Source organism: Serratia sp. ME47, from assembly GCF_903970925.1.
In the GTDB taxonomy this organism is placed as follows: domain Bacteria; phylum Pseudomonadota; class Gammaproteobacteria; order Enterobacterales; family Enterobacteriaceae; genus Serratia; species Serratia ureilytica.
This window is the reverse complement of record NZ_CAJCKE010000010.1, coordinates 1-113,191: the sequence shown is the minus strand read 5'-3', so window position 1 is coordinate 113,191 and position 113,191 is coordinate 1. Positions and strand designations below refer to the sequence as shown.

The window sequence follows — 113,191 nt, the reverse complement described above, 5'->3', positions numbered from 1 at the left end:
GCCGGAAAGACTGCCCCCCAATTCGCCCACCAACGTTTCATATCCCATCGGCATTTTCATAATATCGTCGTGAATATTGCAATGCTTGGCGCATTCAACGATAAATTCCGTATCGGGATGAGCATCAAAACTGCATATGTTCTCGGCAATTGAACCGGCAAGCAGTTTATCTTCTTGCAATACACATGCGATGCACTCCCGATAATTATTAATGCCGATATCATGAATGTTAATGCCGTTGATAAACAAGCGCCCTTCCGTCGGTTCCAACAGCCCGCACATCAGCTTCATCAACGTGGTTTTGCCAACGCCTGAAGGCCCGACGATCGCCACGCTTTCTCCCGCCGCGATCTGCAGGCTGAGCCCGGGGATCACTGGGCGCGAAAGGCTGTCATATTGATAAAGCAGATCGCGCACTTCAAAAGTCACCGCCTCGTTGGGATTGCATATCTTGCGATAGGGCTTTTCTTCCTCTGTCGTAGAAAGCACGATGTCCGCCAGCCTTTCATTATGCAAATTCAGCATTCGCAGCCGAATGACCATATCGATAAGATTTGACGCGCGATCGGAGAATTGCCCCCGATAGGCATTAAAGGCGACAAACATGCCTAATGTCATTTGACTGTCGATCACTAAAGACGCGCCCAACCACAAGATAACGATTTGATCGCAGGCCGCAAGAAACGCATTCACGCCGCCAAAGAACATATCGAGCTTCGTTACCCGAATATTGGCGTTTGCCGTATCGATATTTAAATTTAACCAGAACTGCGAACGCGTTCCCGCCAACCCCAACGACTTCAGCGTCGCGATGCTGTACAGCGTCTCCATAAAATGTGAGCTGGCTTTCGCCGACTTCACCAATTGCTCCTCGGACGCTTGCCGATAATAGCGATAGGTCGAAAGGCGCAGCAGAACATATAAGACCGTAAAGCCGGAGGCTACCCACACCAGCCAGCCGCCGTACATGAACATCATGATAAATACGCCGACCGACATGATGCCATCAATGATGCTGGAAACGATACTGGTGGTAAACGTGGTGCGAATGGCGTCCAACGAGCCAAAGCGCGATTGAATATCACCCAGCTTGCGCTTTTCAAAATAGGCAAGCGGGAGCTTCATCAGATGATCAAACAGCCCTGATTTCCACTGTATATCGATCAGCGCGCCCATCACGATGGAGATCCACGAGCGAAACATCGAAACGCAGGTGCGGAACAAGATAAAAAACAGTAAACCGACGCAAATAATGACCAATAAATTATGGTCGCCGGCCTGGATGACGTGGTCCATCACCAACTGAGTCCCGACGGGCATCAGCAGGTTGACGGCCTCAATGACCAGCGACAGCGCGAAAATTTTTACCAGCGCGCTTTTAAGACCGGTGACATTGCTGAGCAGTTTTCTAAAGTGCAGGCGATTTTTCTGCACCACAGGCGTGAATTCACTGCTTGGCCATACCTCTAAAGCGATTCCGGTAAAATGAAGGGAAAACTCCTGCAGGCCGATAACCCGGCGGCCAAATGCCGGATCGTGCAGGGTTATCCGTCCACCGCGAATGTTGACCAGGACCACAAAGTGATTCATATCCCAGTGCAATATGCAGGGCCTTTTCACCTGGTGAATCTCATCCAGGCTCAAGGATAGAGCCCGCGTTTTCAAATTGAGATTCTCGGCGATCGCGATCAGCGAGCTCAGGGTGGCGCCGCGGGCCGAGATATCAAACTTCTGGCGCATCGACAGCATATCGATGTGCATGCCGTAATAGCCGCACACCATCGCTAAACTGGCCAGCCCGCATTCGGCGGCCTCCGTTTGCAAGACCTGCGGCACTTTTCTTCTGAGCGACAGGTTCAGCTTGCCAACGATATTCTCATAAACTTTATTCACGAAGTGGCCCCGACACACTGTTTTTCATGTCATAAAATGGCGCGAACATCCATTGGTAGATAGGTCTTTTTTCCAGGAAAAGCGTGGCTTGCGCCTTCATGCCGCTTGAAAGGTTCAGCTTCTTTCCCTGATAGCCAAACTGCGTGTTATCGATAGCCACCAGCACTTTGTAGTACGACTCAACCAGTTCAGCCGATTGTCGAGTTGGCGAACTGCTGTAAGTGGACATTTCCTGAATTGATGCGGGAACATAAGCGATGCTTTCGATCACGCCGGGAAACTGACCAAATTTTTCATACGGGAAGGCGTCATAGCGAACGTTGATGTGATCGCCTCGGCTCACGTAAGGCACGCTGCTGTTGGGCAACCATAAAACCAAATAATAGATGGCATGATTACTGGGGATTAATTGCGCCAGGCTGTCTCCCGTATTGACCATTTGCCCAGGCGTCACGCTGAGCGATTCAACGCGCCCGTCCGCCGGCGCATTGACAATCAACGAGCCGCTGGCGTCCGCTTCGGCCAGCTGCCGCAGGAGATCATTGCGCTGAAATTGATATTGTGATATTTGATTATCGAAATCGGACGCTCTTGTCGCGAGATCGCTATTCAGGTTAGTTATCTGCAAAGACTCTTGAATGCTTTGGTTATAGAGACTGTGGAACGTACTCTGCTGCTGATAGTAGAGGTAAACCTGGTTATTCAGCTGATCCCGATTAATGAGCCCCTTACTGCGATACTCATCGTAATTTTTCATGGTTTCGCGCATGAAGTTAACGCCGTTGCGTGAATTCTCGACCATCTGTTTGGACTGGCTGTGCGCCAGTTTATATTGGTCAATCTGCGCTTGCAGATTGACCAGGGTCGTTTTCTTGTTCGCCTCCAATTTGGCGATGATGCTATCGACCTGCGCCAGTTGATTTTCTATCGCCTGCCGCGTGCTTGCGCTGACGGTGCCGGAATCCGTCACCCTGCTGACGTCTATCTGATAAAGATGCTGCCCTTTTTTTACCTGATCGCCCACATTGACAAAGCGTTGTGCAATGAATCCCTGCTGAGTAGCAAATATGTTGACCGACCTTGGCAGCGTCGTGACCTCTCCGCCCACGCTGATACGCCGGGTATAACCGCCATAGGTCACGAAAATGATCAGCACAGAAACGAATGAAAGTGAAATGCCCGCGATGACCCAGGCCGGCAACCCTGCAATTAACAATGCTTTTCCTGCCCATTTAGAACGACTGTGCGATAAGGCCTCTTCCCTAAACAAATCCTGACCTCTCCATATATAGCGACACCGTTCATTTTTATCTTATCCATGGCCCAATACGGCGCTTATTTAGATTTAGTCTTTGTTGGCAAAATCCACAAGTAATAATAATCTTAAAAAATCACAAAACTGCTGAAACGTCACAAAAAGTGCGACCCTAATATTAGCGACGGCGTTATGAGTTGCATATTTCAACGCCGACCTCTTTAATCTAAGCGTATTCTCATCAAGCCGTCATTCACAAAGGCTGCGAGAATTAAGCAGCGAAACGCTTTACGTTTCGTTCCTGAGGCATAGGGATAAAGTTGAAAGGATTTACTATGAAAGAGCTAAATACTGCAGAGATCGAAATCGTTTCTGGTGCGGGGATTATTTCCGATACGGCAAGCTTTGTATCAGGATTTGCCGGCGATGTTATCATTGATACCGTAAAATTGGCCAATGATGCGCTTAATACCCGATTGATCTCTTCCGTAGGCCAAGGGTTCAACGCGATCGGTTTTGGCTTGGGCGCCGTTCATAATGTCGCGGACTCGCTTGGCTATGCAGCATTTAAAAGCGTTGCAGCCGTAGGCTCCCTGCTGGGCGGGGATGCAAGCCGTATCGAATATCATTACGAGAAAGAATGGGGTGCTTGAAAACAAGCGGCTCCCTCTGAAAGGTTAATGATGCTAACCACCTGCCCAATCAGGTGGTTATTTCAATTACGCACTCACTAACTCTTCTGTTTGAAAACCGCTTTGGTCAATGGAGAGGAGAACACGTTGTGCGGATCGTACTTATTCAGCACGTTGCAGGCATGATTCCAACTGTCATTGTTCCCTGCCCCGGCATTAAAGCTGCGCGGAATGTTTTCTTCGAGTACGGTTTTATCCTGCCACGCTGCCTGTGACGTATAACCCCAGCCTTTACTCCACTCTACGCGAACCGTCGCATAGTCGCCCGCATAGTGGCTAAAAATCCATTTTTCCATTTCACTGTAGAATTTATTGGCATCAGGCGTATCGGGCATGGTCAGAATATCCAACCAGATCGCGACATCCCATTCCGGATGGGATTCAACGGGGCGAATAGCCGAAAGATCGGGAGCAATGGCATTGGCCACCGCGCTCTCTTTTGCACTGTCCAATCCGGTGACGCGAATTTCAATCGGGCCATTCATCGGAAATGAATTCTTGCGCTGGTAATCGGCCACCATTTCTTCATATTTTTTCGTGAAATCGTGCAATACGTTTTGAATATTGCTCCGCTTCGTGATTATCGCGTAACCATTGGCCGTCACGCGCAGCGTTGTCGGCTTCACATACAACAGCAGATCCTTGCTCCACCCCCACAGATCCGCCGACACGGTGGCCCCTAAACCAATGCTGACCAACTCCATCTGCGCCTTGCCGAGTGTCGGGGTCAGCTCCGGGTGGCCATTATTGATTTTTTTAATGATATCGGAAATTTTAACCGGCAAATTATCCGAGAACGGATAGTTAAATGGACCATTAACCGGTTTTGACACTTTTGGGAAGCTGTCTTCTTGCTTCCACACTTTCAGCCATGGTTTTTCCGTGAACGGGAACCAAATGACTTCAACGCGCCCGCACAGATCCAAGAAATGGCTGAAGGTATTTTTTGTCGTGCTTGCAGTGGAAAAAAGATCCGCCGCGGTGACATTAACATAACTTTGACAGCGTAAACGCCGGTTGCGCGGCACCTGCAGCGTCACTTCGCTGATAAAAGCCCGGCCGACATGCACCAGGAATGCCGAGCTCTCCGCATTATCACGCGTAAACTCCTTTAATTCATACTTCGACCGCGCCTGATCCCAGACGACAGCTTTTAGCGACACCACGCTATTGCTCACGGAACCAAAGCTGGCAAACTCAGCCAGAGGCTCATCTTTTGCCGGGATGCAGGTTCCATGGCCGCCGATGGCGAGCACGCCGCCCAGGGTCAGATCGCCAGGCGCCGGCGTCGCGTAAAAGCCGAGTTTCTTTTTTTCTAATTCAGTGAGCAAAGCCTGCATTGTCACCCCCGTTTGCGCGGTGACGTATCCATGCTCTCCCACTTTATTGATTGAGATGTTTTTGAATTTCCTGGTGAGGTCGATCAGCACGACATTGCTGTTATCCTCCCCGTTTGCAATAACGAGCGGGGACCAGTTGTGCTTGATGCCAACCGGACGCACGCAATATTTATTCTCATGCGCCCAGTTAATTACGGCCAAGAGCTCATCCGTATTTTGTGGATAGCAGGTCAGAATATGATTGCCGGAGATTTCTTTTGACCAATTAACAAAATTGACATACTCATAGCCCACAGGGAACGTGTTCAAACTAGAACTAGTCATAACTGACTTCCTTTTAAAATTAAAATAGATAGAGATAAAAACGGCAACAGCCCGAGCGCTAATTGATCACCCTGATAAGCACCTCCTTTTCCTTGGGATAATCCCTCTGTTTTACTGCCCGAATAGCGTCAAGACTTGCCAATATAAATCAACACTTTGACGTTAATTTCCGCGTATTGAAAATTCTTTTCTTTATGCAACTCAATTAAAAAGCCGTTTCTTATTCGCACGCCAAGCAAAGGAAGATAGGCGTCATAGATGCTGTCAAAAAAAACCAGGTATTCGTTCAACCTGCCGTTAAACTCGAACAACAAATACTGCCCTCTTATCAACGTCAGATTGCGTGTCTCGTAGTACCCTTTGCTGAGCGTTACTTCCCAACCGGATGAGGCCAACTTTACCGTGCGCATTGACGTATCGGTATTTTTCCCTGTGCGGCTGCCGTATTTCTGTCGTTCCTCTCCTCCAGAGCTGGAAGCATTCATCGAATGATAGAGAAAAAACTTATATCCCTTAAGCAGGTATATGTTCTTGGGCATTTCGATAAAATGATATGCTGACGGATTTTGTATTAAAAATGGAGGGAGATGTTTGGAAAAGTCCCATTCCTGGCTCGTTCTAAAGTCCTTTGGGCTTTCACCGAAAAAGCGTTGAAAGGCGCGGCTAAAAGCCTGCTGGGAGCTAAAGCCGATAGCAGTAGCCACTTCCAATACTTTTAAATCAGACTGTTTGAGCATGACGGCAGACTTGCTCAGACGCCTATTTCTGATATACGTCGCTATTTTCATTCCCGTATAACGCTGAAACATTCTTTGCAAGTGCCATTTCGAATAACCAGACAAATCCGATAACTTTTCTATCGAGAGATCATGCTGTATATTCATCTCGATCAAATTAACTAGCTCGACCACAATACTATGCTGGTAACTCATAATGACATCCATGCCCTAACAAAACCCACCCTCAGACAACCTGCTCATTGGGCTTTTATCCATTAAAATGAAAAACAAAGCGCTGCCGCAATCATGCAATTAGGATTAGAATGTGAAAAACGATGAACCTTTTATAATTGATTGACAGAGAGATACTTCTTTTTGGGTAGACATCCTCCTTGTGACGTTATTGGTATAATTCTTATAAAGCTTTTCCCTGGTGAAGGCTTTTCCTGTCTCTTTCATCTTGACCAATATCCATCCTGACGTTGTGCAACTAAGCAGTCAAAAGAAAGCATATCCTGGCATCCGTTGATAAATCGTTTGCCTCCCTCTCGGCGGTGCATTTTAATACCCTTACATTTAGAGTAGCCTATGTAGATAGCTTAGAAAATATCAAATGCCAGATAATTACATAGTTCGCACTTTATGTTACGACAATAATTAAAAGATAAGAAAAATCATATAATTAGAATTTCAATTCCAAGCAATGAATGCCGATAAAACGTAGGTCTCGTCCTTGAGAAGGGTTATTAAAAACAATGAAACCGCTGATTTCCCCAATAAAAACAGAAAGAAAGATTTATAAAATAAGAAATAGACTAATTCATCGCATCCTTCTGATATATTTATTCGTCAGACCAAGTCTTTCAGAAAAATCCCATAAAATGGCGCACGGAGTCCTTTAATTTTCGCAGAGGATTAATTAGCTACGCCATCGCCCGATGCCGATGAGTCGACGCGCCTCAATACGGCAATTCATTTTAATGCCGCGGCCCGGCGGATACGGTGAATAAAGCCCCGTTATCCGACGACATCATCGCACCGGCGAAGTGCGCGTGGTTGCAGAATACCGTTCTGCGGATAGGCGCAAAGCCGAGATGGAAAACGCCGCGCCTCAGAAAATGAGCCGTAAGCAAAGCGCAGGCGGCTCCGTGCGGGCTGTCCTCTCCATTCGCGCCTCTCTCAACCCAGCCCTCTTGCGGATCGGAGGCCGTCTACGGCACAGGGCGCCAAACATCAGGCATAAAAAAACCCGCCGTTAAGCGGGTTTGGTTCTCATGTGCGGTTCACTGACGCCAGCCTACGCCGGACGCGGGATTACTCCCACTCGATCGTCGCCGGCGGCTTGCCGCTGATGTCGTACACCACGCGGGAGATGCCGTCCACTTCGTTGATGATGCGGTTGGACACGCGGCCGAGGAAGTCATACGGCAGATGCGCCCAGTGCGCGGTCATGAAGTCGATGGTTTCCACCGCACGCAGGGAGACCACCCAGTCGTATTTGCGGCCGTCGCCCATCACGCCGACCGAGCGCACCGGCAGGAACACGGTGAACGCCTGGCTGACTTTGTTGTACAGATCGGCTTTGTGCAGCTCTTCGATGAAGATGGCGTCGGCGCGGCGCAGCAGATCGCAGAACTCTTTCTTCACTTCGCCCAGCACGCGCACGCCCAGACCCGGGCCCGGGAACGGGTGACGGTACAGCATGTCGTACGGCAGGCCCAGTTCCAGGCCAATTTTGCGCACTTCGTCTTTGAACAGCTCTTTCAGCGGCTCGACCAGGCCCAGCTTCATCTCTTTCGGCAGGCCGCCCACGTTGTGGTGCGACTTGATCACGTGCGCTTTGCCGGTGGCGGAAGCGGCGGATTCAATTACGTCCGGATAGATGGTGCCCTGCGCCAGCCATTTCACCTGCTCTTGCTTGCAGGCTTCTTCGTCGAACACTTCAACGAACACGCGGCCGATGATTTTACGCTTGGCTTCCGGCTCGTCGACGCCCGCCAGCGCGGTCAGGAAGCGGTTTTCCGCCTCGACGTGCACGATGTTCAGGCCGAAGTGGTCGCCGAACATTTCCATCACCTGCTTGGCTTCGTTCAGGCGCAGCAGGCCGTTGTCGACGAACACGCAGGTCAGACGCTTGCCGATGGCGCGGTGCAGCAGCATCGCGGTCACGGAGGAGTCAACGCCGCCGGACAGGCCGAGGATCACGTGGTCCTCACCCACCTGCTCGCGGATGCGCTCAACCGCATCTTCGATGATGGTCGCCGGCGTCCACAGGGCCTCACACTGGCAGATGTCCAGTACGAAGCGCTCCAGCATGCGCTGGCCCTGACGGGTGTGGGTCACTTCCGGGTGGAACTGCACGCCGTAGAAGCGTTTTTCTTCGTTGGCCATAATGGCGAACGGGCAGGTATCGGTGCTGGCGACGGTCACGAAGTCGGACGGGATCGCGGTCACTTTGTCGCCGTGGCTCATCCACACGTCCAGCAGCGGTTTGCCGGCCGGGCTGATGGCGTCTTCGATGTCGCGCAGCAGCGCGCTCTCGTTGACGATTTCCACCTGCGCGTAGCCGAACTCGCGTTCGTTGGAGCCCTGCACATGGCCACCCAGCTGCATCGCCATGGTCTGCATGCCATAGCACACGCCCAGCACCGGCACGCCGGCGTTGAACACGTAGTCAGGGGCGCGCGGGCTACCGGCTTCGGTGGTGCTTTCCGGGCCGCCGGACAGGATGATGCCGCTTGGGTTGAATTCGCGGATCTGCTCTTCGCTAACGTCCCAGGCCCACAGTTCGCAGTAAACGCCGATTTCGCGCACGCGGCGGGCGACCAGTTGGGTGTATTGCGAACCGAAGTCCAGTATGAGGATGCGATGCTTATGGATATTTTGTGTCATGTGAGGCGAATTCCAGCAACAAGAGAAAAAGAGCGAAAATGTATGTTTTCGGGATGGGGCTTAGCGCCCCAACCCGGCCTCTCACTCAGGAGAGGTTAAGGCATCAGCCCATGCGGTAGTTCGGCGACTCTTTGGTGATGGTCACGTCGTGCACGTGGCTTTCCTGAATGCCGGCGCCGCTGATGCGCACGAACTCCGCCTTGGTGCGCAGATCGTCGATGGTGGCGCAGCCGGTCAGGCCCATGCAGGAGCGCAGGCCGCCCATCTGCTGGTGCACGATGGCTTTCAGCATGCCTTTATAGGCCACGCGGCCTTCGATACCTTCCGGCACCAGTTTGTCGGCGGCGTTATCGGTCTGGAAGTAACGGTCGGAAGAGCCTTTGGACATCGCGCCCAGCGAGCCCATGCCGCGGTAAGATTTGAACGAGCGACCCTGATACAGCTCGATTTCGCCCGGAGATTCTTCGGTGCCCGCCAGCATGGAGCCGACCATCACGCAAGAGGCGCCCGCGGCGATCGCTTTGGCGATATCGCCGGAGAAGCGGATGCCGCCGTCGGCGATAACCGGAATACCGGTGCCTTCCAGCGCTTCCACCGCGTCGGCGATGGCGGTGATCTGCGGCACGCCTACGCCGGTCACGATGCGGGTGGTACAGATGGAGCCAGGGCCGATACCCACTTTCACCGCGCTCACGCCGGCTTCAGCCAGCGCTTTGGCGCCCGCCGCGGTCGCGACGTTGCCGCCGACGATCTGCAGATCCGGGTATTTGGCGCGGGTTTCGCGGATACGCTGCAACACGCCTTCGGAGTGGCCGTGCGAGGAGTCGATCAGCAGGACGTCAACGCCTGCCGCCACCAGCGCATCAACGCGCTCTTCGTTGCCGGCGCCGGCGCCGACCGCCGCGCCCACGCGCAGACGGCCGTGCTCGTCTTTACAGGCGTTCGGTTTACGTTCCGCTTTCTGGAAGTCTTTAACGGTGATCATGCCCAGCAGGTGGAAGCTGTCGTCCACCACCAGCGCTTTTTCTACGCGCTTTTCGTGCATCTTCTGCAGCACCACGTCGCGCGCTTCACCTTCTTTCACGGTGACCAGGCGATCTTTCGGCGTCATCACCGCAGTCACCGGCTGAGTCAGATCGGTCACGAAGCGCACGTCGCGGCCGGTAATGATGCCGACCAGCTCGTTGTCTTCGGTGACGACCGGATAACCGGCGAAGCCGTTGCGCGCGGTCAGCTCTTTCACTTCCTGCAGCGTGGTGGCCGGGGTAACGGTCTGCGGGTCGGTGACTACGCCGCTTTCATGTTTTTTCACGCGGCTGACTTCTTCAGCCTGGCGCTCAATGGACATGTTTTTGTGGATGAAGCCCAGGCCGCCTTCCTGCGCCAGCGCGATGGCCAGGCCGGATTCGGTAACGGTATCCATGGCTGCGGACAGCATAGGGATGTTCAGGCGGATGGTTTTGGTCAGTTGAGTGCCGAGCTCTGCGGTGTTAGGCAGAACCGTGGAGTGGGCTGGAACCAGGAGGACGTCGTCAAACGTCAGAGCTTCTTTAGCGATACGTAGCATGGGCAATATCTCACCAGGGTGGGCTGTGAAAAAGATAAAATATTGCCGCGGCATTATACAGAGCGGAATCGGTTGCCTCCAGCACTTTCTTACAAAAAGTCTTGATTACCTTTTTCAGCCATGTAGTATCGACCAATTAAGTGATTGTTTTGAAATTTGATCTGGGTCACATGTCGCTACCTGTTTCGCCTTCCATTTTTACCGTAAGCCGCCTGAATCAGACGGTTCGCCAACTGCTGGAAATGGAAATGGGGCAGATTTGGCTCTCCGCCGAGATCTCCAACCTCTCCCAGCCCGCCTCCGGCCACTGGTATTTCACCCTGAAAGACGACCGCGCCCAGGTGCGCTGCGCGATGTTCCGCAACAGCAATCGCCGCGTCACCTTCCGGCCGCAAAACGGCCAGCAGGTCCTGGTGCGCGCCAGCATCACGCTGTATGAACCGCGCGGCGACTACCAGCTGATCGCCGAGAGCATGCAGCCCGCCGGCGACGGCCTGCTGCAGCAACAGTTCGAGCAGTTAAAACATCGCCTGAGCGCCGAAGGGCTGTTCGATCAGCAGTTCAAGCAGCCGCTGCCCGCACCGGCCAAACGCGTCGGGGTGATCACCTCCGCCAGCGGCGCGGCGCTGCACGATATCCTGCAGGTATTGCAGCGGCGCGATCCGTCGCTGCCGATCGTCATCTACCCCACCTCGGTGCAGGGCGCGGAAGCGCCGATGCAGATCGTGCGCGCCATTGAGACCGCCAACCGCCGCGATGAATGCGACGTGCTGATCGTCGGCCGCGGCGGCGGTTCGCTGGAGGATCTGTGGAGCTTCAACGACGAACGCGTGGCGCGAGCGATCTTCGCCAGCCGCATTCCGATCGTCAGCGCCGTCGGCCATGAAACCGACGTCACCATCGCCGACTTCGTCGCCGACCTGCGCGCGCCGACCCCTTCCGCCGCCGCCGAACTGGTGAGCCGCAATCAGCTCGAGCTGTTGCGCCAGCTGCAGTCGCAGCAGCAGCGGCTGGAGATGGCGATGGATTACTACCTGGCGCAGCGTCAGCAGCAGTTCACCCGCATTCATCACCGTTTACAGCAGCAGCATCCGCATCTGCGCCTGGCGCGCCAGCAGACGCTGCTGTTCAAGCTGCAGCGCCGAATGGAAGACGGTATGCAGCAGCAGCTGCGCCTGGCCACCCGCCGCAGCGAACGCATCCAGCAGCGGCTGGCGCAGGTGCAGCCGCAGGGCCGCATTCACCGCTACCAACAGCGCGTGCAGCAGCAGGAATACCGTCTGCAGCAGGCGATGGAGCGCCAGCTCAACGCCTACCGCCAGCGTTTCGGCGTGGCGTGCAGCCAGCTGGAGACCGTCAGCCCGCTGGCGACGCTGGCGCGCGGCTACAGCGTGACGCAAACTCCGCGCGGCGAGCTGCTGAAAACCACCAAGCAGGCGCAGGTCGGCGAACTGCTGAAAACCCGCCTGCAGGATGGCTGGGTGGAAAGCGAGGTGAAAACCATCACCGTCGCCAAAAAGCCGCGCAAGACGCGCGCGGCCGAGTAAGCCCTACTCCAGCGTAAAACGCTCGCCGGGTTCACCGTTCACCCACAGCGCGCGCGTTTCGCCTTCCGGCAGGCTGAGCATCAGCGTGCGCCAGGCCGGGCGGAAATGCCCTTCCGTCGTGATATCCACCATGATGCGCTGATGGTCGCAGCGCATTTCCCAGCGCAGCCACAGCGCATCGCCCTGCCGCCAGCCGTCGCTTTCGCCGTCGTCCTCAAACAGCAGCCCGCCGCTCGCCCCGCCGCCCTTGAGCGGAAACAGGCGCAGCTCGCGCCGATCGTCGGCGGCCACGTCCACATGCGCCAACCGCTGCGACAGCGGCAGCGCCGCCCCGGCGCGCACCAGCAGCGGCAGACGCTCCAACGGCGCCGCCAGCGTCACCGTCTGGCCGCCGCCGAACCACTGGCCGCTGTAGAAGCAGTACCAGCCTTCGCCGTTATCCGGCAGATACACCGAACGGCGACGTTGCCCCGGCTCCACCACGCTGGCCACCAGCAGATCGCGGCCAATCAGAAAATCGTCGTTTTCGCCAAAGGTGCGCGCATCCTGTTCGTGATCGAGAAAAGTCGGGCGCAGCATCGGCTCGTCGTCGGCGCAGGCCTGCCACAGCAGCGTGTAGAAATACGGCAGCAGCCGGTAACGCAGGTTGATCGCCTCGCGCACCGCCGGGGTGGCGGCCGGGTACATCCAGGGTTCGTTGACCGTGGCGTCGTCATTCCAGGAGTGGATGGTGAAACGCGGGTGCATCACGCCGTTTTGTACCCAGCGCACCAGCAGCTCCGCGTCCGGTTTGTCACCGGAGAAGCCACCGACGTCGTGGCCGAGGTTATACAACCCGGACAGGCTCATGCCCAACCCCATGCGAATGTTGTAGCGCAGCGTCTGCCAGCTGGTGCGATTATCGCCGCTCCAGGTCTGCACGTAGCGCTGCATGCCGGCGCAGCCGGAGCGCGAGATCAGGTACGGCCGCCGCTGCGGCGCAAAGCGCAACTGGGCCTCCATCGAGGCGCGCATCATCAGCAGCGGCATCACCGGGCGGAGATGTTTGATGGCGATCGGCCGTCCAAAGCCGTGGCAGCGCGCTTCGCCGTCCCACACTTCGTACTCGTTGTTGTCGTTCCAGGTCGAATCGATGCCCATCTCCAGCAGCTGCTGTGTGACGCCCTGCTGCCACCAACGCACCGTCGCCGGATTGGTGAAGTCGAGGTGCGATCCTTCGTCGTCCCAGAAGCTGGAGCGTTCCGGCGCGTCGCTTTGCGAATCGCGGATAAACAGCCCCTGCGCCGCCACCTCTTGATACTGCGGATGATCCTGCAGCAGGCACGGCTTGATGTTGGCCGCCAGCTTGAGGCCGGCGTCGTGAAACGCCTGGCTGAGCAGCCTGGGCTGCGGCACCTTGTCATAGTTCCAGTTAAACACGTAGCGTTTGTTGTTGATCGAGGTGTAGCCCGACGACAGCTGGAAAGAGTCGCAAGGGATGGCATGTTGACGGCACAGCGCAATGAACTGTTGCAGCTGCTGCTGGGCGTCCGGCGCGTCGGTGTAGTGCATGGTCGAACCGCTGTAGCCCAGGCTCCACTTCGGCCCGAAGTGGGTGCGGCCGGTCAGGCGCACGAACGCCTTGGTGACATCCAAAACCTTCGGCCCGAGGAACAGGTAGTAATCCAGATCGCCCGCTTCGGCCTGATAGCGGCGGTAGGCCGTATGGTAGTTGTCGATCTCGTTGCCCAGATCCAGCCAGCAGCTGCTCAGGTTGTCGTAGAACAGGCCGAAGCTCGCCTCCGGCCCGCGGGTGATGGTAAACGGAATGTGCTTGTACAGCGGATCGGTGCTGGCGGCGTTGTAGCCCATCGCGTCCAGGTTGCGCATCTCGAAGCGGCGGCCGGTGCGTTCCAGCTCGCCGGCCTTCTCCCCCAGGCCGTAATAGCGCTCATCGGCGAAACGCCGCTGGTAATGCGCCACGCCGTCGCCGTGCGCGTTGAGCAGGTAGGCGCTGGTCGGCCGATCCGCCGCCAGCGGCCGCCACTCGCCGTCGGCATTGCAATACTCCCACGCCAGCCACAGCGGCTGATGCACCGTCACGCGCAGCAGCGGCGTGCTGACCACCAGCCGATCGCCCTCCCGGCGCAGCTGATAGCCCGGCAGGCTGAAACCGGCGACGCTGAGCCGATCGCGCCCCTCCCAGGGCACATCCTCCTGCGGCGCAATGCTCCAGGTGCGATCCAGCGCCAGCTCGCCCTCACGTTTGATCAACACGCGGAACAGACCGTCTTCCAGCACGTACAGGCAGAAACGGTGGCGTTCATCGACCAGCAACTCGACGTGGTCGGCATGCTGCGCCGCCAGCGTCCAATTTTTCAACGTTTTCATACATATTCCACTTAGCTGTGTGAAGGGGTTTTCTTACCGCCGCGCTCGGCGATCAGGGCGATCAGGAACAGGGCGCCGATCAAATCGAAGAAGCCCATCGCGATAAACAGCGGGTTGAAACCGAGGGTGTCGGATACCGCGCCGATCAGGAGCGTGAACAGGAAGCTGGCGATCCAGGCGCTGGAGCCGCGCATGCCGTTGACCGTCGCCATTTGGTTCTTATCGAACGATTCCACCACCAGGGCGCTGAGCATGCAGGAGATCACCTGATGGCCGAACCCGCCGATCGAGATCAGCGCGATCGCCACATAGGGATCTTGGGTGATCGCCACGAACGCCAGCGACACCATCAGGAAAGCGCCGGTCACCGAGCTGGCGACCACCGAGTTGACGCGGCTGCAGCCGAACCATTTGCGGTATAGCGTGGTGAGATAGCCGCTGGCGACGCTGCCGATATCCGCCGCCAGGAACGGCAGCCAGGCGAACATCGCGATCTGCTTCAGATCCATGCCGCGTTCGGTGGCCAGGTACAGCGGCACCCAGAAACTGAAGACCGCCCAGGCCGGCTCGGCGAGAAAGGCCGGGATGGCGATGCCATAGAATTTCTTGTTCTTGCACAGGCTGACCAGTGAAGTGAAGAACGGCAGCTTCGGCAGCACCGGCTCGTTGTCTTCACGGATCAGATCCAGCTCTTGTTGGCTGAGGTTCGGGTGCTGCTGGGGCGAGTGGTAGAACAGCCACCACAGCACTACCCAGATCAGCGCCAGCCCGCCGGAGAACAGGAACGCGCCCTGCCAGCCGAAGGAGACGTGGGCGATGACGATGATCGGCGGCGCCAGCATGGCGCCGATGGAGAAACCGACGCCCGCCCAGCCGGCGGCGATCGGACGCTCCTTCTTCGGGAACCAGTCGGAGATCGCCTTGGCGTTGGCCGGGGTGGCCGCCGCCTCCGCGCCGCCCATGAAGAAGCGCAAAATGGCCAGTTGCAACCAGCTGCCGGCGCCGGCGTGCAGCATGCACACCACCGCCCAAATGCCCGCGCAGATCAGAAAGCCCATCTTCAGGCCGATGACGTCGATCAGCCAGCCGCAGATCGGCTGAAATACCGTATAGGCCAACTGGAACGACGCCACCACCCAGGCATATTGCTCGGTGCTCATGTTCAGGCTGGTTTTCAGTTCCGGCGCCAGAATGCCCAGCGAGTTGCGGGTAATGTAGTTGACCGTGACGCCCAACAAGAACAGCGCCAGCATCCACCAGCGTAGCGATTTGAACTTGCGCCGGCCGCTCTGCGCGACCGTCTGATTGATCTCCACACTCATCGGTTCTCTCCCCGCGGCCGCCCGTGACAGCGACGCGCGCATTGGTAGGGTACGTTGCGCTATCAAAAGGGGACGGTGAACACAGGCCAATGCCCGCATAACAGGCTGGCAGTCCATCACAACCCCATGATTTATTTTTTGTTTTCTTCTTTGCACACCGTTAAAATTGGACTGACAAGTCGCTAAAATTGGTGTACCAATGCAGACTACTCAGCGATCACGCACAGCGAAACGGAGTTTTTTGCAAAGATTTTCACAGGCGGGTGAAAAAATAGTCATAATGGCCGCAGGATCCAGTCAAAGTGCTGAAAAGCTGCAGTGAAAATATTCTCATGGACGAATTTGAAGGAGATCACAAAATGAACGGAAAGCTGAAAATCCAGGAGATCGCCCGCCAAACCGGGCTGTCGATCAGCACCGTTTCCCGCGTGCTGGCGGGCAAGGCCAACACCAGCGCCGAAGCGCGCCGCAAGGTGCTGGAATGCGCGCAGCAAAACGGCATTCTACAGGGCATTTCCAGCGGCCGACTGATGTTGAACAATGTGATGGTGTTCGCGCCGCAGCGCGCGTTCGACGTGCGCACCGATATCTTCTACTACAAGGTCATTCAGGGCATCGCCGCCGCACTGATGCAGCACGAGGTGCGCATCCGTTACTGCGGCCTGGAAGAGCAGCACAGCGACGGCGCGCTGTTTCTGGAAAAAATGAGCGATCCGCACACCGAAGCGGCGCTGATCATCGGCATCGACGACGAACACATCCATACCCTGGCGGCCGATCTGCCCAAGCCCTGCGTGCTGATCAACTGCACCGATCGGCAGATGCGGCTGGACAGCGTCTCGCCGGATCATCAGCTGATCGGCGACTATTCCGCCAGCTATCTGTTCCAGCAGGGACACAGCCATATCCTCAACCTGCAGTGTCTGCGCCGCCACACCATGGAGCTGCGGCTGGCGGGCATCCGGCAGGCCTACGCGCGGCATCATCTGCCGTTCGACGACGGCCGCCATCTGGTGACCACTTCCGGCTTCGGCAGCGAAGAGGCCGAACAGGCGCTGAGCACCTACCTGAACCGCGCCCCGCTGCCGACGGCGATCCTGGCCGGCGGCGACTACATGGCGGTCGGGGCGGTCAAGGCGCTCAACAAGCTGGGGCTGAGCGTACCGGGCGACGTATCGGTGATGAGCACCGATGGCTTCAACCTGGCGGAAATACACGACGTGCCGCTGACCTCGGTACAGGTGCCGCGTGATGAGCTGGGCTACGAGGCGATCCAGCTGCTGCAGCGGCGCATGCTGCGCGCCGACGCGCCGCCGTGCAACCTGCTGCTGCATGGCCGGTTGGCGGTACGCGCCTCGGTGCGGCGCATCAGTCACCACAAGACCACCCCGGCGGTGAGCACGCATAACCACAGGCTTTATGACGAGTAGACTACACTTAGGCTCAGTGCATTCATTCGATGAGGTAAATTTTTTGCCTAAGGAGAGCCACTATGCCAGCCCAGCGCATGCGTTCCGTTATTCCTCCCTACATGCTGCGCCGCATTATTGAACACGGTAACGCCCCGCAGCGCGACTGCGCGCTGCACACCCTGAACCACGTGCAAAGCCTGCTCGGCAACAAGCCGCTGCGTTCACCGACCGAGAAAAACGCCCGAGCCGGCGAAGCGCTCCGCGATATCTACGACGCCCAGAACGGCACCCAACTGCCCGGCAAACAGGTGCGCAAGGAGGGCCAGCCCAGCAACCACGACGTGGCGGTGGACGAGGCCTACGACTATCTCGGCGTCACCTACGATTTCTTCTGGCAGGCCTACCGGCGCAATTCGCTGGATAATAAAGGGCTGCCGCTGGTCGGCAGCGTGCACTACGGCAAGGAGTACCAGAACGCTTTCTGGAACGGCCAGCAGATGGTGTTCGGCGACGGCGACGGCGAGATCTTCAACCGTTTCACCATCGCCATCGACGTGGTCGGCCACGAGCTGGCGCACGGCGTGACCGAGAGCGAAGCCGGGCTGATCTACTACCAGCAGTCCGGCGCGCTCAACGAATCGCTGTCTGACGTGTTCGGTTCGTTGGTCAAACAATTCCACCTGCAGCAAACCGCCGATAAAGCAGACTGGCTGATCGGCGCCGGGCTGCTCGCCAAGGGCATCAAAGGCAAAGGGCTGCGCTCGATGTCAGCGCCCGGCACCGCCTACGACGACCCGCTGCTGGGCAAAGACCCGCAGCCCGCCAGCATGAAGGATTACATCCAGACCAAGGAAGACAACGGCGGCGTGCACCTCAACTCCGGCATTCCCAACCGCGCGTTCTACCTGGCGGCAACCGCGCTGGGCGGCTTCGCCTGGGAAAAAGCCGGCTACGTCTGGTATGACACAGTGTGCGACAAAGCGCTGCCGCAAAACGCCGACTTCGCCACCTTCGCCCGCGCCACGGTGAAACACGCGCAGGCGCGTTTCGATCAAAGCGTGGCGGACAAGGTGCAGCAGGCCTGGCATCAGGTGGGGGTGGAGTAATGAAACCGCTGCCGACGCTCAATCAGGATACAGTCATTGAGCTGGCGCGCGAGGGAGGCTTCGCCTACATTCCCAAACTGGCGGGCCAGCGCCGCATTGCGCTGGCCGATATCACGCCGGAGCAACGGCAGCGCCTGAATCAGTTGCTGAATCAGACGCTGCCGTACGCCCAGGAAGAGGGCCAACCCAACTCCCCCGGCTGCGGCGACCAGCGCTACTACCGCGTACAGATCAACTACACCAGCCCCACCCTGAGCACCGAGATCGTGCTGTTAATCCCGGAAAGCAGCGCGCCGCAGGCGCTGGTGGATCTGTGGAAAACCGGTCAGGTGGATGAGTGAGGGCTTACAGCGGCTGATAGCTGAAATTCACCCGTTTTTTGGAGATCAGCCCGTGCCCGTTCTGGCACAGGTAATCCACCGCCCCGCAGGCCTTCAACTCTTGCAGCGGCTGCCCGCACTCCGGGCAGCTCGCCAGCTGCCGATAATCGCGCTGACAGGCGGCACAATGGTAGTGACCCGCTACCCAATTCATGGTCTGACGACAGTGCGGACAATGCGCATCCATAACGGCTCCCAGGTTAAATCGCGCCCCATGAGCGCAAGAAATAGATCCCCAACGCGGTGGTGAAGAACGACCCGACGGTGGTGATAGCGATAATGTTGGCCGCCAGCGTGGCGTTGCCGCCCATGGCGCGCGTCATCACATAGCTGCCCGAAGCGGTCGGCGTGGCGGAAAACAGGAAGATAATGCCCAGCGCCGCCCCCTGAAACCCGCATAGCCAGCCGGCCAGCGTCATCAGGAACGGCACCAGAAACAGCTTGGCCGCCGACGACAGCGCCGCCACGTTGGACGAGCGGAACATGGCGCGGAAATCCAGGCTGGCGCCGGTGCACAGCAGCGCCAACGGCAGCGACAGCGCGGAGATATAGCTGCCGGTCTGGCGGATCACGGTCGGGATGCCCAGCCCGGTTTGCGCATACAGCAGCCCGCACACCAGGCCGATGATCAGCGGATTGGTGACAATGCTGCGCAGCAGCGACAGGTGGCTGATTTTCTTGCCCTGCCCACCCTGCAGGCTGCGCGTGAGGGTGATGACCGACAGTATGTTGAACAGGATCACGGTCACGGTCAGGTACAGCGAGGCGAGCGCAATGCCTTCGCTGCCGTAGGCGGTCATGGCGTAGGCCAGACCGACGATGGCGGTGTTGGCGCGAAACCCGCCCTGCACGAATACCCCGCGCTCACGCGGTTCTTTCACCACCCACCTGGCCGCCAGCTCCAGCAGCAGGAAGGTCGCCAGCGTGCCGACCGCGCCGAACAGCACCAGCGGCAGATTGCCGAGCAGCTGCGGATGGTTGGTGGCGATGCTGAAAAACAGCAGGCACGGCAGCGCCAGATTGAACACCAGGCGGGTCGCGCCGTCGACGAAGCGGTCATCCATCAGGCGCCAATGGCGTAACAGGATCCCCAGCAGCATCATCAACAGATTCGGCACGGTGACGTCGAACGCAAAACTCCAGGTTTCCCAGGACATGGTGTTCCTTCAGACAGGCGAGGTAATCTTCAGATAATAAAACGATTTCGGGCCAATAAAAAAGGGGCGCGGCATCACTGCCGCGCCCCTCATGAGCGATTACTTGCTCTTTTTCAGGTGGCTCATCAGGCGTTTGCGCTTACGCATCTGGGTCGGCGTCAGCAGGTTGCGTTTGCCGGCGAACGGGTTGTCGCCCTCTTTGAACTGGATGCGGATCGGCGTCCCCATCACGTTCAGCGAGCGACGGAAGTAGTTCATCAGGTAGCGCTTGTACGAATCGGCCAGATCGCTGACCTGGTTGCCGTGGATCACCACGATCGGCGGGTTGTAACCGCCGGCGTGGGCGTACTTCAGCTTCACGCGGCGGCCGCGCACCAACGGCGGCTGGTGATCGTCAACCGCCATCTGCATGATTTTGGTCAGCATCGAGGTGTTTACGCGACGGGTTGCGCACTCGTAGGCTTCCTGTACCGATTCGAACAGGTTGCCGACGCCGCTGCCGTGCAGGGCGGAAATAAAGTGCACACGCGCGAAGTCGACGAAGCCCAGACGCAGATCGAGCATCTCTTTCACGTGCTCGCGATCTTCTTCGCTCATGCCGTCCCACTTGTTGACCGCAATCACCAGTGAGCGCCCACTATTGAGGATAAAGCCGAGCAGCGAGAGGTCCTGATCGGAGATGCCTTCACGCGCGTCAATCACCAGCAGCACCACGTTGGCGTCTTCAATCGCCTGCAGGGTCTTGATCACCGAGAATTTCTCGACGGTTTCGGTCACCTTGCCGCGTTTGCGCACCCCGGCGGTGTCGATCAGCACGTATTCGCGTTCGTCGCGCACCATCGGAATGTAGATGCTGTCGCGGGTGGTGCCCGGCATGTCATACACCACCACGCGCTCCTCGCCGAGGATACGGTTAGTGAGCGTAGACTTACCGACGTTCGGGCGGCCGACGATCGCCAGTTTGATCGGCAGATCCTGCGGATTGAACGCTTCTTCCGGCTCTTCGTCTTCTTCGCCTTCCAGCGTTTCGCCGTTTTGCTCGGCCCAGTAAGCGGCGTTGGCCTCTTCCTCGGTCAGCTCGACGTCTTCCGGTTTTTCCGGCACGAACGGCACCAGCACGTGTTCAATCAGCTGGGTCACGCCGCGGCCGTGAGAAGCGGCGATAGCGAACACTTCACCCAGACCGAGCGAGTAGAAATCGGCGGTGGCGGTGTCCGGATCCAGACCGTCGGTCTTGTTGGCCACCAGGAAGGTCGCCTTCTGGCGGCTGCGCAGGTGCTGGGCGATGCCCTGATCCGCCGGCATCAGGCCGGCGCGGGCGTCGACCATGAACAGCACGATGTCCGCTTCTTCGATCGCCAGCAGCGACTGACCGGCCATGCGCGTTTCGACGCCGTCTTCGGTGCCGTCGATGCCGCCGGTATCGACGATGATAAATTCATTGCCTTCGATTTCAGCACGACCATACTTGCGGTCACGCGTCAGCCCCGGGAAATCCGCCACCAGCGCATCGCGCGTATGGGTTAAACGGTTGAACAAGGTGGATTTACCCACATTCGGGCGCCCGACCAGCGCGACGACAGGTATCATTGTTGAAGCCTCATTACTTAATAATCAATGCGTTACTGCACTGTGGATAGACACCGTCGGTGCAGCTTATAAAATACGAAACGGCCCCTGAACATTCAGGAGCCGTTTTCCCCTTCATCTTTCGCGCCACAGCGGCGTTGTCTGCGCACCTTCGCCTCGGTCACTTAGCTCACTAAGCTCCCGAGGACTCATGCGCTTGCCGCCTGGCTGCAACCCGAAATCATTCGGGTGCAAGAAGGGTTACGACGAGCGGCGTTAGCGGGTGAAAGCGTAAACTTTCCCGCCGCGAGCCTGGATGACCAGCTTGTCGCCGGCCACCATCGGCGCAGACAGGAAGCCGGAGCTGTCCACTTCCTGCTGGGCGACAAAACGGCCATCGGTGGTGTTGACCCAGTGCAGATAGCCTTCGGCGTCACCGGTCACCAGATAACCATTATACATCACCGGCGGCGTCAGGTTGCGGTGCAGCAGATCGCTTTGCGTCCACACGGTCACGCCGCCTTCGGTGCTGAGCGCCACCACGCGATCGTTCTGGTCGATCAGGTAGATGCGGCCCGCGTCGACGATGAAATCATTCACCGAACCCAGCTCGCGTTTCCAGATGATCTGACCGGAACGCAGATCCAGCGCCGTCAGGTTGCCGTTGTAACCCAGCGCGTAGACCACGCCGTCAACGATCACCGGCGTGGTGTCCACGTCGTTCAGGCGATCGATTTCGGTCGCGCCGCTCGGCTGAGAAATGCGCTGTTGCCAGATCAGTTGGCCCTGCTGCATCAGCACGGCGCTGACGCGGCCGTTGTCACCGCCGACGATGGCGGCGCCAAAGGCGACGGCCGGCGCGGATTCACCGCGCAGCGACAGCGAAGGCATGTCCAGGTTAACCGTCCACTTCACCGCGCCGTCGGCTTCGTTCAGCGCCTGCAGCATGCCGTTGGAGGTATGCACCAACACCATGCCGTCGCTGACAACCGGACGGGAGATCGCTTCGCCGGCCACTTTGGTCTGCCAGGCGATGGCGCCGTCGGCGGTGTTCAATGCGTAAACCACCGCTTTTTCGCTGCCGACGTAAACCTTGTCGCCCGCAACCGTCAGGCCGCCCGACAGCAGCGCAGACAGGTTGCTGGAGAAGAAGCCGGTCTTCTCGGAAAGATTGACCTTCCATTTCTCGTTGCCGCTGTCGGCATCCATCGCTTTCACGATGCCGAAGCGATCGGCGGCGTAAATGGTGCTGTCCTGATAGGCCGGGCGCAGGTGGGAGTAATACTCACCGATACCGTCGCCCACCGAGGTGCTCCACGCCTTGTTCGGCGTAAACTGATTTTCAACTTTCGGCAACGGCGACATGGTAACCACGTCTTCTTCGCTGTTAAACAGCGAGCAACCACTCAGCAAGGCAGCGGAAACCAGTCCGACCAAGAGTGTTTTACGCAATTGCATGGGAATTCCCCTTAGCTGGACAAGTTATTCAATTTCATGCGCAGCAGAACCTGCAGCGCTTGAGAAGCGTTGGACTCAATGCCTTTGCTGTAAGCTTCGCGCGCGCCCTTGGCGTCGCCCTTCGCCAGCAGCACATCGCCGCGCACATCCTGCATCATCGCCGCCCAGCCTTCGCCTTTCACGCCATCCAGCGTTTTCAGCGCTTCATCCAGCTTTTTCTCCTGCAGCTGGACGCGCGCCAGACGCAGGTCGATCATCGCCAACAGGTTGTCGTCTTTGGTCTGGCCCTGCGCCAGCGCCAATTGTTGTTCCGCCTTGGCGAAATCATTCTGTTCGACAAAGTGCTTGGCCAACTGCAGCGCGGCCAGTACGCCGTAGCTGTTGCCGTTGGCCTGGACAAATTTCTCTGCGGCAGCCACGTCATCCGGCTTGCCGGCCGCCAGACGATCGCTGGCTTCCTGATAGGATTGCGATGCCGCCATCATGTTGGAGTTTTCATGGCTCTGCCAGTAACGCCAGCCAACCAGGGCACCAATTCCGAGCACCACGCCCACCGCCAGCGCTTTGCCGTTCTCGGCAAAGAACCGACGCAGTGCGTCGACTTGTTCGTTTTCAGTGGTATAGACTTCCACGGTGTCCTTCTCCTTAACCTAACATCAAAGCCAGACGCGCAGCGACTTCGCTTTGCGCCAGCGTTTCTTGTTCACCACTGCGCAGGTCTTTCACCACCACCTGCTGCGCCGCCACTTCGCTCTCGCCCAGGATCAGCGCGATGCGCGCGCCCCATTTGTCCGCACGGGTGATCTGCTTCTTGAAGTTGCCGCCGCCGTAATTGGTCATCAGCTTCAGCTGCGGCGCCGCGTCGCGCACCTGTTCAGCCAGCTGCATCGCCGCGCTCTGGGTGCCCGCGCCGGAAGAGATGACGTACACGTCGATAGCCGACGGCGCCTTGAATTCCGGGTTGACCGCCTGCACCAGCAGCACCAGACGCTCCAGGCCCATGGCGAAACCGACCGCCGGGGTGGCGCGGCCGCCCAACTGCTCGACCAGACCGTCGTAACGGCCGCCCGCGCAGACGGTGCCCTGCGCGCCCAAGCTGGTGGTCACCCACTCAAACACGGTGCGGTTGTAGTAATCCAGACCGCGCACCAGGCGCTCGTTAACGGTATATGGGATACCTGCCTGCGCCAAAAGTTCACACAGACCGGCGAAGTGAGCACGGGATTCTTCATCCAGGTACTCGGACAGGCGCGGCGCGTCGTTCAGCAGCGCCTGCACCTCAGGATTCTTGGAGTCCAGCACGCGCAGCGGGTTGCTGTACATGCGGCGTTTGCAGTCTTCGTCCAACACCTCGACGTGCTGCTCCAGGAACGCCACCAGCGCATCGCGGTAGTTGGCGCGCGCCTCCAGCGAACCGATGGAGTTCAGCTCCAGCTTGACGTGCTCGGCGATGCCCAGCGCTTTCCACCAGCGGGCGGTCAGCAGGATCAGCTCGGCGTCGATATCCGGGCCTTGCAGGCCGAACACTTCCGCGCCCAGCTGATGGAACTGGCGATAGCGGCCCTTTTGCGGGCGCTCGTAGCGGAACATCGGGCCGATGTACCACAGACGCTGTTCCTGATTGTACAGCAGACCATGTTCGATGCCGGCGCGCACGCAGCCGGCCGTCCCTTCCGGACGCAGCGTCAGGCTTTCGCCGTTGCGGTCTTCGAAGGTATACATCTCTTTTTCCACGACGTCGGTCACTTCGCCGATCGCGCGTTTGAATAACGGGGTCTGCTCTACAATCGGCAACCGGATTTCGCTGTAACCGTAGCCGCCCAGCACCTGCTTGAGGGTGCCTTCAATACGCTGCCATAATGCCGTTTCTTCCGGCAGGTAGTCGTTCATGCCGCGGATGGCTTGAATGTTCTTTGCCACGTGAGTTCTCTGTCCGTTGTCTGTAAAAATGAACCTGATTATAGGGACTTTGCCGCCCGGTATTCAACGCGGATGCGGTTTTCCGCCCTTCAGGTGCATAAACAAGCGGGCCAACAGGCCCGCCGTGTAGCGATAACGCTTATTTTTCCAGCAGATTGACCGTGATACGGTTGCTTTCGTCCATCATCGCGGCCTTGGCGCGAATCTTCGCTTCCAGCTGGTCGATCATCTGTTCGTTGTCGAAACGCTCTTTCTGGCGCACGCCGTCTTCGTAGAAGCCGCTCTTCTTGTGGCCGCCGGTCACACCCATGGTGGACACCAGCGCTTCGCCCGGGCCGTTCACCACGCAACCGATGATCGAGACGTCCATCGGCGTGATGATGTCTTCCAGGCGCTGCTCCAGCGCGTTCACCGTGCCGATCACGTCGAACTCCTGACGCGAACAGGTCGGGCAGGCGATGAAGTTGATGCCGCGCGCGCGGATGCGCAGCGACTTCAGAATGTCGAAACCGACCTTCACCTCTTCGACCGGATCCGCCGCCAGCGAGATGCGCAGGGTATCGCCGATGCCTTCAGACAGCAGCATGCCCAGGCCGATGGCCGATTTGACCGACCCGCTGCGCGCGCCGCCGGCTTCGGTGATGCCCAGATGCAGCGGCTGATCGATGCGCGACGCCAGCAGACGGTAGGATTGCACCGCCAGGAACACGTCCGACGCCTTGACGCTGACCTTGAACTGGTCGAAGTTGAGGCGATCGAGGATATCCACGTGGCGCATGGCGGATTCCAGCAGCGCTTCCGGCGTAGGTTCGCCGTACTTTTCCTGCAGATCTTTCTCCAGCGAACCGCCGTTGACGCCGATGCGAATCGGGATGTTCTTGTCGCGGGCGCAGTCCACCACCGAGCGAATGCGCGATTCGTTGCCGATGTTGCCCGGGTTGATGCGCAGGCAGTCCACGCCGTATTCGGCAACCTGCAGCGCGATGCGATAATCGAAGTGGATATCGGCGACCAGCGGCACGTTGACCTGCTGCTTGATCAGCTTGAACGCCTCGGCGGCGTCCATGGTAGGAACCGAAACGCGGACGATGTCGACGCCCACGCGCTCCAGCGCTTTAATCTGATTAACCGTTGCTTCAACATCGGTGGTACGGGTGTTGGTCATCGACTGCACGGCAATCGGCGCGCCATCACCAATAGGCACCTTGCCGACGTAAATGCGTGTAGATTTTCGACGGTTGATGGGCGCTTGGTTATGCATTACTTACTCTCCATTGCTGCTCTGACATCACGACCGGGGCCGCGCGATTACTGCGCGGCGACGGTCAGGCGAGCAACACGGTTTGACTTAACGAACCGGCTCAAATCAACCGGTTTACCCTGATACTGGATCTGTACTGCCGCCGGCGCGCCGATGGTCAGTTTGTACGGCGCAGTGCCGGTCAGGTTCAGCTTGCCGCCCTGCTTCTGGGTGCCGCTGAACAGCGTTTTACCGCTCGCGTCGGTCACCTGCAGCCAGCAGTCGGCGGAGAAATCCATCACCAGCGCGTTCGGATCGGCCGCCGGCGCAGCCACGCCCGCATCGGCGGTCGGCAGCGGCGATTGCGCCGCCGGCGCGGTTTCCGGCAGGGTGGTCTGGCTTGGCGACACCACGGCAGGCTGTTGCTGAGCCGCGCCCGGCGTCTGGGCGGTCGCCGCCGGCGCCTGAGCCACTGCGCCGGTATCGGCCGGCGCGGCGCTGTTGTCGGTCAACGGCACGTTGGTGCCGGCGTCGGCGTTGCCGTCCGTCAGCGGCACGGACTGCCCTTCGTTATTCTGTGAAAGCTGCGCGGAGGATTGATCGGCCATGGTGGCGATCTCTTCCTGCTGCGCCTTGTGGTTTTGCCACCACCAGGCGCCGGTCAGGCCAATCACCACGAACACGATAAGCCAGGTGAAGCTCATCAGCCAGCCGTCGCGTTTCTTGCGGCGCTTGCCCAGCGAGAAACTTTGCATCGGCGCCACTTTCGCCATCTTCAACGGTGCCTGCTTGGCCAGCATCGGCAGCAGTTCGTCTTCCGGCAAATGCACCAGCTTGGCGTAGGAACGGATGTAGCCGCGCACGAAGGTGGACGCGAGGTCAGCGGACACGCTGTCTTCCTCGATATCGCGCACGGTGGACATTTTGAGACACAGGCGTTCTGCAACGGCCTGTTGGCTCAGCCCGAGTTGCTCACGGGCCTGACGCAGGCGCTGGCCCGTCGTCATGGATACGGTTTTATCTTGGGAGGCTTCAGTATTCATTAGCTAAGAACTGCTGGTACTGTTTGGATTGTGGAAAACTTCGCGCTAACTGCTTGCCATAGCGTTGAACGCTATCCTGACGGCCGGCTAACGCGGCGAAACGAATCTGTAACCATAAGCTGCTGGCGCTAGCCGGCAGAACATGCTGATAAACATCCAATAAAAGTTGCGACTGGGCGCGCTTCCCTTCTCCAAATTGCTTTTCGGCCTCCGCCAACAGCGGAGCGCCTTTGTCCGGATCGACTTTCAGCGCGCGGCTCAACAGCGTGCGCGCTTCATCGTTTTGTCCGGCCTTGAGAAAACAGTAACCTGCGTTTTCCAGGCTGTCGGCGACCTGACCATAATCGGGCGCCAGCGCCGCAGCGCTAAACTGCTGTTGCGCCGGTACATACTGCCCTAAACTGCAAAGAAACGCACCGTAATTATTCAGTACGGTGCCATTGCCCGGCGCAAGTTTGAGCGCTTGCCGATAACGCTGTTCGGCCGCGGCGTTTTCACCGATCCGCTGCGCGTAGAGCGCCATGCCCAACTGCGTGCGGTAATCCTGCGGGGCCGCGTCCAGCGCCTTTTCGAGGTTCTGGCGCGCGGCGTCCATGTCACCTTGCTGCAGGTACTCCAGCCCCAGCTGCAACCGCGTCTGGCCCGCCTCAGCGACCTGTGCTTCCTTTTCCGGCGATGAGCCGGAACACCCGGCCAACAACCCGACCGCCAGCCACACACCCCACAGTTTCAGCTTCATGCCCGCATTCATTTCCTTATCGGCCGTCAGCTAACGCCCATTAGCGTCAACATCTCGCATAACAGGCTGTTAGATAACAAAAAAGGTGCTATAGGATTCAGACCGCCCGTACGTTGATAGGTTCCCCGGCCATTTTCTTTTTCAGGGTACGCTTGGTACGGTCGATCACTTCACCCGCCAGTTGCCCGCAGGCGGCATCGATATCGTCACCACGGGTTTTACGAACAATAGTCGTAAAGCCGTATTCCATCAACACCTTGGAGAAACGATCCACCCGGCTGTTGGAGCTGCGGCCGTAAGGGGCGCCCGGGAACGGGTTCCATGGGATCAGGTTGATCTTGCACGGCGTGTCTTTCAGCACTTCCGCCAGCTGATGCGCATCGTCGGTGCTGTCGTTGATATGATCCAGCATCACGTACTCGACGGTGACGCGCCCCTGGTTGGCGTTGGATTTCTCCAGGTAGCGACGCACCGCGGACAGGAAGGTCTCGATGTTGTACTTGCGGTTGATCGGCACGATCTCATCGCGGATGGTGTCGTTAGGCGCGTGCAGCGAAATGGCCAGCGCCACGTCGATCATATCGCCCAGCTTGTCCAGCGCCGGCACCACGCCGGAGGTAGACAGGGTCACGCGGCGTTTGGACAGGCCAAAGCCGAAGTCGTCCAGCATGATTTCCATCGCCGGCACCACGTTGTTCAGGTTGAGCAGTGGTTCGCCCATGCCCATCATCACCACGTTGGTGATCGGGCGTTGGCCGGTCACCTTCAGCGCGCCGATGATTTTCGCCGCGCGCCACACCTGGCCGATGATTTCCGACACGCGCAGGTTGCGGTTGAAGCCCTGCTGCGCCGTCGAACAGAATTTGCACTCCAGCGCGCAACCCACCTGCGAGGAGACGCACAGCGTCGCGCGGTCGGCTTCCGGGATGTACACGGTTTCGACCTGCTGATCGCCCACCTTGATCGCCCACTTGATGGTGCCGTCGGCCGAGCGCTGTTCTTCCGCCACTTCCGGCGCGCGGATTTCCGCCACGCGCTGCAGTTTGCCGCGCAGGACTTTGTTGATGTCGGTCATCTGCTCGAAATCGTCGCAGCAGTAGTGATAAATCCACTTCATCACCTGATCGGCGCGGAACGGTTTCTCGCCCATTTCGGCGAAGAACTCGCGCATTTGCTGGCGGTTCAGATCCAGCAGGTTGATTTTGGCCGCAGCCGGTTGCTCCACGTTAACGGAGGGGGTAGTCAGCGAATTATTTTCAGACACGGTGTGCTCGGACGTGATGGGTTCTAACATAATGATCTCTGGCCTCGTTATTACACGTTATGGCGCTAAAGAATGGAAAGTAAGTTGTGCATTTCAGCCCGCGAGATTCGGGTGGCGGCACTAAAAACACGCCCCTGACAAGTCGTCTTATCAGGGGCGCGGCATTGTACAAATTTTAGTAGCGGGTTTCTATGGCTGAAAGGCATTCAGGGCATTTTTATTGTTTCAGCCGGTGAATGCCTGGCTATCAGCTCAGAAACGGCACGATTAACGTGCGCAGATTTCGCTTTCGTTGAAGAAGTAAGCGATTTCACGCTGTGCGGATTCAACGGAGTCGGAACCGTGAACGGCGTTAGCGGTGAAGCTGTCCGCGTAGTCGGCGCGCAGGGTGCCGGCCAGTGCGTTGTCCGGGTTGGTTGCGCCCATGATGTCGCGGTTGCGCTGCACGGCGTTTTCAGATTCCAGAACCTGCACCATGATTGGGCCGGAGGTCATGAACTCTACCAGACCGTCGAAGAATGGGCGGCCTTTGTGCTCAGCGTAGAAGCCTTCAGCTTGCTCGCGAGTCAGACGCAGCATTTTAGCGGCGATGATTTTGAAACCGGCGCGCTCGAAACGCGCGTAGATAGCGCCGATGTCGTTGTTGGCTACAGCGTTTGGTTTAACGATGGAAAAGGTACGTTCTACGGTCATGATGGCCTCTGTATGACTTCCAAAACAGGCCGGTCTGCAATGTTGCCGGCCTTCTCAAGTGGCGCAGATTATATGTGCGCCGTTAACGCTTGCCTACGGGAAAATCAACATTTCATTAAAAAAATATGATCTTCCTGCGGCATTTCCGACCACGCGCCGCGTTACTGGGTTTTGTCGGTGGACGGGATCAAATTGCGCAGCCAGCTGCCCCAGCGGCGCTGATAAAACGGCTGCGTATGGGCGATTAGGTAGTGGCTGATGCCGCGCTCTTTCTCCGACACCAGGCAGAAATCGACCGGTTCGTCATTCGGCGCCGTTTCGCTGGCGACGCTGCCGGCCTCGTTGATCAACGCCTCGATCTCCGCCGGTTCTGCATCCACTTCCAGCCCGATCAGCAGATTCGGCTTCTCGTCCGCCGCCTGGTCGTGCATCAGCGCCAGAAACGCGCGGCGCACCGGTTTGCGCTGGCTGAACAGCGTGGTCAGCGCATCCACCATCGCCGACGGGTACTCTTCGGGCTGCCCCAACAGGATTTGGGTCTCTTTGTCGACGTAATGCTCAACCGGTTTGACGACGCCGCCGGTCGCCAGCAGCATCGCCACCTCTTCCGGGTAGAACTCTTTGCCGTATTCCGCCTTCGGGTTGAGGAACAGATCCGCTCCCTGGGTGATTTCAAACAGCACCCGAGCCGGCATGGCGATGAACGGCTGTTCGTCCTCAACGGCCTTCTGCAACGCTTCCAGCGAGGTGAAGAACGGAATGATGCTGCCGCCGTCCTGCTTTTCCCAATGCTGGATATTGACCGGCGTATCCGCGTTCAGCGTAATGTCGCCGTCCTGCTGCACCTGCTCGCTGTCGCCGAGGATCAGCACCGTGGCGTCGAGCAGTTCACGGAAGAACGCCGGACGGTGGGCCGGCTCCGTCACCGCCAGCTTCAGCAGGCGTTCAAGCTCGTTCTCGCTCGGGGCGGCATCGTGATGATGGGCACTCATGGCAAACTCCAGGGATCAAATAGCGAGGCCCAGCATGCTGGGCCCCGAAGATAATGCGCATTCTAGCGCCCGACGCGGCGGGCGTTCAATTATTTGGCTTTGCTCAGCAACAGATTAGCCAGGGTGCGCACGCCCAAACCGGTCGCGCCGGCCGACCACTGATCCACCGCGCCTTTGCGGTAGGTGGCGGAGCAGTCGATGTGCAGCCAGCCCTGTTGGTAATTCTTGACGAAGTGCGACAGGAAGGCCGCCGCAGTGCTGGCGCCGGCGGTATAAGCCGGGCCGGCCACGTTGTTCAGCTCGGCGAAGTTGGACGGCAGCTGGCTGCGGTGGAATTCGGCCAGCGGCAGACGCCAGAACGGCTCTTGCTCGGCGGCGGCGCTGCTCAGCAGCTCCTGCGCCAGCGCATCGTCAAAGCTGAACAGCGCGTGATAGTCGTTGCCTACCGCGGTTTTGGCCGCGCCGGTCAGGGTGGCGCAGTCGATAATCAGCTGCGGGTTCTGCTCGGCGGCATCGATCAGGCCGTCGGCCAGCACCAGGCGCCCTTCCGCATCGGTGTTCATTACCTCAACGGTTTTGCCGTTGCGGTAACGAATGATGTCGCCCAGTTTGAAGGCGTTGCCGCTGACCATGTTGTCGGCGCAGCACAGGTACAGCTTCACGCGCTGCTTCAGACCGCGCGCCGCCGCCAGCGCCAGGGCGCCGGTGATGGTGGCCGCGCCGCCCATGTCGGATTTCATCGAATCCATGAAGGCGCTCTGCTTCAGGCTGTAGCCGCCGCTGTCGAAAGTGATGCCCTTGCCGACCAGGCATGCGAACACCGGCGCATCCGGGTTGCCGGTCGGGTTGAAATCCAGTGCCAGCAGCACCGGCGGGCGTTCGGAACCGCGGCCGACGGTGTGGATGCCGGCATAGTTCTGCTCGCGCAGATCTTCGCCCTTGGTGATGCGGTAGCTGACGGCATCGCAGCCGACGTCGCACATCAGATCGACGGCGCGGGTCGCCAGCTGCTCCGGCCCCAGCTCTTCCGCCGGCATGTTGATGGTGTCGCGCACCCAGTCGACGATCTTCAGGCGCTTATCCAGCTCCTGACGCGCGGCTTCCGGCAGTTCGGCCCATTCGACGTTGCGCTGCCCTTTCGGCCCGCGATAGCCTTGCCAGAACGCCCAGCTGTTTTCCAAATCCCAACCGTCGCCGGCCAGCTTGACGTTTTTGATGCCCTGACCGTCAATTTTGCGGCCCGCGCGCTGGATCGCGCCCAGCTTGTCGGCCCCGGTCAGGTGGATAGTCATCCCTTCGCCGTTGGTGCTCAGCAGCGCTTTCTCGCCCCAGCGGGCGTCGGCAGGTTGTTGCGACAGCGTGACCTGCATGAATTCTGTTGTCATAGCCTTCTTACTCCGGATGTTCCCTTTATTATTTCATTAGGGCTTTATTGCATACCCTATGGATTTCAAATTGCAGCTAGGCGCCCAGCGATCTCATCCCCAGGAGCTTACTCAGGTAAGTGACTGGGGTGTGATCGTGCAGGTAACAACGCTGCGGTTTGAAAGACGACGGGTATGTCGGATACAAAATAAACGGGCCGCCCATGGCAGCCCGTTACGCTATTTACTCCGCTTCATCTAACCAGACCAGCAGGATCGCTTCCAGTATTTTTTCGTTGGAAGCCTGCGGATCGTCATCGAACTCTTCCAGATCGCAGATCCACTGATGCATATCGGTAAAACGCACGGTTTTCGGATCGGTGTCCGGGTATTGGTCGTACAGGGCTTCGCCGATTTCACGGCTGTCGGTCCACTTCAGTCCCATTATGATCTCCGGGTTGACGCTGCGGCTAACAATTAATGCTCACGCGCGTGGTTGACGGTGTAGCGCGGCATTTCGACCACCAGATCTTCGTCGGCGACCAGCGCCTGGCAGCTCAGACGGCTTTCCGGCTCCAGCCCCCACGCTTTGTCCAGCATGTCGTCTTCCAGCTCGCTGCTCTCTTCCAGCGAATCGAAGCCTTCACGCACGATGCAGTGGCAGGTGGTGCAGGCGCAGGATTTCTCGCAGGCGTGCTCGATTTCAATGCCGTTGCGCAGCGCAACGTTGAGGATCGACTCCCCTTTTTCGGCTTCCAGAACCGCCCCTTCCGGGCACAGATCTTGATGGGGCAGGAAAACAATTTTAGGCATGGTTAAACCTCATCCACAGAATGGCCAGCCAGCGCGCGGCGAATGGAAGCATCCATGCGGCGCGCGGCAAAATCTTGCGTTTGTGCATCTAATGTTTTGATGGCGTCTTCGATAGCGGCGGGGTCTTCACCCTGCACCGCCTGCTGCAACGCCTGGGTCGCGGCGGCGATCGCCTGGCTTTCCGCCTCGCTCAGCAGCGCGGCGTCGGTAGCCAGCGCGCCCTGCAGGCTTTCCAGCACCCGCGCGGCTTCCACGCGTTGCTCCGCCAGCTTGCGCGCGCCCACGTCGCTTTGCGCGTTGGCCATCGAATCCTTGATCATGCCGGCGATTTCGTTGTCCGACAGGCCGTACGACGGCTTAACCTGGATCGAGGCTTCCACGCCGGTGGATTTCTCCATCGCGGTGACGCTCAGCAGGCCGTCGGCATCCACCTGGAAGGTGACGCGAATGTGCGCGCCCCCGGCAGGCAATGGCGGCAGGCCGCGCAGCGTGAAGCGCGCCAGCGAACGGCAATCCTGCACCAGCTCGCGCTCGCCCTGCAGCACGTGGATCATCATCGCGCTCTGGCCGTCTTTAAAGGTGGTGAACTCCTGCGCGCGCGCCACCGGAATGGTGGTGTTGCGCGGGATCACTTTCTCCACCAGACCGCCCATGGTTTCGAGGCCCAGCGACAGCGGGATCACGTCCAGCAGCAGCATGTCGCTGTCCGGCTTGTTGCCCACCAGAATGTCGGCCTGGATCGCGGCGCCGATGGCGACCACTTTATCCGGATCGATCGACGTCAGCGGCGTGCGGCCGAAGAAGGCGCCCACCTGCTCACGCACCAGCGGCACGCGGGTGGAACCGCCGACCATCACCGCTTCCAGCACCTCGTCGGCGGCGACGCCGGCGTCTTTCAGCGCGCGGCGGCAGGCCATCAGCGTGCGTTTCACCAACGGAGCGATCAGCGCTTCAAACTGGGCGCGGGTCACTTCACCCTGCCAGCCGGCCACCTCGACGCGCACGCTGTCGGCATCGCTCAACGCGATTTTGGCGGCGATGGCGGCATCCAGCAGTTGGCGCTGCACGCCGTGGTCGCTGCGATCGGCCACGCCGGCCTGCTCGCGCAGCCAGTCGGCCAACAGGTGATCGAAGTCGTCGCCGCCCAGCGCGGAATCGCCGCCGGTGGCCAGCACTTCGAACACGCCGCGGCTGAGGCGCAAAATGGAGATATCAAAGGTGCCGCCGCCCAGATCGTAAACCGCGATCACCCCTTCCTGGCCGGAATCCAGCCCATAGGCGATCGCGGCCGCAGTGGGTTCGTTCAACAGACGCAGAACGTGCAGGCCGGCCAGACGCGCCGCGTCTTTGGTGCCCTGGCGCTGCGCGTCGTCGAAGTAAGCGGGAACGGTGATCACCACGCCATCCAGCTCGCCTTCCAGCGCCGCTTGCGCGCGCGCGGACAGGGCTCGCAGGATATCGGCGGAGACGCCGACCGGGTTAACCGCGCCGGCGGCGGTGACGATCAGCGGCAGGCCGTTGTCGCTGGCTTGGAATTGGTACGGCAGGTTCGGGTAACGTTGCTGCACGTCCGCCAACGAGCGGCCCATCATGCGTTTGATGGAGCTGACGGTATTGGCCGGATCCTGCGCCGCCTGTTGGCGCGCCTCCCAGCCGACGCGCTGCGCGTCCGCCTGATAATGCACTACCGAAGGCAGCAAATGGCGACCCTGTTCGTCGGCCAGCGTTTCCGCTTGCCCGCTGCGCACCGTGGCGACCAGCGAGTTGGTGGTGCCCAAGTCGATGCCGGCGGCCAGACGTCGCTGGTGCGGCGCGGCGCTGAGGCCAGGCTCACTAATTTGTAATAAGGCCATGTTGAAGCTTCCACAATCAGAATCAGAAGGTGTTACTCAAAACCCAGCAGTTTTTCTTCGAGTTGTTCAACCTGTTGCTGGAGTTTGTCCAAGAAGCGCAGCTTGCGCACGGTGTCGGCGGCGTCCGCCCACTGCTCACTGTCCAACTGCTGCAGCATCAGCGCGCTGCGCTGTTTGACCGAGGCGGCCAGCCGCGCGCCGAAATCGGCCAGCAGGCTTTCCGCCTCCGGCTTGCGCTCAATGGCGTCGAGCTCTTCGCGCAGTTCCAGCTGTTCCATCAGGAACGCGGTGTCGCGCATCGTATGCTGTTCGTTGCCCAGATCGAAGCCGTGCAACGATAGCATATACTCCGCGCGTTTTAACGGGTGCTTCAGCGCCTGGTAGGCTTCGTTGATGGTCGCCGCCTGCTGCAACGCCATCAGGCGTTCGCGCTCCGGCTGGTTGGCGAAACGATCGGGGTGGAATTGGCGCTGCAGATCCTGGAAGCGGGACGCAAGCAGGCTGCCGTCCACGGTGTAGCGAACTGGCAGCCCGAATAAAGTAAAGTAATCCATAGCGTGCTCTGGGCGTTAGCGGATGAAGTTCCCCCGCCGAAACGGGGGAGCACGATGGACTGTCAGACGTTGAAACTCTCGCCGCAGCCGCACTCGCTTGAGACGTTCGGGTTGTTGAACTTGAAGCCTTCGTTCAGGCCTTCCTTAACGAAATCAAGCTCGGTGCCGTCAAGGTAGACCAGGCTCTTGCCGTCGATGATCACCTTGATGCCTTTGTCTTCAAATACGATGTCGTCATCGTTGGCTTCGTCAACAAATTCCAGCACGTACGCCATCCCGGAGCAGCCGGAAGTTCGCACTCCCAGACGCAGGCCGAGACCTTTGCCGCGGTTCGTCAAAAACGCCTGAACACGCTGCGCAGCGCTGTCGCTCATGGTAATAGACATCACAACCTCACACTTCACATCAAAGCCCGGCGCGGCCGGGCCGACTCAGACAAATTACTTGGCGCTATGCTTGCTCTTATAGTCGGCAATCGCTGCTTTGATGGCGTCTTCAGCCAGGATCGAGCAGTGAATTTTGACCGGCGGCAATTCCAGCTCTTCGGCGATCTGGGTGTTTTTGATCGCTTCAGCCTGATCGAGCGACTTGCCTTTCATCCATTCGGTCACCAGTGAGCTGGAGGCGATGGCGGAACCGCAGCCGTAAGTTTTAAAGCGCGCGTCTTCGATGATGCCTTCATCGTTAACCTTGATTTGCAGCTTCATGACGTCGCCACAAGCCGGCGCCCCTACCATGCCGCTGCCGACGGTAGGATCTTCGTTGTCGAAAGAACCCACGTTACGCGGGTTTTCATAATGATCGATTACTTTTTCGCTGTAAGCCATGACCTTGCTCCTGAAACCTGAGAATTAATGATGCGCCCATTCGATGCTGTTGATGTCCACGCCCTGCTTGAACATCTCCCACAGCGGGGACAGATCGCGCAGACGGCCGATGGATTTACGCACCAGTTGAATGGTGTAGTCGATCTCTTCTTCCGTGGTGAAACGCCCCAGGGAGAAACGGATCGAGCTGTGCGCCAATTCATCGCTCATGCCCAGCGCGCGCAGCACATAGGACGGCTCGAGGCTGGCGGAGGTACAGGCTGAACCGGAAGAAACGGCCAGGTCTTTCAGCGCCATGATCAGCGACTCGCCTTCAACATAGTTGAAGCTGACGTTCAGGATGTTCGGTGCGCCGTGCTCCAGATCGCCGTTCAGATACACTTCTTCCATATCTTTCACGCCGTTCCACAGACGATCGCGCAGGGTGCGCAGACGCGCCATCTCTTCGGTCATCTCTTCTTTGGCGATGCGATAAGCTTCGCCCATGCCGACGATCTGGTGGACAGGCAGGGTGCCGGAACGCATGCCGCGCTCGTGACCGCCGCCGTGTACCTGCGCTTCAATGCGGATGCGCGGCTTGCGACGCACGTACAGCGCGCCGATGCCTTTCGGGCCATAAATTTTGTGGCCGGAGAACGACATCAGGTCGACTTTCAGCTTGCTCAGATCGATAGGCAGTTTGCCCACGCTCTGGGTGGCGTCAACGTGGTAGATGATACCGCGCGCACGGCACATTTCGCCGATCGCTTCGATATCCTGCACCACGCCGATTTCGTTGTTGACGTGCATGATGGAGACCAGGATGGTGTCATCGCGCATCGCCGCTTCGAGATCCTGCAGGCTGATGATGCCGTTGCTCTGCGGCGCCAGGTAGGTGACTTCAAACCCTTCGCGCTCCAGCTGACGGCAGGTGTCGAGCACGGCTTTGTGTTCGGTTTTGCTGGTGATGATGTGCTTGCCTTTTTTCTGGTAGAAATTGGCAGCGCCTTTGATCGCCAGGTTGTCGGATTCGGTCGCCCCGGAGGTGAAGACGATTTCGCGCGGATCGGCGCCCACCAGTTCGGCGATTTGGTTACGGGCGATGTCTACCGCCTCTTCCGCCTGCCAACCGAAACGGTGGGAACGGGAAGCCGGGTTGCCGAAAGTGCCGTCCAGGGTCAAAAACTGCATCATCTTCTCAGCAACGCGCGGGTCAACCGGCGTCGTTGCTGAGTAATCCAGATAAATCGGTAATTTCATTGCTCTTGTGCTCCGTACATCACTTCCAAAAACTAAAATAATTTCGCCAGCTGCTTATGCGCGCAGATTAACGTTGATAGTTTCTTGCGGACGACCGTTGGCCGTGCGGCGCGTATCGTTGTTTTGACGATCCGCCACCACCAGCACTTCCTGGTTGTTGACCAGTTCAGCCAGCGTAATGTTGTTCAGGAACCCGCTGATGCGCTCGCTCAGATCGCGCCACAGGGCGTGGGTCAAGCAGCGATCGCCGCCCTGACAGCCTTCTTTGCCCTGGCAACGGGTTGCATCTACCGATTCATCGACGGCAGTGATGACAGCGCCAACGGCGATCTCACCCGCGTCTTTACCCAGCAGATAACCACCGCCCGGACCGCGCACGCTGGCCACCAGGCCATTCTTGCGCAGACGGGAGAATAATTGTTCCAGATAAGAGAGCGAAATACCCTGGCGTTCGGAAATGTCCGCCAGTGGCACCGGCCCTTCCTGGGAATGCAGCGCTACGTCGAGCATAGCGGTTACGGCATAACGGCCTTTGGATGTCAGTCTCATAGCTCAATGGTTACCTGTTGGTCAAATATGGCCGAAAGTCTGACATTCCTGAGTAAAACAGTCAACTATTTAACCTAGTAATTAACTCAAGTATTAGCACGTTTTGAACTTAGCAAGAACAAAGGTATATAAAATACATGTTATAACCTTTGGATAACTAATACTATTGTCGCCCACCGTTATGCCACATCAATTAATTACCTTGATGTTTATCCTGTTTCTCGATCGAGGTCAGCATGCCGCGCAGGATATTCAGCTCCTGCCCTTCCGGGCGTGCGCGGGTGAACAGCCGACGCAGGCGGCTCATCACCTGGCCCGGATGGGACGGGCGAATAAAACCGGTGCGCTGCAGCGTCTGCTCAAGGTGCTGATAGAAACGCTCAAGGTCGTCCACCAGCGGATACGGCGTCTCTTCCAGCTGCGGCGCGCCCGCCTGTTGGCGATCGAGGTAAGCCACGCGCACTTCGTACGCCAGGATCTGCACCGCCATCGCCAGGTTCAGCGAGCTGTAGTCCGGGTTGGCCGGAATGGCGACGTGGTAGTGGCACTTCTGCAATTCATCGTTGGTCAGCCCGACGCGTTCACGGCCGAACACCAGCGCCACCGGCGCGTGCTCGCCCTCGTGCACCGCGCGCACGCCGCATTCGCGCGGCTCCAGCATCGGCCACGGCAGGGTGCGAGAGCGCGCGCTGGTGCCCACCACCAGGCTACAGCCGGCGATGGCGTCATCGAGGGTATCGACGATGGTGGCGTTGCCGATCACGTCGCTGGCGCCGGCGGCCAGGGCGATGGCCTGAGAATCGGGTTTGATCAGCGGATTAACCAGATAAAGGTTGGTTAACCCCATGGTTTTCATGGCTCTGGCGGTCGAGCCCATGTTGCCGGTATGTGAAGTCTCTACCAGAACAATGCGGATATTGTGCAGCATACAAACTCTGAGCGTGGCGGAAAATCGCAGCATCTTAACACAGCCGTAGGCAATTTGCCGAACAGCTGCTATACTTCGCGCCGTTTCCTGTTCTTTAACATCCTAGTTGGAAGATACCCATGCATCCGATGCTGACTATCGCCGTGCGCGCTGCGCGCAAGGCCGGTAACCTGATTGCCAAAAACTACGAAACCCCGGACGCTGTAGAAGCGAGCCAGAAAGGGACCAATGACTTCGTCACCAACGTCGATCGCGATGCAGAGCATCTGATCATCGACGTCATCCGCAAGTCTTATCCGCAACACAGTATCGTGAGCGAAGAACGCGGTGAGCTGATCGGCGAAGATCGCGATGTGCAATGGGTGATCGATCCACTGGATGGCACTGCAAACTTCATCAAACGTTTCCCTCATTTCTCCGTTTCCATCGCCGTACGCATCAAAGGCCGCACTGAAGTGGCCGTGGTTTACGATCCGATGCGCAACGAACTGTTCACCGCCACGCGCGGTCAGGGCGCCCAGCTCAACGGTTACCGTCTGCGCGGCACCAACGCCAAAGATCTGGATGGCACCATCCTGGCGACCGGCTTCCCGTTCAAAGTCAAACAGCACGCAACGCCTTACATCAACATCGTAGGCAAGCTGTTCACCCAGTGCGCGGACTTCCGCCGCACCGGTTCCGCTGCGCTGGATCTGGCCTATGTGGCCGCCGGCCGCGTAGACGGTTTCTTCGAAATCGGCCTGAAGCCGTGGGACTTCGCCGCGGGCGAACTGCTGGTGCGTGAATCCGGCGGCCTGGTCACCGACTTCGTCGGCGGCCACAACCACTTCAGCTCCGGCAACGTGGTAGCAGGCAACCCGCGCGTCGTGAAAGCCATGCTGGCCACCATGCGCGAAGAACTGAGCGAAGCGCTGAAGCGTTAATCGCCAGAAGCGAATCGAACAAAGCGCTGCCGATGCAGCGCTTTTTTTATGCCCGTCAGCGGGAGAAGGGGCGGATGCCGCCGCCGAATTCCGGCTGCGCGCTGACGTACAGCAACAGCCCGGCGGCCAACAGGATCAGGCCCCCGGCCAGCGCCAACGAGCCCCAGGCCACCGCGCTCCAGGCGGCGGGCGCACGCGAGCGGCTAAGGCGCACCGCCAGCCGTCGGCTGTAATGCACCAGCAGCGCCAGCATGGAGATGGTCAACGACGTGCCAAACGCCATCGCCAGCGCGGAGATCACTCCCCAGCCGAACACGCCGATCACCTTGGAGAACAGCAGCACCAAAATCGCCCCCGAACAGGGACGCATGCCCATCGCCAGCACGATGGCGGTCTGGGTGCGCCAATCGCTTCCCGCCTGCAGCTCGCTGTCGCTCGGCAGATGCCGGTGGCCGCAGCCGCAATCGGCGCTGTGCACATGCTCCGCCGCCAGCGGCGTCAGGCTGTTGATGCGCAGCGCCGGCGCCGGGCGCATCGCCTTGATCGCCGCAAACAGACGTTTCAGCGCGCGCCAACTCAGCAACACGCCAAGCAACATCACCAAAATAAAGCTGCCCTTCTCCAGCCAGAAGCTGCTTTGGTGCAGCTGGCGCGAAGAGAGCTGCAATACCACCAGCATCAGCGTGACCAGCGCGATCGCCACCCCGCCCTGCACCAGCGAAGCGGCGAAGGTCAGCTTCAGGCTGCTTTTCAGCCGCGCCGGGTGAGTGGCCAGATAGGTGGCGATCACCACTTTGCCGTGGCCGGGGCCGAGCGCATGCAAAACGCCATAGCCGAGGCTGAACAGCGTCAGCGCCAACCCTGCCTGCTGCGGCGCGGCCTTCACCTGCTGCAACAACCCCGCCATCTGCTGGTGCAGCGCTTTTTGCCATACCACGCTCTGCATCAGCAGCTGCGGCCAATAGTGCCACGCCAGCAGCGCGGCGGCCGCCAGCGCCAGCGTGAACGGCAGCAGCGGCCACAGGCCGAAAGCCCAGTGGCGCCGGTTTATCGTCGGTTGCGAGAGATTCAGCGACATTGCAGCGTCACCCGCTGGGCGAACTGCTGCCCCAGCGCCAGGTCTTCGCCGGGCGAGTCGTTCTTGTCGAGCGACAGCGCATAGGCCTGCAGCGACGCATTCGGCTTCGGCGTCATCAGCTTGTAGCTGCACAGTTGCGCCATCTCCGGCGGCAAATGCAGCGCATTTTGGTCTTTATAGGTCATATCCACGAAATAAGTCGGATCGTAAGTAGAAAGCTCGAACGGCTTGCCCGCCAGCGGCTGCGGCTCGGCCAACGGCAGCACGAACTCCAGTACCGCCTGGTTGCCCTGGCGCGACAGGTGATATTCGCTGGGCAAGTTCAGGTATTTCACCGGCTTGCCGTCGCGGTAAAGGTCGGTGAAATAGTGCTGCCCCAGCACGTTGGCCATCACTTCCGCCGCCAGCTTTTTCCACACTTCCGAATCGCTCTTGGCGTTTTTCGCATCGTAGAGCAGATCCGCCGAGGTGATTTCATCCATCACCCACACCATTTTCAGGCCGACCAACCGCTGATCCTTGGCGACGAAGGTGGTGTTCATATCGATAAAGCTGTGCGGATGCGCGATCGCACCGGCGCTGAACACGGCGCCAAAGGCAGCCAAAAGTCGACGTAACTTCATCATTATCCTGCTTTACTATATTTGTTATAACGTAACACAAATAAATGTCGAACGGCCCGCCTCTGCCGGCGATATTTGTGACGAAAGTTGTAAGCCGAAGTAAAAGCCGCGCGTTAACCCTGCCGGCACAAAGCCTTTTGCTATGCTTAGGCATAATCGCAACCTTTTATGCCGGAAGGTGATATGAGCCTGGACACCTCTCCCGTGCCTGAGCTCTCCGGACAACAACGGCGCTGCCATCTGCTGCTGATGCTGTACACGCCGGAGCCCGAGTTACAGCTGGAGACCCTCAGCCGAATCAATGGCGTCGCCCCCCCGATAACCCGGCAAGATATAGCCGAGGTGGCCAGTGAAATCCAGCGTTTCCACCATCTGGAGATCGCCGTCGATCCCGACCATGGCTACCGATTGAGGGGCAGCGCGCTCAACCAACGCCTGTGCCTGCTCCATTGGCTAAGGCGCACCCTGCGCTGCAGCCCGCGGTTCGTCGAAGACGATTTCGCCCCGCGCCTGCGGCAAGCGCTGGCGGCCGATGCCGAGTTGACATCGCTGTTGGCCCAGTCGCTCGACGCCTGCGAGCCGCTGCTCAATCGTCACTTTGACGCGCGCGACCGCCAATTCCTGCAGCATTATCTGCTCTACTGCGCCTGGCAAAACCGCCTGCAGCAACACCCGTGTTTCGACGCCGTTCAGCGCGACTGGCTGCGGCAAAAACCGGAGCAGCAAGCCGCCGCCTGGCTGCATCAGACCTGCAACCGGCTGTTTAACCAGCCGCCGCACGCGGACGAGCGCGATTTCCTGGCGCTGACCTTCACCCTGTTGAAAAGCCACAGCTACCACAGCAACGACTCGGCGCATGAGCAGCGGTTGATGACGGCGATCGACAGCATGGTCGAGCGGTTCCAGCAGCTGTCCGGCATGGCTTTCAGCAGCAAGGCGGAGCTGGTCAGCCAGCTGTTCGCCCATCTGGCGCCGGCGCTGGAGCGCTGCCGTTTCGCCATCGGCATCGACAATATGCTGCTGGAAGAAGTGGTGCGCAAATACCCGCGGCTGATGCGCACCACGCAGGAAGCGTTGAAACCGCTGGAGCAGGAGTACGGCGTGCATTTTTCCAACGAGGAGGCGGGCCTGGTGGCCATCAGCTTCGGCGCCTGGCTGATGCAGGACAACGCGCTGCAGGAAAAACAGGTGCTGCTGCTGACGCTGGATAACCCGCAGTTGGAAGAGGAAGTGGAATATCAGATCCGCGAGCTCACGCTGCTGCCGCTGAACATCAAGTATCTGCCGCTGAGCGACTATCTGTGCGGCGGAGCGCCGCAGGGCGTCACGCTGGTGATCACCCCCTACGCGGCGGTGCACAGCGCTCCACACCCGCCGCTGATCTATACCGAACTGCCGCTGGAAAACCGCCAGCGCCAGGCCATCCGCGCGCTGCTGGAAGCCCCTTAATCACCGGCTGACGCTGACCGCCGGCGGCCGGATGAACAAGGCCGGCACCGCGACCGCCGCCATCACCCAGAATACCCCGCCCTGCCAATGTTCGAACAGGAACCCGGCAATGACCGTCATGACGGCGATACCGCCGCCCATCGCCAGCGCCGAATACACCGCCTGCAGCCGGATCACCTCTTGCCCCTGGCGCGCGGCGATAAAGCGCATCGCCGCCAGATGGCAGACGGTGAAGGTGCCGCAATGCAGGATCTGGATCAGCAGCAGCCAGCCCAGCTCGGTGCTGTAGGCCATCAGGCTCCAGCGCAACACGCCGCAACAGGCGGAAAGCAGCAGCAGGTTGCGCGCATTCCAGCGGCGGAACAGCACGTTGCTGCTGGCGAAAATAATCACTTCCGCCACCACGCCCAGCGACCACAGATAACCGATGGTCGAGGCCGAATAGCCCGCCTCCTGCCAGTAAATGGAGCCGAAGCTGTAGTAGCCGGCGTGCGCGCCCTGCAGCAGCGTGACGCACAGCAGGAAGCGCCACACCGGCCCTTCTTTCAACAGCGCCCACAGCGAACGCTCGGCCCCGCCGTGCGTGCGCGCTTCGCCCTGCGGCATCACGCTCGGCTTCAGCAGCATGCCCAGCAGCATCGCCAGCACGCTGAGGATCAGGCTGTAGAGAATGGCGTTATGGCCCCACACCGCCACCAGTTGCCCGGTCAGCGCCGAGCCGATGACGAACGCCAGCGAGCCCCACAGCCGCACCCGGCCATAGTCCATGCGGATCTGCTTTTGCCAGGTGGCGGCCAGCGCGTCGGTCAGCGGCACCAGCGGCGAGAAGAACAGGTTGAAGCCCGCTATCACCAGCATCAGCCAGCCCCAGCCGTTGCCGAAGCAGAAGCCAACCGCGAAAGCCAGGGTCAGCAGCGCCAGCAGGCGCAGCGCGGAAACCAGATGAGAGGGATCTTTAACGCGGGGAGCAATCAGTAAACTGCCGAGGAAGCGGGCCACCAAACCGGCGCCGAGCAATATGCCGATGGTTTCGGGCGCGATGCCCTCGCCTTTCAGCCACACGCCCCAGAACGGTAAGAAAATGCCGTAGGAAAAAAAGTAGGTGAAATAACTGAGCGCGAGCCAACGCGTGGATTGCAGAACCATGATCCCTCCGGAGTGAGGGCAATACTTTGACAGAGCTCACACCGCCCCGCAATCTTCATTCCGCTTCAATGCGTTAGAGTGCCAGACAGCTCACAGTTTACCGCGAGCGGCCACAAAAAAACCCGCCGCAGCGGGTTTTATCAGGCAAAAGCGGGATTATGCGTAAACCGGCAGGCGGGCGCAGATATCCAGCACTTTCTTCTTGGTGCGTTCGATGGTGGCTTCATCGTTGATGTTGTCCAGCACATCGCAGATCCAACCGGCCAGTTCGCGCACGTCGGCCTCTTTGAAGCCGCGACGGGTCACGGCTGGGGTGCCGATACGCACGCCGGAGGTGACGAACGGGCTCTTCGGATCGTTCGGCACGCTGTTTTTGTTGACGGTGATGTTGGCGCGGCCCAGGGCGGCGTCCGCTTCTTTACCGGTCAGGTTTTTATCGACCAGATCCAGCAGGAACAGGTGGTTATGGGTGCCGCCGGAGACCACTTTGTAGCCGCGCTGCAGGAACACGTCCACCATCGCCTTGGCGTTGACCGCCACTTGCTGCTGGTAAACCTTGAACTCAGGCTCCATCGCTTCTTTCAACGCCACCGCCTTGCCGGCGATCACGTGCATCAGCGGGCCGCCCTGGCCGCCAGGGAACACGGCGGAGTTCAGCTTCTTATACAGATCTTCGTCGCCGCCCTTCGCCAGGATCAGGCCGCCGCGCGGGCCCGCCAGGGTTTTGTGGGTGGTGGTGGTGACGATGTGTGCGTGCGGTACCGGGTTCGGGTACACGCCGGCGGCGATCAGGCCCGCCACGTGCGCCATGTCGACGAACAGGTAAGCGCCGATGCTGTCGGCGATTTCGCGCATTTTGGCCCAGTCAACCACGCCGGAGTAGGCGGAGAAGCCGCCGATGATCATTTTCGGCTTGTGGGTTTGCGCCTGCTTGGCCAGATCGTCATAGTCGATTTGACCTTTGTCGTCGATGCCGTAAGGCACCACGTTATACAGTTTGCCGGACAGGTTAACCGGGGAACCGTGGGTCAGGTGGCCGCCGTGCGCCAGGTTCATGCCCAGAATGGTGTCGCCCGGCTGCAGCAGCGCGGTGTAAACGGCGAAGTTAGCCTGGGAGCCGGAGTGCGGCTGCACGTTGGCGTAATCGGCGCCGAACAATTCTTTGGCGCGGTCGATAGCCAGCTGCTCAACGATATCCACGTATTCGCAGCCGCCGTAGTAACGCTTGCCCGGATAGCCTTCAGCGTATTTGTTGGTCAGCTGGGAACCCTGAGCCTGCATCACGCGCGGGCTGGTGTAGTTCTCAGACGCGATCAGCTCGATGTGCTCTTCCTGACGCACCACTTCCTGCTCCATGGCACGCCACAGTTCCGCATCGTAATCGGCAATGTTCATTTCACGCTTTAACATCCGGCATCTCCTGACTTAAATCAGCTAACTAAAAAATCACCAAATAACTACCCGTTTGGGTTCTGCGCCACAGTGTAAACCGTTTCGCCCCACCGAAGATAGGTCTTGACAGAGGTTTTTACGCAAACGATTGGCATAAGGCGGCGCAAGGCTTTGATCCGCTAAACGCCGCCGTTTATCAACGGACATTTCCTCATGCGAACGATGCGCTTTTTTCATGTTCTGTGAGCGCGATCGACGCCCGAAGAACACCGCAACGAAAACAAGGGTATTTACAAGCGGCGTGGAACTCAATAAGATGCATTTAAAATACATCATTAAAATTCTCGTCAAGATCCCAACCCAAGGAGCGCTCCCATGCTGGATAGCCAAACCATCGCTACCGTAAAATCCACCCTTCCCCTGCTGGCTGCGACCGGGCCGAAGCTGACCGCCCACTTTTACGATCGCATGTTCGCGCACAACCCGGAATTGAAAGACATTTTCAACATGAGCAACCAGCGCAACGGCGATCAGCGTCAGGCGTTGTTCGACGCCATCTGCGCCTATGCCGCCAACATCGAGAACCTGGCGGCGCTGCTGCCGGCGGTGGAGCGCATCGCGCAGAAGCACACCAGCTTCAATATCCAGCCGGAACAATACCAAATCGTCGGCGGCCACCTGCTGGCGACGCTGGACGAAATGTTCAGCCCGGGTCAGGAAGTGTTGGACGCCTGGGGCAAAGCCTACGGCGTGCTGGCCAACGTGTTTATTCAGCGTGAAGAGCAGATTTATCAGCAGAGCGAAACCGACAACGGCGGCTGGCGCGATCTGCGCGCATTCCGCATCCTGAAGAAACAGCCGCAGAGCGACGTGATCTGCAGCTTCGTGCTGGCACCGGTGGACGGCGGCCGGGTGGCGGACTTCAAACCGGGGCAATACCTGGCGGTCTACATCAAGCACGACAGCCTGGAGCATCAGGAAATTCGCCAGTACTCGCTGACCACCTCACCGAACGGCGAGTTCTACCGCATCGCGGTGAAGCGCGAAGATCAGGGGAAAGTGTCCAACTACCTGCACCGGCAGGCGCAGGAAGGCGACGTGATCGACATCGCCCCGCCGCACGGCGACTTCTTCCTCGACGTGGCGCCGACCACGCCGGTGGCGCTGATCTCCGCCGGCGTCGGCCAAACCCCGATGCTCGGCATGCTCAACAGCCTGCACGACAACCAACACCAGGCGCAGGTCCACTGGCTGCACGCGGCGGAAAACGGCAGCGTGCATGCCTTTGCCGAGGAAGTGGCGGATATTGCCGGGCGCATGCCGAATCTTAGCCGCCATGTGTGGTACCGCGAGCCGGGCGCCGATGACGTGGAAGGCCGCGACTACCACAGCCGCGGATTGATGGATTTGAGCGCGCTGCGCGGCAGCCTGGCCGATCCGCAAATGCACTATTACTTCTGCGGCCCGGTGGCCTTCATGCAGTTCGTGGGCAAACAGCTGCTGGAGATGGGCGTAGAGGCCGAACGCATCCACTACGAATGCTTCGGCCCGCATAAGGTGCTGTAATGCTTGCGGAGCGCGGCCGTCAGACCGCGCTCCCTCTTCATTTCGCCTGCAGTTGGCGCGCGTCCTGCACCTGCTGCACCGTTACCGGCGCCGCCTGGTTGCCCCAGCTTCCCCGCAGATAGCTCATCAGGTCGGCCGCCTGCCGGTCGTTCAACGCCCAGCCGTAAGCCGGCATCCCGAGCGCCATCGCCTGCTGCGTGATCGGGGTATGCGCCCCTTCCAGCACCACCCGCAGCGCGGTCAGCGGATTGTCCGCCGTTACCGTGGCGTTGCCCGCCAGCGCCGGGATGGTGAAGTCGGTGCCCTCTCCCTTATTGCCGTGGCAGGTCGAGCAGTACATCGCATAGGTCGCCTTGCCGCTCGGGTTATCCGCCTGCGCAGCCTTCGAGGCGGCGACAGGGTCCGGCGCCAGGCTGCGCAGGTACACCGCGATGGCGTTCAGATCGCCGTCGCTGAGGTACTGCGTGCTGTGGGCCACCACCTCGCTCATCGGCCCGGCGACCGCCGCATGGCGGCTGCGGCCGGTTTTCAGCAGCGCCGTCACCTCTTCCGGCGGCAGGCCGCGCAGGTTGGAAGCGTACCAGCCGTCCAGCTCGGCGCCGCTCAGGAACACCGGTTCCTTACCGTCCAGCCCCTTCTCCTGCATCGCCCAACCGCGCGGCGTGTGGCAGCTGCCGCAATGGCCCGCGCCCTGCACCAGATAGGCGCCGCGGTTCCACTCGGCGCTTTGCTGCGGATCTGCCTGATACGGCTGGTCGTCGTGGAACAGCGAGTTCCACACCGCCAGCGGCCAGCGCATCGACAGCGGCCAGCTGATGTCACTGTCCCGGTTGGCGACGTTCTGCGCCGGCACCTCGTTCATCAGATAGTCATACAGCGCGCGCATGTCTTCCGCGCTCATTTTGGCGTAGGAGGTGTACGGCATCGCCGGGTAGAGCCGGTGGCCGTCTTTGGCTACCCCCTGGCGCATGGCGCGATCGAACTCCTCGAACGAATAGGCGCCAATGCCGTGCAGCTTGTCCGGCGTGATGTTGGTGGCGTAGATAGCCCCGAGCGGCGTCGGGAACTTCATGCCGCCCGCCAATTCGGCGCCGCCCGGCGCGGTATGGCAGGCGGTGCAGTCACCGGCTTTGGCGACGTATTCTCCGGCCGACATCGCCTGGGCCGAGCCGCCGGCGGCCAGCAGGCTCAACAGGTACAGCGAACGCAGACTCATGCTCCCTCCTTGGCGGCAACCTTGCCGTAGGCCAGTTCGTTAACCGCGCGCCACGCCTGATCGATCGCCGAGTTGGCGTACGGGCTCCAGTCGGCATCGGAGTTGGCGATAGCGATCTTGCCGATCGGCTGCCGCGCCGTTTCGATGATTTTCTTGGCTTCGTCTTCGTCGTCAAACAGCCCGTTGAGGAAGTAGGAGTAACCGTGCGACCAGCGGTTGACGGTGATCGCCTGAATGTCGCGCTGATGGTCGAAACCAGCCTCGCCCAGCATGCCCTGCAGCTGTTCGCGGATCATCTGTTCGTGCACTTCGAACGGCGTGCCCAGCAGCAACGCGCGCCCTTTGCGCGACTGTTCGCGCGTGCTGAGGCCGCTGCCCGGCAGCGTCGGCACATACACCATATGCAGGCCGATCGGCCGATCCGGATCGCGCGGGTGCTGATAGCCGCCCATGCTCACCGGATAGTCCAGCTTCACGCGGCTGTACGGCGCGGCCGGCGAATAAACCTCGTGCACACCCAGCTTGATGAACGGCTGCCAGTTGCGGATCACCACCTTGCTGTACACCAGCGGCGCCTTGACGTTCTGCTTCAGCGCCTCCTGCTGCTCGTGCGACATCTCCGGCACCAGATACGGGATCATCATGTTGTAGCCGGCCATCACCACCTGCCCGGCGCGCACCTTGGCCATCTTCTCGCCGGTCATGTAGGTGACTTCCACCTTGTCGCCGACGTTGGCCGCGTGCAGCCCGGTGCTGTTCAAACGCAGCTTCACCGGCCATTCCGGCCGATCGAGCTGGCTGTAGTCGAATTTGGCCAGCACCACGTCGTTCATGTCCTTGCCGGCCGGCGCCACCGCCGGGATCAGCTGGCGCACCATCAGGCGCGCCAGCGTGGCGTTGCCGTCCGGGAAGTGGAACACGTAAGGATCGTCGAGATCCGCCTGCGACTCTTCGTCCAGCGGCGGCAGATTCATGTCGTCAAGGCCCGGCAGATCGCAGATGCGCGCATCGCTGCACGAGGTGCCATCAATACCCACCGCCTGGAAGTCGTTGGTGGTCTGCTGGAAATAGCGGATCGCCAGTTCGCTCAGGCCCACCTTCTCGCGCAGGAACTGGGTATAGCTGTGGGTATCGAGCCACTCGACCTTCTGCTCCAGCGTCATCTCTGGCAGATAATCCTTCTCCACCGTGTGTAGCGCGATCAGCGCCTGGCGATCGCTTTCCGGCAGCGGGAAATCGCCGATGAACGCTTCATAAGAACGGCCGTTGAGCCGATCGCGCGGAATGTCGTCCGCCACCGTACGCCCCGGATCGCCGCTCACCACCTTGTCGACGCCGAAGTTCTTGCGATCGAAGTAAACCCCGCGGCTCAAATTCAAATCCGGATAGAAGGTGGTGTCGAAAGCCTGTTCCAGTTGGTCGATATCGACGCCGAGCTTGCGCAGCAGCCCCATCGCCACCGGGCTGAAGTTGGAGCGCGGCGACTGCAGCGATTCGCTGCCGCCGTAGCCGAGCAGCATGCCGTCGTCGCTGTTGAACTCGTTGCGCTTGGCGTGGCCGCCGAAGTCGTCGTGGTTGTCGATCAAAAGAATGCGCTGCCGCTCGCCTTTCAGTTGCTGCCAGAAACAGGCGGCCGCCAGCCCGCTGATGCCGGCGCCGACCACCACCAGATCGAACTCTTCAACGGCGGGTACGCTGCCGAAATCAAAGGTTTTGCCGTCGCGCCCCAACTGGTGCGCATGCTCGAACGAGCCCGGATGGTTGCCCCGCAACCCGGTCAGCGCCGGCGGATAGTACAGGGTTTGATTGGCCGTTTGCGGCGACGCGCGCAAGATTTGCAGCGGCGTCAACCCGGCGGCGATGGTGATCGCCACTCCGTTGAGAAAATCGCGTCTGGTGATACCCATATAGGCTTCCTTTCAATTTTTATTATCATCAGCCGGCCGGAGCCGGCTCAAAGGCCGCGCTATTGTGCGGATAATTACTGTAAAATCAATGTTTGAACATCACATGACGAATGGCCGTGTAATCCTCCAGCCCGTACATCGACATATCCTTGCCGTAGCCGGATAATTTCTGGCCGCCGTGCGGCATTTCGCTCACCAACATGAAGTGGGTGTTCACCCAGGTGCAGCCGTATTGCAGGCGGGCGCTTAAGCGATGCGCGCGGCCCACGTCGCGGGTCCACACGGACGACGCCAGCCCGTAATTGGATTCGTTCGCCCAGGCCAGCACCTGCTCTTCGTCATCGAACGGCGTCACCGTCACCACCGGGCCAAACACTTCGCGCTGCACGATCTCATCGTCCTGGCGCGCGCCCGCCAACAGCGTCGGCTGGAAGTAGTAGCCCGGCCCTTTCACCTTCTCGCCGCCGGTCACCACCTGCACGTGCGGCAACGCTTTGGCTCGCTCGACAAAACCGGCCACCCGCTCCAGATGCTGGGCGGTAATCAACGGCCCCAGTTCGGTGCTCTCGTCGTCCGGCGCGCCGATCTTCAGGCTGGCCACCGCCTCGCCCAGCCGCTTGACCAGCTCGGGATAAATGCTTTTATGCGCGTAGATGCGGCACGCGGCGGTGCAATCCTGCCCGGCGTTGTAGAAGCCGAAACCGCGAATGCCGTCGACCACCTGCTGCAGATCGGCATCGTCGAACACCAGCACCGGCGCCTTGCCGCCCAGCTCCATATGGGTGCGCTTAATGCCGGCGGCGGTGTGGGCGATGATGTGCTCGCCGGTGGCGATCGACCCGGTCAGCGACACCATGCGCACCTTGTCATGCCCGGTCAGCCGATCGCCCACGCCGGCGCCGCGCCCGAACAGCACGTTGAGCACGCCCGGCGGGAACAGCCCGGCGGCCAGTTCGGCCAGTTTGAAAGTGGTCAGCGGCGTCTGCTCAGAAGGCTTGATCACCACGCAGTTGCCCGCCGCCAACGCCGGCGCCAGCTTCCAGGCCGCCATCATCAGCGGGTAGTTCCACGGCGCGATCGAAGCCACCACGCCGAGCGGATCGCGGCGGATCATCGAAGTGTGCCCGGCCAGATACTCGCCGGCCGCCATGCCGGTCAGGCAGCGGCTGGCCCCGGCGAAGAAGCGAAACACGTCGGCCACCGCCGGCAGTTCGTCATTCAATACGCAGTGATAAGGCTTGCCGCAGTTGAGCGACTCCAGCCTGGCGAAGGTCTCGGCATGCTCGTCGATCAGATCCGCCAGCTTGAGCAGATGCTCGGCGCGCTCCTTCGGCGTGGTTTGCCCCCAGGCGGCGAACGCGGCGTCCGCCGCCAGCACCGCGCGATCGACCTGCTCCGGGCTGGCCTCCGCCACCTGCGCGATCACTTCGCCGGTCGCCGGGTTATACACCGGCTGGGTCGCGCCCTGGCCATTCACCAGTTGGCCGTCAATCAACAGTTGGCTTTGCATAGGGTTATCCTTTTGTCAGAGGTCGGGTAAGGAAATTATTTGCCGCTGCCGGCGACGCTTTCCCCACCTTTGGTCAGGTAGTAAGCGCCGAGGATCGGCAGCATGGTCAACAGCATCACCGACAGCGCCACCACGTTGGTGATTGGCACGTCGCGCGGGCGGCCGAGCTGGTTCAGCAGCCACAGCGGCAGCGTGCGCTCGTGGCCGGCGGTAAAGGTGGTCACGATGATTTCGTCGAACGACAGCGCGAACGCCAGCATGCCCCCGGCCAGCAGCGCCGAGCCGAGGTTCGGCAAGATCACGTAACGGAAGGTTTGCCAGCCGTCGGCGCCGAGATCCATCGACGCTTCGATCAGGCTGTACGAGGTGCGGCGGAACCGGGCGATGACGTTGTTGAACACGATCACCACGCAGAACGTCGCATGGCCGACGACGATGGTCAGGATGCCGGGCTCGATGTTCAGCGCCTTGAACGCCGCCAGCAGCGCCAGGCCGGTGACGATCCCCGGCAGCGCAATCGGCAGCAGCAACAGCAGCGAAATGCTGTCCTTGCCGAAGAAATCGCGCCGATACAGCGCCGCCGCCGCCAGGGTGCCGAGCACCAGCGCGATGGCGGTCGCCAGGCAGGCGATCTGCGCCGACAGCAACACCGCATCGATAATGTCCTGCCGCCCGGCGGCGACGTTGAACCAGTGCAGCGTGAAGCCCTTCGGCGGGAAGCTGAAGGCCGCGTCCTCGGTGTTGAAGGCGTAGATGGCGATGATCGCCAACGGGAAATGCAGGAAGACAAGTCCGCCCCAGGCGGCCAGCTTCAGCCCTAAGGGCGCGCGTTCAGAGTGCATCGAAAGCCCCCAGACGTTTGACGATGGAAAGATAGATGGCGATCAGGACGATCGGCACCAGCGTAAAGGCCGCGGCCATCGGCATATTGCCGATCGCGCCCTGCTGGGCGTACACCATGCTGCCGATGAAATAACCCGGCGGCCCCACCAGCTGCGGCACGATAAAGTCGCCCAGCGTCAGCGAGAAAGTGAAGATCGATCCGGCGGCGATGCCCGGCACCGCCAGCGGCAAAATGACGTGACGGAAGGTCTGCGCCGGCCGGGCGCCCAGATCCGCCGAAGCGTGCAGCAGCGAGGGCGGCAGGCGCTCCAGCGCCGCCTGGATCGGCAGGATCATGAACGGCAGCCAGATATAGACGAACACCAGAAAACGCCCCAGCCCCGAGGTCGACAGCGTGTTGCCGCCGACGCCGGGCACCGTCAGCAGCGACGCCAACAGCGGCTCCAGCCCCAGGTGCTGCAGGAACCACTGCGCCACGCCATCTTTCGCCAGCAGCAAAGTCCAGGCATAGGCTTTGACGATATAGCTGGCCCACATCGGCATCATCACGGCGATGTAAAAGAACGCCTTGACGCGGCCGCTGGTGTAACGCGCCATGTAATAGGCGATGGGGAACGCCAGCGCCGCGCTGGCCAGCGACACCAGCACCGCCATGGTCAGCGTGCGCAGGATAATGTCGTAGTTGGCCGGGTTGAACAGCGCCGCCAGGTTGGCGAAGGTCAGATCCGGCGTCACCGCCATGGTGAAATCGTCGAAGGTGTAAAACCCTTGCCACAGCAGCGTCAGCAGCGAACCGAGGTACACCGCGCCGAACCACAGCAGCGGCGGCACCAGCAGTAACAGCAGATACAGCGTCGGCCGGCGATAGAGCCAGGTCGACAGCGCGCGCACGGTACCGCCGCGCGCCGGGGGGGAATCGATGCTCATGTCCATCTCACCTCTCCTCCAGCAGCGGCACCATCGCCGCGCGCGGCCAGCAGGCGACGATCGGCTGGCCGATCTGCCGCTGTTGCCCTTCGGCGATCCACTGCGGATTGGCCTGGCTGACCAGCAGCTTTTCGCCGCCGTTCAGCGCGATTTCATACCGCGTGGCCGCGCCCTGGTAATGGATTTCCTGCAGCGTGCCCTGCACCTGGATCTCGTCCTGCGCCGCGCCGCCGTGCTCCAGCAGGCGGATATGTTCCGGACGGATCGAGAAGGTTCGGCTTTCGCCCAGCAGGCGCTGCGCCAGCTCGCTGCGCACCACGTTGGAGGTGCCGACGAACTCGGCGACGAACGGCGTCTTCGGCCGCATGTAAAGTTCGCGCGGCGTATCCACCTGTTCGATGCGGCCGTTATTGAACACCGCCACCCGATCGGACATCGACAGCGCTTCGCTTTGATCGTGGGTGACGAAGATAAAGGTGATGCCCAGCTGACGCTGCAGCTTCTTCAGTTCGCCCTGCATCTGCTCACGCAGCTTGAGATCCAGCGCGCCGAGCGGCTCGTCCAGCAGCAGCACCCGCGGCCGATTGACCAGCGCGCGCGCTAACGCCACGCGCTGGCGCTGGCCGCCCGACAGGTGCGCCGGTTTGCGTTCGGCAACGAAACCGAGCGCCACGCTCTCCAGCGCCTCTTGCGCCCGCGCCAGCCGCTCGCTTTTGGCGACGCCCTTCACCATCAGGCCGTAGGCGACGTTTTCCAGCACCGACATGTGCGGGAACAGCGCGTAATCCTGAAACACGGTGTTCACGTCGCGCTGATACGGCGGCAGGTTGGCGGCTTCCTGACCGTGAATGCGAATCGAGCCGGAAGTCAGCTGTTCAAAGCCGGCGATCAGGCGCAGGCAGGTGGTTTTGCCCGAGCCGGATGGCCCGAGCATGGAGAAGAATTCCCCGTCCTGAATATCGATGGATACCCGATCCACGGCGCGAACATCGCCGAAAGTCCGCGAAACATCGATGAATTGCACGGCAATGGTCATTTTCTGTGCTCCATACGGATGTGATTCGGGCGCAGCGGGCTGCGCCCCGCGGCTTAGCGGCCGCCCATGATGGCGATGTAGTCCTGGGTCCAGCGGCTGTACGGTACGAACTTGCCGCCATGCGCCTGAGGCGTTTTCCAGAAGGCGATTTTGTCGAACTGGTTGAAGCCGTTGGTTTCGCAGCCCTTCTCACCCAGCAGCGCGCTGGCCTTGCAGCCCGCCGGCGAAGCCGGCACCGACCCGAACCAGGCTGCCACGTCGCCCTGCACCTTCGGCTCCAGCGACCAGTTCATCCACTGGTAGGCGCAGCTCGGGTGTTTGGCGTCGCTGTGCAACATGGTGGTATCCGCCCAGCCGGTCACGCCCTCTTTCGGGAACACGGTGGCGATCGGCTGCCCCTCGCCCTTCAGGGCGTTGGCCTGATACGGCCAGGCGCTGGAAGCCACCACGCCTTCGTTTTTAAAGTCGCTCATCTGCACCGAGGTATCGTGCCAGTAGCGGTGGATCAGCGCGTGCTGGCTGCGCAGCAGCTTCAGCGCCGCCTGATACTGTTCTTCGTTGAGCTGGTAAGGATCGCTGATGCCGAGCTGCGGCTGGGTGGCCTTCAGGAACAGCGCCGCGTCGGCGATGTAGATCGGGCCGTCGTAAGCCTGCACCCGCCCCTGGTTGCTCTTGCCATCCGGCAGGTTCTGCTGCTGGAAGATCACCGCCCAGCTGTCCGGCGGCGTCGGGAAGGTTTTGGTGTTGTACATCAGCAGGTTTGGCCCCCACTGGTACGGCGTGCCGTAGGTTTTGCCGTCCACGGTATACCAGGCGCCGTTCAGCAGGCGCGGATCGATGTTCTTCCAGTTCGGGATCAGCGCGGTGTTGATCGGCTGCACCCGCTTGCCGAAGATCAGGCGCAGCGAGGCGTCGCCGGAGGCGGTCACCAGATCGTAGCCGCCTTTGGCCATCAGGCTGACCATTTCATCGGAGGTGGCGGCGGTCTTCACGTTCACCGCGCAGCCGGTTTGCTTCTCAAACTGGGTGACCCAGTCGTAGTTTTTGTCGGACTGGCCGCGTTCGATGTAGCCGGGCCAGGCGATGATGTCCAGCCGGCCTTCGCCTTTGCCCAGCGACTGCGGCAGATCGGCCGCCTGGGCCAGGCCGCACAGCACGGTGAGACAGAGCGCGGAGACGGTGGTGGTGACTGCGGTAGTTTTTCTCATCGTAATTCCCCCTGTGTTGCGTATCTGTGTGCGGCAGGGAACGGCTGCCGCCCGATTTTGCTTTATAGAACCGCTAGAAGCTGGCTTTGAACTTCGCCATTACGTGCCTGACAACGCTGTAATCCTGCAGCGAATCGCTGGACAGATCCTTGCCGTAGCCGGAGCGTTTCAGGCCGCCGTGCGGCATTTCGCTCGCCAAGGTGAAATGGGTGTTGATCCAGGTGCTGCCGTACTGCAAATGGGCGGCGATGTGCAGCGCCCGATCGATATTTTGCGTCCACACCGACGAAGCCAGCCCATATTCCGAGTCGTTGGCCCACTCGACCGCCTGCGCCAGATGCTCGAAGCGCGTGACGCTGACCACCGGGCCAAACACCTCGCGCTGCACGATCTCGTCGCTTTGCAGGCAGCCCGCCAGCAGGGTCGGCTGATAGTAGAATCCCGGCCCGGAGTGCGCCGCGGCGCCGGTGATCAATTCGATATGCGGTTGGCTGAGCGCCCGCTCGACAAAGCTGGCGACGCGATCGCGCTGGCGGCTGCTTATCAACGGGCCGATCTCGTTATCCTGATCGCGCTTGCGGGCGAAGCGCAGGCTGGCGACCGCCTCGCCCAGCGCGTCCACCAGTTTGGGATAGATGCCGGCCTGCGCGTAGATGCGGCAGGCGGCGGTGCAGTCCTGGCCGGCGTTGTAATAGCCATAGGTGCGAATGCCGTTGACCACTTCGTCAAGATCGGCGTCGTCGCAGACGATCACCGGCGCCTTGCCCCCCAGCTCCAGATGGGTGCGCTTGACGCTTTTGGCCGCCGCCTGAAGAATTTTTTGCCCGGTGACGATATCGCCGGTGACCGACACCAGCCGCACCTGCGGGTGCCCCACCAGCTGGCTGCCGACCCCTTCACCGCCGCCGTAGACGATGTTCAGCACGCCCGGCGGCAGGATCTCCTGCAGCGCCGGCACCAGCGCCAGGATAGTCAGCGGCGTGTGCTCGGACGGTTTGAATACCACGGTATTGCCCGCCGCCAACGCCGGCGCGATCTTCCACGCCGCCATCATCAGCGGATAGTTCCAGGGGGCGATCGAGGCCACCACACCAATGGGATCACGGCGGATCATCGAGGTGTGGCCCGGCACATACTCACCGGCCAGCTGCCCTTGTTGAGCGCGCACCGCGCCGGCGAAAAAGCGGAACACGTCGACCGCCGCCGGCAGATCGTCGTTCAGCGCCTGATGCAGCGGCTTGCCGCAGTTGAGGGCCTCCAGCTGCGCCAGCTGCGGCGCCTGCCGCTCGATGGCGTCGGCGATGCGCAGCAACAGCGTGGCGCGCTGGGCCGGCGTAGTGCGCGACCAATGGCCGAACGCCTGCTGCGCGGCTTTTACCGCGCTGCCGACCTGCGCCGAAGAGGCTTCGGTCAGGGCGATCAGCGTCTCGCCGTTGGCCGGATTGACGATGCATTCCTGCTGGCCTTCGCCGTCGATAAGCTGACCGTTAATGAACTGCTGACAGGACAAACCTGAGAGAACCTGCACATCCGCCATCGCCTGACGCCCCTAAGTGACAAAAACGTTAACCAAATGTGAATAAGTTAGTTTTAATCAGCCTAAGCGAGCCTCTGGCGGGCAACAAATTCTAAATACTGAACGCCGCGTTCGATTAAATCGAATGCTTAAGCCCGGCGGCGTGTTTGCTGCCGTTCTCGCGCGCGATGGTGAGGAACGGCGTCACCAGCTCCGGCCGCGCGCTGCCGCGCCGCCATGCCAGCCCGATATCCAGCGGTTCCAGCAGATCGTCCAGCTTGCGTGCCTCGATCATATTGCCCTCCAGCGACCAGGCGCGGTACGCCATGTCCGGCTGGATGGATACCCCCATCCCCGCCGCCACCAGGCTGCGCACCGCCTCGGTCGAGGCGGTCTTCATCGCGATCTCCGGCTTCAGCCCGGCGCGCGCCCAGATGCGCCGCGCGTGCACGTCCATTTCATCGGCGTTGAGCTGGATCAGCGGCTGTTTGGCCACGTCCGCCAGGCTGATGCTCTCGTGCTCCAGCAGCGGGTGCAGCGGCGGCAGCCACAGGCGGTACGGCGAGTGCATCAGCACCTCGGTCTGCAGCGCGTCGCGGTCCTCGATGTTCGACAAGATCAGCACCCCGATGTCGATCTCGCCGCTGACCAGCAGATGCTCGATGTACGGGCGTTCGTCTTCAACCACCTGCACGGTGACGTTGGGATAGGCCGATTTAAAGCGCGTGAGCAGTTCCACCAGGAAGTAGCCGGCCACCAGGCTGGTGACGCCGATGGTCAGCTTGCCGGTCAGGCTTTCAGTGCCGATCTGCAGGCTGCGCTTGGCATTGTCCACCGTCGCCAGGATCAGATACGACTGGCGCAAAAACTGGTGCCCCTGATGGGTCAGCGTCATGCCCTTGGCGTGGCGATCGAACAGCCGCACGCCGATCTCGGTTTCCAGCTGCTGGATAGCGAGCGTCAGCGAAGACTGGGAGACAAACACCGCCTGGGCGCCGGCGGAGATCGACCCGGTTTCCGCCACCGCGATAAAGTGGCGGATTTGGCGTAACGTCATCATCCCCATCGCCTTTCAAGCCGCTGCGTTGTTGTCTGCGTTCGCTTACCCCAGTCACTTACTTGAGTAAGCTCCTGGGGATGCACGCCCTTGCCGCCTAGCCGCAACTTGAAATTCATTGGGGATCACCTTAATCAAAATAGTTACGTTGATTGTAGATCTCGCGAGAGAAGCGATCGGGAAAAGTATCAAAAACGCGATAGCGTTCGCTTTTTTAGAATGCCGACAGGCAAAAATGAGGGGAACAATGAGGCGAAGAAGTGCGATGTGCGGGGGACAGAAATGACAAGGGCGCAGCAAGCTGCGCCCTGATGGCCGATGATCCTGCGGAGGATCAGATCGCTTCTTCGTCCTGCTCGCCGGTACGGATGCGCACCACGCGCGCCACGTCGAAGACGAAGATCTTGCCGTCACCGATCTTGCCGGTCTGCGCCGTCTGCATGATGGTTTCTACGCAGGTGTCGACGATGTCGTCGGCAACCACGATCTCTATCTTCACCTTCGGCAGAAAGTCGACCATGTACTCGGCGCCGCGGTACAGCTCGGTGTGGCCCTTCTGGCGGCCGAAGCCTTTGACTTCGGTGACCGTCATGCCGGTGATGCCCACTTCGGCCAGCGCTTCGCGGACGTCATCCAGTTTGAACGGCTTGATAATCGCGTCGATCTTTTTCATCTTCTTTCCTTATTACCAATTTTTGCGGCCAAAACCGGATGTGATGGGATAACGGCGGTCTTTGCCGAAGTTACGGGCGGTGATGCGCGGCCCGACGGCGGCCTGACGCCGCTTGTATTCGTTGATGTCCACCAGGCGGATCACCTTGCGCACGATCGCTTCGTCGAAGCCTTCGGCCACCAGATCGGCGACCGACTTGTCGCGCTCAACGTAGCCTTCCAGGATCGCATCCAGGATATCGTACGGCGGCAGGCTGTCCTGATCGACCTGATCCGGCGCCAGCTCGGCGGACGGCGGACGATCGATTACCCGCTGCGGGATCACGTAGGAGACGGTATTGCGGTATTCGGACAGCTTGAACACCAGCGTTTTCGGCACGTCTTTCAGCACGTCGAAACCGCCGGCCATATCGCCGTACAGCGTGGCGTAACCGACCGCCATTTCGCTCTTGTTGCCGGTGGTCAGCACGATGCTGCGGCGTTTGTTGGACAGCGCCATCAGCACCACCCCGCGGCAACGCGCCTGCAGGTTCTCTTCGGTGGTGTCGCGCTCGGTGCCGGCGAACATCGGCGACAGCTGGCCCATAAAGGCATCGAACATCGGCTCGATGGAGACGATATCGAACTCCACGCCGAGGATTTCCGCCTCTTCCTTGGCGTCGGCGATGCTGATGTCCGCGGTATAGCGGAACGGCATCATCAGCGCCTGCACCTTGTCTTTGCCCAACGCATCCACGGCGATCGCCAGCGTCAGCGCCGAGTCGATGCCGCCGGACAGCCCCAGCACCGCGCCTTTGAAACCGTTCTTGGTCACGTAGTCGCGCACCGCCAACACCAGCGCCTGATACACCTGCGCCAGCTGCGGCAGTTCGGCGGCCGGATCGGCCATCGGCACCACGTCCAGCTCGTTGAATTCCAGGCGAGTAACCTGCTCGTCGAAGGCCGCCAGACGGTGGGTCATGGTGCCGGCGGCGTCGAAGACCTTGGAGCAGCCGTCGAAGATCAGCTCATCCTGGCCGCCGACCTGGTTGAGGTACACCAGCGGCAGCTGGGTGCGCTGGCAGTGGCCGGCCATCAGCGTTTTGCGGATATACGGTTTTTCGCGGTTATACGGCGAGGCGTTGATCGACAGGATAATCTCCGCGCCGGCGGCCTTGGCGGCGTCGATCGGCTCCGGGAACCACAGATCTTCGCAAATCAGCAGCCCAAGACGGTAGCCTTTCAGTTCCACCACGCAGGTGTCGTTGCCGGCGTGGAAATAGCGCTTCTCATCGAACACGCCGTAGTTCGGCAACTGCTGTTTGAAGTAACGGGTCAGCAGGCGGCCTTCGGCGAACAGCGACAGCGCGTTGTACAGCTTGTCGCCTTCGCGCCACGGGTGGCCGACCAGGATCGCCGTCTCGGCGGAAGCCTGCTGCAGGCGCAGCAGCTGCGCATCACAGCGCTGATAGAAATCATTGCGGTACAGCAGGTCTTCCGGCGGGTAGCCGGACAGCGTCAGTTCGGTGAACATGACCAGATCGGCTCCCGCCTTCTGCTGCTCCTGCACGATTTGCAACATGCGTTCGGTGTTGCCTTCAATGTCGCCGACCAGCAGGTTCAGCTGGGCCAGGGCGATGGAAAGTGATCTGCTCATTTGTGTACGATCCCGCTTAATACGTTCCATGGTGCTCTACGCCGGGGCGCGCCGCGGCAAAGAGAACGGAGTGTAAATCATTCCGCCGGATTTGTTGAGAACCTGCGTGGCAGGCGCCGGCGGGAATCTGTCATTCTTTGAAATCGTTGGCGTCCAGCTCGTGGCGCGACAGCAATTTGTAAAACTCGGTGCGGTTGCGGCCCGCCATACGCGCGGCCTGGGTCACGTTGCCCTTGGTGATCTGCAGCAGTTTGCGCAGATAGTGCAACTCAAACTGGTTGCGCGCTTCGGCGAAAGTCGGCAGCGCGGTGTTTTCCCCTTCCAGCGCCTGTTCCACTAGCGCCTCGCTGATCACCGGCGCCGAAGTCAGCGCCACGCACTGCTCGATGACGTTGACCAACTGACGCACGTTGCCCGGCCAGCTGGCGGTCATCAGCCGCTTCATGGCGTCGGTCGAGAAGCTGCGCACGAACGGCTTGTGCCGCTGAGCCGCTTCGCGCAACAGGTGATTGGCCAGCAGCGGAATGTCTTCGGCGCGCTCGTTGAGCGCCGGGATCTTCAGGTTTACCACGTTGAGGCGATAGTAGAGATCTTCGCGGAACTCGTTCTTCGCCATCGCCTTTTGCAGATCGCGGTGGGTGGCGGAGATGATGCGCACGTCGATGTCCAGATCGCGGTTGCTGCCCAGCGGCCGCACCTTGCGCTCCTGCAGCACGCGCAGCAGTTTCACCTGCAGCGACAGCGGCATGTCGCCTATCTCGTCGAGGAACAGCGTGCCGCCCGCCGCCGCCTGGAACAGCCCTTCGCGGCTGCTGACCGCGCCGGTGAAGGCGCCCTTGGCGTGGCCGAACAGTTCGGACTCCAGCAGTTGCTCCGGCAGCGCCCCGCAGTTGATGGCGATGAACGCCTTGCCGGCGCGCGGGCTGGCGGCGTGGATCGCCTGCGCCAACACCTCTTTGCCGGTGCCGCTCTGGCCGTTGATCAACACGCTGACGTCGGACTGGGCCACCATTTTCACCTGCTCCAGCAGCCGCAGCATCAACGGGCTGCGGGTGACGATGTCTTCGCGCCAGGCGTCGTCACCCGCAGGAGAGGCCGACAGCGACAGCGCCTCGTCGATGGCCTTATAGAGCGCATCGCGATCCACCGGTTTGGTGAGGAAGCTGAACACCCCCTGCTGGGTGGCGGCCACCGCATCGGGAATCGAACCGTGCGCGGTAAGAATGATCACCGGCATGCCCGGCTGATGCTTTTGGATTTCGGCGAACAGCGCCATGCCGTCCATCTCATCCATGCGCAGATCGCTGATCACCAGATCGATCTGTTCGCGCGCCAACAGGCGCAGCGCTTCCTGGCCGCTTTCGGCGGTGGTGACGTGAAAACCTTCGCTGGTCAGGCGCATGCCCAGCAGCTTCAGCAGGCTGGGATCGTCGTCAACCAATAACAGGTTGGCCGGTTTGCGTGCGGTCATTGCGCGTGGGACTCCTTATTGGCGGGGTGCGGCGTATAGGTGTCTTCCGGTTCAACCGGCAACGCGGTGCCTTTTTCCGGTTCGTCCTGCGTTTCAGCGCCTTTGGCGGCCGCGCCGCTTTTACCGGCGGCTTCGCCCTTCTGCTGGCCCGCGCCGTTTTCCGGGATTTCCCCTTGCAGCTGCTTGCGCGATGAGAGCTGGCGCTCGATATCGGTCAGGTTTTCCAGCTTGCGCGAGGTGTCCTGCAGCTGCGACTGCAGGCGCGCCTGGCTCTGGCGCAGCGAATCGATCTGGCTGTCGCTGCTCTCCTGCAGATGCTGATAGCGCGCTTTCTCATCGAACAACGTGATCTGCAGCATCTGCTGCTGGCGCCACAGCTGCGTCAACGGACGTAGCGAACCGGGGAACTCCATCCGGTAACTGTTGATCCTGTCGAGCATCTGGCGGCGTTCACCGGAGGTCGGCTGTGCGCTCCCCAGCAGGATGCTCTGTTTGAAAACGCCGGACCAGCTGTCACCCGGCACCGTTTTCGCCAGCGCACGCGCCTGGGTCGAGCCGATGCGATCGGCGCAGTCCATCGCGCGCAGCCAGTAGAGCGCGTTATCCAGCGCGTCCTTGTCGTCCAATTGCCACAGGGTATCGCAAGCCGCGGTGCGGTAATCGATCACCTTGGTATCCGGGATCGCCTCTTGCTGCTGAGCGCTCAATCCGCCGCTGACGGCGCGATCGACGCAGCCCGCCAGCAACAGCGGCATAAAGAAAACGGCGCCCAGCCAGGTGATCGGGCGTTTGCCGAGCGGCGCTCTGTGCGTGGCACGCGGTGAACGTTCGGTCTGTGAAAGACGAAGGCGTTTAGACCATGTGTACATTATTTATTCATTCTCGGCGGTTAACGGCAGTTCAATGCGGAAGCAGACGTCTGCACCGGCGACCGTCGCCAGTTGCAGCTCACCGCGCATGCGACGGATACAGTCCTGAGCGATGCTCAACCCCAGTCCGCTTCCTTTTACCGCCCCTTTTCGCTGGTGACTACCCTGGAAAAAAGGCTCGAAAATCATGGCTCTTTCAGCCTCGGGGATCGGCGTGCCGGTATTGGCGACGTCGATTTGCACCCGTTGTCCAACCTGACGGCTGCGGATCCAAATGTTACCGGATTCCTTGCCGTAGTGCACCGCATTGGAGTAGAGATTATCCAGCACGCGCATTAATAGCGTAGGCTCTGCCCAGCAGATTTCCGCTTCCAGCGCGATTTCGGTGGAAATCATCTTCGCCCGCGCCGGCAAACTGTGCGCGGCGACCACCAAATCGACCATCTCGCGCAGCTCGACGTTCTCGTGCTCCGCCGGGCCATCGGCCAGTTTGCGGTTGTAATCCAGCAGTTGTTCAATCAGCTGCTGCAGGTGGCGGCTGCTGTTGTCGAGGATCGTCACCACCTCTTTCTGGTCGGAAGTCAGCGGCCCCGCCACCTCGTCGGCCAGCAGTTCGGTGCCTTCGCGCATGCTGGCCAGCGGCGTTTTCAATTCGTGCGAGATATGGCGCAGGAACTCGTGGCGCTGCGACTCCAGCCACGCCAGCCGTTCGCTCAGCCAGATGATGCGCTGCGCCAGCGAACGCAGCTCGCGCGGCCCTTTGAACGATGCGGTGCTGCCCAACGCGCGCCCTTCCCCCAGGCGGTTGATCATCCGCTCCACGGCCTTGACCGGCCCGATGATCATGCGGGTGAACAGCACCACCAGCAGCACGCTGACCAGGAACAGCAGCAGCGCCTGCCAGCCGAAGAACTGGCCGCGCTCGGCGATGGCCTGCTGCAGCTGCTGGCCGCGCGAGAACACCACCGCGCGCGTGGCCTGCACCATTTCGGCATTGGAGCGCGAGAACGACTCGAGCAAGGCGGAGGCTTCTTGGTCCGGCCCGCTGTTATGGCACTTGATCGCCGCCAGCTGGGTCAGCAACTGACGCAGCGTTTGGTAGTAGCGCTCGTCCGGCAAGATCGGCGCGTGGGCGTCCAGCATCTGCGAATACTGCTTGCGCTGATTTTGGTACAGCTTCTGCAGCGTGGGCTCAACCAGCACGCAGTACTGACGATAGCTGCGCTCCATCTCCAGCGCCACGCTGGTCATCGCCTCGCTGCGCCGCGCGTCCACCAGCGTGGTGCGGTTGATGTCCGCCGCCTGCGCGCTCAGGTGATCCAGACTCTGGTAGGCCTGATAGGCCAGCACCAACAGCGGCAGCAGCACCAACAGGAACGCCAGCAGCACCAATTGCCGCAGCGAACGTGGGAATAAACGCCATTTTTTCAACGAAATCATCTCATTCTCTCAGGCCTGTCACGATGCTAACTGACTCGCCGGAAAGAGAAAAGCCCGGCAAGGGAGAATCCTGAACGCACAAGGAAAAAGTCGCGGGATCGGTGAACCGCGCCGATAGGGTTGGCCTGCCGATGGCATACGGCCCCGGTAACAAAAACCGGTACGAAAGCGAGAGTGTGGGAATAGCGTCTGCGTTCGAGGGCATAGGCAACGAAACAGGAGTAAGCGCAGCGTTGAGAATTGACGCCGGGGCAATAAGCTTGCCCCGCCGCAAGGAAAGTGTGGATGCCCTTGAACCTCGTCCCCAGGGTGATGTAGCGCAGCGGCTGGCATCGAACAGGACGAATAGCATCCGTAAGTATCCAGGATTGATGAACCCTTCATCACAGTTGGATACAGGCGGTGCCTCACTCCACGTGTCGCCCGATGCTTGATAAAGCCGCTTGCGCGGTCTGTTATCGGTTTGGTTGGACGATAGGCACCATTTCTTTGGCATCATTCGGAGGCTTATGAGGCGATTTGCCGTTTATAATTACGGCGCCGTCATAAAAAGGTGAATGAGCAACCGCAGAGAATAATGCACGTTACGTGCCAACTTTGCAATTAAATTAATAACAAATTGATTTTGCTAAAAAATAAATAAAATCCTGCCGTTTGATTCGCCGATTCCGCGCCGAGCAATGATGAAATAAACGCCGCTCTGTCGCCAAATGCAGACAACTAAAGTCAAACCTGTTTACCGATAATAAAATCAATGGGTTAAATGTCTCCATTTAGCGACAAGCAAACCAGCGCTTGTCGCAAAATGCAGACACTGCCGCCAATCGCCGAGTGCCGGCCATAAAAAAGGGCGCAATTGCTTGCGCCCTCTGTACGGTGGTGGCCGTTTTTAGCCCAGTTGCTTACGGGCGTTGCGGAACATGCGCATCCACGGGCTATCCTCGCCCCACTCTTCCGGGTGCCAGGAGTTGCTGACGGTGCGGAACACGCGTTCCGGATGCGGCATCATCACCGTTGCGCGCCCGTTGGCGCTGGTCACGGCGGTGATGCCATTCGGCGAACCGTTCGGGTTAGCCGGGTAAGCTTCCGTGACCTGACCGGCGTTGTTGACGAAACGCAGCGCCACCAGGCCGTGGCTTTCCAACGCCGCCAGATGCGCCGCATCGCGCACTTCGACATGCCCTTCGCCATGGGAAACGGCGATCGGCATGCGCGAGCCGGTCATGCCCTGCATGAACAGCGACGGGCTGGCCGCCACTTCCACCAGGCTGAAGCGCGCCTCGAAGCGATCCGACAGGTTGCGCACGAAGCGCGGCCAGTGTTCGGCGCCCGGGATCAGCTCACGCAGGTTGGACATCATCTGGCAGCCGTTGCACACGCCCAGCGCCAGCGTCTGCGGACGGTGGAAGAACGCCTCGAACTCGTCGCGCACCCGCTCGTTGAACAGGATAGACTTCGCCCAGCCTTCGCCGGCGCCCAGAACGTCGCCGTAAGAGAAGCCGCCGCAGGCCACCAGCGTGTGGAAGTCCTGCAGATCGCTGCGCCCGGCCAGCAGATCGCTCATGTGCACATCCACGGCGTCAAAGCCGGCTCGATGGAACGCCGCCGCCATTTCAACGTGGGAGTTCACCCCCTGCTCGCGCAGCACCGCCACTTTCGGGCGAGCGCCCTTGGCGATGTACGGCGCAGCGATGTCTTCCTCGGGTGCGAAGGTCAGCTTCACGTTCAGGCCGGGATCTTGTTCATCCTGCTTGGCCTGATGTTCCTGATCGGCGCACGCCGGGTTGTCGCGCAGACGCTGCATCTGCCAGGTCGTTTCCGCCCACCAGGTGCGCAGGGTATTGCGGCTTTCGCTGTACACCGCTTTGCCGTGCTGATTGATGACGAAACGATCGCCGGCCTGTACGCTGCCGATGTGATGCACGTTGTCGGTCAGACCGTGCTGCGCGAACGCCCGCTTCACGTCGTCGAGACGTTCGGCGCTCACCTGGATCACCGCGCCCAGCTCTTCGTTGAACAGCACCGCCAGCGCATCGTCGCCGAGGCCATCGAGGTTAACCTCTACGCCGCAGTGACCGGCGAAGGCCATCTCCGCCAGCGTCACCAGCAGGCCGCCGTCAGCGCGGTCGTGATAAGCCAGCAGCGCGCGATCGGCCACCAGCTGCTGCATGGCGTTGAAGAAGCCCGCCAGCTGCGCGACATCGCGCACATCGGCCGGTTTGTCGCCCAGTTGGCGATAAACCTGCGCCAGCGCGGTAGCGCCCAGCGCGTTATGGCCGTTGCCCAGGTCGATCAACAGCAGCGCGCTGTCGCCCTTATCGGTACGCAATTGCGGCGTCACGGTGTGGCGCACGTCTTCCACGCGGGCGAAGGCGGTGATGACAAGCGACAGCGGCGAGGTCATTTCACGCTGTTCATTGCCTTCCTGCCAGCGGGTTTTCATCGACATGGAGTCTTTGCCCACCGGAATGGTGATGCCCAGCGCCGGGCACAGCTCTTCGCCCACCGCTTTCACCGCTTCGTACAGGCCGGCGTCTTCACCCGGGTGGCCGGCGGCGGCCATCCAGTTGGCGGACAGCTTCACGCGCTTCAGGCTGCCGATTTCCGTGGCGGCCAGGTTGGTCAGCGCTTCCCCGACCGCCAGGCGGCCGGAGGCGGCGAAGTCCAGCAGCGCCACCGGCGCGCGTTCGCCGAGCGACATCGCTTCGCCGTAATAGCTGTCCAGACTGGCGGTGGTGACCGCGCAGTCGGCTACCGGGATCTGCCACGGGCCGACCATTTGGTCGCGCGCCACCATGCCGGTGACGGTGCGGTCGCCGATGGTGATCAGGAAGGTTTTCTCCGCGACGGCCGGCAGATGCAGCACGCGCTTCACCGCGTCGGCCAGCGTGATGTTCTCACGCTGTACCGCCTGGCCCTGCGCCTGCAGACGGGTCACGTCGCGGGTCATCTTCGGCGTCTTGCCGAGCAGCACGTCCAGCGGCATGTCGATCGGCTGATTGTCGAAGTGACGATCGTTCAGCGTCAGATGTTGCTCTTCGGTCGCTTCGCCGATCACCGCGTAAGGCGCGCGCTCGCGGCGGCAGATCTCGTCGAACTGCGCCATCTGCGCCGGGGCGATCGCCATCACGTAACGTTCCTGCGATTCGTTGCACCATACTTCCAGCGGGCTCATGCCCGGCTCGTCGTTGAGGATGTCGCGCAGTTCGAAACGGCCGCCGCGGCCGCCGTCGCTCACCAGCTCCGGCATGGCGTTGGACAGGCCGCCGGCGCCGACGTCATGGATAAACAGGATCGGGTTCTGGTCGCCCAGCTGCCAGCAGCGGTCGATCACTTCCTGACAGCGGCGTTCCATTTCCGGGTTGTCGCGCTGCACCGACGCGAAGTCCAAATCGGCATCGGACTGGCCGGACGCCATCGATGACGCCGCGCCGCCGCCCAGACCGATATTCATCGCCGGGCCGCCCAGCACCACCAGCTTGGCGCCGACGGTGATTTCCCCTTTCTGCACGTGATCGGCGCGGATGTTGCCGATACCGCCCGCCAGCATGATCGGTTTGTGGTAGCCGCGCAGCTCCACGCCGTTATGGCTGTTGACGCGCTCTTCATAGGTGCGGAAGTAACCCAGCAGCGCCGGGCGACCGAATTCGTTGTTGAACGCCGCGCCGCCCAGCGGGCCTTCGGTCATGATGTCCAGCGCGGTGACGATGCGCTCCGGTTTGCCGAAGTCCTGCTCCCACGGCTGTTCAAAGCCGGGAATGCGCAGGTTGGACACCGAGAAGCCCACCAGGCCTGCCTTCGGCTTGGCGCCGCGGCCGGTGGCGCCTTCGTCACGGATCTCGCCGCCGGAGCCGGTCGCGGCGCCCGGCCACGGCGAGATCGCCGTCGGGTGGTTGTGAGTTTCCACCTTCATCAGGATATGCGCGTCTTCCTGATGGTAATCGTACGTGCCGTTCTCCGGCGCGGCGAAGAAGCGGCCGACCTGCGAGCCTTCCATCACCGCGGCGTTGTCTTTATACGCCGACAGCACATAGTCCGGCGTCTGCTCATAGGTGTTCTTGATCATTTTGAACAGCGACTTGGGCTGCTGTTCGCCGTCGATGATCCAGTCGGCATTGAAAATCTTGTGGCGGCAGTGCTCAGAGTTGGCCTGCGCAAACATATAGAGTTCGATATCCGTCGGGTTGCGCCCCAAACCGGTAAAGGCATTCAGCAGGTAATCGATCTCGTCCTGCGCCAGCGCCAGGCCGAGCCGGACGTTGGCCTGCTCCAGCGCGGCGCGCCCTGCGCCCAGCACGTCGACCGACTGATACGGCGCCGGCTGATGGTGCGCGAACAGCTGTTCAGCCTGTTGCAGCTCGCTGAAGACGGTTTCCATCATGCGATCGTGCAGCAGCGCGGCGAGCTGGTGCCACTGGGCCTCCGTCAGCTCAGGCGCCTTGACGTAGAACGCCAGACCGCGCTCCAGCCGCAGCACCTGTTGCAAACCGCAGTTGTGGGCGATGTCGGTGGCTTTGGAAGACCAGGGGGAAATGGTGCCCGGGCGCGGCGTGACCAGCAGCAACCGGCCTTCGGGGGCGTGTTCGGCGAGAGAAGGACCGTACTTGAGCAAGCGCTGAAGTTTGGCGTGTTCTTCGGCACTTAGCGGTGCGCTAACATCGGCAAAGTGGACGTACTCGGCGTAGATATCACTGACGGGCAGGTGGGCGTCCTGGCAGCGGGACAGCAGTTTGGTAATGCGAAAAGCCGATAAAGCGGGCGAACCACGCAGAATTTCCATAATCAAAGTTCTCTCGTCTTCGAAGCGACGGATAAGACGCTTCATTGGGCGCAACAGGGGAAAACGCGCGTCATTATAGAGAATCCTCGCCGCCGACGAAACCGTTTGCGTAGGGATTATTGATAAAAGCGCGCCGCACCGTCGAATTGTCATAACGTGTCAATAAAGTTGCACACTGGCGTTTTGTTGCGCAAAATGCCCCCCGCACTGGTGATTTAACCATGAGAAAAGTCGCGGTTGTCGTCGCCGGCGTACCTGTGCCACCACTGGATAACTATTTGAAACGTCTTAAAATAAACTACATCCTCATCGGCGTTGTCACCCTGCTTCTGGCTCTCGCGCTATGGCCCAATATCACCTGGCGCAGCGGCCAGGGCGGGCAACTCCAGGAGATCATTTCCCGCGGCGAGTTGCGTATCAGCACGCTGAACTCACCGCTGACCTATTTCAACACCAAGCAAGGGCCGGGTGGGCTCGACTACGAACTGGCCAAGCGCTTCGCCAACTACCTCGGGGTAAAACTGGTGGTGATCCCCCATCAGAACATCAATGACCTGTTCGACGATCTGGACGACGACGACGCCGACCTGCTGGCGGCGGGCCTTATCTACAACCAGGAGCGCCTCAGCCGCGCGCGCACCGGCCCCGCCTACTACTCCGTTTCCCAACAGCTGGTGTACCGGCTGGGCACCCCGCGGCCAAAAGGCTTCGCCGACATCAAAGGCAAGCTGGCGGTCGCCTCCGGTTCCGCGCACGTCAGCACGCTAAAGCAGCTCAAACAGGATAAATACCCGGATCTCGCCTGGGAGTCCTCCAGCGATCTCACCTCCAAAGAGCTGCTGGAGCGGGTTGCCGACGGCAAGCTGGACTATACCCTCGGCGATTCGGTGACCATCGCGTTGCTGCAGCGCATCCATCCGCAGCTGGCGGTGGCGTTCGACGTCACCGACGAAGAGCCGGTCACCTGGTACCTCAAACGCGACGGCGACGACAGCCTGTACGCGGCGATGCTGGATTTCTACAGTCAAATGGTGGACGACGGCACCCTGGCGCGGCTGGAAGAGAAATACCTCGGCCACGTCGGCAGCTTCGACTACGTGGATACCAAAACCTTCCTGTCGGCCATCGACTCGGTGCTGCCCAACTTCCGCCCGCTGTTCGAGAAACACGCCAACGAGATCGACTGGAAGCTGCTGGCGGCCATCGCCTATCAGGAATCGCACTGGAATCCGCAGGCCACCTCCCCCACCGGCGTGCGCGGCCTGATGATGCTGACCCGCGCCACCGCCGACGGCCTGGGGGTCAACGATCGCCTCGATCCGGAAGAGAGCATTCAGGGTGGCGCCCTTTACCTGCAGCGGCTGATGGCCAAGGTGCCGGACAGCGTGCCGGAAGATGAGCGCATCTGGTTCTCGCTGGCGGCCTACAACATGGGCTGGGGCCATATGCTGGACGCGCGCAAGCTGACCAAAACGCAAAAAGGCAACCCGGACAGCTGGGTCGACGTCAAACAGCGTCTGCCGATGCTCAGCCAAAAACGCTACTACCCGCAGCTGACCTATGGCTATGCGCGCGGGCGCGAAGCCTACAATTATGTAGAAAACATCCGCCGCTACCAGGTCAGCCTGGTGGGTTATCTGCAGGAAAAAGAGAGAAAGGCGGCGCAAGCGGCCGCCGAGCAGGAAGCGTTGGGAAAAGGCTATCCGACGGTGATGCCGGAACTGGCGCTCAACTACTGATTATTCCGGCTTATCCGCCGCCCGCTGCGCCAGCTTGAGCGCTTTTTTCTGTTCGCGGCGCAGGCGGAAGAAATTGCTCAGGGTGGCGGCGCATTCGTCCGCCAGCACGCCCGAGACGATCTCCACCTGATGATTCATGCCCGGATGGCGCAAAATATCCACCAGCGAACCGGCCGCGCCGGTTTTCTCGTCGGCGGCGCCGTACACCAACCGGCGGATGCGGCTGTGCACCATCGCGCCGGCGCACATCACACAGGGTTCCAGCGTGACGTACAGCGTGGCGTTCAACAAGCGGTAGTTTTGCAGCACCGCGCCGCCCTGGCGCAGCGCCATGATCTCGGCGTGCGCGGTAGGATCGTGCCGGCCGATCGGCCGATTCCAGCCCTCGCCGATCACCTGATTGTCCAGCACCAGCAGCGCACCCACCGGCACCTCGCCCTCTTCCTGCGCGCGCAGGGCCAGCTGCAATGCCTGACGCATCCAGTACTCATCGTTATATTCAGTCATCGCATAATTCCTCGTGCGCTTTTGCGGCGGGCATTATACACACTAGCCTCCCTTTGTCGTAGCCGCCCGCCAATGGCTATACTGGCCACATCAGCGTGTGATTCAGGGACAAGAAACATGAAACTCAGTAAAAAGAACGCCGTCGTGGTGCGCAAGGCGCTGGACGGCTGGGTTGGGGAAGGCGCCTTGACCCCCGAGCAACAACAGCAACTGCTGCTGCATGTGGACGTGCAGCCTTTCGATTGGCGGCGGCTGGCGCGCTATGCGTTTCTCGCCGCGCTGGCCTCGTTGCTGATCGCCGTCACCAGCCTGTTCGCCGACAGCGCACTGCTTGAATGGCTGAGCGAACTGTTCCGCTTCGACGCGCCGGTGCGCATGGCGATCGCCGGGGTGTTGGCAGCACTGGCCTACGTCTGGGCGCTGCGTCGTCGTCAACGCCACCCGGAAAAACGCTACGGCAATGAGGCGGCGCTGTTTGTCGCCGTGTTGCTCACCGCCTGCGCCTTATGGCAACTGGGCGTCTGGCTGGATAACGGCAGCGGGCGGGTTTCCGTGCTGCTGCTGGTCGCCGCGCTGCTGTACGGCGCCATCGGCTGGTTCAGCCGCTCCGGGCTGGTATGGTGGTTCGCCCTGCTGTCTCTCGGCAATGCCTTCGGCGCCGAGACCGGCTACCTGTCCGGCTGGGGCGCCTACTGGCTCGGCATGAGCTACCCGATTCGCTTTATCGCCTTCGGCGCGGTGCTGATCGCCGCCGCATTGCTGCTGCGGCCGCTATTGGCGCAGCGCGGCCTGCAGCGGGTGTCGCTGGCGATGGGCCTGCTGTACCTGTTCATCGCGCTGTGGCTGCTGTCCATCTTCGGCAACTACGGCGATCTCGACAGCTGGTACCGCGCGCGCCAGATTGAGCTGTTCCACTGGAGCCTGCTGTTCGGGTTGGCCGCCTTCGCCGCCATCTGGCTGGGGTTGAAGCATGACGACGCCATGCTGCGCGGTTTCGGGCTGACCTTTCTCGGCATCAACCTCTATACCCGCCTGTTCGAGTTTTTCTGGGACAGCATGCCGAAGACGATTTTCTTCGCGCTGCTCGGCCTGAGCCTGTGGGCGTTGGGGCATTATGCGGAGAAGATTTGGCAGCTCGGACGCAAACCGCACGACGTAACCGACGACTGATCGCGGCAGAACAGCAAAGGGCGGAATTCTCCGCCCTTTGTTTATTCCAGCTGCTGCAGCTCGCCCTGTTTGCTCACCCGCCAACGGTGCTCGCAAAAAAACAGCAGCGGGTTATCCTGCTTGCTGTCGCTGTAACCGCTGTACAGCTTCAGCGGCGCGCCGAGCCGTTGCTCCAGCTGCACCACTTTTTGTACGCCCAGACAGCGCAAGGTCAGCACCCAGCCGCCATAGCGGCGCGCGATGCGGCTGCCGACCAATCGCACCCGCGGCAGAAACGCCGAATCCCGATACACCTGCGCCACCAGTTGCTCCGGCGAGCCGGTAATCAGCCACACCTCGGCATCGTGCTCATCCAGATACTGCCGCAAGCGCATTTGCACCACCGGAAACGCAGTGACCTTCTGGCGGAAAACCTCGATGAACTGCCGCTCCAGCGCCTTCAGCGTCGCTTCGGTACGCCCGAAGGTGATAGCCCACAGCAACAGGCTCATCGGCCAGCGCGCTGCGCGCCCCAGCAGCAACAGCGCCAGACCAATCAATGGCAACAGCGGTATCACCAGCAGCAAATTCAGCGGTAAACGGCGCAGCAGGAAACGCAAGAAACTGCCGAACATATCCTCCTGATGCAGAGTGCCGTCCAGATCGAAAAAGACCACGCGGCGCCCTGCTGCGGCCGACGGTTGCTGCTTGTCGTTCAAACGCTACTCCTCGGGATCGTTGAACCCCATCATCCAGGTGAAGAGAAAACCGGCGATAATCGTAATCAGCATCCCCGCCAGATACAACATCACCTTACCTGAGACGATGGTCAACGCCAAAGGCAGCCCCGAAATGCCAAAGGTAATCACCGTCGCCACTTTCCAATAGCTGATCAGCGCGCCGCCTACCGCACCGCCGAGGCAGGCGCCGATAAACGGCCGGCCCAGCGGCAGCGTCACCCCGAAGATCAGCGGCTCGCCGATGCCGAGAATGCCGACCGGCAACGCCCCTTTGATCACCTTCTTCAGCCGCGCGTTACGGGTTTTCAACAGCACCGCCAGCGCCGCCCCCACCTGACCGACGCCGGCCATCGCCAGGATCGGCAACAGCGGGTTGGAACCGTGCGCCTGCACCAGCTCGACGTGGATCGGCACCAGCCCCTGGTGCAAGCCGGACAGCACCAGCGGCAGGAACAGCCCGGAGAGCAGCGCCCCGACAAGCAGCCCGCCCTTGTCGATCGCCAGATTGGCGCCGTGGGCGATGGCATCGGAAATGGCGCCGCCGATCGGCTGCAGGATCAAGATCGCCAACGAGGCGGTCACCAGCGTGGTCAGCAGCGGATTGAGGATCAGTTCGACCGACTCCGGCAGCAGCGTGCGCAGGCGTTTCTCCACCCAGCACATCAACGCTACCACCAGCAGCACGGCGATCACCCCGCCGCGCCCCGGCTGCAGCGCCTCGCCGAACAGGGTGATCTGCGCCAGCGCCGGGCTGGAGAGGATCCCGGCCATCACGCCGCCCATCGCCTGTGAGCCGCCGAACACCCGCGCGGCGTTCACCCCGACCAGAATGTTCATGATGGCGAACACCGCGCTGCCGAAGATCGCCAGCAGCCCCAGCGCGTTCGGGTAGTCCAATGCCAACTGTCCGGCGATGTCGGGCCGTTTCAGCAGGTTGATGATGCCAGTGATCAGCCCCGAGGCGATAAACGCCGGGATCAGCGGAATAAAAACGTCGGCCAGCTTTTTCAGCGCGCCGCTCATCGGCGCCGCGTATTTCTGTTTGGCCTGCGCCTTGGTGCGGGCGGCGTCACCAACGGCGGGCTGCGCGCTGCCGCTCAGCAAAGCGCGCATGGCGTCCACCACCTTGGCGGCGGCGCCCGGGCCGACGATAAACTGATGCTGTTCACCCTGCTTGATATAGCCCTTCACGCCGGGCAACTGCTTGAGGGCCGCCAGATCCAGCCGCTGTTCGTCGCTGACCTCGACGCGCACCCGCGTCATGCAGTTCTCCAGTTTGAGGATATTGCCCTCGCCCCCCACGCCCGCCAGGATCTGTGTCGCCAATGCCGTTGTCTTGTCCATCGCCGCCCCCACCGTGAATTAACGCGCCAACGCCGCGCGCAGGTAGCCGTCGTGCCGCTGCAGCCGCTGCTGCGCCTCATCGGCGCTGACGCCGGCTAAAATCATCAGGATCGCCGGTTTGACCTCAAAGCCGGTCTGCACCAGCGCCGCCTCCGCCTGAGCGCGTTCGGCGCCGGTGGCCTCCACCACGATGCGGCAGGCGCGATCCACCAGTTTGACGTTGGTGGCCTTCACGTCCACCATCAGGTTCTGGTAAACCTTGCCCAGCTTGACCATCGCGCCGGTCGACAGCATGTTAAGCACCAGCTTCTGCGCGGTGCCGGATTTCAGGCGCGTTGAACCGGTCAGCGCCTCCGGCCCCACCACCGGCGAGATCGCCACCTGCGCTTCGTGCGCGATCGGCGAATCCGGGTTGCAGGAGATGGCCGCCGTCGGGCAACCCAGCCCGCGCGCATAGCGCAGCGCGCCGATCACGTAGGGCGTGCGCCCCGAGGCCGCCAACCCCACTACCATATCGACGGCGGTCAGGTTCAGCGCCCGGAGATCGGCTTCGCCCAGGGCCTCGTCGTCTTCCGCCCCCTCCACCGCTTTGAGCAGCGCGCCCGGCCCACCGGCGATCAGCCCCACCACCACGCCGTGCGGTACGCCGAAGGTCGGCGGGCACTCGGAGGCATCCAATACGCCCAGGCGCCCGCTGGTGCCGGCGCCCAAATAAATCAGCCGCCCGCCGGCCTTCAGCGCCGCCGCGGCCAAATCGACCGCCTGCGCGATCGCCGGCAGCACTTTTTCAATCGCCTCCGGCACCTTGCGATCTTCCTGGTTAAAGCAGCGGACCATGTCCAACGTCGACATCTCATCCAGCCCCATAGTGGCCGGGTTGCGGGTTTCCGATACCAGTGCGCCTAAGTTCATCTGTTCACCTTTGAATTTTTAATTCACAAAATTAAGTCAATATTTGAATATTTTATTCAACAAAGCGAGCGCTATTTGCTATTTTAACGACGAGCTCACAAAAATTTTCACCGCGCGTTTTCGCTGCCTGCGTGGCAAAATGGCCGCTGGTTTCCAGGGAAAGATCAATGAGTACCCTTCTGCGCATTCGCCAGATGTATCCGACACTGGCGCAAAACGACCGCAAGCTGGCGGATTTTTTGCTGAACAACGCCGAACAGGCGCGCCATCTCAGCTCGCAAAAGCTGGCCCAGTTGGCCGGCGTCAGCCAATCGAGCGTGGTGAAGTTCGCCCAAAAGCTGGGCTATAAAGGTTTCCCGGCGCTGAAGCTGGCGCTGAGCGAGACGCTGGCCCAGCCGCAGGCCGAACCGGTAGTGACCGTTCATAACCACATCCTCAGCAGCGACACGCTGAAAACCGTCGGTGAAAAGCTGTTGGCGGAAAAGCAGGCGGCGCTGCGCGCGACGCTGGACATCAACAGCGAAGAACGGCTGCATCAGGCGCTGGACATGCTGCGCCAGGCGCGCCGGGTGATGCTGATCGGCATCGGCGCCTCCGGGCTGGTGGCCAAGGATTTTTCCTTCAAGCTGCTGAAAATCGGGGTGATGGCGGTGGCCGAAGCGGATATGCACGTTCAACTGGCGGCAGTGCAGGCGCTGGACAAACGCGATCTGCTGGTGGCGATATCCTTCAGCGGCGAGCGGCGTGAAATCAATCTGGCGGCGGAAGAAGCGCGCCAGGCCGGCGCCAGGGTGCTGGCGCTGACCAGCTTCTCGCCCAACGGCCTGCAGCAACGCGCCGATCACTGCCTCTATACCATCGCCGAAGAGCCCCGCACCCGCAGCGCGGCCATCTCTTCCAGCACCGCCCAGTACGCTCTCACCGACCTGCTGTTTATGGCGCTGATCCAGCACGACCTCGATCATGCCCGCGACCGTATCAAGCACAGCGAACAATTGATGAAAAAGTTGGTTTAACCGGTATAATCGCCGCTGCGAAAAATACCCCTGTTAATAATGAGAGATACGCCATGGCCCTGCTAATCACACGCAAATGCATCAACTGCGACATGTGCGAGCCGGAATGCCCGAACCAGGCGATTTCGATGGGCGATGAGATCTACCAAATCGATACCGACCGCTGCACCGAGTGCGTTGGCCATTACGATACGCCAACCTGTCAGCAGGTCTGCCCCATCGACAACACCATCATTACCGATCCGCAGCATCGCGAGACTAATGAGCAGCTGTGGGATAAGTTCGTGGTGTTGCACCACGCCGATCGCATTTAACCCGCCGCAGGACTGACAAGGGCGCCGCAGGGCGCCCTCTCTATTTTCAGCTTTCGACGATCACCGTCGCGCAGGCATAGCGCCTTTCATCGGCCAGCGAAACGTGGATCGCGGTGACCCCCATCTCCCCCGCCAGCTCGGCGGCGCGGCCGTGCAAACGAATATTCGGTTTGCCCAGCGCATCGTTGAACACCTCGAACTGGTTGAACGCCAGGCCGTTGCGAATGCCGGTGCCGAACGCCTTGGCGGCGGCCTCTTTCACGGCGAAACGCTTGGCCAGAAAGCGAATCGGCTGCTGGTGCTGCTGGTACAGCGCCCATTCGGCGTCGCTCAGCACGCGGCGCGCCAGACGATCGCCGCTGCGCTCCACCACCGCTTCGATACGCGCCATCTCGACGATGTCGGTACCCAGCCCGAGCACCGCCATTACCGGCGCGCTTCCCGCATCAGCACTTTCATGTCGGCAACCGCGGCCGGCAGCCCGCTCATCACCGCCTGGCCGATAATCGCATGACCGATGTTCAGCTCGTGCATTTCCGGCAGCGCGGCGATCGGCTGCACGTTGTGATAGGTCAGGCCGTGGCCGGCGTTGACCTTCAGCCCCTTTTCGGCCGCGTAGGCGGCGGCGACCGCGATGCGGCGCAGCTCGGCCTGTACCGCCAGCTCGCCCTGCGCTTCGGCGTAGGCGCCGGTGTGGATTTCGATATAGGGGGCGCCCACCGCCACCGCCGCGTCGATTTGGCGATGATCGGGATCGATGAACAGCGAGACCAGAATGCCCGCCTGCGCCAGGCGCTCGACCGCCACGCTCATTTTGTCCAGCTGGCCGGCAACGTCCAGGCCGCCTTCGGTAGTCACTTCTTCACGCTTTTCCGGCACCAGGCAGCAGAAGTGCGGCTTCAACTCCACGGCGATGTCCAGCATCTCGTCGGTCACCGCCATCTCAAGATTCATGCGCGTCTGGATGGTCTGGCGCAGCAAGCGCACGTCGCGGTCGGTGATGTGGCGGCGATCTTCGCGCAGATGCACGGTAATGCCATCGGCCCCCGCCTGTTCGGCAATGAATGCCGCCTGAACCGGATCCGGGTATTGGGTTCCGCGCGCGTTACGTAACGTGGCGATGTGATCGATATTGACGCCCAGCAGCAAATCAGCCATGACAACCTCTAAATACGATTTTCAGTGCCAGCAGTTTACACGCGGGCGCAGGGCGGCAAAAGGGGAAAAGGTCAGGCGTCGTCGACCGGCGTATTCGGCTGTTTGCGCACGAATTGGCGAAACAGTTCGCGGCTCTTCAACGGCTTGCCGCCGAGGTAGGGTTTCAGCGCCATGCGGGTGAAGCGCTTGGCGGCGCGCAGCGTCTCGGCATCGGGAAACTGCCGCTCCGCCAGCGCGCGCAGTTCGCGCCCGGTGAAGCTGTAGTGATCCACCACCAGGCTGGCGATAAAGCCTTTCTCTTCACGGTAGCGGTAGGTCATGGCGTCATCCACCGGCAGGCCGCTGCCGGCGCAGTGCAGGAAATCGAGGCCGTAACCCAGGTGCTGCAACAAGGCCAGCTCGAACTGGCGCAACGCCTGTTCCGGCGAGCTGTCTTCCGCCGCCAGCGCCTGCAGGCACTGCAGGTAGTCGAAGAACAGCACCGAGTAGTTGGTTTCCTGCTCCAGCACGCGCGCCAGCAGTTCGTTCACGTACAGGCCGCTGTAAAGCATCATGCCGCTGAGGGGTAAACCGAGAGAGACCGCTTCGGCGTTGCGCAGCGTTTTCACTTCGCCGCGGCCGCCCCAGCGCACTAACAGGGGGGTAAAGGGCTGCAGGCAACCCTTCAGATTGGAGCGGCGGCTGCGCGCGCCTTTTGCCAGCAAGCGCACCCGCCCATGACCTTCGGTAAACAGATCCAGCATCAGACTGGTTTCACTGTACGGCCGCCCATGCAGGACGAAAGCGCGCTCCCAGCCGTCCACGGATCGTTACTTCAGATCGTCAACATAGCCCAGGCTGCGCAGCGCACGTTCGTCGTCCGCCCAACCGGATTTCACTTTCACCCACAGCTCCAGATGCACTTTGGCATCGAACATCTGTTCCATGTCCTGGCGCGCTTCGATGCCGATGGTTTTGATCTTGGCGCCCTTGTTGCCGATGACCATTTTCTTCTGGCCTTCGCGCTCGACCAGGATCAGGCCGTGCACATCGTAGCCGCCGCGATCGTTGGCCACGAACTGTTCGATTTCCACCGTCACCGAATACGGCAGCTCTTCACCCAGGAAACGCATCAGCTTCTCACGAATGATCTCAGACGCCATAAAGCGCTGGGAGCGATCGGTGATGTAGTCTTCCGGGAAGTGGTGTTCCGCTTCCGGCAGCAGCTTGCGCACGATGCCGGCGATGGTGTCGACGTTCATCCCTTTCTCGGCGGAGATAGGCACCACGTCGAGGAAATTCATCTGCTGGCTGAGGAACGCGATGTGCGGCAACAGCTTGGATTTGTCGGTGACGTTATCGACCTTGTTGATCGCCAGCAATACCGGGCAGCGCAGGCTGCGCAGCTTGTTGACCACCATTTCGTCGTCGGCGGTCCAGTTGGTGCCTTCGACCACGAAGATAACCAGTTCGACGTCGCCGATCGAGCTGCTGGCCGCGCGGTTCATCAAACGGTTGATGGCGCGTTTTTCTTCGATGTGCAACCCTGGGGTATCGACGTAGATCGCCTGATAGGCGCCATCGGTGTCGATGCCCATGATGCGGTGACGGGTCGTCTGCGGCTTACGCGACGTAATGGAAACCTTCTGCCCCAGCAGTTGGTTCAGCAACGTCGATTTGCCCACGTTTGGGCGGCCAACGATGGCGATAAAACCGCAGTGTTGTTTTACTTCACTCATTCAAGCTCCAGCTTTTTCAGCGCTTGTTCCGCTGCCGCCTGCTCGGCTTTACGGCGGCTCGAGCCGGTGCCCACCACGGGCTCGCTCAAACCACTCACCTGGCAGTGGATGGTAAACTCTTGGTCGTGCGCTTCACCGCGAACCTGCACCACCAAATAAGAAGGCAACGGCAGATGACGCCCCTGCAAAAATTCCTGCAAACGGGTTTTCGGGTCCTTCTGCTTATCACCGGGGCTGATTTCGTCCAACCGGCTGCGATACCAGTCCAAAATCAGGCGCTCGACGGTCTGGATATCGCTGTCCAGGAACACGCCGCCGATCAATGCCTCCACCGTATCCGCCAGGATTGACTCGCGGCGGAACCCACCACTTTTCAATTCGCCCGGCCCAAGCCGCAGACATTCGCCCAAGTCAAACTCGCGCGCCATCTCCGCCAGCGTGTTGCCGCGCACCAGCGTGGCGCGCATGCGGCTCATATCGCCCTCGTCTACGCGAGGAAAGCGGTGATAGAGCGCATTGGCGATGACAAAGCTAAGAATCGAGTCACCCAGAAACTCAAGACGTTCATTGTGTTTACTGCTGGCGCTGCGGTGAGTCAAAGCCTGCAGTAAAAGCTCCTGCTGTTGAAAAGTGTAGCCCAGCTTCCGCTGCAGCCTGTTTATTACGATGGGGTTCATGAGTTACCAATAGATCAAGAATGCGTCAAAAACTTGCAGCATACGGAACAGGCCTGCTTCGCCGAAAGCCGATCCAAAGCTGTTTCGTTTGCAGTGGCTCCCAGCAGGAGCCAACTTTTATCGCTCGAGAAAGTATTCTACAACGAGTGGAAACATAATGCTGTGTTTATATCCCCTTAATCTTTCACGCCGCAGCAGGCTGCGGCGTGAAATTGACAGGGAATAAATCAGCGATTAATGAATGCCGCCAATCCGGCTGAAACGCACGCCGGTAGGCCACTCGCCTTCCTGCTTTTCAAAGCTCATCCAGATGGCCGTGGCTTTACCCACCAGATTCTTCTCCGGCACAAAGCCCCAGTAACGGCTGTCCGCGCTGTTGTCGCGGTTGTCGCCCATCATGAAGTAATGCCCGGCCGGCACCACCCACTCCGCCAGCGGTTTGCCCGGCTGTTGGTAGTAAGCGCCCACCTGATCCTGCGTGCCCGGCACGGTCAGGATGCGGTGCGTCACGTTACCCAGGCTCTCCTGACGTTCACGCAGACGAATGCCGCCCTGCGGCACGTTGTCATTCAGCGGGATCTGGTAGAAACCGTTGCTGGCCTCGCCCATGCCGCTGCGGCTGAACAGCTGTACGAAGTCGCTCGGCTGCGCGTCGGCGTAGGTGACCGCCAGCGCGGTATCGCAGGACTGCCCGCTGTTGCACGACGGCTGCACCGTAACGCGCTTATTCACCGGATCGTAAGTAATACGGTCGCCCGGCAGGCCAATCACGCGCTTGATATAATCCAGCTTCGGATCCAGCGGATATTTAAATACCGCAATATCGCCGCGCTTCGGATGACCGGTTTCAATTAGCGTGGTCTGGGTTATCGGATCTTTAATGCCATAAGCATATTTCTCCACCAGAATGAAATCGCCAATCAACAGCGTCGGCATCATTGAGCCGGACGGGATTTGGAACGGTTCGTAAATAAACGAGCGCACCACAAAGACCAGCAGCAACACCGGGAAGACCGATGCCCCGGTCTCTACCCAGCCTGGCTGCTTAGCCACTTTCGCCAGCGTTTTATCGTCTACTGCGCCCGCGGTCTGCTCGTTAACCGCCGCAATCTTCGCGCGGCGGGCCGGCGCCCATTTAAAGCGCTCGAAGCACCAGATGATCCCGGTGACCAGGGTGGCCAACGCCAAGATCAGGGCAAACATATTCGCCATGCAAACTCCCTCGTTTCGCGAACTCGTCGCGGTTACTTGCCGTCTTTACCGACGTGCAGAATGGCCAGGAACGCTTCCTGCGGCAGCTCGACGTTGCCGACCTGCTTCATGCGTTTCTTACCGTCTTTCTGTTTCTGCAGCAGCTTTTTCTTACGGCTGACGTCACCGCCGTAGCATTTCGCCAGCACGTTTTTACGCAGCTGCTTCACGGTGGAACGCGCGATGATGTGCGTGCCGATCGCCGCCTGAATCGCGATGTCGAACTGCTGACGCGGGATCAGATCTTTCATCTTTTCCACCAATTCACGGCCGCGATACTGCGAGTTGTCGCGGTGGGTGATCAGCGCCAGCGCATCCACGCGCTCGTTGTTGATCAGCACGTCCACGCGCACCATGTCGGAGGCCTGGAAGCGCTTGAAGTTGTAATCCAGCGACGCATAACCGCGCGACGTGGACTTCAGGCGGTCGAAGAAGTCGAGCACCACTTCCGCCATCGGGATTTCATAGGTCAACGCCACCTGGTTGCCGTGGTAGACCATGTTGGTCTGCACGCCGCGTTTCTCAACGCACAGGGTGATGACGTTGCCCAGGTATTCCTGCGGCATCAGCATGTGGCATTCGGCGATCGGCTCGCGCAGTTCCTGGATGTTGTTCAACGGCGGCAGCTTGGATGGGCTGTCGACGTAGATCACTTCTTTGCCGGTGGTTTCCACTTCGTAGACTACCGTCGGCGCGGTGGTGATCAGATCCAGATCGTATTCACGCTCCAGACGCTCCTGAATGATCTCCATGTGCAGCAGACCGAGGAAGCCGCAGCGGAAGCCGAAGCCCAACGCGGTGGAGCTTTCCGGTTCGTAGAACAGGGAGGCGTCGTTAAGGCTCAGCTTGCCCAACGCATCGCGGAAAGATTCATAGTCGTCGGAGCTGATCGGGAACAGGCCGGCGTACACCTGCGGCTTCACTTTTTTGAAGCCCGGCAACGCTTTATCCGCCGGCTGACGCGCCTGCGTCAGGGTATCGCCCACCGGCGCGCCGAGAATGTCTTTGATCGCACAGACCAGCCAGCCCACTTCGCCGCAGTTCAGCACGTCGCGATCGACCTGCTTCGGCGTGAAAATGCCCAAACGATCGGCGTTGTACACCTGGCCGGTGCTCATGACCTTGATCTTGTCGCCCTTGCGCAGCGTGCCGTTCTTGACGCGCACCAGCGACACGACGCCCAGGTAGTTATCGAACCAGGAGTCGATGATCAGCGCCTGCAGCGGCGCATCCGGATCGCCCTGCGGCGCAGGAATGTCTCGCACCAGGCGCTCCAGCACGTCGGGCACGCCGACGCCGGTTTTGGCCGAGCAGCGCACGGCATCGGTGGCGTCGATGCCGACGATGTCTTCAATTTCCTGCGCGGCGCGATCCGGATCGGCGGCCGGCAGGTCGATTTTGTTCAACACCGGCACCACTTCCAGATCCATTTCGATCGCGGTGTAGCAGTTGGCCAGCGTCTGGGCTTCTACGCCCTGACCGGCGTCCACCACCAGCAGCGCGCCTTCGCAGGCCGCCAGCGAGCGGGACACTTCATAGGAGAAGTCAACGTGGCCTGGGGTGTCGATAAAGTTAAGCTGATAGGTCTGCCCATCCAGCGCCTTGTAATCCAGCGTGACGCTCTGCGCCTTGATGGTGATGCCGCGCTCGCGCTCCAGATCCATGGAATCGAGCACCTGCGCAGCCATTTCACGGTCGGACAGGCCACCGCAAATTTGGATAATGCGGTCAGACAGCGTCGACTTACCGTGGTCAATATGGGCAATAATGGAAAAGTTTCTTATGTGTTTCATTATATTGGTTATTTCTCAGATTAAGCGCTTTCGTTTTTAATCGGTGGACACAGTGATGGACATAAAACCAAAACTACCCACATAGCATGGGGCGCATCTTACACTGTCTATGCGTTGCGCGAAAGCCAGCGGCAGACTACGTTTTGTAAGATATGGCTATCAGGAGATAGGAATGGGCAGCATCACCCTCGCCGGCCGGCAGATCTTCATTCTCAACGAAAACGACAGACACCCAGAGCCCACAACAAATTAGCAACAAAAAAACCCGCAATTAAGCGGGTTGGTTATGACCTACACCTTTCGTGTAGGTCACTACGAAAACTTCGTGAGTCTTTAAAATAACTTACGGAGATCTACACCATATACTGCCATCCAAGCTTCACGCGGCCATGATTTTACAGTGCCAAATCGAGGGTCTTCGACGCTATGTGGCACTGCGTTGTTTTCTCGGCACCACTTGCGAAGCGGCTGCCATTTAAACTTCTCACCGGTTTTCTTCTCTACTGGGATGATAGCAGCGTAATTCTTCCCTTCTCCAAGACGCTCAGCAAGTTTGTTCTTCTCCCGCACGGCTACCGATGCAGTTGCCATCGCAGTGGCCTCGCGTTTCTCGCCAATCCAACGCCGCTCCTTAATTGCACGATCGCGTTGTTCAGTAACTATGCGATTTTCTTTAACCTTTGCCAGCAGGTTTTCAAGTGCGTGCTCGTAGTCCAATGGCAAGCCAACAGGCTCGTGAGGTCTGAAGTATGAATCCTCCAGCTTCTCGAAGAATGACCATGCTTCATCAGTATCAACGATTTTGGACATGCGTGCGGCGCCCTTTTCAGTCCAAAGAGTAAGCGAACGGGCATTCTTACCAACAGAGCCACTATCATTGGCTCTGTTCTTAAACTCCCGTAACTCGTTGCCTGATAAAGTGAATAGGTGCATTCCCTCCACGAACCGCCCCTTATTATTAGCCAGGTTCATGCGGATACTTTTTTCTTGGCACCCATAACCCTTAGCCAAAGTTTCGGTGGTGACTACTCTTGTTCCACCCCACTCCATCACTGGCAGAATATCAGGATCGACAAGGTGCGCAGTCTTTGCTACATTTACAGCTGTTGATTGTTGCATTCAAATCTCCAATCAGTAGTGACATAAGCCGCCAGCCCTACACTGGCGGTTTTTATTTGCCCAATGTCTGGGGCAAAATCCCTAATGCTTCCGCATCATTTTCTCCGTCGCTGGTCTGCGACTTATAAAACCTGTTGGCTCAAAGCCTAGATTGGTGGCAACGCCGCGAGCGATAGCCTTAAACGTGTCTGCATTTCCCAGAAGCTCAACATCAGCACCAAAGACGTTATCTCTGATGATGATCTTCACAAAGTATCGGTGAAGAGGTGAGTTCTCCGGAATTTGTCCAGCCTCACGATCTAATATATCCAGAACCCAGCGACGAAACTCTTTCGCTACCGGCGTGCGAGCAAACATAGCTATCAAGTGAGCACCACGCAGGGAAAAAACCCGTGTTTCCTGCGTTCCGCCAGGGGTGGTCAAATTGACCACCCCTGTCATTTTGTCAGTAAATTCATCAGCGTGCCGCGAGTAAATCCGTTGTACAGCCTTATCATCGGCATACCGCAAAGCGTAGCCGATTTGAGATGCCGTTAACCATGTACCAGGCACTTCGGTAACCGGAGACAAAACCACACCATGGAAATTAAGATCGGTCTTCGCTACAATGTTCATGTTAGTTTCTCCCAAAGTTACTGACATAGAGACCCGGCTAGTGTTCACGCACTGCCGGGTTTCGCCTTTTTGGTTACGCACTTTTTGCCCGTCCAATCGACCGATTCATCCTCTCAGTAAGAACCCTAACTATTTCGCTGTTTAATGACCTTCCGGCAGCCTTTGCTTGAATGCTCATCCAATCTTTCACTTCTGCCGGCATCCTTACCGGATACGGATTTACTTGCTTTTGCTCTTTCATAACCCACCATAGATACATAAAGATACATTGTTGTTTGAGGTCACACCCAGATTATGATCCATTTTGTATCGTTGTCAATCTCACAGGATAAATTATGATGTATCTATTTCTATCTTAACAGGCCGGAATCATGTCCAAGCAATACTCTCCTTACCCATTCAGAATGCCTGCCGAGATTCGTGAACAGCTAGAGGAAAAGGCTACAGAGGCAGGAAGAAGCCTTCAGCAAGAGATGCTACGTAGGATTGAGTTGACCCTTAAACTAGAGGGTGCGCTTAAAAGCCGGGTTAATAGCATTGATGGTCTACACGACCTAGTCTTTGATACCATCATGGAAAACAAGAAGTACGAATCGCAAATAAGGGCGTTCACTGAGAACATGACGAAGTTACAGGAACAAAACAGAGTTCTTGCCATGTCCACTCGGTTAAGCGAAGAACAACGATTTGATGGGGTAAGGCGAAACTTATCGATTATTAGAGATGCTCTCGAAAAGGCTGAGAAGTCACTACCTCCTCAAACTGAAGAACCTTTCGATAAACGCCCCTCATACAACCCAAACAAAAAGCCCACCTAAGTGGGCTACTTCCACTACGATTGCAATTCTGCTTTCAACGAGTTGAATCGCGCATAGAGCGTGTTTTTGGCGTCAACCGACAGAACTCCAGGAATGATAATTTTCGCGGCAATGTCCCCTTGGAAACCATTGCTCAATGGATTTCCTGCGCCACCGACGATCAACTGTCGGGATGCAGCCGTTGCGAACGGCTTAGCAGGGATCTCTTTCTGCTGCAATAGTGCGCCGTCATGCTCCCAACGATGATACGCGCTCGTCGCCTCGATTGCCGCAATATGCCACTGATTATCACGGAACCCCGTAATCACCGTGTTGATCGGGTAGTTGCTTGGGTCACTGACCGCCGTCCCGCCGTGGTTAATCCATACTGCATCGGTCAGGAACGAGTCGTTACCGAACCTGACGCGCAGCCAGTCAGGAACCGTCGTATAGTTCCCGCAGATATTACCGCCGGTTCCCGTGTAACCTTCTGTGTTTGCAAGAGGTATCCGATACAAAATGAATTGAGCATAAATCCCATCTGCAGGCAGGGATTCATAACTACCCTGTGCGATCAGCGCGCCTGAGTTTGAAGCGGCGCGGCCGAACCGCAGCGCGAAACCTTTACCGGCGGCAATAACCCGCGGAGCCAGAGCGGCAACTGGAGCCCAGTTTGCGCGCCCGGTTTTATCTCGAACAAGAGAAACCTCACCACCGCTTGAAACCACTCCGCTTTTTGCCTCAAGCCACGCAGTAGGATTCATTTTCAGGATGTCGATCTCTTGCTGAGTGATATCGAGTTTCGGCAGATTAGGGTTATTCGCCGGGCGGTCAGCTTTGAAAACCACCATTGCATTAGCCATTAATTTAACTCCCAAGTGAAAGCCGGTAGCCACTGATATTCCGTCTCTCCGGTGTAAAGGTTGGTGATGCCATCTTTTGTGCGGAATAACCCGCGCGCGCCATCAATCGGCCCGGATTGGTTATTGCTTCCCGTCCGTCGCTGCGCATAGCTAATCTGTACACTGCGTGTATTCGTTGGATTGTCTACCGTCAAGCGAATGCCGATCTTACCGAACGGCACTGCGTCAGTAATGCTGATAGCTGAATTATCACGCGCACGAATACCAAACCCGGCACCGGCACCCAGCCCTGTAGAGCTCACAATAACATCGGAAACGTCTTTAATAATCTCTACAGATGAGGCACAAATAATGTCAATTGTGTTTGCGCCAGACCAGTAGACATTCATTGGCTTTATCGGAATATATCCCGTGCCAAAACATTCGAACGCCACCGCACGAGCGAGTGATACACCGCGCATATTTTGCCCCTTCGAGTTGATGTGAATAATATCGCCGGGATGCGGGTATTGATAACCGGGGCCGGTGAATCGAATGTTACCCAACCCGTCCGCACTCAACTGCCCTTGTCGAACGTTTTTAATATCCCATTCGGTATACGGCCACCAGCTGCACTGCTCAACAAAGACAGGGACGTCAGGATGATCACCGCCGAATATTCGCTTAACTTCGGCATTATAATTCCTGTCCAAGTTTCTCAGGAATCGGGTATATAAATCTGGGTAGATGCCCGGCGTACCGTCAATATCCGTCTCGCCAGCTTTCACATCAAGCCCTAACACCACCGGCTTAAATCCCATGCGTTCACAGATACGCTTAGCATCGATCAACCCCTGCACAAGGGTAGACCAAGAAAACGTCCCTTTTGTCAAATTCCGGTATGCCTTACCACCCTCAGCAGCAACATAGCGCAGAATATGAATGCGCTTACCCGTCAGCTTTTCTACCTCACTGATAATATGCGCTGCCGAAGATGAACATGCTGTCTCTTTCCAGCCCCCGTTCACTGTATCTTTCAGCGACACGATTTCATCAATCAGAGCAGGGCCGCGATTCGGGTTCTCTTTCCCGGCACCCCGGTCAGATTTGAACATCCAGGCATTGTCGGGATAGAGCTGAGTTGTGGCGATCAAGACGTCATCTGCGTAAGTGCTCCACCCTTGGGCGAGGGATTGGCCGAACGTCGGCAGGATATACATCACAGGGCGCAGATCATCGGAAACGGAGATACGCGTCGCGCCGTAGTTCATCACCAAATCGCTGGCAGCTGTTGCCTGCTTTATTTGCTGTGCGGCTGGCTTTAAATCGCCAACGCGTTTAAGTCCATCCGGCGTGGCAAAATAATATCCACCGTCTTCAGTCCATGCCTCTGTGATATTTTTATACGGATCGACAATGATTTTCGTGCACACCGCACCATCAGGTAACGTATACGGCTGCGCCTCGATGTATGGCCGCACCACGACGTCAGAATCAGCAGCCACAACTCGCAGCATTCCATTGCTATCGATAAAGGCATGTCGGCCGTCATCCAGCATCAGCGGCGCAAAATGACCATCGGCGAACTCAACCCCAGCAGCAATATTATCGGCGATCCCCGCTGGCGTGTTGGGGACAATATTCACCCGTGTTTTCATTTCGTTTAGCGCGTCAGTTACGGCAGCTCCCGCAATAGACGTCTTCCCAGTAGGAACGATTCGCCCAGAAGATACTGTATATTCGAGAGCTAATTCTGTTTCTGATTGAGATCGCACCCAGAAGAATTGACGAGTCTCTTTTCCATCATCTACTGCTTTTTGTGCCTCCAACTCATCTGTGTATATATCTGAGACTTTTTGAGCAGCTTCAGCATATCCTTTAGCCTCTTCCGCGTATTTCTCCGCATCTTGCTGAGCGCCAATTATTTCATTTACACGCTCTGCAACCTGCTTACGTACTGTAGGGAATGGTTTCTGGAACCGATCATAAGCCTCATCTTGCTCACCGTTAAGGAAGTCATCATAAGCAAGAGCATTGTCGTTTAAGTCCTTCATACTGTTTGAAGGACGCGGATTTCCGGTGTTGTATCTTTGTGCCATAGAAATTCCTGATGGTAATTTTACCGTTGACAATTAGCACCAATGGGGCTAATATTTATCACATGAGGTAGCGGAAAGGCCGCAGCCCGACCCCGGAAGGAAGAACGAGATGACAAACGACATGACCGCAGCAGAGCTTGAAAAAATCCACGCTGAAATCGCCAAGTTGATGGCTGAGACAGCGAAGATTAACCGGGAGACAATGTGGTATCCGGTAGCCGTAGCAACCGGTTTAATCGGTGCAGTGGCTACAGTAACAACGATCATCATCAAATTTATTTAAGAGAAGCCCCGAAAGGGGCTTTTTTGCAGGTGAAAAATGAGATTGATAAACGAATACACCCCACCAACTCCTGAAGATCTGGAACGATTAAAATCAGAGCTTGGATATACTGGAAACCAAATGGCCGATTTGGCTGGAGTGGCAAGTAATAGCCAGTGGAGGAAGTACACTGGCGGAGCCGAACCGCGAGCAATGTCACCTCATATTCTTTTCTTCATTGCAGCACAATTGTCTTTAAACGATAAAGACTTACAGCTTGTTATTGATGAAATGAAAAGGATCGGAGCATCTCTTACGTGAGTTACATAATGAATAACAGAAATATTATTCCTATTCAGTGGCTTAGGGCAGTGGCTGTGACATTAGTTGTTTGCTGGCATGTTATGGTTAAGGCTCATGTTCTTAATATAACCACCAGTGATTATTTCTACATTGGAAATTCAGGGGTTGATCTCTTCTTCGTTATATCTGGATTCATCATGGCTTACACGGCGCAAAGAAATGCTAACGGTGTCGAATTTATTTTACGAAGGATAATTAGAATACTTCCTTTATACTGGCTCATATCAATTTTCGCCTTGCTTGTTTACCTATATAACCCAAGCATGGTTAATAGTAACTCACCTCATACTACTTTGATTAATTCATTCACATTAATTCCAATTGAAAACTATGCGATGTTAGTTGATGTTGGGTGGACGCTTAGGTATGAGTTTATATTTTATTTAATTTTATCACTTTCATTCATGTCTGGTAAGACAATGGGGTTGGTCATATGCTCCATAATAATGATTGTTCTTCCTACAATCGGATTAATTGTTAATTCAAATGAATTTTACTTTACATTCATCACGAATCCATTATTGATAGAATTTTCACTTGGCATAATAGCATTTTACGCTTCATCAAATTCAATTATACAAAAAAACCATAATGCTATCATCATTTCTGGCCTAACACTGCTTGTATTAATTGAACTTTATGCACCATTCATTAACAGGTGCTTTAAATATGGAATTCCTATGATGCTTGTTCTTATAGGTGCCAGAAACATTAAAATACATGAAAACATATTTTCTAAGATATTATGCATAGTTGGAAATGCATCTTACTCTATTTACCTTACACATATGTTCACGATAGGTCTGTCTATTTTGATTCTCAAAAGCACAATATACGGAAGCAAATATGATATTATTTTTATCCCTGCATCCATAATTGCATCAATTGTTGCGGGAGTAGCATGTTTCTACATCATAGAAACCCCATTACTAAAAATATCAAAAAAAGTACTTAGCAATAACAAAAGCCGCTTTTTAGGTAAAAACCGTAAGGTTACGCAGATCGATACCAACCCATAATCTTTACATACGGGTTGACTATTGAAAATGCAGAACCATCCCCCGAAGAACCGGTAGTTCCTGAAACCGAATGGCTATGTGGACCAATATTAATCTGGTGGGAGTGTAACCCCGCTTCAGTTGTGTGGAAGGTTACACCACCACCAGTTTTCATTACATCGCTAAAAGTTGATGTTTCACTGGCAACATTTGATACGCGCACATCTAAGTCATGACTATGCAAGCCTTCTTGTGTCGTCCATTTTGTTCCATAGTCAAAACTACTGGTATTGGCCGAAAAAGAGTGATTGTGAGATGGCAAGTTTCCATTATTAAGAGTTACTGAGTCCGCCCCTCCCGTTTGCATGAGATCAGAACCATCCTGCTTACCAAGTCGTATGGTTCTATTTTCCCCAATATATTTCCAAGTAGTTCCCGGAAAGAGAGTGTTTGGATTTTTATTTTGCGCAAACCAAACGATCAGCCCAACTGGGTATATTTTATCAATATCGCTGCTTGTCGCCTCAGTCACAATTTTTTTAATTGCTTTAAGCAACTGACCAAAGTCTCCCGCGTCTAAATCAATCCCAGCCCCTTCAACAGTATTAACCAACTCTCTTTGAAACGTGTTAAGCATCTCAGCATTAATGATTGTAGGTGGTATTCCCTGAGCAACATTACCATTGGTATACTCACCATTTGCATCTGCGGTATCTGTAGTGTTTCCTACTTTTTGCATAATTATTCCTCACTCACTGAGCGAAAATATGATTAGTTGATTTTTATAAATAGCCGGAGGCAGTATCAAACATATCGGCGAATTCTGGTGTTACATCATAAACACCCTCATCATTAAACCCGAAATTGATATAACCAAATTTGACTATTGTATGCGACGGCGATAGGGCGTTCATTCTGCATTCCAACTGCCGATTACCCCATGAACGCAACGGATCACCACAATAAGTAATGCCTGCGCGAGCGTATGAAATGGTAGTTTCTTCAGCCTCCACCAGCCACACAAAGGGCCAGTCGTCGCCATTTAACCCATCGCCACACACAGACAGCCCGGCGCGCGCCTGGCGGTATTCCTTGATGGTGATGTTGTAACCGAGCGCTCTGGCGATACCGATAAAATAGGAGCGTGACTGGCCGCCGGTACTGATAAATTTTGATACCACGGCCGCCTGGCGTTTCGCTATCGTGTCTACTTCGCCGATCGAACAGTCATCAGGCAAGCCCAGCGTTTTTTCCCATTCAGTCAGCATGATGGTTGCGGTTTCAGGGAAAGCACCAACAAGCAATGCTATCGCATCGTTGTCGCTACGTTGGAACCCCGAAGCCAAAGCACGAATAACCGCGGCCTGAACCCCACCTGGGTCGCGCGGCCACGCTAATCCAGTGGGTATTAGCGCCTGTAGCGCACGTTGATATTCCTCTGCGGTAAACTGGCTCATGTGTACTTCACCTCACCGCGTACAGGCAGCTCCCCTACCCCAAGATCGATATTCGTTGATGGGGAAACAAGGATAAAGCCGGCCGTTCCCTCAATGTCCCCGATAGCCCTGTTCAGGTCTGATAGGAAGATCCTGCCATTGCCGACCGGTGTGCCACCTTCAAAAAATACATTATCGATAGCCGCTGCAATGGCCGCAGTAATGTCGCTGCCAACGTGCGAAATGCCGCTGATCTCAAAATCCACGGTCTTGGCCACTGGCGAACAAACGTATACCAGAGCAGTGACTGGCGCGCGCGGGTAAATGTAGTCGGCCACACGCCCCTGATCACCCGTGGCTTTCTGTGCTCCCCAGTCGTCCAACTGCGATATGCCGTCGCTACCTACAGGGAAGCCGTGGTTGGTTTCGTCGTTGCCATCACACATGATGTACACCCCAACCGTGCCGGCCCCCATAAGACGCCGTTTTACCCAACAACGGGTAACACCGGGTACCGCCAGCGCCCACTGCTCGTAGTCCGTGTCGCTTCCCCCCTGAGATGGCTTTTGGTAGGCCAGCAGCATGCGGGCACGGAAGCTTTCTTGCGTCTCAATATCTGCGCCGCCGGTCGCGGGCTCGAGCATTACGCCACTGGCATCGATGCCGGGTAGAGAAACATCCAGTGTTAGGGTCGTCCCGGCATCCGCATTACCATCAATGCCGCCCCCTGTCGGGGCGTCGATGATATCGGGCAATATTGCGGTGAGCTTGCCGACACCTTTCCCATTTCCCCCGATCGTTACGTTCTCTTCAAGCCGGTAGAGATAACCATCACCACGGCGTAATACGGCGCCCTTATTGACGGGCGTCCCTGCTGTCCCGCTAAATTCATAGGACGGTGTGGATGCCGGGTTGGCCGGGTTCTGGTAGACACTTTTAAGGCCAGCCCACCCCGATAGCCATTCATCGGTGGCATTAAAAGGGGTGGACTGCAGCGCGATGTAATCCAGGTACCCGTAATGTAAATGGGCCAGGCCGGCGTCGGCATCCGCCAAAACACGCATGTTGGAATAGCGTAAAAGTGCACCGGTTTTTTTCAGTTCAGCCTGAAGCTGCGTGCGGTTTTTTGCGCGCAGTTCGGTAAGTGTCGGCCTATTGAATGGCATAATTTATTGCTCCCAAACCCAAAAAAATCGCATGTCCGTGCGGTCACTATTCCCCGGACGTTGATAGCGAATGACCATATTTAGCCTGCGTGGATAAACGATCTGGGTTGCTATGGCGAACGACGACACCACACCATCGGAGATCAACCACTGCAATGCCTCGCGGGCATAGTCTTCCGCTTTTTGAGCAACGTCCTGGGTCAATTTCTGACGGCGCAACAACCACAGCCGGGAGCCGATGTTATTCTCCTCCCCCATATCCCCCCACCAGCCGCGGCGGTCTTCTCCGTCTATATCATCGTCATCACGGGCGACGCGATCGGTGAACAGACTGATAATCATCGCTGTCTGCAGATCATCGCCATTGACCAAGTCGCCGTTTCCCTCACGCCACTCAGCCACCAGCCGTTCAATGTCCCAAAAAGAGCTGATATCACTCATTCGACGATCTCCCCCGGTTTCTCGCTGGTTTTCTCATCGTTGCCGCTCTGGACATTTTTCACGATATGGTCGTGATCGTTATGAGCATCGCGTAAGGCTTTCAGCGTGGCGCCATTGCTGTCGCAGTTGTCGATCACGTCGCCGGTCACTTCCAAACGTGGTGTTTCAAGCCTGATTTTCTCGGTAGCCGTGACGGTCACCGTGGTCGCATTGGCCACTGTTACCGGTTTCCCTTTCGCTTCGACCTCAATGCCGTTTTCCGTGAGTTTTATGAACATTCCCCACTGGTTATAAATCAGCGTTTCGCCGCTTTTTAAACCCGATTGTCGGTATTGCTGATTGTTGCTGGCCACGATCACGGCGCTGGAACGATCACCCCCCAGATACGCCAGCACCACATCCGTACCCACCGGGAGACCGGAAGAAAATCCAAACTCCGCCATTCTCGGAGTGTCACCCCTCACCTCCAGTGGCGTCTGATACTGTAGTTTTTGAATGCCGCCGGCATCGCCGTACCCGGTGATCTTACCCAGGCCGATCATCATGGCCACCCGGCGCCCAAGCTGCCTCAACATGCCGTCATTCATCGATTTAGCTCCTGCACCTGGCTATAGAATTGATAGGGTTGAACGGCAAATGCTTCTTTCGGCATCATGATGAGATTGGCCCGCGAGCCCCGCTCGTCACGGGTAAAGGTGACCTCCGCCAGAAGCCACTGCACGTTATTGAGCCCAAAAACAGGAATATTGATGGGGATCAGCGTATTCGGCTCCCACAGTTTTCCGGCCTTGTCTCGCCAGCTATCGATCTCCACCTGCAGGCGTCGTGAACGGCCATATCGCCGGTTCATCTCCCAGTCGATGCAGTTTTGCGCCTGACCATGAGAGTTCATCGTGCTCTCAACGATGACAATCCGATTGCGGTAGCGCATTTTGGCGACTTCCGGATCCTGGGCGCGCGCCAGAGTAACGGCGGAATAGCCGCTATCCGGGGACAACTCCATCGCCGGCGTCATCGACATTGATACCCCGACATAATCGGAAAAACGTTCGTCCATCGATGACATGAAAGATGCCGTCTCAATATTTTCCCCTTGCGCCACGCCGCTGGCCGCCTTGGCGGTTCCGACGCGGGTAAGGAAAAGACTTCCATCGGGCTTGTCGTAATACAGCAGTGCGGCCCAACGGGTGATCCGGTCGATCACTTCTTGCGAAGACTCCCCCCAGTTCAGGGTAAATTGGGGAACCGTCGTCATATCATTCACGTCGCTGCTGACAGTGATGCCGTATGGCGCCGCCAGCTTTTGTGCTATCTGTAGGGCATTAGCCTGGCTGATCACGTTGTTAGGCCATTCAGCTGAACAATCCACCAGGTCCTGGCATTTACTCCGGCCCGTAGCGCGAACTTCATGACGCTCTTTGCCGATCACCGGATTCCAGCGATCGACATAGCCGGTCATAACCAGATCATCCCCCAGATGCACCGTGCAGCTGTCTCCGGGCAGTACCAGCTGCTTTTCTTCGTTACCGGGGTAGTAGTCCATCAACGACAGGTCGAAATCCGATGGCAAGCGCTCAATGCCTCGCGTAACGCGAACAGAATCCCAGCCGGAAATTCGCTTCCCGCCGGCCGTCAAAATCAGTTCATCTTTCATTTTCTCAGCGCTTTAAATTTGGTGGGCATGAATGCCGGATGGCGCGGCCCGACAGACTGAACCAGTTCATCACCCCGAGCACCGTCCTGATACATGCGGTTGGCCAGCACCAACGCCGGTAACGATGTGGGCATAACAACCTGGGTCAGTGAACTAAGAACGGCGCCTTTCTGGCTGTAGGCGTTGACCAGCGCATCGCGGGTTTGCAATAGGTTCAGATAATCGTCGTCGTCCCCGGCATCCGCCGCCATCAACAGCACCTCATCCAGCGTGTTGCAGACGCGATTAAGCATCAAAATGGCATCGTCATAGCTTGATGGCTCATAATTGGCGGCGGTCGCTGCCAGTGCGCCGGCGGACAGTACGCAGAGCAGGATAGTGGCGCCATTGGCTACCGAATTTTCACCAGAGGTTGCGTAAAACGTGGTGTTTCGATACGAGGCCAATGTTTCCAGCATGCGGATTTTTTCTTCTACACTGCCGCTGAACGAAATGACCGCATCAATGATGGCCCTGGCATCAACGGGGAAGGCGTCAACGGAGGCTACGCTCTCAAATGTGGCCGTGAGCGCCAATAATTCAGCGCGCCCTGTTACCGCTTGCGCCATTTTTTGGTTAACCAATCCGGCGTAATTGTCGGTATCTGCCGTTCGATTTACTGCACCGGTTGATCCCGAAACGCCTCCCCCTACGGTGCCTTTGCTGTATCTCCCATACCGGGCGCTACCGAAGGTCGATTTCAGGACATTACTGAGATTAGTGACCTCATTTGCGGTGCTTTTCACCATGTTTCCCCAAAACGCAGCGGTATTGCGCAACGTCTTGATGGTCTGGGTTACACTGCGGATCTCACCTTTAACCGTGGCAATAAATTTTGTGGCCGCCATTAGGCCGGTTCGTAACCAGTTTGCCTGAACCAGTGATGCCGCCTGAGTGCTGCCGGTGATCGCAAACACCTTTAAACCGGACTCAATGACCGTCAGGGTAAACTCGAAGGAACGGCCGTTATCCACGCTCTCAAGTACCCGCAAACCGCCATCCGGCACACTTACGGTAAGCTCCCCAAGCGTCGGATGTATCAACGTCCCCGGCCCTTCCGTCTCGCACGCAGCCACCAGCGAATCACGCTGCGTTATCACGTCAGGTGCGTCATACGCCAGGCTGTTATGGACGATGAAACCCCTGATCGTTAATTTGCGCGTACCACGCCCCAGGTCTTCCACCCAGGCGGTGTTGCGATAAGGGTATTCATGCACGGCCTGGCGCCGGCCAAATACGCCTTCGGCACTGACTACTGCAAAAGGAACGCCGCGAAATGATGCCGGGTGAATATGCTCAAACCAATCCCAGCTGTCGCCGCCACCAAGCAGCGATGAAATCGCATCAGTGATCAGAGCCATAAATTCTCCAGAAACAAAAAAACCGCCTAAGCGGTTTAACTTATTGATTGCATTGACAAGGCCACGCGGCCACCGCCTTCAGTTTGGACCTTGCGGCGCTCGCCGGCCTGGGGATTGACCAGTGTAATTTCCAGTTGGAATTTGTTCTCGTCGATGGCCTTAGACATGGCATCCGAGATCTGGCCAATGGTTTCCTCTCGCTGATCATTCGGCGCAAACAGTGAGGCTTGCGTTGACGAATCCTTTTGCGTTGGCGGCGGTAATGACTGCGCCTGATCAGAGAGTTCGAACAAACCAGATGCTCGCTGCCCATAAAGATTGTTCTGGTCACGCAAGCCAGACCAGCGAGGATCAAAGACCGAATCGCTGATCCCCCTGAAAATTTGATCGCGGCTGTATGGCTGGGCACCGTTTTCATGCTTAATGATGGCCGGGATAAGCTTTTCAAGCACCGACGGCGAATGAAGGTCGAGCGGTTCCGCGGGATTAAAACCGGTCTGTTTAGCCAGGGCATCAATATAGGCCTGAGTATTGTTTTCACTGGATGGCGCATACGTCGGGATGATGCTGTTCAACGTGTTTTTACCGCGATCGCCGAACAGCATCAGCTGTCGAGAGAGCGCCGCCAGCCCCTCATTGGGATTTTCGAACGTGACAAAACCGCCGTTTCGGCCAGTCGTATTCGGTGCTGAACGCAGATTGCCCGGATTATTGTTGCGCAGCCCGAGTGCATTATTCCCCGGCTGGCCATACGGTAACATCGCCCCATTTTCAGCCGGCGCCGGGTAACCTGAAATTTTCTCGGTATCGGCTCTCAGCTGGTCGGCGCGCCATACGGGCTTATAATAGCCGTTCAGTTTCTTGATCAGATCTTCCGACGCATAGCCCAGTTTTAAATCCAGCTTCTCTTTCCATGAAAGCGTGTCTTTAAATTTCTCGTCGCCTTGAGCCTGCCGCAAAATATCGGCCTGTTTCCCGCCGCTGTTAAACGTCAGGATCGAACCGATAGCCGTACTGTCCAGACCATTGGTGACGACCTGCTTGATCTGGTCTACCGAAGCCGCCAAGGTTTCCGACTGGCCCAGCCAGGCCTGCCCTTTCATCAGCATGCCGTCATAGGCAGCACCTATCTGGTTCAGCTGCTGCTTGAACGCCAGGGCATTCTGCAGATCCTTCTCGGTAAATATCAGGCCATCCCGGCGGGCCTGATCCTTGAGCCGTTGAACTTCACTGGTCGTGTTGCGCAGATAGCTGAGAAGATCGGGCGAAATGCCCAATTTGTTGGCAAACAGCGCCTGCTGCCCAGCAGGGAGTGATTGCATGGCGCGGTTGAGGTCGTTAATCAGCTTGCCTACATCGGCCAGGCCATCCTTGGTTTCGCTGATCCCTATCCCTCGCTGTTTCAGCAAGGCGAGAAAGCCATCATTACGGCCGTGTACAGCATCATTCGCCTTTTCAAACAACTCACTGACCGAACCTTCCGCAGCCTCACGCGCGCTGCCGTTTTCAATCATGGCGCCAGTCAGTTCCTGAAACGCGTCCGCCGTCATGCTGACGTTTTTTGCAACGGTATCGATCCGGTAGCCGGCGTTGGCAAAATTGGTCAGGTTGTTTTTAACAACATTGACGACCGCTGCAGCGCCACCCAGTCCGAGGGTTAATCCACCGACCATTTTAAGCGGCGGGACCAAATCGCCGATGAACTGGACGCCGCTTCTGGCATTTTTAGCCAACACATCAAAACGGCTGCCCAAATCGTCAAGGTTATCTCTGGATTCCTGACCGCCCAACGCCAACGCATCGCGCGTTCTGTCCAACAGCGGATTGAGGTGCTTTACAATTTCCTCAATCCGCAGAATTGCGGCTGACGCCTCATCATTAGCCGTCAGCTCAAAGTCAAATGACTTGGCCATTACTTGCCCGCCTTAAGCTTTTCTATCCGACGGGCCTGATCGGCCCAAAAATCCAACCGGGTACGGGTCAGGGACCACGCATCCTGCGGCCCCCACCCGTAATACTTCGTCACCTCAGCAGCTAGTTGCTGCCATCCGCCGAGGGATCGAAGGTCAAAAAAGACATCAGGTAGTCCTCACACTTCCTGTAATCGGTGTAAGCCATGCCACTCAACACTTTTTCAGTTATGCCGGAATTTAACGCCAGCAGCAGCTTCATGGCCGCCATGCCATTCTTGCTGCGCTGCGTTTCATAGAACTGCTCAACCTCAGCCAGTGCGGGCTCTTTCAGTTCGATGCTCTCGTAGCGGATGTTTGCCATCTCCAGCGCTTTGCTGAGTACGATCGTTTTAGTTTTATCAAGCACTGCCATATCAATACTCCGTTACCGATCCGCCTTCCCAGCGAACATCAAACACCGCTTCTTCGCTATCAACATCTTGCGTATTCACGGACCACATGTTTTCGCCGATCACTGTTTTACCGTTTGCCAGCTCAACGACCACCGTGACGTTGGTGGAATCGTTGATTTTAGCGATCGACGTCCCGCCGCTGTCACGCGCCTGGTAGGAAATAAACGGCGCCCGTGGCTTTTCTTTGTAACCGTGCACCGTATCCATCCCGGTCAACGTGGAGCGCTCCACTTTACCGGGGCTGTATTTGAACTGGCCGGCAACCATGACCGTTACACCGTCGATGGTAACGTATGCAGTACCGGCCAGGCGGTTAGTTGTATCTCCCATAAATCCCCCTTAGGCCGCGGTCTGCGCGCGTCGCCATTGATTGAGTAGTGCGAAAATTTCCAGTTGGTCGATCAGCGTGCCCGTCCACAACACATCGATCCGTTTGGTATTGCTGCTGTTACGCTCCACCAGCAACGTCTCAGCAAATGCCGCGGCATCCTGCACATAGCCGTTATATTCCAGCGTGCGATACTGCGCGATAAGCTCCGCGCGGATGACGTTGGGCGTCACAATCGCGGAGCCTGGTGCAAAACGGGTGCCGTCGTTGGCCAGCTTCATGCGGCCGAACTTTGAAGTGATTTGCGTGCGCAGGAAACGGGTCACGAACATCAGCAGATAGAGCGTTTCAATGTTCAGGTAGCTGTCATCTGCATCGCCGAACTTGTTCTTCTGGTAGGTGGTGATGGTCTTTTCAACCTGCACAGAACCATCATCAGCGACCGTAAACGTTGAGATACCGCTGTATAGCAGATTATTGCGCTCGGTCAGCATGAAGCGGGATTCCAGCGGCGGAGCCAGTACGCCACTGATCGTCAACGTCTGCGTTGGACGGCCCGGATCGTTCCGCAGACTCGGCGCAATCGCCCCGGTCAACGCTGCCGCCCAAAGATAAGCGGGCGTCGGTGAGCCGTTGATCCCCAGCAGCGTCTCATGCTGGTTATTGCGTGCTTCGCCGACGGCGGACAAGGAACCATACGTGCCCGCCAGCGCGCCGAATGAATGACCATAGAGCTGCTGCGCGTAAGACCAACGGCCGGTAGCATCTGACAGGAACTCTTTCACGGCATCCAGCGACGTGGTGTCCGTGTAGGGGTTGACGATGAAGTCAAACGCACGATCTTGCAGATTACCCAGCGCATCAGTCAGAGACGGCGCACCGGAACCGCCAGCCATTGCCGTTACCTTCAACTCCATGCCCTGCGGGGTTTCCTCACCGCCGGCAGCACCCTGATAATTGAGGCGAATATCGATGCTGTTACCGTGCGCACCTTTATTTTTCGCCGTCAGGTTCACCGTATCAGTGGCTGTTGTATCCACGACAGCAGTAACCGGCAGCTTGCTTTGACCGTTGATCGCCGCTGCAATCGCCGCGGCCACGGCAACATTATCATCGGTACTGACGACCGTGAGCTGAACGCGAATACCGGCAATGTAGAGCGACAAAACGCCGGTCGCAGCCGACGCTGTCACCACCTGTAATTTACCGGCTGCCGCTGCTGTTCCAGTGGTGCCATCCGATAACGGCAGGATCCAGATTTCCGCAGAAATGTCGTTGGCCAGATACGCCGCCATCATGTTGTGCAACATGGAGCCATTGCCGCAGATGCCTGCTACCGCCGATTCAGAAGAAACTTTCTGCGGAATGCCTGGCGTTGCCGTCGCCGTTGACAGCATCTGCCCGATCAGCAGTGTGCGCTGCACCGCGGTCGCAGTATTCGCCATCGAGTTATCAAACTCGGCGTAGAAAAACGGCGCGCGCTGGTTTGAAGGGATGCGAGTAAATGGAACGGTCATTGATCACTCTCCTGGCTTTTCTTCCCCGCCACCGGCTTAGCTGATGCGTTAGGGTCGAATTTTTGTACATCGCCATCCTTCAGGCGGCGCCCCCAAAAAATATTATCGGGAACCTGTTCGCCGGATTCCGGCAAAAAGGTGCCCTTGACCGGATCGCGCACAATGCGCCCCGGTACGGGTTTCACAAACATAGGGTTACTCCAGATCGATTTTTACGAGTGGTTTAGGGGTGCCATCAGGCATGGAGATCGTGACGTCAATTCCCTCAAGCGGAGACGCGTCAATTTCATAAAACTCTTCGGGGCCCTGATAGTATTCGATATCCAGTTCCATCAGTAACTGGGCGGTATGCCCTTCGCCGCCGGCGTCCACATCAATGGTCGAACGCACCTGCAGAAACTGCTGAATTTTTCGCGTCAGTTCATAGCTATTGATGACCGCGCGCTCTACCTGCTCGCGTAGCTGCTCCAACGCTTCTTCAGCTTTTTCTGCCCCGTTATCCTCCGCCTCATCGTCCAGTTCCTGCAAACGCCCTGTGATACGGACCGTGGTCACCGTGTTGAACTGGGGCACATTGCGCCCCAGCGAATTCTTCACGTCGATCGGTGTCTGCACCAGGAGAACAGGATACATATCAGCAGTGGTGGGCCAGTCCCGAGGTGAATAAACCCGATCGGCGGCATCGGTCTTATTCTTCAACGCCTCAATGACCAGCAACCGGACTCCTCTCGGGTTCATGATTTCACCTTGTTGAGAATAAGCTTCGTCCCCCCGTGGCTATCAGGTTGAACATCCGCAATGGCAAAGAGCGTATTGACCGGCACCCCACCAACGATGCCGACCAATACCCTGTCCCCCTGTTTAGGCGGCGCCCGGAACTGACTATCACGCACACCCAGCACAGGCTTGGTGGTGTTAATAGTGCTTCCATCGTCCAGCGGCTCAACCTCTTGCGTATAGGCCCGATCGAATATGCCGCTAATGGTGTAAGGCTCCGCGCCGCCGCCAGGGCGATACTCAACCGGGTCACCAAAAACGCCGTGCAATGGCGCAAGCAAATGCTGATCCCAGTTGATTCCCATTACTCCCCCGATTGCACAGATACGGCCGGCGCGCTGCGAAGCAACGCTAACTTGCGGAGCTGTTCAACATCAGCAACCACGCCCAGACCAATCAGGCGCTGCGCATCCGCTACCGGCAACGTGAACGCCCGGTTTTCTGGATAGTCGCAGCCATCGTGCCGCACGGTATTGCCTTTGGTGACAACCACTGAAACCATGCCGGCCGGCAACTGTTCACCGTCCTGATCGTCATCATCGTCGGTGTCGGTGTCGGTGTCGGTGTCGGTGTCGGTGTCGGTGTCGGTGTCGGTGTCGGTAGGATTATCGTGGCTCTTATCGTCAACCTTCAACGTTTCCGGGATTTCCTGCTCACCGACAAGTAACTCGGGCGGCAAGCCGCCCAGTTCGTTTCCTTGCGCTTTTTTGGCCATATCACACCACCGTTGCGCAAAGAGATGCATTCACCCGGCTTGGGATGACCAACGGAGCTGATTGCATCAGAATAATGCGTTGAGCCGGGTCGAACTTAATTTCTGATTTTGGTGCAAACGCCAACGGCCCATAATTGAACGCAGGATCCAGAATCACCCCAAATGCTCGAGTGCCCATCAAGTCTGCACAGCTCATTACAACAGCGCCATCAGGGATTAATGGTTTCTCTACACCATCAAACGGATCGATGAACCAGTCGTTGTACAGCCACAGATCAAAGTTACCCCATCGGCCTTTATAAACAGCCCCTTTCTGGACCTGAGGACCGGCATTGATCTGGTTGCCGAACGGGCTCAATGCTGGGAAAGTGATTGCGTTATCCTTGATGGTGGTATCAAGGCGAAATGCACGCCATGACTTATTGGTAAACACCAGATCAGTTGGCACTGCACCAGATTCCTTTAGGAACGTGGTTTGCCACTCTTCGATATTGTCTGAAGGTTTGGTGTTGGTTGTGCCTGCTGCCACCGTCAGCGGCCATTTGTCACTGCCACTGAGGGTAATGGTCAGATTAGGCGAACGGCCGAAATCCACGACCTTGGTTTCATAGCCTTCCCCTTGTACCTTCACGGTACCACTGACCAGGGCACTGGCCGCCATCCATTCCATACGGCGATTAATCATGTCAATCTGATCGGCCATTTCAAATTGCAAGTTCAGCATTTCACGCTCAGCAGCGGTAAATTCGCCGCCGATGCGTTCACCGATCTGCCGGCGGATTGGTTTGCGCAGATCCGGCGCGCGCTTGTCTTTGATGTATGCCGGCTTGAAAGTATTGGTCTGGTATTTGCGACTCTCGACCAGTTTACCTTCCACCAGCGGCGATACGAATGGCGCCATTCGACGCAGCCCCACGTCCACATCGATGGCAACCTCTTCCGTCTCGTAAGTCACCACGTTCGGGAAGAAGCGATCCAGAAGCCAGTTTTGGCTGGTTTTCAGGTTAGGGACGACCTGGACCAGCACGCTGGTATCAAAAATGTTTTCCATATTCAGTCTCTTTATGATGCCGGCACTGTTGCCGGCCAGAATTCAGGACGAGTGCAACCCTGCCAAAGAACTGGCATCAGTTACGTTTCAAAAGGGTTAAATCAGGATACCGGCGACTGGATGCTATCGCGCAGGAAGATGGCCAGCGGGCGGAATTGCGCTTTCAGTTCAGCAACGGTCCAGCTTGCATCGAAAATTAGACGATGCTGGTTAAACTCACCCATCAGATAGACACCGCCAGTTTGTGCTGTAGTGGTCGTGTCCACGTTATCGACCAAAATGGCCGACGGCTTTTCACTGCCGTCGGTGGCGTCTTTTTTACTCGGGATATACGCGCCGGTCGCAGTGACCACCCCGAGTACCGTCCCACGTTTAAGCGCCCCTGAAACACCGATCGTGACAGAGTCAGTGACCAGTTGTAACGGGCCAGAAACCAGCTGATCAGGTACGAACAGCGAACTTTTCATGCCCGGCGCGAATTGATTTTGTCCAAACTGGTCCATTACTTGTTACCTCGTGCAGTGTCATAGAGGCTGGTCATTTTGCTTACCAGCGCATTTTTACCCGTTGCAGGCTTATCGCCGTCGGGCCCCAATCGTGCCTGCTCAGATTCACGCATCCGGGCATCCAGCGACTTTCTACCTTGTGGCTGCGGGGCTACGGCGCCCATCGTCGCCAGCGTGTCGATGGCTTCACGCGCACTCATCCGGGTATTGAAAGCCAGGTGAGCGGCCATGTCCGGGCGGCCGGCGGCATGCTTACTGCCAAAAATGGCGGCGCAACGTTTCCGCTCTGCCCGGCGACCTTTTTTCACATCGCGGTTTTCATCCTCTTCCGCGTCTTCGTCGTCTTCTTCAGCACGACGGGATTTAGCCTTTTTACCTTTTTCCTTGTCGTCATCATCGTCCTCGGCGCCAGGTTCACGATCGTCGTCTTCCATGTCTTCGCGATCGTCATCGTCTTCAGCGTCCTCCTCGTCATCGCGCTCCTCTTCCGCGCGACGGGATTTCGCTTTTTTGCTTTTTTCTTTGTCGTCGTCCTCTTCCTCAGACGCTTTTTTCTTGAGGCCGAGAAGATGGGCAAACTTGAAATGAGACATACGTTAAGCTCCTGCTTCATTGATTAATTTTCGGAATGCGGCATCAGGGGTCATCACCGCATCGGCAAGCCCCAATTTGACGCCATCAGCCGCCAGGAAACAGGCAGCCTGGGTGTTACGGATAGTTTTTTCAGTGATCCCCCGGTTACGGGCTACCGTACTGACAAAAAGCCTACCCATCGCATCTACATCATCCTGAATCGCGGCGCGGGCCTGATCGCTCAATTTGACGTAGGGGTTGCTCTCGGCTTTGCGGTCACCGTAGGTGATGATGGTGACCGCCAGGCCATCTTCTTTAATTCGCTGTGACCAGTCACAATGAATGACGATCACCCCGACCGAACCGACACCACCAGTGCGCGGTACATGAATGCGATCTGCCGCGCTGGCGATGGCATACGCGGCGGAATACGCATTTTCGGTAAGGATGGCGTGGATCGGTTTTGAACCGCGGGCGTGATAAATTTCATCCACCAGATCGAAACAGCCGGCTACCTCACCGCCGGGAGAATCGATATCGAGGCAAATTCCGCTTACTTCGGGGTCGCTGATCGCGGTCAGGAACGACTGCCTGATCCCGTCGTAGCCCGTCATACCGCTGTAGGGTCGCAGACTGCCCAACTTCTGAACCAATGTCCCCTGCACGGGGATCACCGCGATACCGCCAAGCACGTCATAACCGGCGTCCTGTTTACGTGCCTTTCGGGTAAAACTTTCATCATCCCCCAGCCAGTCAGATGCCAGCGTGTTGATGCGGGTTATCCCGAACCGGTCCATCATCGCGGCCATGACCACTTCGGCCTTTTGCGGGTGCAACGCCAGCGGTGTGTTAAACAGTCGCTGCGCCAGATGCGGTAAATTCACTCTGCCTCCGGATCTCTAATTGTTTCAGGTGCCAGGATTTCAGCTTGTGCCCAGCTCGGAACAGGGAGCCCCCGTTCTTTGAAGGCGGCAACCTCACGCGCGCGCTGGTCCAACGTTTCTTCCCAGTCCTCGCCGGCGTTTTCCGCCGATTCCATTTCCAGCGTTGAAAGCCCGGCATCCATACCCAGGATGGCGCCTTTCTTCTCCGCCACCGGGTCCACCCAGCCACGACCTGGCCCCATCCAGCGAGCACGGCAATACGCCGCCCTGGCGTCCAGAAAGTGCGGTGCACCACTGGGCAGCGGTAAGTCTTCCGTATCGTGGATTTCTTCAATAAAAGCGGACAGGATCGGCTGGGCGAACCCCACAGAAAAATCATCGCGTCGGCGGGTCAGTGTCTTCCACGCCTCCAACATTGCAGAGCGTGCCGAGCTGTAGTTAACATCTGACCAGTCTTGCGTGACCTGCTGTGTTGACAGACCCGTTGCCGCGGCGATATTGCGCAGGGCTGCACTTTCAAACACCTCAAAATTGCTGTGAGGTCGGGCAGCATTAACTGCCTTCACATCCTCACCGGGATACAATATCGGCATTCTCGCGCCATTTTGCAGCGATATGCGGCGATCATTGTGAAAATCAACGCGTCCTTCTTGATAGGCACCTATCTGAGTATCGTCAAAGGTTTCCCCCATCGCCGCCTCAACCATCTGCGGATCATAGGGAGAGGTAATGTAGGCTCCAAATACGGCGTTCAGGATCGCTGCTTCAAGCTCCGACTGGTCATACTTGATGAGCATTTTCAGGCGCTGAACAACCGGTGTTAAAATCCCATTCCCCCGGTGTTGTGCGCCCCGCTCATGGTCATAATCATGGACCACATGCGGACGTCCCCAGCTTGTTTCCCGTGGGATGCGCCGCCATGTCATCGTCTTGGCGCCACTCCACCAGTCGCCGATATGTGCCTCACGGATGTGATACGCTATCGGCGCGCCATCACCGTCAATTTCAACACCACCTCGAACATTCGGCATATCGAAGTTTTGCTGCGGGTTACTCAACCGGTCCGGATCGACGATTTGCACCGTTGTGGCATAGCGGCCGCGCCCACGCCCCAGCCTGTCTGGCCGGTATTGCAGCACCGCCAACGCATCACCATCAAGCAGCTTGTGCCGAAAACCCAGGCGCAGCATTTGAGATACTGTTTGTTTGCGCTCAACATCGCAATAACGTCCCGGATCATTAGCCCATGCCCGCCAGTGAGCCTCAACCACCTTGCCATATTCATCTGCCCAGGTGGCGTCGAAGGCTGTATTGCCGGTCATCAATGCCAACATGCGATAGTCTGGCTTGAGGATGGGACGAAAGTTGGCGCCGACGGCGTTGTCCAGCACGCGGGTAATGCTGCCGCTGGCCCAACCATCATTGCGCGCAAGATCTCGAACACGGGAAACAATGCGATCACGGTAGATATTGATCTCATTGTCGGGTGACCATAACGCAGGCTGCCAGTTGGCCAACTGATCGCTAAATGAATCCGCCGCATCGTAAGGCACACGGCTTCCGCCCACCAGCATGGATGCCTTTGACCGCATCGGCGGTAGCGGCTGCCCATTCGGGCCTAAAATTTTGATGTCATTCATCAGAATCTAAACCTCATTGGCCGACGTGGGCGGGGAACAATACCCAACTGCGCCTGCAGCAACTGGATCAGTGCCATCAGGTCCGCCATTGAGGCTTGTTGATATGAGACAGAGCGCGTGCCATCACCTTGCGTGTACGAGAACGACACACCGCGCGCGCCGGCTGCGAGGTCAATATAGGCCTGTTGCGCCTTTGCCAATGCGTCCTGCAATTGCGCAGGCGTCATCGCACCGGCCAGCAGGCTGGTGTTACGGTTAAACATAGGGATCCTTATGATGGCAAAAGTTGTGACAGGCGCTTGCGCTTCGGTTTTTCCGACTCTTCAATGATGACGCCAGGCAGTCGAAGGTTTTGTTTTTCCTCCGGCTGCTGCGGCGCCGGCAACAGGCGATCGGGATTGATCGCGATGTTGTCCGCCAACAGATTCAGCTTTAAACCGAGATAAAACAGGCCACACAGGGCTGCATAGCTGTACACCCTGCAGTCCAGCGCTTCGTTTGCCCTGCCTGGAAGCTGTTCCCAAACTCGGTAACGCTGGCCGCCGGACACCTTCAACACCGAACGTTCCGCCAGCAACTGGCTGAAATAGTTCAGGTCACGGTCTGCCGGAAAATGCATGTAACTGGCTGCAGGCTCACCCGGTGCAGGCGGATCGATATGCAGTCGCCCGCGGATGGTATCCTTGGCCGCATTCACCCCAATGATGATTGGTTTGAAACTGGCCTTTGACTTGGACGTTGGCTTTTTCGTCGGCCAAACCGGCGAACGTTTACCACCGCGCGCCGATTCGCCCTTGATCGCCCAAATTCGGCGGCCAAGGCGCTCTTTGGCAAACTCGTAAACTTTCTGGGTATGGTGGCCACCGGAGTCCATGCAGGCCGCCATGATCGTGAATCCACGCCCGTCAGCCCGGCGCCAGACCTGCTTGAGATACGCATCGAGGCGTTGCCACGGTTCGTTGGTTTCCAGATCGCCCTCAATCACGTCGAAGGCAATCGACCAGCTCTCCTCATTACGTCCCCAACCCGTCACCTCAATTTCAAAGCGACCATCCTGGGTATCGATGCCGGCCGTTAATACCGCCACGCCGTCAGGTACTTCTGCTGCATAGACTTCACAGCGCTCCAGCAAGCGTTTCTCGCTCAGCGCTTTTTCGCCGCGGTCTTCATACGGCTCGCCAAGCACCAGGTTGATAAAGGTCTGACGCATGAGCGGATCGTTTTTCACCCGTAGCCACTCAGCCACCAGATATTTCCAGGCCGCGTTCGGGAACAGGCTGTAACCCGCCCAAATGTGAAAACCCGCATGCCCTTTAAATGGTTTGGTTGCGCGCCATTCGCCACGCTTCACCATGCCCGACTTTTCGTTATGGTGGATCACGCAACCATTATGCCGGCAGACGTAATATGCCGATTCTGGGATGCCTTCTCCATTTTCATCCTTGTCCCACTTGATGCCGTATGGCGTCTCAGGGCCACCCCACTCCAGTACCTGAAATTCACCGCAGTGCGGGCACGGGACGTAATAGCGGCGCTGATCGCTTTCCTCATACGCCTTTTCAATCCGGCTGGTGCCTTTCACCGTTGGCGTCGAACCCAGGGCAATTTTGCGGTTCCAGAATGTTTCGGAACGCTTAATGCCCAGTGCAATCTGATCACCTTCCACCCCAGCGCCGCCGGACGGATAACCGTCAACTTCGTCAAACAAGATGATCCGGCATGTAATACGGCGGAAACCACCGGGGCTATTTGCCCCCACCAGCGTCAAATTGGCGCCGTTGGCAAAGGTCTTTTTGAGGATGGTCTGATTACTGTCCTTGGCCTTTGGATCACCACAGATTTCCGCCAGCACCGGGGTATCACGCAACATCGGCGCGATCTCGGATTTACTGTAATCTTCGGCATCTTCAACACGCGGCTGAACGATGAGGATCGGCGACGGGTCATGCGCCAGGTAATAGCCGACAACGTGGTCAAGGATTTTGGTGTAGCCAACGCGCGCCGACTTCATCACCGACACCTGCGTCACCGCTGGATCAGTAATGGCGTCCATCATGCCATCCTGATACGCGAAAGACCGGAATCGGCCTGTTTGCGCACTGGTTTCTTTCGAGAGCACCGCGTATTTATTAGCCCATTCGCTCAGTGACAGCGGTTCGGGCGGGCGAACATCGGAGCGACGCTGGCGCAGCTCCCCGGTGAAATTCTGCCAGGCTGCAGCGTTAGTTCTCTCCTCGGTTGTTATCTGCATCAAGGCTCAATTCCTCCATCGCCTCGTAAACCACCTCCTGCAGTGCCTGGACAAACTCCGCGTCGTTGGTAGTAGAAGCCAGCACCCGTAACCGGGGGCCATGTTCAGGAGCAATCGCAATGAGACGGGTGCGCATGCGGGCGTATTCATTACCTACGGCCTCGATCATGTCTTTGTACGGCAGCACCTGCCCGGATTTAATGTCGTACTCGAGCTGGGTAAGCAACGCGAGGAAGTTTTCTTTCATCTGGCGCGCTTCATCAAGCGTCATCGTCACGCCGTGCTCGGCGATCATCCGCTCAACGGTTTTCGTCGGAGACTCGGCCAGATCCTTATCGTTTTTGTTACCTGACTTGTTACCCGAGGATCTGTTACCTGTTTTGTTACCCTGCTTGTTACCTGCCGGTTTTTTCTCTGGTCGGGTAACAGTTTTTCGGAAGCGCTCGATGTTCGCATTCGACGCTTCAACGTCAATATCGTCTCCGGCCAGAACCAGCCAGCCGCGGGCCTTCCAGGTCGTTACCGTCTTTCGGCTGACGCCGTGAAGTTTGGCAAAATCTGACTGGTTCATCTGTTACCTCAGGTGTTACCTGTTACCCAAATTTCAAAAGTTGATAGCTAGACGCAGAACGCGGCGCGCAATGCCCGTGAGATAAAAAAGTGCCAGGAAGGACCCATTTTTTTCTGGAGCCTCCCCCGAGGGTGATCGCCGATCATTTTGCTGTTCGCATCGCCTCTGCCATAGCCCTGCTCAGCTCTGTCGGCATCAAGGCATTGGCCATAGCCTGCGCACGTTCGAAATAACCTAGCGTCGGTTTCACTGGCAGAGCATCACCGAACTGGATCAGCAACTTCGGCGCCGGCATCTTCATGCGTGGCTGACGTGTACCGTTCGCAGAGCGTTTGCGCCGTTTTTTGCCCTTCTTCCCTTTCTTGGCTTTACGCCGCTGCCAGACGCCGTTGGTGCCGTCGATTTCACCAATGAACACGTCATCCTTAGCCTTCAACTGCGCCATCTTGTTGCGCGCCAGGTTGCCGTATTTGTTCAGTTTGATGTTCTTGGGGTTCAGCAGCGCCTGGCTATTCAGCTTATGCTGACCACCGAATTCGAATGGCTCCAGATAGCTCGCGGCGGTGTCCATCACGAACACCTTGGCCTTCAGGTTGCTTTTCCGGGCGCCGAACGATTTAACCGAGTTGACCGTAAACGGCGTAGGGTTCTCCAGATGCCGTTTAAACGCGGTTTTTTCCGCTGCCTCTATCTTTCTTGCGACGCTTGTCAGTGCCTGCGCTGTAGCAAACGGGATTTGCTTGCGTACGCTTTGGAGTTGAGCCGACAGCTCTTTTAAACCTGCCATCCTCACCCCCAATAAAAAACCCGCCGGAGCGGGTTCAGTCGTTTGGATAAAGTATGCCGTCAGTCTGCCATTGCAGGTTACTTTTTCACCTGCTGGCTGTAGTCCTGAATCGTGAACTCGATCGGCGCTGGCTCCGGCTTCATGAGCTCAGATAGGCTTGGCCCTTCTTTCTCAAGCCCTGCATAAATGAGCGCCTGCTTTGCACAAATGACAACGAAAGCGAGCAGCAACAGTTTTCCGAAAAAGTTAAGAAGCCGTGCCATCATCCTTAATCCCGTTCTGATTTATATAACCTGTATTGTACACGCAGCGCACTGCCCACACCATTCTCACCGGATTTCATCACGCAGCAGCCTCGGAAAGCTGCTCTGTGATGAAATCTGCATCCTCCTTTGATTTGTACCCGATTTTCGATTACATTAATTGTATAGGCAACGCACTGAGGGATACAGAATGAAACTCTTTCATGGTTCTTACAGCAGTACAGCTCCAATCATCAAAATTGGAGCATTTGCAATGACTGGCGATAACGTATTCGACGGAATTTTTGCCAGTGATGACGCTGAAGTAGCTGGTTCTCATGGTAGCAATGTGTACGCCTATACCGTCGCTTCTATCGCCGATAGCAACATCTTGAACGAACGTATCGAAGAGGTGATCTCATTCCTCGGTGGTGAAGTTAAAGCAGACTATGACACCCTTGATGCTCTCGCCTCGGCAATCGCTGACGACGATTGCGAGTCATGGGAGCAATTCGAATCCATTCTCGCCCCTCGCTCTTGTGCTGATGCTTTCGCTGCTGTCTGCTGGGAAATGCAGCGCCTGCGTGGTCGAGTTGCTGCCCGTCTCGGCTATGATGCAGTTGAAATGGATGACGAGCACGGAACCTCTTACCTCATCGTCAATCCATCTATAACTGCAGAGGTGTAACCATGTCTTTACTCGATTACATAAAAGCCAACTTCAACGGGAATCAATCGGAGTTTGCGCGCTTTATGGGTGTATCTCGCCAAAAGGTTAACGGTTGGATTTCCGATGGTTGGATCGTCGATAACCACACGCTATACAGCCCGCGCCGTACCGTGCCGGAGAATATCTCTGGCGGTGGCTCGGCTGAGGGTTGATGTGCGCATTATCGGTGGCACTCAGTGAATGCCACCTGTAATGCTATCTGAGGCAAACCTGATTGATGTAATCCTGCAATCCGGCGATCTGCTTATTGGCTATTTCGATTCGCTCTCGGAGACGGAAATAATCCCGTTGAGCGGTGTCAGTAAGTCGGGGGCCGGTTGCATCAGCCACGCCGGTGGCGCCGGTGGTTGGGCACGTGGCGGCGAGCTGCAGCTTGCGAGCGCCAGCGTCAACAGCACGCTGCAGATCATCAATCTGATTCTTGGCATCGTTTAGCTCCTTGGTTCGGTGCTCGTCGATGGAGGCCACCGCGCGCTGTGTGCTGTTCTGCCAGTCGAGCTGGCCAGATAGCTGGCTGTTGGCCGTTTGCAATTTGTCGCGCTCTTGGCGCAGTGCCTGATTGCTGTACGCGAAATACGCCAGCAGAGAGAGCACCACGGCCACGATAGCTGCCTGCCAATGCGGTAGCGGCCATTTCATGATAAAAACATCTCGCGCTCTGCTGCACGGCGTGCAACCAGGCCATCCAGACGTTTACCGCCAGCATTTACCCACTTACCGAACTCGTCGGCGGCGCCTTGCTTATCGCCAGCATTCAGCTTTTTCAGAAGCGTGGATGTGCTCAGCGAGCGCAGGCCGAGGTTATACGCAAAGCTCACCAGCGCGTCGAATTGCCCCTGCGTGATGCGCACCTTCACCAGCTGATTAACACCCTGCTCATACTGCACAACGCCGCATTTAAGCAGCCGCTCAGCTGTGGCCTGGTCTATCTGCATTCCTGGGCCGACTTTTTTACCGTCAACTGGCTGCGTCCATCCATAACCGATCGTCCAGACGCCCACCGAATCCTGATAGGCTTTCAGCCGCAGGCCTTCAAAGCGCTTAATCAGCTCAATGCCGTCTTTACTGATATTCATTGCTATCACTCGCTTTATTCAGGAATCGACGCTCCAGCGCTTTAATCAGCGACGCGCCAGACCAGCCAGCCATGCCACACACGCCACCCATCACTTCTGACGGCCAGTCGTAATGCAGGGCGATCATCACCATGGTTAACCCGGCGAAGATAGAAACGAATAGCTGTAGAAACAGCGTGCGCCAACTAAAGGCCTCGCCGTTCAGCACCTTGAACGAGTAACTGGCAATGGCTCCCAGCAGGGTCATGCCGAACGCGATCAGCATTGATAGGATGTTGGGTTCGTTCTTCCAGGGCATTTTCATAACCTCCCCCTTCCGGGGCTCTTTCCCGGCTTCGGGTTATGGGTAGGGTTCAGCCACCAGCCGTAAACGCTGCCGGTA

At 58.4% G+C, this 113,191-nt stretch carries 111 protein-coding genes (1 of these 111 cut by a window edge); 18 read left to right on the top strand and 93 right to left on the bottom strand.

What is annotated here, in order from left to right:
* Together H7A77_RS12490 and H7A77_RS12485 are read right to left on the bottom strand one after the other, a co-directional pair.
* A protein-coding gene (locus tag H7A77_RS12490) for a peptidase domain-containing ABC transporter (RefSeq protein ID WP_033644081.1) crosses the window boundary here: on the bottom strand, positions 1–1,893 show its 5' portion. Its footprint begins 222 nt before the window's first position; only the first 1,893 of its 2,115 coding nucleotides appear in the window; its start codon is at positions 1,891–1,893; its stop codon lies off the left edge, out of view.
* Entirely contained in the window at positions 1,886–3,163 is a 1,278-nt protein-coding gene (locus H7A77_RS12485) for an HlyD family secretion protein (protein ID WP_033644082.1), read from the bottom strand. The genes H7A77_RS12490 and H7A77_RS12485 overlap by 8 nt, the downstream gene beginning before the upstream one ends.
* Positions 3,164–3,483: 320 nt before the next feature.
* On the opposite strand from H7A77_RS12485, the gene H7A77_RS12480 reads away from it, so the two are divergent.
* Positions 3,484–3,801 carry a hypothetical protein gene (locus tag H7A77_RS12480; RefSeq protein ID WP_079007635.1) on the top strand — a complete coding sequence of 106 codons (318 nt, stop codon included), beginning with the start codon at positions 3,484–3,486 and terminating at the stop codon, positions 3,799–3,801.
* A 77-nt stretch (positions 3,802–3,878) separates the two neighbouring features.
* Here the strand turns inward: H7A77_RS12480 and H7A77_RS12475 are convergent, their stop codons facing one another.
* From H7A77_RS12475 to guaB, 4 genes are all read right to left on the bottom strand, one after another.
* On the bottom strand, positions 3,879–5,504 hold the full coding sequence (locus tag H7A77_RS12475; protein WP_042785207.1) for a cholesterol oxidase substrate-binding domain-containing protein: 1,626 nt from the start codon (positions 5,502–5,504) through the stop codon (positions 3,879–3,881).
* Positions 5,505–5,632: 128 nt separating this feature from the next.
* Positions 5,633–6,436: a helix-turn-helix domain-containing protein gene (locus H7A77_RS12470; protein ID WP_033644341.1), complete on the bottom strand. Its 804-nt coding sequence runs from the start codon at positions 6,434–6,436 to the stop codon at positions 5,633–5,635.
* A 1,101-nt stretch (positions 6,437–7,537) separates the two neighbouring features.
* The gene (guaA, locus tag H7A77_RS12465; protein WP_182074273.1) at positions 7,538–9,115 is read right to left on the bottom strand and encodes a glutamine-hydrolyzing GMP synthase; all 1,578 of its coding nucleotides are present in this window, start codon (positions 9,113–9,115) and stop codon (positions 7,538–7,540) included.
* A gap of 103 nt (positions 9,116–9,218) precedes the next feature.
* A complete protein-coding gene (gene guaB, locus H7A77_RS12460; RefSeq protein WP_004941460.1) occupies positions 9,219–10,682 on the bottom strand; it encodes an IMP dehydrogenase in 1,464 nt (487 codons plus the stop codon).
* Positions 10,683–10,852: 170 nt separating this feature from the next.
* Between guaB and xseA the strand changes: the two genes are divergently transcribed.
* Entirely contained in the window at positions 10,853–12,229 is a 1,377-nt protein-coding gene (gene xseA, locus H7A77_RS12455) for an exodeoxyribonuclease VII large subunit (RefSeq protein ID WP_182074272.1), read from the top strand.
* A 3-nt stretch (positions 12,230–12,232) separates the two neighbouring features.
* Here xseA and H7A77_RS12450 read toward each other — a convergent pair whose 3' ends face one another.
* On the bottom strand, positions 12,233–14,599 hold the full coding sequence (locus tag H7A77_RS12450; protein WP_182074271.1) for a TIM-barrel domain-containing protein: 2,367 nt from the start codon (positions 14,597–14,599) through the stop codon (positions 12,233–12,235).
* An 11-nt stretch (positions 14,600–14,610) separates the two neighbouring features.
* Positions 14,611–15,921: an MFS transporter gene (locus H7A77_RS12445; RefSeq protein WP_103101652.1), complete on the bottom strand. Its 1,311-nt coding sequence runs from the start codon at positions 15,919–15,921 to the stop codon at positions 14,611–14,613.
* A gap of 359 nt (positions 15,922–16,280) precedes the next feature.
* Between H7A77_RS12445 and H7A77_RS12440 the strand changes: the two genes are divergently transcribed.
* From H7A77_RS12440 to H7A77_RS12430, 3 genes are all read left to right on the top strand, one after another.
* Positions 16,281–17,351 (top strand): LacI family DNA-binding transcriptional regulator, encoded by a 1,071-nt coding sequence (locus H7A77_RS12440; RefSeq protein ID WP_182074270.1) that lies wholly within the window; start codon positions 16,281–16,283, stop codon positions 17,349–17,351.
* 62 nt (positions 17,352–17,413) lie between these two features.
* Positions 17,414–18,439, top strand: coding sequence for a M4 family metallopeptidase (locus tag H7A77_RS12435; protein ID WP_033644087.1), 1,026 nt, complete (start codon positions 17,414–17,416; stop codon positions 18,437–18,439).
* Positions 18,439–18,780: a protealysin inhibitor emfourin gene (locus H7A77_RS12430; RefSeq protein WP_016929750.1), complete on the top strand. Its 342-nt coding sequence runs from the start codon at positions 18,439–18,441 to the stop codon at positions 18,778–18,780. The genes H7A77_RS12435 and H7A77_RS12430 overlap by 1 nt, the downstream gene beginning before the upstream one ends.
* A gap of 4 nt (positions 18,781–18,784) precedes the next feature.
* Here the strand turns inward: H7A77_RS12430 and H7A77_RS12425 are convergent, their stop codons facing one another.
* From H7A77_RS12425 to trmJ, 22 genes are all read right to left on the bottom strand, one after another.
* The gene (locus tag H7A77_RS12425; protein WP_004941446.1) at positions 18,785–19,006 is read right to left on the bottom strand and encodes a zinc ribbon domain-containing protein; all 222 of its coding nucleotides are present in this window, start codon (positions 19,004–19,006) and stop codon (positions 18,785–18,787) included.
* 13 nt (positions 19,007–19,019) lie between these two features.
* Entirely contained in the window at positions 19,020–19,976 is a 957-nt protein-coding gene (locus H7A77_RS12420) for an AEC family transporter (protein WP_033651565.1), read from the bottom strand.
* Between the two features lie 99 nt (positions 19,977–20,075).
* Positions 20,076–21,566 carry a ribosome biogenesis GTPase Der gene (gene der, locus H7A77_RS12415; RefSeq protein WP_004941442.1) on the bottom strand — a complete coding sequence of 497 codons (1,491 nt, stop codon included), beginning with the start codon at positions 21,564–21,566 and terminating at the stop codon, positions 20,076–20,078.
* A 255-nt stretch (positions 21,567–21,821) separates the two neighbouring features.
* A complete protein-coding gene (gene bamB, locus H7A77_RS12410; protein ID WP_046687651.1) occupies positions 21,822–23,003 on the bottom strand; it encodes an outer membrane protein assembly factor BamB in 1,182 nt (393 codons plus the stop codon).
* Positions 23,004–23,014: 11 nt separating this feature from the next.
* Positions 23,015–23,635 carry a YfgM family protein gene (locus H7A77_RS12405; protein ID WP_033635592.1) on the bottom strand — a complete coding sequence of 207 codons (621 nt, stop codon included), beginning with the start codon at positions 23,633–23,635 and terminating at the stop codon, positions 23,015–23,017.
* A gap of 13 nt (positions 23,636–23,648) precedes the next feature.
* Positions 23,649–24,923: a histidine--tRNA ligase gene (hisS, locus tag H7A77_RS12400; protein WP_025303909.1), complete on the bottom strand. Its 1,275-nt coding sequence runs from the start codon at positions 24,921–24,923 to the stop codon at positions 23,649–23,651.
* A 139-nt stretch (positions 24,924–25,062) separates the two neighbouring features.
* Complete coding sequence (ispG, locus tag H7A77_RS12395) at positions 25,063–26,184, bottom strand: flavodoxin-dependent (E)-4-hydroxy-3-methylbut-2-enyl-diphosphate synthase (RefSeq protein WP_016929756.1); 1,122 nt, start codon at positions 26,182–26,184, stop codon at positions 25,063–25,065.
* Between the two features lie 47 nt (positions 26,185–26,231).
* Complete coding sequence (rodZ, locus tag H7A77_RS12390) at positions 26,232–27,206, bottom strand: cytoskeleton protein RodZ (protein ID WP_182074269.1); 975 nt, start codon at positions 27,204–27,206, stop codon at positions 26,232–26,234.
* Positions 27,196–27,945, bottom strand: a complete 750-nt coding sequence (gene pilW, locus H7A77_RS12385) for a type IV pilus biogenesis/stability protein PilW (RefSeq protein ID WP_033644344.1) — start codon at positions 27,943–27,945, stop codon at positions 27,196–27,198. Before pilW ends, rodZ begins: the two co-directional genes overlap by 11 nt.
* 97 nt (positions 27,946–28,042) lie before the next feature.
* A complete protein-coding gene (locus H7A77_RS12380) occupies positions 28,043–29,239 on the bottom strand; it encodes a bifunctional tRNA (adenosine(37)-C2)-methyltransferase TrmG/ribosomal RNA large subunit methyltransferase RlmN (protein WP_004941426.1) in 1,197 nt (398 codons plus the stop codon).
* Positions 29,240–29,476: 237 nt separating this feature from the next.
* The gene (gene ndk / locus H7A77_RS12375) at positions 29,477–29,902 is read right to left on the bottom strand and encodes a nucleoside-diphosphate kinase (RefSeq protein WP_004941424.1); all 426 of its coding nucleotides are present in this window, start codon (positions 29,900–29,902) and stop codon (positions 29,477–29,479) included.
* A 161-nt stretch (positions 29,903–30,063) separates the two neighbouring features.
* Positions 30,064–30,894, bottom strand: a complete 831-nt coding sequence (sseB, locus tag H7A77_RS12370) for an enhanced serine sensitivity protein SseB (protein WP_028127504.1) — start codon at positions 30,892–30,894, stop codon at positions 30,064–30,066.
* A gap of 89 nt (positions 30,895–30,983) precedes the next feature.
* Positions 30,984–32,279 (bottom strand): aminopeptidase PepB, encoded by a 1,296-nt coding sequence (gene pepB / locus H7A77_RS12365; protein ID WP_044030667.1) that lies wholly within the window; start codon positions 32,277–32,279, stop codon positions 30,984–30,986.
* 223 nt (positions 32,280–32,502) lie between these two features.
* Positions 32,503–32,703, bottom strand: coding sequence for a Fe-S cluster assembly protein IscX (iscX, locus tag H7A77_RS12360; protein ID WP_006327336.1), 201 nt, complete (start codon positions 32,701–32,703; stop codon positions 32,503–32,505).
* A 32-nt stretch (positions 32,704–32,735) separates the two neighbouring features.
* Complete coding sequence (fdx, locus tag H7A77_RS12355; protein ID WP_004941417.1) at positions 32,736–33,071, bottom strand: ISC system 2Fe-2S type ferredoxin; 336 nt, start codon at positions 33,069–33,071, stop codon at positions 32,736–32,738.
* Positions 33,072–33,073: 2 nt separating this feature from the next.
* Positions 33,074–34,924: a Fe-S protein assembly chaperone HscA gene (gene hscA / locus H7A77_RS12350; protein ID WP_182074268.1), complete on the bottom strand. Its 1,851-nt coding sequence runs from the start codon at positions 34,922–34,924 to the stop codon at positions 33,074–33,076.
* A 32-nt stretch (positions 34,925–34,956) separates the two neighbouring features.
* Positions 34,957–35,478: a co-chaperone HscB gene (hscB, locus tag H7A77_RS12345; protein WP_033644094.1), complete on the bottom strand. Its 522-nt coding sequence runs from the start codon at positions 35,476–35,478 to the stop codon at positions 34,957–34,959.
* Positions 35,479–35,540: 62 nt separating this feature from the next.
* Positions 35,541–35,864: an iron-sulfur cluster assembly protein IscA gene (iscA, locus tag H7A77_RS12340; RefSeq protein ID WP_004941410.1), complete on the bottom strand. Its 324-nt coding sequence runs from the start codon at positions 35,862–35,864 to the stop codon at positions 35,541–35,543.
* Positions 35,865–35,918: 54 nt separating this feature from the next.
* Positions 35,919–36,305, bottom strand: coding sequence for a Fe-S cluster assembly scaffold IscU (iscU, locus tag H7A77_RS12335; RefSeq protein ID WP_004941408.1), 387 nt, complete (start codon positions 36,303–36,305; stop codon positions 35,919–35,921).
* Positions 36,306–36,329: 24 nt separating this feature from the next.
* Positions 36,330–37,544 (bottom strand): cysteine desulfurase, encoded by a 1,215-nt coding sequence (gene iscS / locus H7A77_RS12330; RefSeq protein ID WP_015378780.1) that lies wholly within the window; start codon positions 37,542–37,544, stop codon positions 36,330–36,332.
* A 54-nt stretch (positions 37,545–37,598) separates the two neighbouring features.
* On the bottom strand, positions 37,599–38,093 hold the full coding sequence (gene iscR, locus H7A77_RS12325; protein ID WP_004941404.1) for a Fe-S cluster assembly transcriptional regulator IscR: 495 nt from the start codon (positions 38,091–38,093) through the stop codon (positions 37,599–37,601).
* A 193-nt stretch (positions 38,094–38,286) separates the two neighbouring features.
* Entirely contained in the window at positions 38,287–39,021 is a 735-nt protein-coding gene (gene trmJ / locus H7A77_RS12320; RefSeq protein ID WP_025303916.1) for a tRNA (cytosine(32)/uridine(32)-2'-O)-methyltransferase TrmJ, read from the bottom strand.
* A 119-nt stretch (positions 39,022–39,140) separates the two neighbouring features.
* On the opposite strand from trmJ, the gene suhB reads away from it, so the two are divergent.
* On the top strand, positions 39,141–39,944 hold the full coding sequence (suhB, locus tag H7A77_RS12315) for an inositol-1-monophosphatase (protein ID WP_033644096.1): 804 nt from the start codon (positions 39,141–39,143) through the stop codon (positions 39,942–39,944).
* A gap of 55 nt (positions 39,945–39,999) precedes the next feature.
* On the opposite strand, the gene H7A77_RS12310 is transcribed toward suhB, so the two are convergent.
* Together H7A77_RS12310 and H7A77_RS12305 are read right to left on the bottom strand one after the other, a co-directional pair.
* Positions 40,000–41,022 (bottom strand): nickel/cobalt transporter, encoded by a 1,023-nt coding sequence (locus H7A77_RS12310; RefSeq protein WP_033651571.1) that lies wholly within the window; start codon positions 41,020–41,022, stop codon positions 40,000–40,002.
* Positions 41,013–41,648, bottom strand: coding sequence for a DUF1007 family protein (locus H7A77_RS12305; RefSeq protein ID WP_033651572.1), 636 nt, complete (start codon positions 41,646–41,648; stop codon positions 41,013–41,015). Before H7A77_RS12305 ends, H7A77_RS12310 begins: the two co-directional genes overlap by 10 nt.
* A 180-nt stretch (positions 41,649–41,828) precedes the next feature.
* Here H7A77_RS12305 and csiE point away from each other — a divergent pair, with 180 nt between their 5' ends.
* A complete protein-coding gene (gene csiE / locus H7A77_RS12300; protein WP_033651573.1) occupies positions 41,829–43,094 on the top strand; it encodes a stationary phase inducible protein CsiE in 1,266 nt (421 codons plus the stop codon).
* Here csiE and H7A77_RS12295 read toward each other — a convergent pair whose 3' ends face one another.
* Entirely contained in the window at positions 43,095–44,240 is a 1,146-nt protein-coding gene (locus H7A77_RS12295; protein ID WP_108681767.1) for a 3-phenylpropionate MFS transporter, read from the bottom strand. It lies immediately after the preceding gene.
* Between the two features lie 156 nt (positions 44,241–44,396).
* Positions 44,397–45,650, bottom strand: coding sequence for a serine hydroxymethyltransferase (glyA, locus tag H7A77_RS12290; RefSeq protein ID WP_047570908.1), 1,254 nt, complete (start codon positions 45,648–45,650; stop codon positions 44,397–44,399).
* A gap of 357 nt (positions 45,651–46,007) precedes the next feature.
* On the opposite strand from glyA, the gene hmpA reads away from it, so the two are divergent.
* Positions 46,008–47,198, top strand: coding sequence for an NO-inducible flavohemoprotein (gene hmpA / locus H7A77_RS12280; RefSeq protein WP_164106887.1), 1,191 nt, complete (start codon positions 46,008–46,010; stop codon positions 47,196–47,198).
* A 37-nt stretch (positions 47,199–47,235) separates the two neighbouring features.
* On the opposite strand, the gene H7A77_RS12275 is transcribed toward hmpA, so the two are convergent.
* From H7A77_RS12275 to purL, 15 genes are all read right to left on the bottom strand, one after another.
* Positions 47,236–48,414, bottom strand: coding sequence for a cytochrome c (locus H7A77_RS12275; RefSeq protein WP_182074267.1), 1,179 nt, complete (start codon positions 48,412–48,414; stop codon positions 47,236–47,238).
* Positions 48,411–50,321 (bottom strand): FAD/NAD(P)-binding protein, encoded by a 1,911-nt coding sequence (locus H7A77_RS12270; protein WP_182074266.1) that lies wholly within the window; start codon positions 50,319–50,321, stop codon positions 48,411–48,413. The genes H7A77_RS12275 and H7A77_RS12270 overlap by 4 nt, the downstream gene beginning before the upstream one ends.
* Positions 50,322–50,406: 85 nt before the next feature.
* On the bottom strand, positions 50,407–51,831 hold the full coding sequence (patD, locus tag H7A77_RS12265; protein ID WP_182074265.1) for an aminobutyraldehyde dehydrogenase: 1,425 nt from the start codon (positions 51,829–51,831) through the stop codon (positions 50,407–50,409).
* A 35-nt stretch (positions 51,832–51,866) separates the two neighbouring features.
* Positions 51,867–52,673 carry an ABC transporter permease gene (locus H7A77_RS12260; RefSeq protein WP_016929774.1) on the bottom strand — a complete coding sequence of 269 codons (807 nt, stop codon included), beginning with the start codon at positions 52,671–52,673 and terminating at the stop codon, positions 51,867–51,869.
* Positions 52,663–53,607: an ABC transporter permease gene (locus H7A77_RS12255; RefSeq protein ID WP_016929775.1), complete on the bottom strand. Its 945-nt coding sequence runs from the start codon at positions 53,605–53,607 to the stop codon at positions 52,663–52,665. The genes H7A77_RS12260 and H7A77_RS12255 overlap by 11 nt, the downstream gene beginning before the upstream one ends.
* A gap of 1 nt (position 53,608) precedes the next feature.
* The gene (locus H7A77_RS12250) at positions 53,609–54,637 is read right to left on the bottom strand and encodes an ABC transporter ATP-binding protein (protein WP_182074264.1); all 1,029 of its coding nucleotides are present in this window, start codon (positions 54,635–54,637) and stop codon (positions 53,609–53,611) included.
* Between the two features lie 53 nt (positions 54,638–54,690).
* Positions 54,691–55,845, bottom strand: coding sequence for a putative ABC transporter substrate-binding protein YdcS (gene ydcS / locus H7A77_RS12245; RefSeq protein WP_182074263.1), 1,155 nt, complete (start codon positions 55,843–55,845; stop codon positions 54,691–54,693).
* Positions 55,846–55,918: 73 nt separating this feature from the next.
* On the bottom strand, positions 55,919–57,382 hold the full coding sequence (locus tag H7A77_RS12240) for a gamma-aminobutyraldehyde dehydrogenase (protein WP_182074262.1): 1,464 nt from the start codon (positions 57,380–57,382) through the stop codon (positions 55,919–55,921).
* A gap of 115 nt (positions 57,383–57,497) precedes the next feature.
* Positions 57,498–58,421: a LysR substrate-binding domain-containing protein gene (locus H7A77_RS12235; RefSeq protein WP_015378793.1), complete on the bottom strand. Its 924-nt coding sequence runs from the start codon at positions 58,419–58,421 to the stop codon at positions 57,498–57,500.
* A gap of 331 nt (positions 58,422–58,752) precedes the next feature.
* Positions 58,753–59,091: a nitrogen regulatory protein P-II gene (gene glnB / locus H7A77_RS12230; protein ID WP_004847623.1), complete on the bottom strand. Its 339-nt coding sequence runs from the start codon at positions 59,089–59,091 to the stop codon at positions 58,753–58,755.
* A gap of 12 nt (positions 59,092–59,103) precedes the next feature.
* Positions 59,104–60,726: an NAD+ synthase gene (locus tag H7A77_RS12225; RefSeq protein ID WP_182074261.1), complete on the bottom strand. Its 1,623-nt coding sequence runs from the start codon at positions 60,724–60,726 to the stop codon at positions 59,104–59,106.
* A 130-nt stretch (positions 60,727–60,856) separates the two neighbouring features.
* The gene (glrR, locus tag H7A77_RS12220; protein WP_033644111.1) at positions 60,857–62,197 is read right to left on the bottom strand and encodes a two-component system response regulator GlrR; all 1,341 of its coding nucleotides are present in this window, start codon (positions 62,195–62,197) and stop codon (positions 60,857–60,859) included.
* Complete coding sequence (gene qseG / locus H7A77_RS12215) at positions 62,194–63,066, bottom strand: two-component system QseEF-associated lipoprotein QseG (RefSeq protein WP_089192171.1); 873 nt, start codon at positions 63,064–63,066, stop codon at positions 62,194–62,196. Before qseG ends, glrR begins: the two co-directional genes overlap by 4 nt.
* Positions 63,067–63,069: 3 nt before the next feature.
* Positions 63,070–64,506, bottom strand: a complete 1,437-nt coding sequence (locus tag H7A77_RS12210; RefSeq protein WP_033644112.1) for a HAMP domain-containing sensor histidine kinase — start codon at positions 64,504–64,506, stop codon at positions 63,070–63,072.
* A gap of 889 nt (positions 64,507–65,395) precedes the next feature.
* Complete coding sequence (purL, locus tag H7A77_RS12205) at positions 65,396–69,289, bottom strand: phosphoribosylformylglycinamidine synthase (RefSeq protein WP_182074281.1); 3,894 nt, start codon at positions 69,287–69,289, stop codon at positions 65,396–65,398.
* A gap of 275 nt (positions 69,290–69,564) precedes the next feature.
* Between purL and mltF the strand changes: the two genes are divergently transcribed.
* A complete protein-coding gene (mltF, locus tag H7A77_RS12200) occupies positions 69,565–71,025 on the top strand; it encodes a membrane-bound lytic murein transglycosylase MltF (RefSeq protein WP_033644113.1) in 1,461 nt (486 codons plus the stop codon).
* On the opposite strand, the gene tadA is transcribed toward mltF, so the two are convergent.
* Positions 71,026–71,532 (bottom strand): tRNA adenosine(34) deaminase TadA, encoded by a 507-nt coding sequence (gene tadA / locus H7A77_RS12195; RefSeq protein WP_033644114.1) that lies wholly within the window; start codon positions 71,530–71,532, stop codon positions 71,026–71,028. It abuts the gene before it with no gap.
* Positions 71,533–71,649: 117 nt separating this feature from the next.
* Between tadA and H7A77_RS12190 the strand changes: the two genes are divergently transcribed.
* Positions 71,650–72,702 (top strand): DUF2157 domain-containing protein, encoded by a 1,053-nt coding sequence (locus H7A77_RS12190; RefSeq protein ID WP_033644115.1) that lies wholly within the window; start codon positions 71,650–71,652, stop codon positions 72,700–72,702.
* A gap of 41 nt (positions 72,703–72,743) precedes the next feature.
* Here H7A77_RS12190 and yfhb read toward each other — a convergent pair whose 3' ends face one another.
* Genes yfhb through murQ form a run of 3 tightly spaced genes read right to left on the bottom strand, consistent with a single transcriptional unit; the run spans position 72,744 to position 75,677 of the window.
* Positions 72,744–73,400, bottom strand: coding sequence for a phosphatidylglycerophosphatase C (gene yfhb / locus H7A77_RS12185; RefSeq protein ID WP_046897770.1), 657 nt, complete (start codon positions 73,398–73,400; stop codon positions 72,744–72,746).
* A 3-nt stretch (positions 73,401–73,403) separates the two neighbouring features.
* Entirely contained in the window at positions 73,404–74,765 is a 1,362-nt protein-coding gene (locus H7A77_RS12180) for a PTS transporter subunit EIIC (protein ID WP_033644117.1), read from the bottom strand.
* 18 nt (positions 74,766–74,783) lie between these two features.
* On the bottom strand, positions 74,784–75,677 hold the full coding sequence (murQ, locus tag H7A77_RS12175) for an N-acetylmuramic acid 6-phosphate etherase (protein ID WP_182074260.1): 894 nt from the start codon (positions 75,675–75,677) through the stop codon (positions 74,784–74,786).
* A gap of 167 nt (positions 75,678–75,844) precedes the next feature.
* On the opposite strand from murQ, the gene H7A77_RS12170 reads away from it, so the two are divergent.
* Together H7A77_RS12170 and H7A77_RS12165 are read left to right on the top strand one after the other, a co-directional pair.
* On the top strand, positions 75,845–76,693 hold the full coding sequence (locus tag H7A77_RS12170) for a MurR/RpiR family transcriptional regulator (RefSeq protein ID WP_047025581.1): 849 nt from the start codon (positions 75,845–75,847) through the stop codon (positions 76,691–76,693).
* Positions 76,694–76,746: 53 nt separating this feature from the next.
* Entirely contained in the window at positions 76,747–77,007 is a 261-nt protein-coding gene (locus tag H7A77_RS12165; RefSeq protein WP_033632309.1) for a YfhL family 4Fe-4S dicluster ferredoxin, read from the top strand.
* A 46-nt stretch (positions 77,008–77,053) separates the two neighbouring features.
* On the opposite strand, the gene acpS is transcribed toward H7A77_RS12165, so the two are convergent.
* From acpS to H7A77_RS25735, 10 genes are all read right to left on the bottom strand, one after another.
* Positions 77,054–77,434 carry a holo-ACP synthase gene (gene acpS, locus H7A77_RS12160; protein ID WP_004929169.1) on the bottom strand — a complete coding sequence of 127 codons (381 nt, stop codon included), beginning with the start codon at positions 77,432–77,434 and terminating at the stop codon, positions 77,054–77,056.
* Complete coding sequence (gene pdxJ, locus H7A77_RS12155; protein WP_033651585.1) at positions 77,434–78,165, bottom strand: pyridoxine 5'-phosphate synthase; 732 nt, start codon at positions 78,163–78,165, stop codon at positions 77,434–77,436. The genes acpS and pdxJ overlap by 1 nt, the downstream gene beginning before the upstream one ends.
* A 71-nt stretch (positions 78,166–78,236) precedes the next feature.
* A complete protein-coding gene (gene recO, locus H7A77_RS12150) occupies positions 78,237–78,968 on the bottom strand; it encodes a DNA repair protein RecO (RefSeq protein ID WP_015378804.1) in 732 nt (243 codons plus the stop codon).
* Positions 78,969–78,974: 6 nt separating this feature from the next.
* Entirely contained in the window at positions 78,975–79,883 is a 909-nt protein-coding gene (gene era, locus H7A77_RS12145) for a GTPase Era (protein WP_004929162.1), read from the bottom strand.
* A complete protein-coding gene (gene rnc, locus H7A77_RS12140; protein ID WP_004929158.1) occupies positions 79,880–80,560 on the bottom strand; it encodes a ribonuclease III in 681 nt (226 codons plus the stop codon). Before rnc ends, era begins: the two co-directional genes overlap by 4 nt.
* 234 nt (positions 80,561–80,794) lie before the next feature.
* Positions 80,795–81,772, bottom strand: coding sequence for a signal peptidase I (lepB, locus tag H7A77_RS12135; protein WP_033644122.1), 978 nt, complete (start codon positions 81,770–81,772; stop codon positions 80,795–80,797).
* A 32-nt stretch (positions 81,773–81,804) separates the two neighbouring features.
* Positions 81,805–83,604 carry a translation elongation factor 4 gene (lepA, locus tag H7A77_RS12130; RefSeq protein ID WP_019452315.1) on the bottom strand — a complete coding sequence of 600 codons (1,800 nt, stop codon included), beginning with the start codon at positions 83,602–83,604 and terminating at the stop codon, positions 81,805–81,807.
* A 333-nt stretch (positions 83,605–83,937) separates the two neighbouring features.
* Complete coding sequence (locus tag H7A77_RS12125; RefSeq protein ID WP_182074259.1) at positions 83,938–84,723, bottom strand: ORF6N domain-containing protein; 786 nt, start codon at positions 84,721–84,723, stop codon at positions 83,938–83,940.
* An 81-nt stretch (positions 84,724–84,804) separates the two neighbouring features.
* Entirely contained in the window at positions 84,805–85,338 is a 534-nt protein-coding gene (locus tag H7A77_RS25600; RefSeq protein WP_255443870.1) for a Bro-N domain-containing protein, read from the bottom strand.
* A gap of 73 nt (positions 85,339–85,411) precedes the next feature.
* The gene (locus H7A77_RS25735; protein WP_370528322.1) at positions 85,412–85,540 is read right to left on the bottom strand and encodes an Arc family DNA-binding protein; all 129 of its coding nucleotides are present in this window, start codon (positions 85,538–85,540) and stop codon (positions 85,412–85,414) included.
* A 169-nt stretch (positions 85,541–85,709) separates the two neighbouring features.
* Here H7A77_RS25735 and H7A77_RS12110 point away from each other — a divergent pair, with 169 nt between their 5' ends.
* Entirely contained in the window at positions 85,710–86,156 is a 447-nt protein-coding gene (locus H7A77_RS12110) for an Arc family DNA-binding protein (RefSeq protein WP_182074258.1), read from the top strand.
* A gap of 14 nt (positions 86,157–86,170) precedes the next feature.
* Here H7A77_RS12110 and H7A77_RS12105 read toward each other — a convergent pair whose 3' ends face one another.
* Both H7A77_RS12105 and H7A77_RS12100 read right to left on the bottom strand, forming a co-directional pair.
* Positions 86,171–86,998, bottom strand: a complete 828-nt coding sequence (locus H7A77_RS12105) for a hypothetical protein (protein ID WP_182074257.1) — start codon at positions 86,996–86,998, stop codon at positions 86,171–86,173.
* Positions 86,998–89,076, bottom strand: a complete 2,079-nt coding sequence (locus H7A77_RS12100; protein WP_182074256.1) for a hypothetical protein — start codon at positions 89,074–89,076, stop codon at positions 86,998–87,000. Before H7A77_RS12100 ends, H7A77_RS12105 begins: the two co-directional genes overlap by 1 nt.
* Before the next feature lie 109 nt (positions 89,077–89,185).
* On the opposite strand from H7A77_RS12100, the gene H7A77_RS12095 reads away from it, so the two are divergent.
* The 3 genes from H7A77_RS12095 to H7A77_RS12085 are packed head-to-tail and all read left to right on the top strand — an operon-like array spanning position 89,186 to position 90,720.
* Positions 89,186–89,359, top strand: coding sequence for a hypothetical protein (locus H7A77_RS12095; RefSeq protein WP_154640499.1), 174 nt, complete (start codon positions 89,186–89,188; stop codon positions 89,357–89,359).
* Between the two features lie 36 nt (positions 89,360–89,395).
* A complete protein-coding gene (locus H7A77_RS12090) occupies positions 89,396–89,659 on the top strand; it encodes an XRE family transcriptional regulator (protein ID WP_182074255.1) in 264 nt (87 codons plus the stop codon).
* An 8-nt stretch (positions 89,660–89,667) separates the two neighbouring features.
* Positions 89,668–90,720 (top strand): acyltransferase, encoded by a 1,053-nt coding sequence (locus H7A77_RS12085; protein ID WP_182074254.1) that lies wholly within the window; start codon positions 89,668–89,670, stop codon positions 90,718–90,720.
* Here H7A77_RS12085 and H7A77_RS25595 read toward each other — a convergent pair.
* The 25 genes from H7A77_RS25595 to H7A77_RS11960 all read right to left on the bottom strand — a co-directional run bounded on the left by H7A77_RS25595 (position 90,695) and on the right by H7A77_RS11960 (position 111,027).
* The gene (locus tag H7A77_RS25595; protein WP_255443869.1) at positions 90,695–91,438 is read right to left on the bottom strand and encodes a hypothetical protein; all 744 of its coding nucleotides are present in this window, start codon (positions 91,436–91,438) and stop codon (positions 90,695–90,697) included. The two genes, H7A77_RS12085 and H7A77_RS25595, sit on opposite strands and share 26 nt — an antisense overlap.
* 43 nt (positions 91,439–91,481) lie before the next feature.
* Positions 91,482–92,156, bottom strand: coding sequence for a YmfQ family protein (locus H7A77_RS12075; RefSeq protein ID WP_182074253.1), 675 nt, complete (start codon positions 92,154–92,156; stop codon positions 91,482–91,484).
* Positions 92,153–93,301, bottom strand: a complete 1,149-nt coding sequence (locus tag H7A77_RS12070; RefSeq protein ID WP_182074252.1) for a baseplate J/gp47 family protein — start codon at positions 93,299–93,301, stop codon at positions 92,153–92,155. The genes H7A77_RS12075 and H7A77_RS12070 overlap by 4 nt, the downstream gene beginning before the upstream one ends.
* 3 nt (positions 93,302–93,304) lie before the next feature.
* Positions 93,305–93,742, bottom strand: a complete 438-nt coding sequence (locus H7A77_RS12065) for a phage GP46 family protein (protein ID WP_182074251.1) — start codon at positions 93,740–93,742, stop codon at positions 93,305–93,307.
* A complete protein-coding gene (locus H7A77_RS12060) occupies positions 93,739–94,329 on the bottom strand; it encodes a phage baseplate assembly protein V (RefSeq protein WP_182074250.1) in 591 nt (196 codons plus the stop codon). Before H7A77_RS12060 ends, H7A77_RS12065 begins: the two co-directional genes overlap by 4 nt.
* Entirely contained in the window at positions 94,326–95,396 is a 1,071-nt protein-coding gene (locus H7A77_RS12055) for a phage baseplate assembly protein (RefSeq protein ID WP_182074249.1), read from the bottom strand. Before H7A77_RS12055 ends, H7A77_RS12060 begins: the two co-directional genes overlap by 4 nt.
* On the bottom strand, positions 95,393–96,796 hold the full coding sequence (locus H7A77_RS12050) for a DNA circularization protein (RefSeq protein WP_182074248.1): 1,404 nt from the start codon (positions 96,794–96,796) through the stop codon (positions 95,393–95,395). The genes H7A77_RS12055 and H7A77_RS12050 overlap by 4 nt, the downstream gene beginning before the upstream one ends.
* A 35-nt stretch (positions 96,797–96,831) precedes the next feature.
* Positions 96,832–98,709, bottom strand: a complete 1,878-nt coding sequence (locus H7A77_RS12045; RefSeq protein ID WP_182074247.1) for a hypothetical protein — start codon at positions 98,707–98,709, stop codon at positions 96,832–96,834.
* Positions 98,710–98,830: 121 nt separating this feature from the next.
* Positions 98,831–99,121 (bottom strand): phage tail assembly protein, encoded by a 291-nt coding sequence (locus tag H7A77_RS12040; RefSeq protein ID WP_060420150.1) that lies wholly within the window; start codon positions 99,119–99,121, stop codon positions 98,831–98,833.
* Position 99,122: 1 nt separating this feature from the next.
* Positions 99,123–99,491: a phage tail tube protein gene (locus H7A77_RS12035; protein WP_060432162.1), complete on the bottom strand. Its 369-nt coding sequence runs from the start codon at positions 99,489–99,491 to the stop codon at positions 99,123–99,125.
* 9 nt (positions 99,492–99,500) lie between these two features.
* On the bottom strand, positions 99,501–101,006 hold the full coding sequence (locus tag H7A77_RS12030; RefSeq protein WP_182074246.1) for a phage tail sheath subtilisin-like domain-containing protein: 1,506 nt from the start codon (positions 101,004–101,006) through the stop codon (positions 99,501–99,503).
* Positions 101,003–101,197: a DUF2635 domain-containing protein gene (locus H7A77_RS12025; RefSeq protein ID WP_060420161.1), complete on the bottom strand. Its 195-nt coding sequence runs from the start codon at positions 101,195–101,197 to the stop codon at positions 101,003–101,005. The genes H7A77_RS12030 and H7A77_RS12025 overlap by 4 nt, the downstream gene beginning before the upstream one ends.
* A 4-nt stretch (positions 101,198–101,201) precedes the next feature.
* Positions 101,202–101,744 carry an ATP-binding protein gene (locus H7A77_RS12020; RefSeq protein ID WP_182074245.1) on the bottom strand — a complete coding sequence of 181 codons (543 nt, stop codon included), beginning with the start codon at positions 101,742–101,744 and terminating at the stop codon, positions 101,202–101,204.
* Positions 101,741–102,088 carry a hypothetical protein gene (locus H7A77_RS12015; RefSeq protein ID WP_182074244.1) on the bottom strand — a complete coding sequence of 116 codons (348 nt, stop codon included), beginning with the start codon at positions 102,086–102,088 and terminating at the stop codon, positions 101,741–101,743. The genes H7A77_RS12020 and H7A77_RS12015 overlap by 4 nt, the downstream gene beginning before the upstream one ends.
* The gene (locus H7A77_RS12010) at positions 102,088–102,498 is read right to left on the bottom strand and encodes a hypothetical protein (RefSeq protein WP_182074243.1); all 411 of its coding nucleotides are present in this window, start codon (positions 102,496–102,498) and stop codon (positions 102,088–102,090) included. Before H7A77_RS12010 ends, H7A77_RS12015 begins: the two co-directional genes overlap by 1 nt.
* Before the next feature lies 1 nt (position 102,499).
* Complete coding sequence (locus H7A77_RS12005; RefSeq protein ID WP_182074242.1) at positions 102,500–103,549, bottom strand: major capsid protein; 1,050 nt, start codon at positions 103,547–103,549, stop codon at positions 102,500–102,502.
* A 101-nt stretch (positions 103,550–103,650) separates the two neighbouring features.
* A complete protein-coding gene (locus H7A77_RS12000; RefSeq protein ID WP_182074241.1) occupies positions 103,651–104,052 on the bottom strand; it encodes a head decoration protein in 402 nt (133 codons plus the stop codon).
* On the bottom strand, positions 104,052–104,648 hold the full coding sequence (locus H7A77_RS11995; protein WP_182074240.1) for a hypothetical protein: 597 nt from the start codon (positions 104,646–104,648) through the stop codon (positions 104,052–104,054). The genes H7A77_RS12000 and H7A77_RS11995 overlap by 1 nt, the downstream gene beginning before the upstream one ends.
* A gap of 3 nt (positions 104,649–104,651) precedes the next feature.
* Positions 104,652–105,512, bottom strand: a complete 861-nt coding sequence (locus tag H7A77_RS11990; protein WP_060425445.1) for a S49 family peptidase — start codon at positions 105,510–105,512, stop codon at positions 104,652–104,654.
* A complete protein-coding gene (locus H7A77_RS11985; protein ID WP_182074239.1) occupies positions 105,509–107,152 on the bottom strand; it encodes a phage portal protein in 1,644 nt (547 codons plus the stop codon). The genes H7A77_RS11990 and H7A77_RS11985 overlap by 4 nt, the downstream gene beginning before the upstream one ends.
* Positions 107,152–107,415: a gpW family head-tail joining protein gene (gpW, locus tag H7A77_RS11980; protein WP_060420187.1), complete on the bottom strand. Its 264-nt coding sequence runs from the start codon at positions 107,413–107,415 to the stop codon at positions 107,152–107,154. The genes H7A77_RS11985 and gpW overlap by 1 nt, the downstream gene beginning before the upstream one ends.
* 8 nt (positions 107,416–107,423) lie before the next feature.
* Positions 107,424–109,403 carry a phage terminase large subunit family protein gene (locus tag H7A77_RS11975; protein ID WP_182074238.1) on the bottom strand — a complete coding sequence of 660 codons (1,980 nt, stop codon included), beginning with the start codon at positions 109,401–109,403 and terminating at the stop codon, positions 107,424–107,426.
* On the bottom strand, positions 109,375–109,974 hold the full coding sequence (locus tag H7A77_RS11970) for a hypothetical protein (protein WP_060432173.1): 600 nt from the start codon (positions 109,972–109,974) through the stop codon (positions 109,375–109,377). The genes H7A77_RS11975 and H7A77_RS11970 overlap by 29 nt, the downstream gene beginning before the upstream one ends.
* Positions 109,975–110,116: 142 nt before the next feature.
* Positions 110,117–110,761: a hypothetical protein gene (locus H7A77_RS11965; protein ID WP_182074237.1), complete on the bottom strand. Its 645-nt coding sequence runs from the start codon at positions 110,759–110,761 to the stop codon at positions 110,117–110,119.
* 77 nt (positions 110,762–110,838) lie between these two features.
* The gene (locus H7A77_RS11960; RefSeq protein WP_182074236.1) at positions 110,839–111,027 is read right to left on the bottom strand and encodes a hypothetical protein; all 189 of its coding nucleotides are present in this window, start codon (positions 111,025–111,027) and stop codon (positions 110,839–110,841) included.
* A gap of 187 nt (positions 111,028–111,214) precedes the next feature.
* Between H7A77_RS11960 and H7A77_RS11955 the strand changes: the two genes are divergently transcribed.
* Positions 111,215–111,691, top strand: a complete 477-nt coding sequence (locus H7A77_RS11955) for a hypothetical protein (protein WP_182074235.1) — start codon at positions 111,215–111,217, stop codon at positions 111,689–111,691.
* A gap of 2 nt (positions 111,692–111,693) precedes the next feature.
* Entirely contained in the window at positions 111,694–111,885 is a 192-nt protein-coding gene (locus H7A77_RS11950) for a hypothetical protein (RefSeq protein ID WP_182074234.1), read from the top strand.
* A 43-nt stretch (positions 111,886–111,928) separates the two neighbouring features.
* On the opposite strand, the gene H7A77_RS11945 is transcribed toward H7A77_RS11950, so the two are convergent.
* From H7A77_RS11945 to H7A77_RS11935, 3 genes are read right to left on the bottom strand one after another with little or no spacing between them, the layout of a single operon-like run.
* Positions 111,929–112,372, bottom strand: coding sequence for a lysis protein (locus H7A77_RS11945; RefSeq protein ID WP_182074233.1), 444 nt, complete (start codon positions 112,370–112,372; stop codon positions 111,929–111,931).
* On the bottom strand, positions 112,369–112,809 hold the full coding sequence (locus H7A77_RS11940) for a lysozyme (RefSeq protein ID WP_182074232.1): 441 nt from the start codon (positions 112,807–112,809) through the stop codon (positions 112,369–112,371). Before H7A77_RS11940 ends, H7A77_RS11945 begins: the two co-directional genes overlap by 4 nt.
* Positions 112,796–113,113: a phage holin family protein gene (locus H7A77_RS11935; protein ID WP_049193441.1), complete on the bottom strand. Its 318-nt coding sequence runs from the start codon at positions 113,111–113,113 to the stop codon at positions 112,796–112,798. The genes H7A77_RS11940 and H7A77_RS11935 overlap by 14 nt, the downstream gene beginning before the upstream one ends.
* Between the last annotated feature and the right edge of the window lie 78 nt (positions 113,114–113,191).

Bases quoted from the DNA above. Each gene is read 5' to 3' on its own strand.
- H7A77_RS12480 (WP_079007635.1), top strand. From the start codon at position 3,484: ATGAAAGAGCTAAATACTGCAGAGATCGAAATCGTTTCTGGTGCGGGG.
- H7A77_RS12475 (WP_042785207.1), bottom strand. From the start codon at position 5,504: ATGACTAGTTCTAGTTTGAACACGTTCCCTGTGGGCTATGAGTATGTC.
- H7A77_RS12470 (WP_033644341.1), bottom strand. From the start codon at position 6,436: ATGAGTTACCAGCATAGTATTGTGGTCGAGCTAGTTAATTTGATCGAG.
- guaA (WP_182074273.1), bottom strand. From the start codon at position 9,115: ATGACACAAAATATCCATAAGCATCGCATCCTCATACTGGACTTCGGT.
- guaB (WP_004941460.1), bottom strand. From the start codon at position 10,682: ATGCTACGTATCGCTAAAGAAGCTCTGACGTTTGACGACGTCCTCCTG.
- xseA (WP_182074272.1), top strand. From the start codon at position 10,853: ATGTCGCTACCTGTTTCGCCTTCCATTTTTACCGTAAGCCGCCTGAAT.
- H7A77_RS12450 (WP_182074271.1), bottom strand. From the start codon at position 14,599: ATGAAAACGTTGAAAAATTGGACGCTGGCGGCGCAGCATGCCGACCAC.
- H7A77_RS12445 (WP_103101652.1), bottom strand. From the start codon at position 15,921: ATGAGTGTGGAGATCAATCAGACGGTCGCGCAGAGCGGCCGGCGCAAG.
- H7A77_RS12440 (WP_182074270.1), top strand. From the start codon at position 16,281: ATGAACGGAAAGCTGAAAATCCAGGAGATCGCCCGCCAAACCGGGCTG.
- H7A77_RS12435 (WP_033644087.1), top strand. From the start codon at position 17,414: ATGCCAGCCCAGCGCATGCGTTCCGTTATTCCTCCCTACATGCTGCGC.
- H7A77_RS12430 (WP_016929750.1), top strand. From the start codon at position 18,439: ATGAAACCGCTGCCGACGCTCAATCAGGATACAGTCATTGAGCTGGCG.
- H7A77_RS12425 (WP_004941446.1), bottom strand. From the start codon at position 19,006: ATGGATGCGCATTGTCCGCACTGTCGTCAGACCATGAATTGGGTAGCG.
- H7A77_RS12420 (WP_033651565.1), bottom strand. From the start codon at position 19,976: ATGTCCTGGGAAACCTGGAGTTTTGCGTTCGACGTCACCGTGCCGAAT.
- der (WP_004941442.1), bottom strand. From the start codon at position 21,566: ATGATACCTGTCGTCGCGCTGGTCGGGCGCCCGAATGTGGGTAAATCC.
- bamB (WP_046687651.1), bottom strand. From the start codon at position 23,003: ATGCAATTGCGTAAAACACTCTTGGTCGGACTGGTTTCCGCTGCCTTG.
- ispG (WP_016929756.1), bottom strand. From the start codon at position 26,184: ATGCATAACCAAGCGCCCATCAACCGTCGAAAATCTACACGCATTTAC.
- rodZ (WP_182074269.1), bottom strand. From the start codon at position 27,206: ATGAATACTGAAGCCTCCCAAGATAAAACCGTATCCATGACGACGGGC.
- pilW (WP_033644344.1), bottom strand. From the start codon at position 27,945: ATGAAGCTGAAACTGTGGGGTGTGTGGCTGGCGGTCGGGTTGTTGGCC.
- H7A77_RS12380 (WP_004941426.1), bottom strand. From the start codon at position 29,239: ATGTTAGAACCCATCACGTCCGAGCACACCGTGTCTGAAAATAATTCG.
- ndk (WP_004941424.1), bottom strand. From the start codon at position 29,902: ATGACCGTAGAACGTACCTTTTCCATCGTTAAACCAAACGCTGTAGCC.
- sseB (WP_028127504.1), bottom strand. From the start codon at position 30,894: ATGAGTGCCCATCATCACGATGCCGCCCCGAGCGAGAACGAGCTTGAA.
- pepB (WP_044030667.1), bottom strand. From the start codon at position 32,279: ATGACAACAGAATTCATGCAGGTCACGCTGTCGCAACAACCTGCCGAC.
- iscX (WP_006327336.1), bottom strand. From the start codon at position 32,703: ATGGGACTGAAGTGGACCGACAGCCGTGAAATCGGCGAAGCCCTGTAC.
- fdx (WP_004941417.1), bottom strand. From the start codon at position 33,071: ATGCCTAAAATTGTTTTCCTGCCCCATCAAGATCTGTGCCCGGAAGGG.
- hscA (WP_182074268.1), bottom strand. From the start codon at position 34,924: ATGGCCTTATTACAAATTAGTGAGCCTGGCCTCAGCGCCGCGCCGCAC.
- hscB (WP_033644094.1), bottom strand. From the start codon at position 35,478: ATGGATTACTTTACTTTATTCGGGCTGCCAGTTCGCTACACCGTGGAC.
- iscA (WP_004941410.1), bottom strand. From the start codon at position 35,864: ATGTCTATTACCATGAGCGACAGCGCTGCGCAGCGTGTTCAGGCGTTT.
- iscU (WP_004941408.1), bottom strand. From the start codon at position 36,305: ATGGCTTACAGCGAAAAAGTAATCGATCATTATGAAAACCCGCGTAAC.
- iscS (WP_015378780.1), bottom strand. From the start codon at position 37,544: ATGAAATTACCGATTTATCTGGATTACTCAGCAACGACGCCGGTTGAC.
- iscR (WP_004941404.1), bottom strand. From the start codon at position 38,093: ATGAGACTGACATCCAAAGGCCGTTATGCCGTAACCGCTATGCTCGAC.
- trmJ (WP_025303916.1), bottom strand. From the start codon at position 39,021: ATGCTGCACAATATCCGCATTGTTCTGGTAGAGACTTCACATACCGGC.
- suhB (WP_033644096.1), top strand. From the start codon at position 39,141: ATGCATCCGATGCTGACTATCGCCGTGCGCGCTGCGCGCAAGGCCGGT.
- H7A77_RS12310 (WP_033651571.1), bottom strand. From the start codon at position 41,022: ATGTCGCTGAATCTCTCGCAACCGACGATAAACCGGCGCCACTGGGCT.
- H7A77_RS12305 (WP_033651572.1), bottom strand. From the start codon at position 41,648: ATGATGAAGTTACGTCGACTTTTGGCTGCCTTTGGCGCCGTGTTCAGC.
- csiE (WP_033651573.1), top strand. From the start codon at position 41,829: ATGAGCCTGGACACCTCTCCCGTGCCTGAGCTCTCCGGACAACAACGG.
- H7A77_RS12295 (WP_108681767.1), bottom strand. From the start codon at position 44,240: ATGGTTCTGCAATCCACGCGTTGGCTCGCGCTCAGTTATTTCACCTAC.
- glyA (WP_047570908.1), bottom strand. From the start codon at position 45,650: ATGTTAAAGCGTGAAATGAACATTGCCGATTACGATGCGGAACTGTGG.
- hmpA (WP_164106887.1), top strand. From the start codon at position 46,008: ATGCTGGATAGCCAAACCATCGCTACCGTAAAATCCACCCTTCCCCTG.
- H7A77_RS12275 (WP_182074267.1), bottom strand. From the start codon at position 48,414: ATGAGTCTGCGTTCGCTGTACCTGTTGAGCCTGCTGGCCGCCGGCGGC.
- H7A77_RS12270 (WP_182074266.1), bottom strand. From the start codon at position 50,321: ATGGGTATCACCAGACGCGATTTTCTCAACGGAGTGGCGATCACCATC.
- patD (WP_182074265.1), bottom strand. From the start codon at position 51,831: ATGCAAAGCCAACTGTTGATTGACGGCCAACTGGTGAATGGCCAGGGC.
- H7A77_RS12260 (WP_016929774.1), bottom strand. From the start codon at position 52,673: ATGCACTCTGAACGCGCGCCCTTAGGGCTGAAGCTGGCCGCCTGGGGC.
- H7A77_RS12255 (WP_016929775.1), bottom strand. From the start codon at position 53,607: ATGGACATGAGCATCGATTCCCCCCCGGCGCGCGGCGGTACCGTGCGC.
- H7A77_RS12250 (WP_182074264.1), bottom strand. From the start codon at position 54,637: ATGACCATTGCCGTGCAATTCATCGATGTTTCGCGGACTTTCGGCGAT.
- ydcS (WP_182074263.1), bottom strand. From the start codon at position 55,845: ATGAGAAAAACTACCGCAGTCACCACCACCGTCTCCGCGCTCTGTCTC.
- H7A77_RS12240 (WP_182074262.1), bottom strand. From the start codon at position 57,382: ATGGCGGATGTGCAGGTTCTCTCAGGTTTGTCCTGTCAGCAGTTCATT.
- H7A77_RS12235 (WP_015378793.1), bottom strand. From the start codon at position 58,421: ATGATGACGTTACGCCAAATCCGCCACTTTATCGCGGTGGCGGAAACC.
- glnB (WP_004847623.1), bottom strand. From the start codon at position 59,091: ATGAAAAAGATCGACGCGATTATCAAGCCGTTCAAACTGGATGACGTC.
- H7A77_RS12225 (WP_182074261.1), bottom strand. From the start codon at position 60,726: ATGAGCAGATCACTTTCCATCGCCCTGGCCCAGCTGAACCTGCTGGTC.
- glrR (WP_033644111.1), bottom strand. From the start codon at position 62,197: ATGACCGCACGCAAACCGGCCAACCTGTTATTGGTTGACGACGATCCC.
- qseG (WP_089192171.1), bottom strand. From the start codon at position 63,066: ATGTACACATGGTCTAAACGCCTTCGTCTTTCACAGACCGAACGTTCA.
- H7A77_RS12210 (WP_033644112.1), bottom strand. From the start codon at position 64,506: ATGATTTCGTTGAAAAAATGGCGTTTATTCCCACGTTCGCTGCGGCAA.
- tadA (WP_033644114.1), bottom strand. From the start codon at position 71,532: ATGACTGAATATAACGATGAGTACTGGATGCGTCAGGCATTGCAGCTG.
- H7A77_RS12190 (WP_033644115.1), top strand. From the start codon at position 71,650: ATGAAACTCAGTAAAAAGAACGCCGTCGTGGTGCGCAAGGCGCTGGAC.
- H7A77_RS12180 (WP_033644117.1), bottom strand. From the start codon at position 74,765: ATGGACAAGACAACGGCATTGGCGACACAGATCCTGGCGGGCGTGGGG.
- murQ (WP_182074260.1), bottom strand. From the start codon at position 75,677: ATGAACTTAGGCGCACTGGTATCGGAAACCCGCAACCCGGCCACTATG.
- H7A77_RS12170 (WP_047025581.1), top strand. From the start codon at position 75,845: ATGAGTACCCTTCTGCGCATTCGCCAGATGTATCCGACACTGGCGCAA.
- H7A77_RS12165 (WP_033632309.1), top strand. From the start codon at position 76,747: ATGGCCCTGCTAATCACACGCAAATGCATCAACTGCGACATGTGCGAG.
- acpS (WP_004929169.1), bottom strand. From the start codon at position 77,434: ATGGCGGTGCTCGGGCTGGGTACCGACATCGTCGAGATGGCGCGTATC.
- pdxJ (WP_033651585.1), bottom strand. From the start codon at position 78,165: ATGGCTGATTTGCTGCTGGGCGTCAATATCGATCACATCGCCACGTTA.
- era (WP_004929162.1), bottom strand. From the start codon at position 79,883: ATGAGTGAAGTAAAACAACACTGCGGTTTTATCGCCATCGTTGGCCGC.
- rnc (WP_004929158.1), bottom strand. From the start codon at position 80,560: ATGAACCCCATCGTAATAAACAGGCTGCAGCGGAAGCTGGGCTACACT.
- lepB (WP_033644122.1), bottom strand. From the start codon at position 81,772: ATGGCGAATATGTTTGCCCTGATCTTGGCGTTGGCCACCCTGGTCACC.
- lepA (WP_019452315.1), bottom strand. From the start codon at position 83,604: ATGAAACACATAAGAAACTTTTCCATTATTGCCCATATTGACCACGGT.
- H7A77_RS12125 (WP_182074259.1), bottom strand. From the start codon at position 84,723: ATGCAACAATCAACAGCTGTAAATGTAGCAAAGACTGCGCACCTTGTC.
- H7A77_RS25600 (WP_255443870.1), bottom strand. From the start codon at position 85,338: ATGAACATTGTAGCGAAGACCGATCTTAATTTCCATGGTGTGGTTTTG.
- H7A77_RS25735 (WP_370528322.1), bottom strand. From the start codon at position 85,540: ATGCCGGCAGAAGTGAAAGATTGGATGAGCATTCAAGCAAAGGCTGCC.
- H7A77_RS12110 (WP_182074258.1), top strand. From the start codon at position 85,710: ATGTCCAAGCAATACTCTCCTTACCCATTCAGAATGCCTGCCGAGATT.
- H7A77_RS12105 (WP_182074257.1), bottom strand. From the start codon at position 86,998: ATGGCTAATGCAATGGTGGTTTTCAAAGCTGACCGCCCGGCGAATAAC.
- H7A77_RS12100 (WP_182074256.1), bottom strand. From the start codon at position 89,076: ATGGCACAAAGATACAACACCGGAAATCCGCGTCCTTCAAACAGTATG.
- H7A77_RS12095 (WP_154640499.1), top strand. From the start codon at position 89,186: ATGACAAACGACATGACCGCAGCAGAGCTTGAAAAAATCCACGCTGAA.
- H7A77_RS12090 (WP_182074255.1), top strand. From the start codon at position 89,396: ATGAGATTGATAAACGAATACACCCCACCAACTCCTGAAGATCTGGAA.
- H7A77_RS12085 (WP_182074254.1), top strand. From the start codon at position 89,668: ATGAATAACAGAAATATTATTCCTATTCAGTGGCTTAGGGCAGTGGCT.
- H7A77_RS25595 (WP_255443869.1), bottom strand. From the start codon at position 91,438: ATGCAAAAAGTAGGAAACACTACAGATACCGCAGATGCAAATGGTGAG.
- H7A77_RS12075 (WP_182074253.1), bottom strand. From the start codon at position 92,156: ATGAGCCAGTTTACCGCAGAGGAATATCAACGTGCGCTACAGGCGCTA.
- H7A77_RS12070 (WP_182074252.1), bottom strand. From the start codon at position 93,301: ATGCCATTCAATAGGCCGACACTTACCGAACTGCGCGCAAAAAACCGC.
- H7A77_RS12065 (WP_182074251.1), bottom strand. From the start codon at position 93,742: ATGAGTGATATCAGCTCTTTTTGGGACATTGAACGGCTGGTGGCTGAG.
- H7A77_RS12060 (WP_182074250.1), bottom strand. From the start codon at position 94,329: ATGAATGACGGCATGTTGAGGCAGCTTGGGCGCCGGGTGGCCATGATG.
- H7A77_RS12055 (WP_182074249.1), bottom strand. From the start codon at position 95,396: ATGAAAGATGAACTGATTTTGACGGCCGGCGGGAAGCGAATTTCCGGC.
- H7A77_RS12050 (WP_182074248.1), bottom strand. From the start codon at position 96,796: ATGGCTCTGATCACTGATGCGATTTCATCGCTGCTTGGTGGCGGCGAC.
- H7A77_RS12045 (WP_182074247.1), bottom strand. From the start codon at position 98,709: ATGGCCAAGTCATTTGACTTTGAGCTGACGGCTAATGATGAGGCGTCA.
- H7A77_RS12040 (WP_060420150.1), bottom strand. From the start codon at position 99,121: ATGGCAGTGCTTGATAAAACTAAAACGATCGTACTCAGCAAAGCGCTG.
- H7A77_RS12035 (WP_060432162.1), bottom strand. From the start codon at position 99,491: ATGGGAGATACAACTAACCGCCTGGCCGGTACTGCATACGTTACCATC.
- H7A77_RS12030 (WP_182074246.1), bottom strand. From the start codon at position 101,006: ATGACCGTTCCATTTACTCGCATCCCTTCAAACCAGCGCGCGCCGTTT.
- H7A77_RS12025 (WP_060420161.1), bottom strand. From the start codon at position 101,197: ATGTTTGTGAAACCCGTACCGGGGCGCATTGTGCGCGATCCGGTCAAG.
- H7A77_RS12020 (WP_182074245.1), bottom strand. From the start codon at position 101,744: ATGAACCCGAGAGGAGTCCGGTTGCTGGTCATTGAGGCGTTGAAGAAT.
- H7A77_RS12015 (WP_182074244.1), bottom strand. From the start codon at position 102,088: ATGGGAATCAACTGGGATCAGCATTTGCTTGCGCCATTGCACGGCGTT.
- H7A77_RS12010 (WP_182074243.1), bottom strand. From the start codon at position 102,498: ATGGCCAAAAAAGCGCAAGGAAACGAACTGGGCGGCTTGCCGCCCGAG.
- H7A77_RS12005 (WP_182074242.1), bottom strand. From the start codon at position 103,549: ATGGAAAACATTTTTGATACCAGCGTGCTGGTCCAGGTCGTCCCTAAC.
- H7A77_RS12000 (WP_182074241.1), bottom strand. From the start codon at position 104,052: ATGGACCAGTTTGGACAAAATCAATTCGCGCCGGGCATGAAAAGTTCG.
- H7A77_RS11995 (WP_182074240.1), bottom strand. From the start codon at position 104,648: ATGTCTCATTTCAAGTTTGCCCATCTTCTCGGCCTCAAGAAAAAAGCG.
- H7A77_RS11985 (WP_182074239.1), bottom strand. From the start codon at position 107,152: ATGAATGACATCAAAATTTTAGGCCCGAATGGGCAGCCGCTACCGCCG.
- gpW (WP_060420187.1), bottom strand. From the start codon at position 107,415: ATGTTTAACCGTAACACCAGCCTGCTGGCCGGTGCGATGACGCCTGCG.
- H7A77_RS11975 (WP_182074238.1), bottom strand. From the start codon at position 109,403: ATGCAGATAACAACCGAGGAGAGAACTAACGCTGCAGCCTGGCAGAAT.
- H7A77_RS11970 (WP_060432173.1), bottom strand. From the start codon at position 109,974: ATGAACCAGTCAGATTTTGCCAAACTTCACGGCGTCAGCCGAAAGACG.
- H7A77_RS11965 (WP_182074237.1), bottom strand. From the start codon at position 110,761: ATGGCAGGTTTAAAAGAGCTGTCGGCTCAACTCCAAAGCGTACGCAAG.
- H7A77_RS11960 (WP_182074236.1), bottom strand. From the start codon at position 111,027: ATGATGGCACGGCTTCTTAACTTTTTCGGAAAACTGTTGCTGCTCGCT.
- H7A77_RS11955 (WP_182074235.1), top strand. From the start codon at position 111,215: ATGAAACTCTTTCATGGTTCTTACAGCAGTACAGCTCCAATCATCAAA.
- H7A77_RS11950 (WP_182074234.1), top strand. From the start codon at position 111,694: ATGTCTTTACTCGATTACATAAAAGCCAACTTCAACGGGAATCAATCG.
- H7A77_RS11945 (WP_182074233.1), bottom strand. From the start codon at position 112,372: ATGAAATGGCCGCTACCGCATTGGCAGGCAGCTATCGTGGCCGTGGTG.
- H7A77_RS11940 (WP_182074232.1), bottom strand. From the start codon at position 112,809: ATGAATATCAGTAAAGACGGCATTGAGCTGATTAAGCGCTTTGAAGGC.
- H7A77_RS11935 (WP_049193441.1), bottom strand. From the start codon at position 113,113: ATGAAAATGCCCTGGAAGAACGAACCCAACATCCTATCAATGCTGATC.